Origin of the sequence: Enterobacter sp. EGD-HP1, from assembly GCF_000733275.2 — a bacterium.
Taxonomy (GTDB): Bacteria; Pseudomonadota; Gammaproteobacteria; order Enterobacterales; family Enterobacteriaceae; genus Enterobacter.
Window position 1 is genome coordinate 1 of the sequence record NZ_AVOP01000009.1, and the last position, 93,261, is coordinate 93,261.

At 55.9% G+C, this 93,261-nt stretch carries 82 protein-coding genes and 1 pseudogene; 23 read left to right on the forward strand and 60 right to left on the reverse strand.

Annotated features, from left to right (window positions below; genetic code table 11):
• A partial coding sequence (locus N037_RS07870) for an aldehyde dehydrogenase family protein (RefSeq protein ID WP_032640163.1) occupies positions 1-880 on the reverse strand: 880 nt, incomplete at its 3' end.
• A gap of 292 nt (positions 881-1,172) precedes the next feature.
• On the opposite strand from N037_RS07870, the gene N037_RS07875 reads away from it, so the two are divergent.
• Complete coding sequence (locus N037_RS07875) at positions 1,173-2,003, forward strand: MurR/RpiR family transcriptional regulator (protein ID WP_032640165.1); 831 nt, start codon at positions 1,173-1,175, stop codon at positions 2,001-2,003.
• 308 nt (positions 2,004-2,311) lie between these two features.
• On the opposite strand, the gene N037_RS07880 is transcribed toward N037_RS07875, so the two are convergent.
• The 7 genes and pseudogenes from N037_RS07880 to guaB all read right to left on the reverse strand — a co-directional run bounded on the left by N037_RS07880 (position 2,312) and on the right by guaB (position 11,065).
• Positions 2,312-4,648 (reverse strand): YecA family protein, encoded by a 2,337-nt coding sequence (locus N037_RS07880; protein ID WP_032640167.1) that lies wholly within the window; start codon positions 4,646-4,648, stop codon positions 2,312-2,314.
• A 327-nt stretch (positions 4,649-4,975) separates the two neighbouring features.
• Positions 4,976-5,223, reverse strand: a pseudogene (locus N037_RS25180) (DUF3750 domain-containing protein); the annotation flags it as partial.
• A 291-nt stretch (positions 5,224-5,514) separates the two neighbouring features.
• On the reverse strand, positions 5,515-5,799 hold the full coding sequence (locus N037_RS24825; protein ID WP_156369717.1) for a hypothetical protein: 285 nt from the start codon (positions 5,797-5,799) through the stop codon (positions 5,515-5,517).
• A gap of 4 nt (positions 5,800-5,803) precedes the next feature.
• Entirely contained in the window at positions 5,804-6,460 is a 657-nt protein-coding gene (locus tag N037_RS07885) for a DUF4435 domain-containing protein (protein WP_032640169.1), read from the reverse strand.
• Positions 6,460-7,818 carry an AAA family ATPase gene (locus N037_RS07890; protein ID WP_032640171.1) on the reverse strand — a complete coding sequence of 453 codons (1,359 nt, stop codon included), beginning with the start codon at positions 7,816-7,818 and terminating at the stop codon, positions 6,460-6,462. The genes N037_RS07885 and N037_RS07890 overlap by 1 nt, the downstream gene beginning before the upstream one ends.
• A 135-nt stretch (positions 7,819-7,953) precedes the next feature.
• Entirely contained in the window at positions 7,954-9,531 is a 1,578-nt protein-coding gene (gene guaA / locus N037_RS07895) for a glutamine-hydrolyzing GMP synthase (RefSeq protein ID WP_006811514.1), read from the reverse strand.
• 67 nt (positions 9,532-9,598) lie between these two features.
• Positions 9,599-11,065, reverse strand: a complete 1,467-nt coding sequence (gene guaB / locus N037_RS07900; RefSeq protein ID WP_023333022.1) for an IMP dehydrogenase — start codon at positions 11,063-11,065, stop codon at positions 9,599-9,601.
• Positions 11,066-11,224: 159 nt separating this feature from the next.
• On the opposite strand from guaB, the gene xseA reads away from it, so the two are divergent.
• The 3 genes from xseA to N037_RS07915 are packed head-to-tail and all read left to right on the forward strand — an operon-like array spanning position 11,225 to position 14,027.
• Entirely contained in the window at positions 11,225-12,598 is a 1,374-nt protein-coding gene (gene xseA / locus N037_RS07905) for an exodeoxyribonuclease VII large subunit (RefSeq protein ID WP_032640173.1), read from the forward strand.
• 58 nt (positions 12,599-12,656) lie between these two features.
• On the forward strand, positions 12,657-13,676 hold the full coding sequence (locus N037_RS07910) for a M4 family metallopeptidase (protein ID WP_032640175.1): 1,020 nt from the start codon (positions 12,657-12,659) through the stop codon (positions 13,674-13,676).
• Positions 13,677-14,027 (forward strand): protealysin inhibitor emfourin, encoded by a 351-nt coding sequence (locus N037_RS07915; RefSeq protein WP_006811517.1) that lies wholly within the window; start codon positions 13,677-13,679, stop codon positions 14,025-14,027.
• On the opposite strand, the gene N037_RS07920 is transcribed toward N037_RS07915, so the two are convergent.
• The 12 genes from N037_RS07920 to N037_RS07975 form a co-directional block, all read right to left on the reverse strand.
• Positions 14,024-14,245: a zinc ribbon domain-containing protein gene (locus N037_RS07920; RefSeq protein ID WP_023333025.1), complete on the reverse strand. Its 222-nt coding sequence runs from the start codon at positions 14,243-14,245 to the stop codon at positions 14,024-14,026. The two genes, N037_RS07915 and N037_RS07920, sit on opposite strands and share 4 nt — an antisense overlap.
• Before the next feature lie 58 nt (positions 14,246-14,303).
• Positions 14,304-15,845, reverse strand: a complete 1,542-nt coding sequence (locus N037_RS07925) for a peptide MFS transporter (RefSeq protein ID WP_023308797.1) — start codon at positions 15,843-15,845, stop codon at positions 14,304-14,306.
• 300 nt (positions 15,846-16,145) lie between these two features.
• Complete coding sequence (gene der / locus N037_RS07930; protein ID WP_023308811.1) at positions 16,146-17,618, reverse strand: ribosome biogenesis GTPase Der; 1,473 nt, start codon at positions 17,616-17,618, stop codon at positions 16,146-16,148.
• Between the two features lie 112 nt (positions 17,619-17,730).
• Complete coding sequence (bamB, locus tag N037_RS07935; RefSeq protein WP_023333026.1) at positions 17,731-18,909, reverse strand: outer membrane protein assembly factor BamB; 1,179 nt, start codon at positions 18,907-18,909, stop codon at positions 17,731-17,733.
• A 10-nt stretch (positions 18,910-18,919) separates the two neighbouring features.
• A complete protein-coding gene (locus N037_RS07940) occupies positions 18,920-19,540 on the reverse strand; it encodes a YfgM family protein (protein ID WP_032640177.1) in 621 nt (206 codons plus the stop codon).
• Between the two features lie 13 nt (positions 19,541-19,553).
• On the reverse strand, positions 19,554-20,828 hold the full coding sequence (hisS, locus tag N037_RS07945) for a histidine--tRNA ligase (RefSeq protein WP_023333028.1): 1,275 nt from the start codon (positions 20,826-20,828) through the stop codon (positions 19,554-19,556).
• 80 nt (positions 20,829-20,908) lie between these two features.
• On the reverse strand, positions 20,909-22,027 hold the full coding sequence (gene ispG / locus N037_RS07950) for a flavodoxin-dependent (E)-4-hydroxy-3-methylbut-2-enyl-diphosphate synthase (RefSeq protein WP_023308814.1): 1,119 nt from the start codon (positions 22,025-22,027) through the stop codon (positions 20,909-20,911).
• A gap of 26 nt (positions 22,028-22,053) precedes the next feature.
• Positions 22,054-23,067, reverse strand: coding sequence for a cytoskeleton protein RodZ (gene rodZ, locus N037_RS07955; RefSeq protein WP_032640180.1), 1,014 nt, complete (start codon positions 23,065-23,067; stop codon positions 22,054-22,056).
• Between the two features lie 293 nt (positions 23,068-23,360).
• Positions 23,361-24,527 carry a bifunctional tRNA (adenosine(37)-C2)-methyltransferase TrmG/ribosomal RNA large subunit methyltransferase RlmN gene (locus N037_RS07960; protein WP_014171168.1) on the reverse strand — a complete coding sequence of 389 codons (1,167 nt, stop codon included), beginning with the start codon at positions 24,525-24,527 and terminating at the stop codon, positions 23,361-23,363.
• 169 nt (positions 24,528-24,696) lie between these two features.
• Entirely contained in the window at positions 24,697-25,128 is a 432-nt protein-coding gene (gene ndk, locus N037_RS07965) for a nucleoside-diphosphate kinase (protein ID WP_003860625.1), read from the reverse strand.
• Positions 25,129-25,284: 156 nt separating this feature from the next.
• Positions 25,285-27,609, reverse strand: a complete 2,325-nt coding sequence (gene pbpC / locus N037_RS07970; protein WP_032640182.1) for a peptidoglycan glycosyltransferase PbpC — start codon at positions 27,607-27,609, stop codon at positions 25,285-25,287.
• Between the two features lies 1 nt (position 27,610).
• Positions 27,611-32,563 (reverse strand): alpha-2-macroglobulin family protein, encoded by a 4,953-nt coding sequence (locus tag N037_RS07975; RefSeq protein ID WP_032640184.1) that lies wholly within the window; start codon positions 32,561-32,563, stop codon positions 27,611-27,613.
• Between the two features lie 286 nt (positions 32,564-32,849).
• On the opposite strand from N037_RS07975, the gene N037_RS07980 reads away from it, so the two are divergent.
• The 4 genes from N037_RS07980 (at position 32,850) to N037_RS07995 (ending at position 37,479) form a co-directional block, all read left to right on the forward strand.
• Positions 32,850-34,394: a PTS transporter subunit EIIC gene (locus N037_RS07980; protein ID WP_032640186.1), complete on the forward strand. Its 1,545-nt coding sequence runs from the start codon at positions 32,850-32,852 to the stop codon at positions 34,392-34,394.
• A gap of 12 nt (positions 34,395-34,406) precedes the next feature.
• The gene (locus tag N037_RS07985; RefSeq protein ID WP_032640188.1) at positions 34,407-35,774 is read left to right on the forward strand and encodes a 6-phospho-alpha-glucosidase; all 1,368 of its coding nucleotides are present in this window, start codon (positions 34,407-34,409) and stop codon (positions 35,772-35,774) included.
• 89 nt (positions 35,775-35,863) lie between these two features.
• A complete protein-coding gene (gene sseA, locus N037_RS07990) occupies positions 35,864-36,709 on the forward strand; it encodes a 3-mercaptopyruvate sulfurtransferase (RefSeq protein WP_032640190.1) in 846 nt (281 codons plus the stop codon).
• Entirely contained in the window at positions 36,709-37,479 is a 771-nt protein-coding gene (locus N037_RS07995) for a MurR/RpiR family transcriptional regulator (protein ID WP_032640192.1), read from the forward strand. The genes sseA and N037_RS07995 overlap by 1 nt, the downstream gene beginning before the upstream one ends.
• 17 nt (positions 37,480-37,496) lie before the next feature.
• Here the strand turns inward: N037_RS07995 and sseB are convergent, their stop codons facing one another.
• The 11 genes from sseB to trmJ form a co-directional block, all read right to left on the reverse strand.
• The gene (gene sseB / locus N037_RS08000) at positions 37,497-38,273 is read right to left on the reverse strand and encodes an enhanced serine sensitivity protein SseB (protein WP_023333036.1); all 777 of its coding nucleotides are present in this window, start codon (positions 38,271-38,273) and stop codon (positions 37,497-37,499) included.
• A gap of 141 nt (positions 38,274-38,414) precedes the next feature.
• Positions 38,415-39,701 carry an aminopeptidase PepB gene (gene pepB, locus N037_RS08005; protein ID WP_032640194.1) on the reverse strand — a complete coding sequence of 429 codons (1,287 nt, stop codon included), beginning with the start codon at positions 39,699-39,701 and terminating at the stop codon, positions 38,415-38,417.
• A gap of 53 nt (positions 39,702-39,754) precedes the next feature.
• Complete coding sequence (iscX, locus tag N037_RS08010) at positions 39,755-39,955, reverse strand: Fe-S cluster assembly protein IscX (protein ID WP_003860650.1); 201 nt, start codon at positions 39,953-39,955, stop codon at positions 39,755-39,757.
• Between the two features lies 1 nt (position 39,956).
• Positions 39,957-40,292 (reverse strand): ISC system 2Fe-2S type ferredoxin, encoded by a 336-nt coding sequence (gene fdx, locus N037_RS08015; protein WP_003860652.1) that lies wholly within the window; start codon positions 40,290-40,292, stop codon positions 39,957-39,959.
• 1 nt (position 40,293) lies between these two features.
• Positions 40,294-42,144 (reverse strand): Fe-S protein assembly chaperone HscA, encoded by a 1,851-nt coding sequence (gene hscA, locus N037_RS08020; protein WP_032640196.1) that lies wholly within the window; start codon positions 42,142-42,144, stop codon positions 40,294-40,296.
• Positions 42,145-42,158: 14 nt separating this feature from the next.
• Entirely contained in the window at positions 42,159-42,674 is a 516-nt protein-coding gene (gene hscB / locus N037_RS08025; RefSeq protein WP_023333039.1) for a co-chaperone HscB, read from the reverse strand.
• A gap of 80 nt (positions 42,675-42,754) precedes the next feature.
• A complete protein-coding gene (gene iscA / locus N037_RS08030; protein WP_003860659.1) occupies positions 42,755-43,078 on the reverse strand; it encodes an iron-sulfur cluster assembly protein IscA in 324 nt (107 codons plus the stop codon).
• A gap of 13 nt (positions 43,079-43,091) precedes the next feature.
• Entirely contained in the window at positions 43,092-43,478 is a 387-nt protein-coding gene (iscU, locus tag N037_RS08035; protein WP_003860661.1) for a Fe-S cluster assembly scaffold IscU, read from the reverse strand.
• A 23-nt stretch (positions 43,479-43,501) separates the two neighbouring features.
• Positions 43,502-44,716: a cysteine desulfurase gene (gene iscS, locus N037_RS08040; RefSeq protein WP_008502157.1), complete on the reverse strand. Its 1,215-nt coding sequence runs from the start codon at positions 44,714-44,716 to the stop codon at positions 43,502-43,504.
• 117 nt (positions 44,717-44,833) lie between these two features.
• Positions 44,834-45,325, reverse strand: coding sequence for a Fe-S cluster assembly transcriptional regulator IscR (iscR, locus tag N037_RS08045; RefSeq protein ID WP_023308826.1), 492 nt, complete (start codon positions 45,323-45,325; stop codon positions 44,834-44,836).
• Between the two features lie 230 nt (positions 45,326-45,555).
• Complete coding sequence (gene trmJ / locus N037_RS08050) at positions 45,556-46,281, reverse strand: tRNA (cytosine(32)/uridine(32)-2'-O)-methyltransferase TrmJ (protein WP_023333041.1); 726 nt, start codon at positions 46,279-46,281, stop codon at positions 45,556-45,558.
• A 132-nt stretch (positions 46,282-46,413) separates the two neighbouring features.
• Here trmJ and suhB point away from each other — a divergent pair, with 132 nt between their 5' ends.
• Positions 46,414-47,217, forward strand: a complete 804-nt coding sequence (suhB, locus tag N037_RS08055; RefSeq protein WP_032640199.1) for an inositol-1-monophosphatase — start codon at positions 46,414-46,416, stop codon at positions 47,215-47,217.
• Positions 47,218-47,276: 59 nt separating this feature from the next.
• Here suhB and N037_RS08060 read toward each other — a convergent pair whose 3' ends face one another.
• Together N037_RS08060 and N037_RS08065 are read right to left on the reverse strand one after the other, a co-directional pair.
• Positions 47,277-48,257 carry a nickel/cobalt transporter gene (locus N037_RS08060; protein ID WP_032640201.1) on the reverse strand — a complete coding sequence of 327 codons (981 nt, stop codon included), beginning with the start codon at positions 48,255-48,257 and terminating at the stop codon, positions 47,277-47,279.
• Positions 48,248-48,886, reverse strand: coding sequence for a DUF1007 family protein (locus tag N037_RS08065; RefSeq protein WP_032640203.1), 639 nt, complete (start codon positions 48,884-48,886; stop codon positions 48,248-48,250). Before N037_RS08065 ends, N037_RS08060 begins: the two co-directional genes overlap by 10 nt.
• A gap of 125 nt (positions 48,887-49,011) precedes the next feature.
• On the opposite strand from N037_RS08065, the gene csiE reads away from it, so the two are divergent.
• Positions 49,012-50,289: a stationary phase inducible protein CsiE gene (gene csiE / locus N037_RS08070; RefSeq protein ID WP_023333044.1), complete on the forward strand. Its 1,278-nt coding sequence runs from the start codon at positions 49,012-49,014 to the stop codon at positions 50,287-50,289.
• Here the strand turns inward: csiE and N037_RS08075 are convergent.
• A complete protein-coding gene (locus tag N037_RS08075) occupies positions 50,284-51,429 on the reverse strand; it encodes a 3-phenylpropionate MFS transporter (RefSeq protein WP_032640213.1) in 1,146 nt (381 codons plus the stop codon). The genes csiE and N037_RS08075 overlap by 6 nt on opposite strands.
• Positions 51,430-51,602: 173 nt before the next feature.
• Here N037_RS08075 and N037_RS08080 point away from each other — a divergent pair, with 173 nt between their 5' ends.
• On the forward strand, positions 51,603-52,025 hold the full coding sequence (locus N037_RS08080; protein WP_023333046.1) for a DoxX family protein: 423 nt from the start codon (positions 51,603-51,605) through the stop codon (positions 52,023-52,025).
• Positions 52,026-52,079: 54 nt separating this feature from the next.
• Here the strand turns inward: N037_RS08080 and glyA are convergent, their stop codons facing one another.
• The gene (glyA, locus tag N037_RS08085) at positions 52,080-53,333 is read right to left on the reverse strand and encodes a serine hydroxymethyltransferase (RefSeq protein ID WP_003835277.1); all 1,254 of its coding nucleotides are present in this window, start codon (positions 53,331-53,333) and stop codon (positions 52,080-52,082) included.
• 304 nt (positions 53,334-53,637) lie between these two features.
• On the opposite strand from glyA, the gene hmpA reads away from it, so the two are divergent.
• A complete protein-coding gene (hmpA, locus tag N037_RS08090; RefSeq protein WP_032640215.1) occupies positions 53,638-54,828 on the forward strand; it encodes an NO-inducible flavohemoprotein in 1,191 nt (396 codons plus the stop codon).
• Between the two features lie 58 nt (positions 54,829-54,886).
• Here hmpA and glnB read toward each other — a convergent pair whose 3' ends face one another.
• From glnB to purL, 5 genes are all read right to left on the reverse strand, one after another.
• Positions 54,887-55,225: a nitrogen regulatory protein P-II gene (gene glnB, locus N037_RS08095; protein WP_003860685.1), complete on the reverse strand. Its 339-nt coding sequence runs from the start codon at positions 55,223-55,225 to the stop codon at positions 54,887-54,889.
• A gap of 80 nt (positions 55,226-55,305) precedes the next feature.
• Positions 55,306-56,643 carry a two-component system response regulator GlrR gene (gene glrR, locus N037_RS08100; RefSeq protein ID WP_023308835.1) on the reverse strand — a complete coding sequence of 446 codons (1,338 nt, stop codon included), beginning with the start codon at positions 56,641-56,643 and terminating at the stop codon, positions 55,306-55,308.
• The gene (gene qseG / locus N037_RS08105; protein WP_032640216.1) at positions 56,630-57,367 is read right to left on the reverse strand and encodes a two-component system QseEF-associated lipoprotein QseG; all 738 of its coding nucleotides are present in this window, start codon (positions 57,365-57,367) and stop codon (positions 56,630-56,632) included. Before qseG ends, glrR begins: the two co-directional genes overlap by 14 nt.
• The gene (gene qseE / locus N037_RS08110) at positions 57,368-58,795 is read right to left on the reverse strand and encodes a two component system sensor histidine kinase QseE/GlrK (RefSeq protein WP_032640218.1); all 1,428 of its coding nucleotides are present in this window, start codon (positions 58,793-58,795) and stop codon (positions 57,368-57,370) included.
• Between the two features lie 534 nt (positions 58,796-59,329).
• Complete coding sequence (gene purL / locus N037_RS08115) at positions 59,330-63,217, reverse strand: phosphoribosylformylglycinamidine synthase (protein ID WP_023333050.1); 3,888 nt, start codon at positions 63,215-63,217, stop codon at positions 59,330-59,332.
• Between the two features lie 267 nt (positions 63,218-63,484).
• Between purL and mltF the strand changes: the two genes are divergently transcribed.
• On the forward strand, positions 63,485-65,035 hold the full coding sequence (gene mltF / locus N037_RS08120; RefSeq protein WP_023333051.1) for a membrane-bound lytic murein transglycosylase MltF: 1,551 nt from the start codon (positions 63,485-63,487) through the stop codon (positions 65,033-65,035).
• Here the strand turns inward: mltF and tadA are convergent.
• Genes tadA through murQ form a run of 4 tightly spaced genes read right to left on the reverse strand, consistent with a single transcriptional unit; the run spans position 64,923 to position 68,391 of the window.
• The gene (gene tadA / locus N037_RS23675) at positions 64,923-65,429 is read right to left on the reverse strand and encodes a tRNA adenosine(34) deaminase TadA (protein ID WP_032640220.1); all 507 of its coding nucleotides are present in this window, start codon (positions 65,427-65,429) and stop codon (positions 64,923-64,925) included. The two genes, mltF and tadA, sit on opposite strands and share 113 nt — an antisense overlap.
• A 56-nt stretch (positions 65,430-65,485) precedes the next feature.
• Entirely contained in the window at positions 65,486-66,121 is a 636-nt protein-coding gene (gene yfhb, locus N037_RS08130) for a phosphatidylglycerophosphatase C (RefSeq protein ID WP_023333053.1), read from the reverse strand.
• A gap of 3 nt (positions 66,122-66,124) precedes the next feature.
• Complete coding sequence (locus tag N037_RS08135; protein WP_032640223.1) at positions 66,125-67,486, reverse strand: PTS transporter subunit EIIC; 1,362 nt, start codon at positions 67,484-67,486, stop codon at positions 66,125-66,127.
• A gap of 11 nt (positions 67,487-67,497) precedes the next feature.
• On the reverse strand, positions 67,498-68,391 hold the full coding sequence (gene murQ / locus N037_RS08140) for an N-acetylmuramic acid 6-phosphate etherase (RefSeq protein WP_032640227.1): 894 nt from the start codon (positions 68,389-68,391) through the stop codon (positions 67,498-67,500).
• A gap of 117 nt (positions 68,392-68,508) precedes the next feature.
• On the opposite strand from murQ, the gene N037_RS08145 reads away from it, so the two are divergent.
• Together N037_RS08145 and N037_RS08150 are read left to right on the forward strand one after the other, a co-directional pair.
• Positions 68,509-69,357: a MurR/RpiR family transcriptional regulator gene (locus N037_RS08145; protein WP_032640228.1), complete on the forward strand. Its 849-nt coding sequence runs from the start codon at positions 68,509-68,511 to the stop codon at positions 69,355-69,357.
• Positions 69,358-69,403: 46 nt separating this feature from the next.
• Positions 69,404-69,664: a YfhL family 4Fe-4S dicluster ferredoxin gene (locus tag N037_RS08150; RefSeq protein WP_008502177.1), complete on the forward strand. Its 261-nt coding sequence runs from the start codon at positions 69,404-69,406 to the stop codon at positions 69,662-69,664.
• Here N037_RS08150 and acpS read toward each other — a convergent pair.
• The 12 genes from acpS to rseD all read right to left on the reverse strand — a co-directional run bounded on the left by acpS (position 69,661) and on the right by rseD (position 79,074).
• A complete protein-coding gene (acpS, locus tag N037_RS08155) occupies positions 69,661-70,041 on the reverse strand; it encodes a holo-ACP synthase (protein ID WP_023294331.1) in 381 nt (126 codons plus the stop codon). The two genes, N037_RS08150 and acpS, sit on opposite strands and share 4 nt — an antisense overlap.
• Positions 70,041-70,772 (reverse strand): pyridoxine 5'-phosphate synthase, encoded by a 732-nt coding sequence (gene pdxJ, locus N037_RS08160; RefSeq protein WP_032640229.1) that lies wholly within the window; start codon positions 70,770-70,772, stop codon positions 70,041-70,043. The genes acpS and pdxJ overlap by 1 nt, the downstream gene beginning before the upstream one ends.
• Before the next feature lie 33 nt (positions 70,773-70,805).
• Positions 70,806-71,513: a DNA repair protein RecO gene (gene recO / locus N037_RS08165; protein WP_023333058.1), complete on the reverse strand. Its 708-nt coding sequence runs from the start codon at positions 71,511-71,513 to the stop codon at positions 70,806-70,808.
• A gap of 17 nt (positions 71,514-71,530) precedes the next feature.
• Positions 71,531-72,436, reverse strand: coding sequence for a GTPase Era (gene era, locus N037_RS08170; RefSeq protein WP_023308847.1), 906 nt, complete (start codon positions 72,434-72,436; stop codon positions 71,531-71,533).
• Complete coding sequence (gene rnc / locus N037_RS08175; RefSeq protein ID WP_003860711.1) at positions 72,433-73,113, reverse strand: ribonuclease III; 681 nt, start codon at positions 73,111-73,113, stop codon at positions 72,433-72,435. Before rnc ends, era begins: the two co-directional genes overlap by 4 nt.
• A gap of 222 nt (positions 73,114-73,335) precedes the next feature.
• Complete coding sequence (gene lepB / locus N037_RS08180; RefSeq protein WP_023308848.1) at positions 73,336-74,310, reverse strand: signal peptidase I; 975 nt, start codon at positions 74,308-74,310, stop codon at positions 73,336-73,338.
• Positions 74,311-74,325: 15 nt separating this feature from the next.
• Positions 74,326-76,125 carry a translation elongation factor 4 gene (gene lepA / locus N037_RS08185; RefSeq protein WP_023333059.1) on the reverse strand — a complete coding sequence of 600 codons (1,800 nt, stop codon included), beginning with the start codon at positions 76,123-76,125 and terminating at the stop codon, positions 74,326-74,328.
• Positions 76,126-76,310: 185 nt separating this feature from the next.
• Complete coding sequence (rseC, locus tag N037_RS08190; protein ID WP_032640230.1) at positions 76,311-76,787, reverse strand: SoxR-reducing system protein RseC; 477 nt, start codon at positions 76,785-76,787, stop codon at positions 76,311-76,313.
• A complete protein-coding gene (gene rseB, locus N037_RS08195; RefSeq protein ID WP_023333061.1) occupies positions 76,784-77,737 on the reverse strand; it encodes a sigma-E factor regulatory protein RseB in 954 nt (317 codons plus the stop codon). Before rseB ends, rseC begins: the two co-directional genes overlap by 4 nt.
• Positions 77,737-78,387: an anti-sigma-E factor RseA gene (gene rseA, locus N037_RS08200; RefSeq protein WP_008502186.1), complete on the reverse strand. Its 651-nt coding sequence runs from the start codon at positions 78,385-78,387 to the stop codon at positions 77,737-77,739. Before rseA ends, rseB begins: the two co-directional genes overlap by 1 nt.
• 31 nt (positions 78,388-78,418) lie before the next feature.
• Positions 78,419-78,994 (reverse strand): RNA polymerase sigma factor RpoE, encoded by a 576-nt coding sequence (rpoE, locus tag N037_RS08205; protein ID WP_006176728.1) that lies wholly within the window; start codon positions 78,992-78,994, stop codon positions 78,419-78,421.
• Positions 78,991-79,074, reverse strand: a complete 84-nt coding sequence (rseD, locus tag N037_RS25395) for a rpoE leader peptide RseD (RefSeq protein ID WP_223605340.1) — start codon at positions 79,072-79,074, stop codon at positions 78,991-78,993. Before rseD ends, rpoE begins: the two co-directional genes overlap by 4 nt.
• 343 nt (positions 79,075-79,417) lie before the next feature.
• Between rseD and nadB the strand changes: the two genes are divergently transcribed.
• Positions 79,418-81,037, forward strand: coding sequence for an L-aspartate oxidase (nadB, locus tag N037_RS08210; protein ID WP_032640232.1), 1,620 nt, complete (start codon positions 79,418-79,420; stop codon positions 81,035-81,037).
• On the opposite strand, the gene trmN is transcribed toward nadB, so the two are convergent.
• Positions 81,022-81,759, reverse strand: coding sequence for a tRNA(1)(Val) (adenine(37)-N(6))-methyltransferase TrmN (trmN, locus tag N037_RS08215; RefSeq protein WP_032640235.1), 738 nt, complete (start codon positions 81,757-81,759; stop codon positions 81,022-81,024). The genes nadB and trmN overlap by 16 nt on opposite strands.
• Before the next feature lie 132 nt (positions 81,760-81,891).
• Here trmN and srmB point away from each other — a divergent pair, with 132 nt between their 5' ends.
• Positions 81,892-83,220: an ATP-dependent RNA helicase SrmB gene (srmB, locus tag N037_RS08220; RefSeq protein WP_023308854.1), complete on the forward strand. Its 1,329-nt coding sequence runs from the start codon at positions 81,892-81,894 to the stop codon at positions 83,218-83,220.
• A 49-nt stretch (positions 83,221-83,269) separates the two neighbouring features.
• On the opposite strand, the gene grcA is transcribed toward srmB, so the two are convergent.
• Positions 83,270-83,653 (reverse strand): autonomous glycyl radical cofactor GrcA, encoded by a 384-nt coding sequence (grcA, locus tag N037_RS08225; protein WP_008502190.1) that lies wholly within the window; start codon positions 83,651-83,653, stop codon positions 83,270-83,272.
• A 313-nt stretch (positions 83,654-83,966) separates the two neighbouring features.
• Between grcA and ung the strand changes: the two genes are divergently transcribed.
• Positions 83,967-84,656 (forward strand): uracil-DNA glycosylase, encoded by a 690-nt coding sequence (ung, locus tag N037_RS08230; protein WP_032640236.1) that lies wholly within the window; start codon positions 83,967-83,969, stop codon positions 84,654-84,656.
• Between the two features lie 39 nt (positions 84,657-84,695).
• On the opposite strand, the gene N037_RS08235 is transcribed toward ung, so the two are convergent.
• Positions 84,696-85,826: a tRNA/rRNA methyltransferase gene (locus N037_RS08235; protein ID WP_032640238.1), complete on the reverse strand. Its 1,131-nt coding sequence runs from the start codon at positions 85,824-85,826 to the stop codon at positions 84,696-84,698.
• Between the two features lie 204 nt (positions 85,827-86,030).
• On the opposite strand from N037_RS08235, the gene trxC reads away from it, so the two are divergent.
• The 5 genes from trxC (at position 86,031) to N037_RS08260 (ending at position 91,752) form a co-directional block, all read left to right on the forward strand.
• Positions 86,031-86,450 carry a thioredoxin TrxC gene (gene trxC / locus N037_RS08240; RefSeq protein ID WP_023308858.1) on the forward strand — a complete coding sequence of 140 codons (420 nt, stop codon included), beginning with the start codon at positions 86,031-86,033 and terminating at the stop codon, positions 86,448-86,450.
• A 69-nt stretch (positions 86,451-86,519) separates the two neighbouring features.
• On the forward strand, positions 86,520-87,218 hold the full coding sequence (locus N037_RS08245; protein WP_032640240.1) for a tRNA-uridine aminocarboxypropyltransferase: 699 nt from the start codon (positions 86,520-86,522) through the stop codon (positions 87,216-87,218).
• Positions 87,219-87,253: 35 nt separating this feature from the next.
• Positions 87,254-89,917 (forward strand): bifunctional acetate--CoA ligase family protein/GNAT family N-acetyltransferase, encoded by a 2,664-nt coding sequence (locus N037_RS08250; protein WP_032640242.1) that lies wholly within the window; start codon positions 87,254-87,256, stop codon positions 89,915-89,917.
• A 110-nt stretch (positions 89,918-90,027) separates the two neighbouring features.
• Positions 90,028-91,383 carry a CDP-diacylglycerol--serine O-phosphatidyltransferase gene (gene pssA, locus N037_RS08255; protein ID WP_023333068.1) on the forward strand — a complete coding sequence of 452 codons (1,356 nt, stop codon included), beginning with the start codon at positions 90,028-90,030 and terminating at the stop codon, positions 91,381-91,383.
• Positions 91,384-91,428: 45 nt separating this feature from the next.
• On the forward strand, positions 91,429-91,752 hold the full coding sequence (locus N037_RS08260; RefSeq protein ID WP_032640244.1) for a YfiM family lipoprotein: 324 nt from the start codon (positions 91,429-91,431) through the stop codon (positions 91,750-91,752).
• On the opposite strand, the gene N037_RS08265 is transcribed toward N037_RS08260, so the two are convergent.
• Positions 91,749-93,044 carry an MFS transporter gene (locus tag N037_RS08265; protein WP_032640247.1) on the reverse strand — a complete coding sequence of 432 codons (1,296 nt, stop codon included), beginning with the start codon at positions 93,042-93,044 and terminating at the stop codon, positions 91,749-91,751. The two genes, N037_RS08260 and N037_RS08265, sit on opposite strands and share 4 nt — an antisense overlap.
• Between the last annotated feature and the right edge of the window lie 217 nt (positions 93,045-93,261).

The following is a 93,261-nucleotide window of genomic DNA, read 5'->3' on the forward strand; positions in this document are numbered from 1 at the left end:
TTTTATCCCCCACCGCCAGCACCACCGAGAGCGCCATGCAGCGTTCGCCCGCCGCGCCGTAGGCCGCGCCCATGATGGCGTTGGTCGCCATCTCCATGTCGGCATCCGGCATTAAAATGCAGTGGTTTTTCGCGCCGCCCAGCGCCTGACAGCGCTTACCGTGGGCGGACGCGGTCTGGTAAATGTATTCCGCAATCGGCGTGGAGCCGACAAAGCTCACCGCCTGCACGCGCGGGTCGGTCAGGAGCACGTCAACGGACTCCTTATCGCCCTGCACCACGTTGAACACGCCGTCCGGCAGGCCGGCCTCTTTCAGCAGCTGCGCCAGCGCCAGTGCCAGAGAAGGATCTTTTTCCGACGGCTTCAGCACGAAGGTGTTGCCCGTCGCCAGCGCAATCGGGAACATCCACATCGGCACCATCGCCGGGAAGTTAAACGGCGTGATCCCGGCGCAGACGCCGAGCGGCTGCATCAGCGAGTGGCTGTCGACGCCGGTACCGACGTTCGCCGAGTGTTCGCCCTTTTGCAGGTGCGGGATGCCGCAGGCAAACTCTACCACTTCCAGGCCGCGGGTCAGTTCGCCCACCGCATCGGAGAAGACCTTGCCGTGCTCTTCGCTGATGATGCGGGCCAGTCGCTCCATGTTCTCTTCCAGCAGCGCCTTGAAGCGGAACATCACGCGCGCGCGCTTAAGCGGAGCATGGCGCGCCCACGCCGGAAACGCCTGCTGCGCGGCGGCAATGGCCTGTTCGGTTTCCTGCGCCGTACTCATCACCACCTGGCGGATCTGCTCGCCGGTGGCCGGGTTGAAGATCGCCTGAACGCGCTGGCCTGAACCGGTGACACATTCGCCGTGAATAAAATTCGCTACCGTCTCCATCCTTAACCTCTCGCTGTTGATACGTGACTGTTACCTGAACACTGTGTACTGAACACTATATATGAAACAAATATTCCATTTTAAGTTGAAATAAAATAAATGATGATTATTGTGATCAAGGATGGATTTTTATGTTAACAGCCAACAACACTGGCGCAGCGTGCGCTATTAAGGAATTTCGGGCGAGGAAATGACTGAAGTTTCTGTTTCATTTTTGCTGCCAGATGGATGGCCGACATTTAAAAGACGCGGTTTTGCGTTTAGAATCATAAGACTGTATTTGGGGGATAAGATGACGACAGCAACCAGCCTGAACGAACTGCAGCAGCAAATCCGCGATCGCTACGATAGCCTGAGCAAGAGGCTGCAGCAGGTCTCCCGCTACGTGCTGGATAACACCAACAGCGTGGCCTTTGATACGGTTGCCGTCATTGCCGAGCGCGCCGACGTGCCGCCCTCGACGCTGATCCGCTTTGCCAACGCCTTTGGCTTCACCGGCTTCAACGAAATGAAACAGCTGTTTCGCATGAACCTGGTCGAGGAGACCGCCAGCTACAGCGACCGCGCCCGGCTGTTCCGCGAAATGGAGAGCGAGGCCGTGCCGGAAACGCCGCTCGATATTCTGCAGGAGTTTGCCCGCTCGAACGCGCAGGCGCTGCAGCAGCTGGCCGCCCGCGCCGAACCGGAAATGCTGGAGCGCGCGGTACAGCTGCTGGCCGACGCCGACACCATCTACATCGCCGGGCTGCGCCGCTCCTTTAGCGTTGCGGCCTACCTCACCTACGCCCTGAGCCACCTCGAGTGTCGCCCTATCCTGCTCGACGGCATGGGCGGGATGCTGCGCGAGCAGATCAGCCGCATTAAGGCGCGCGACATCGTGGTGTCGATCAGCTTCTCGCCATACGCGGAAGAGACGGTGATGGTCAGCGAAACCGCCGCCAGCGTCGGCGCGCGGCAGATCGTGATTACGGACAGCCAGATAAGCCCCCTGGCGACGTTCAGCGATCTCTGCTTTGTGGTGAAAGAGGCGCAGGTGGATGCGTTTCGGTCTCAGTCGGCGACGCTGTGCCTGGTGCAGTCGCTGGTGGTGGCGCTGGCGTATAGGTTGGGCGAGGGGAAATAAGGAAATAAAAAACCCCCTGCACAGGCAGAGGGTTTGGATGTTAATTCAGACGGGGATTATTCCCACTCAATTATCAATGAAAGTAAAATAAATTTAAATAACAGTTAGTTACAAAGCATATCTTTCTCGATACCACAATCTATACCATGCGGAGTTTTTTTTATTTTTTCTGTTCATCGACGTTTATTAAGCTCAGGCTCATGCTGAGAATACTCTCGCACAACATGAATAAAATCTTTAATTAAAGATAAAAATCAGTAAATTACACAAATTTATGCACAACCTACATTTGAACTCCTAAGCAGATTCTACCGTCCATGACATCTCTTGTGTTTCATGCCACTGCCACATGGACAAGGGACATTACGACCAATCTTTTTGCTCTTGCGACCAAAGTGGACTTGTTTTTCCCGTTCGAGATTGAACGTACGTACAGGATTGCCCATTCTCGCCGCGTCTTCATAAATGTGTGCGTTTTCTGCTGTTTGCTCCATCGGTATGTAAACTTTGAAAGACCGCGCCTGGACATAAGTACCATCGGCACTAACTTCAGCCACAATGCCAATGATGTTAGTAGCCTTGACGCTCAACGCACCTGCGCTGGCCTTATTGTTCACCTTAGTCCAGTCAATTGGATGGCCATGCCGTTGAAGCCAAACGAAGAGCGGCACACCGTCCCCGCCCAGAACAAAGTAACGAACGGGATGCTGAATCAGTGTTTTTCGAAGGTCGGACAGCATCTTGGCCAGATTATTCCGGCCTTCCTCTCCTAGGTCACGGATATGACTCTCTGCTGAAAGCCAGCCGCTAGCTCGGGTGCTATCGAGTGCTCCAAGCAGCTTCAGAACCTCCTCCGGGAACTTCTGACTTGGGAACGGTTTGCTTTCCCACTCCTCACCTTCGAAGGTCCTGTCAACGATGTCACTCATGCCATCCCAGATAACCATGTTCGCTTTCTCTTCCTTCAACTGCTCGATAATATCCTGATCAAAACGGTTCTTCTTCAGGTAAGCACCCAAGTGATCGAACTCGTCGAAGAGATGAGCCCCGCGTATTCCGGCCACGGCTTGCCGCACCTCCAAGTAATGGACGAACTCCCCGGGTGTGGGCAAGAGTCGCTTGAGCACAAACAAATCGTCGATGGACAGTGAAATGAAAGCATGCTTTCCAAGTAAAGGCTCAACCTGCGGTAATTCTTTACAGTACGTGGAAAAGGGCGAGAACGACTCGACTGTCAACCCAATCGGCACCATCAGCCGGTAGTCAGAGCGACGCACACGACAACGCTCTTCGTATTTGCCATTTACGAGGTGATAGAGGGACACTTCATCCGCCGAATTCATATAATTGAAGAAGCGCGCACATTGTTTATATGCCTTGAGTAATAAGTCCTGCACTGATTGAGCATGGCGGCCAAAATCAAGCGCCGGAGATGCAATGGTGGCAGCTGCACCAGCCTTAGCCTCAACTAGTAACAGCACATCATCGACCAGGATTAGAGTATCGTTTTCGGACCACTGCTTGCTATCAGGATCCTTGTAGTAAACCTCCTGGAGAACTGTGGCTCCCGGAAGCTGGGCATAGAGAATGTCGGCAAAGGCTGCTTCGCTCATCATTTTCTGCCTATCTTTAAAGGCCTTATTGTAATCCGGCTTTCGCTGAAGGAGATTAAATAGGAGCGCACGATACCCCGCATCGCGAGCAAAACAGGGATCGACTGCGTAGTAGTCCGACCCAAGCTGAATTAGAGGTTTCTTACGTGCTGGCAGTGTCCGAAAGGGTGTCCCCTTAAAATCGCCCGCTGCGAAGAACTCAGTATCTTCTCCTCGCTGGTATGACAAGTCTGCTAGCAAAGTCGGTGGCAACTTCGTGTGACGGCTTACATTGGCAATACCGCCGCGAAGCATATCCTCCATCGCCCCCCGGGCCGCTTTGGACTGCTCCTCATTTTCAGCAATCCATGACTCCATAGCGTCTTCCATCGACTTACTTTGCTCTATAGAAAAAGCTTTTACCGCCTCAAACTGCTTCATCATCTCAATGATTGCGTTGGCCTGCCCAGAACGAGTAGCGTCGGCCATGGCCTGAAAGCCTTCCGCAATATCGGTGGCACCAATGCCGTACACCTCCTCCAAAACATCATTGTGAGGCGCCAGAACGTAGCGATAGAACTCGCCCTCCAAAACTTGATAACGATTTCCGCGTATCATGACCCAAGTGGATTTCGCACGGAATTCAATGTCGGCCGTATTAGGACCGAAGATGCCATCTTTGGTATCAGCAGAGGTGGCCATAGCATAGAACATGGCCTGCTCTCTCAGTTTTCGGCTACGTTCAAACAACTCAGCGCACAGTGCTTCGTCGAATTCCATATCCGCAGGAGCGGCCTCAGATGCCAGAACCGCGTGAACATACTCCAGTAAGAACTGGGTTTCATTAACTACGTCAGCTGGGCTACCCTCTTGGCCTTGCTTTTCGCCCCCAATTTGGTTTCCCATTTTTTTCATCATGTGCTGAGCGTAGATGTACCCGAGCAAATCATGCGGAGGCATTTTGACAATCAACTGACGCATTCGGTCAGCAATGGATTCCATATCCTTCAATAAAGAAGCTACAGCCTTCTTTCGATCTTCTTCCATATTCATTCTTATCACCCCATTTTGAACTACTGATCTTTCGAGCACCATAATGCTCACTCGTCAATCATATCAGCTCAGTCCTGCATCTTGGCTTTACGCTGTTCACGATAATCAGCTTTCTTATATATCGCCCTTACTCTGGTTACGTCGAGGTTTCGAGCACTTACTGTAGTGGATAATTTTTGTCAGGGGGGCTAGCTTGTGTTTGCACACTGAATATGACCATCTGCATCGTGACGATATTGTAAATAGACCATTTTAGTTCCACGCACTTTTTGAGATCCCGGACAGATGATGTTGTAATCGGAATAGCATGATTATATTGGACACTTACAAACCCAGCGGATGCAGCAGCGAGCGATAATCTTTACTAATAGCGTTCACCGGTAAATCCAGTTTCAGCACCGGCATTTACCGAGCAATGAGCGCAAGAAACGTATTGCTGATGGGCCCCGGTCACATATGATAAGTGGTGGGCCACCCACGGGTAGGATTTTATCGCCGCTTCAATCTGTGGGATCATCGCCTGCGTGGCAGCACCGCGATGCTCCCCCCTCCCCCCGCGGCCGCGCGCCGTACCACTAACCGTCCAGCAGGTTGCGGTTCAGCGCACTTTATCGCTGATGCACGTGGCCTGCGCCAGACTGGTCGCCAGCGACAGCTGCACTATGACAAGAAAAGCGAGTAGAAAGGCTTCAGTGGCAACCTCGAAGGTATCCTGATGAGTAATATTTTCCCCCGCCATTCGGATCGAGACGGGGTAAGTTATATTGTCAAAACAAGTAATTTAAAGTATCAATATATGGGATATTTTTAAACATCTTCATCAATTAAAAGTCATTTCAAATATTAAATAAAAATCATCCAAGTTTTTACACCTTGGATAAGGTTCTGATATCACTTTTAATACTCTCGAAGAAAGTAATAAGACAATCTGGCGTTCTAACGTATTGTGCCAAAGAAGAAAGCATATGATCATGCAATGATGGATTATCAAGTTTTAAGTTGTAAGAAAAGTGTTCTTCAATCTCTTTAGTGAGAAAAGTATTATCTTTAAGGAGTTTCACAAACTCCTTTAAAAAACCTATCTCCTGCTTGCCTCTAAACCTTTCCCCGGGATTACTCAGAATTTCTTTAACCTGAGCATTATTTTTCACAAAATTAATAAAATTCTCTCTCTTTGTTCTTTAATTTATTAAACTCACCCTTCCAATTTATTTTAATTAAAACACCATTTTTTTCAATATCAATATTTATTTTTAATATTTTATCAAGGCTCACTTTTTTATCGAGAGATCCTTTTCTAGCATATAGAAATATAATATTTGCAATAATGAGTCTTTTGTTTTTGTGGAATAATGACTGAAGTCCAAGATATCTCATCGTAAGATATTCTAAAATTGCGCTGCGATGATAAATTTTATAGTTACTTAAACCGCATTCACCAACCAGCATCTTCCTTACCGTCTCTGGTTCACAATAAATATTTTCAATGGAATAAGAAGGTGTGGTATAAATATCTTTCTCGAGGATTTCCTCATCAAAATCTTTATCAATCATAAAAAAAGTATTATCCTTGCAATATATAGGATTATCTTTAATAGCAAGTCGTAACTCTAAGACTTTACTTTTCCCACCAACAGAGAGAAAATCCCATTTATCATAAAAAAAATTTGCTATCTTAGATGTATAAAACTTAGGATCATCTTTGCCTTCAATTATAAATATCAACTGCGCACTTCCCCTAACCCTAGAGTACTCCAAGAAGAACACTTCAGTATCACCCATACTTTCTGTCAGGTATTCTACGCGTGACATTACTCCCCCTCCTTTTCCAAAAAGTAGGATTGGAGGTCAGACGTATACTTTGTGAGCCCAGAAAAAATAAAAGGACTATGTGTCATAGCCAACAGCATTGAACAACTTTCACATTCCATAACATCTTTGATAAGAGTTTTCTGCCATTCTACTGAAAGAGACAACTCAGGCTCATCAAATAATATGAAGTATCGACTATCTCTTTCAAGGATTAGCGTCGAAAACAAAGAAACGATCTGCTTTTCACCGGAAGATAACTCGCCAAATTTTATTTGCTCATCTCGTTCTAATGAAGTAATGACAACACTAATCGATGTTGCATCATAGGTCATTTTTTTGTTCTTAAAATATTTAGAGCACACTTCCGCAAATCTCGTTAAAGCTTTATCTTTAGTTTGCTGTTCAAAAAAAGCATTATACATCTTTGAAAGAAAATAAATGAGGGTGTCGTTTTCCTTTTTTCCAACTTCATATTCATTCTTTACTAAACTTATTATTTTATTCTTATCAGATAGCGTTAATGAACGACCAAATCGATTAAGTAAAAGCTCAATATCATTAGAATTATTGATAATAATAGATCTATCATCATCATTAACTGTTAGGCCGTTGACAAGCCTGTTTAAAATCTCACTGTTAATACGTGACATTGAATCGTTCGATGAAGTGAGTATTTCTTTCTTTATAGACTCTAACTTGTCCTCTACATCAGTCAAACCAAACTGAATATAATCCTGACCTTGTTTATCCTTATCCACATTCAAAGAAGACAATAAATCTTCTACTCTCCTGTAAGTTGGAAGATACAATGTCTTAAGAGTAAACCTCTCTTCTATTTGTTGAAAAAAATCCATTTTCTTAACACCCAAAAAGAGCGATTCTTTTTCCTCAAAAAGATCTCTTAACGCCATCATACTAAAAGGCAAAGAAGATCTGATTGCGTCTGGATGACTGAGTTGTGATTTAGAATTAACTTCGTAATAATTTTTAATTTTATTCCTAATAGTATTGAGGCTATTTTCTGACATTATTATGTCAATTATCACTGAAAGCTCTTCTTGAGAAACCCTTTCAGAAACATGTCGATAAGCCTTTGACTCCCAGTCATAGTCCAAATCTGATTTCATAATGGAAATTGGTTCAGATGAACTCGCGAATTTTATCTCTACACTACCAAAATTAACATCCCTAAGCTTTTTAATATTCCCGTTTAATGTTGCATCAATGATTTTTAATATAGTTGTTTTACCTTGACCATTTTCAGATAGCAGTATTTTATATAAATCATAAAAATCTAATCTAACATCTTTGTATCCATGCATATTTCCAATAAAAAAATACTCAATTGGTGGAACCATCTCAAACTCCTTTTATTATAAGAAATAAGTGTAAGCATCATATATTTATACAAAAAATACATGAAGGCAAGAAAAGAAGCATAAAAAAGCCCGCAGTTACACGGGCTTAAGTGATTCAACTACGAAGCTGGAAAATCATTCCCACTCAATCGTAGCCGGTGGCTTACCGCTGATGTCATACACGACGCGGGAAATACCGTTCACTTCGTTGATGATGCGGTTAGACACGCGGCCTAAGAAATCATACGGCAGATGCGCCCAGTGTGCGGTCATGAAGTCGATGGTTTCCACCGCACGCAGGGAGACAACCCAGTCGTACTTGCGGCCATCGCCCATCACACCGACGGAACGAACCGGCAGGAACACGGTGAACGCCTGGCTCACTTTGTTGTACAGGTCAGCTTTGTGCAGCTCTTCAATGAAGATAGCGTCCGCGCGACGCAGCAGGTCGCAGTACTCTTTCTTCACTTCGCCCAGCACGCGCACGCCCAGACCCGGGCCCGGGAACGGGTGACGGTAGAGCATGTCGTACGGCAGACCCAGTTCCAGACCGATCTTACGCACTTCGTCTTTGAACAGCTCGCGCAGCGGTTCAACCAGACCCATCTTCATCTCTTTCGGCAGTCCGCCCACGTTGTGGTGAGATTTGATGACGTGTGCTTTACCGGTGGCGGAGGCCGCAGACTCGATCACGTCAGGGTAGATGGTGCCCTGCGCCAGCCATTTCACATCTTCCAGCTTCAGCGCTTCTTCGTCGAACACTTCTACGAACACGCGACCGATGATTTTACGCTTGGCTTCCGGATCGTTCTCGCCTTTCAGCGCGTCCAGGAAGCGCTGCTCGCCTTCCACGTGAACGATGTTCAGACCGAAGTGGTCGCCGAACATGTCCATGACCTGCTGGGCTTCATTCAGACGCAGCAGACCGTTGTCCACGAACACGCAGGTCAGGTTTTTACCGATGGCGCGGTGCAGCAGCATCGCGGTCACGGAGGAGTCCACGCCGCCGGAGAGGCCGAGGATCACTTTGTCATCGCCAACCTGCTGGCGGATACGCTCAACGGCGTCGTCGATGATTTTAGCCGGGGTCCACAGGGCTTCACACTGGCAGATGTCACGCACGAAGCGCTCCAGCATGCGCATACCTTGACGGGTGTGGGTCACTTCCGGGTGGAACTGCACGCCGTAGAAGCGTTTTTCTTCGTTCGCCATGATCGCGAACGGGCAGCTTTCGGTGCTGGCAACGGTCACAAAGTCAGACGGGATGGCGGTAACTTTGTCACCGTGGCTCATCCACACGTCCAGCAGCGGTTTGCCGTCTGCGGTCAGGGAGTCTTCGATACCGCGCACCAGCGCGCTGTCGGTGACCACTTCTACCTGTGCGTAGCCAAACTCGCGCTCGTTAGAGCCTTCTACGTGGCCGCCCAGCTGCATTGCCATGGTCTGCATACCGTAGCAGACGCCGAATACCGGTACGCCAGCTTCGAACACGTACTGCGGCGCGCGCGGGCTGTTCTCTTCGGTGGTGCTTTCCGGGCCGCCGGACAGGATGATGCCGCTTGGATTGAATTCGCGAATCTGTGCTTCCGTGACATCCCACGCCCACAGCTCACAGTAAACGCCCAGTTCACGTACGCGACGCGCCACCAGCTGAGTGTACTGAGAACCGAAGTCCAGGATGAGAATGCGATGTTTATGAATGTTTTCCGTCATTGACGCTAATTCCGAGGCAAGTGAAACAAAAACAGAGCGCCCGGCAGAAGCCGGGCGCGGAAACTTATCAGGAGCCCAGACGGTAGTTCGGGGACTCTTTGGTGATCGTCACGTCGTGAACGTGGCTCTCCTGGATACCCGCACCGCTGATGCGTACGAATTCCGCTTTGGTACGCAGCAGGTCAATGGTACCACAGCCGGTCAGACCCATACAGGAACGCAGGCCGCCCATCTGCTGGTGAATGATCTCTTTCAGACGGCCTTTATAGGCAACGCGACCTTCGATACCTTCCGGTACCAGTTTGTCTGCGGCGTTATCGGTCTGGAAGTAACGGTCAGAGGAACCTTTGGACATCGCGCCCAGGGAGCCCATGCCGCGGTAAGATTTGTAAGAACGGCCCTGGTAGAGTTCGATTTCGCCCGGGGATTCTTCGGTACCGGCCAGCATGGAGCCGACCATCACGGCAGCGGCGCCCGCGGCGATCGCTTTGGCGATGTCGCCAGAGAAGCGGATACCGCCGTCAGCGATAACCGGAATACCGGTGCCTTCCAGCGCTTCCACCGCGTCAGACACCGCGGTGATCTGTGGAACGCCCACGCCGGTCACGATACGGGTGGTACAGATAGAGCCAGGGCCGATACCCACTTTCACCGCGCTGCAGCCGGCGTCAGCCAGCGCGCGAGCGCCTGCGCCAGTGGCCACGTTACCGCCGATGATCTGCAGATCAGGATATTTAGCACGGGTATCACGAATACGTTGCAGAACGCCTTCGGAGTGGCCGTGAGAGGAGTCAATCAGCAGGACGTCAACGCCCGCAGCAACCAGCGCGTCAACGCGCTCTTCGTTGCCGGCACCTGCGCCAACCGCAGCGCCAACGCGCAGACGGCCATGCTCGTCTTTACAGGCGTTAGGCTTACGTTCTGCTTTCTGGAAGTCTTTAACGGTGATCATGCCGCGCAGGTGGAAGCTGCTGTCAACAACCAGCGCTTTTTCAACGCGTTTTTCGTGCATTTTTGCCAGCACGACGTCGCGGGTTTCACCTTCGCGAACGGTAACCAGGCGCTCTTTTGGGGTCATGTAGACGCTGACAGGCTGGTTCAGGTCAGTCACGAAACGTACGTCACGACCGGTGATAATACCGACCAGTTCGTTCTCTTCGGTCACAACCGGGTAACCGGCAAAGCCGTTACGTTCGGTCAGGGCCTTCACTTCGTGCAGCGTGGTGGTTGGCAGAACGGTCTGTGGGTCAGACACGATGCCGGATTCATGTTTCTTCACGCGGCGAACTTCTTCCGCCTGACGCTCGATAGACATGTTTTTGTGGATAAAGCCAATGCCGCCTTCCTGTGCCAGGGCGATAGCCAGACGCGCTTCAGTCACGGTGTCCATTGCTGCGGAGAGCATAGGAATGTTCAGACGAATGGTTTTCGTCAACTGCGTGCTGAGATCGGCAGTATTCGGCAGAACGGTGGAGTGAGCGGGAACGAGGAGGACGTCGTCAAACGTCAGTGCTTCTTTAGCGATACGTAGCATGGGCAATATCTCTGACCTGGGTGGTTAAATATTGCCGTGGCATTATACAGAGCGTAACCGATTGCATCCACACTTTTTTAAAAAAAATGCTTGCGCTCACCTCTCAGCAGGTTACTATCGACTGAATAACTTGCTGATTTAGAATTTGATCCCGCTCACATGTTATCCTCTCAATCCCCCTCAATTTATACCGTCAGCCGCCTTAATCAGACGGTGCGTTTGCTGCTTGAGCAGGAAATGGGGCAGGTCTGGATCAGCGGTGAGATCTCAAACTTCACGCAGCCGTCCTCCGGTCACTGGTACTTTACCTTAAAAGACGACACCGCCCAGGTGCGCTGCGCGATGTTCCGCAACAGCAACCGCCGCGTGACGTTCCGCCCCCAGCACGGCCAGCAGGTTCTGGTTCGCGCCAACATCACACTGTATGAGCCGCGCGGCGATTATCAGATCATCGTCGAGAGCATGCAGCCTGCGGGCGAAGGGCTGCTGCAGCAGAAGTATGAACAGCTAAAAGCCAGGCTCTCTGCCGAAGGGCTGTTCGACCAGCAGTACAAAAAACCGCTGCCCTCTCCTGCCCACTGCGTTGGGGTCATCACCTCGAAAACCGGTGCGGCACTGCACGATATCTTGCACGTGCTGAAGCGTCGCGACCCTTCCCTGCCCGTCATCATCTACCCGACCGCCGTTCAGGGTGACGATGCGCCGGGCCAGATCGTTCGCGCCATTGAGCTGGCGAACGCCCGTCAGGAGTGCGACGTAATAATCGTCGGGCGCGGCGGCGGCTCGCTGGAGGATCTATGGAGCTTTAACGACGAGCGCGTGGCGCGGGCAATCTTTGCCAGCCTTATCCCCGTGGTGAGCGCCGTCGGCCACGAAACGGACGTAACGATAGCCGATTTTGTCGCGGATCTGCGCGCGCCTACGCCGTCCGCGGCGGCGGAAGTGGTCAGCCGCAACCAGCTGGAGCTGCTGCGTCAGATTCAGAACGGCCAGCAGCGCCTTGAGATGGCGATGGACTACTTCCTTGCCAACCGTACCCGCCGCTTTACCCAGCTTCATCATCGACTTCAGCAGCAGCATCCGCAGCTGCGTCTGGCGCGTCAGCAGACCGTGCTGGATCGTCTGCGTCAGCGCATGAGCGTTGCGGTGGACGCGCAGCTTAAGCGCGCAGTATCGCGCCAGCTGCGCGTGACGCAGCGCCTGAACCAGCAGAACCCGCAGCCGAAAATTTATCGCGCGCAAACGCGGATCCAGCAGCTGGAGTATCGTCTGGCGGAGACAATCCGGGCGCGCCTGAGCACCACCCGCGAGCGTTTTGGCAATGCGGTGACCCATCTTGAAGCGGTCAGCCCCCTCTCCACGCTGGCGCGCGGCTATAGCGTGACGACGGCGACGGACGGCAAAGTGCTGAAGCAGACCAAACAGGTGAAAGCCGGCGATGTGCTGACGACGCGTCTTTCAGACGGCTGGGTAGAAAGCGAAGTGAAATCAATTAAACCGGTGAAAAAGGCGCGTCAGCGTAAAACCGGATAATTCTTCGCCGGTTACTTACTATACTGCTGCTATTCCCTTTTTTAATAAGGAGAGCAGCATGCCCCATCTTCATAGCGTTATTCCCCCTTATATTCTTCGTCGTATTATCGAAAGCGGTTCCGAGCCGCAGCAGCGCTGTGCCCGTCAGACCTTAACCCACGTCCAGACGCTGATGGCCCACATGCCCGGCAAACCCGCCGCGCCCCACGTGAATAAAGCCGGACAGCTGGAGCGCGATATTTACGACGCGAAGCAAACCCAGGAGCTGCCGGGTACGCAGGTGCGTTACGAAGGCCAGCCGTCGAACGGCGATGTGGCGGTGGATGAAGCCTATAACTATTTAGGTATCACCCATGATTTCTTCTGGAAAGAATATCAGCGTGATTCGCTCGATAATAAAGGGCTTATTTTGACCGGCACCGTTCACTACGGCCGGGAATATCAGAACGCCTTCTGGAACGGTCAGCAGATGGTATTCGGCGACGGTGACGGGGAAATATTTAACCGCTTTACCATCGCCATCGACGTGGTGGCGCACGAGCTAAGCCACGGCGTGACCGAAACCGAAGCCGGGCTTATCTATTTCGAACAGTCGGGCGCGCTGAACGAGTCGCTGTCGGACGTGTTTGGCTCGCTGGTTAAACAGTACCATCTGAAGCAAACCGCCGATAAAGCTGACTGGCTCATTGGTGAAGGGCTGCTGGCGAAAGGGATCAACGGCAAAGGGCTGCGCTCGATGTCTGAACCCGGCACCGCCTATGACGATCCGCTGCTCGGCAAAGACCCGCAGCCCGCGCACATGAAAGATTTCATTAAAACGCGCGAGGACAACGGCGGCGTGCATCTGAACTCCGGCATCCCTAACCGGGCATTTTATCTGGCCGCGACGGCGATCGGCGGCTACGCCTGGGAAAAAGCGGGTTATGCCTGGTACGACACGGTTTGCGATCGCAATCTGGCGCAGGATGCGGATTTTGAGGCCTTCGCAAAACTGACGATCGCGCACGGAGAGAAACGCTCCGGCGGCGACGCTGGAGCGGCCATTAAACAAGCCTGGGAACAGGTGGGAGTGTTGTAAATGCAGGTTCCGGAATTGACGGATGACGCCGTGGTTGAGCTGGCCCGGGAAGGCGGCGTCGCTTTTATTCCCAAGTTGAGCGGACAGCGCACCATCGCGCTCTCCTCGCTCAATGAAGCCCAGCGCCAGCGCCTGGTGAGCATCCTGGAGCAGGCTTTTCCACGCGGCCAGCCGCCCGGGCAAGCCTCTTCACCCGGCAGCGGCGACCAGCGCTATTTCCGCATCCAGATTATCTGGACCGGGCAAAATCAGGCGCACTACGCCGATATCATCGTGCTGGTGCCCGAGCAGGAAGCGCCCGAGTCGCTGGTCGAACTGTGGCAGAAAGGCGAAGGCTGCGTGTGCGATTAACCTTCAGCCCGAACAAACTCCACGCGTTTTTTAGAGATAAGACCGTGGCCGTTCTGGCAGAAATAGTCCACCGCGCCGCAGGCTTTTAATACCTGAAGTGGCTGATGGCACTCCGGGCAGCGGGCTTCAAGCGCAATATCTTTATTACAGCTGTCGCAGTGCGCTATCCCGTTCTGAGGTTCCAGCGGTGTCTGGCAATCCGGGCAGGTAATCGACATATTCTCTCCAGTTAGGTTTTACCGGGACAGGATAACTGCCCCGGTAGGCTGAACATTATCAGGCTTCAGCTGCCGGTTTAGTCTGCGCATTTTCCAGCATGCGGCGAACCGGAACAATGAGAACGATCAGTACCGCGGCACAGATTAGCAGCGCGATGGAGCAGCGCGCAAAGAGATCCGGCAGCATATCCAGCTGATCGGCCTTCACATGGCCGCCAATCAGGCCCGCCGCCAGGTTACCCAGCGCGCTGGCGCAGAACCACAGCCCCATCATCTGACCGCGCATTCTTTCCGGCGCAAGCAGCGTCATGGTCGCCAGGCCAATCGGGCTCAGGCACAGTTCGCCGAGCGTCAGCATCAGGATGCTGCCCACCAGCCAGAACGGCGACACGCCCGCCCCACCGCTGCTCAGCACGTTCTGTGCCGCCAGCATCATCAGGCCAAAGCCCGCCGCCGCGCACAGAATACCAATAACAAACTTGGTGATGCTGCTCGGACGAATGTTTTTACTCGCCAGCTTCGGCCATGCCCAGCTAAACACCGGTGCCAGCAGGATGATGAACAGGGCGTTGATTGACTGGAACCACACCGCCGGGATTTCGAAATCACCGATCATGCGGTTAGTGTAGTCGTTGGCAAACAGGTTGAACGACGTTGGCTTTTGTTCGAACGCGGACCAGAAGAACGCCGCGGAGATCAGCAGAATAAAGCAGACCAGCAGCCTGGCGCGCTCTTTACGGTTCAGCCCCGCAAAAACAAACAGATAAATAAAGTAGAGGGCAACGGACGCCGCAATCACGTAGACCAGCACGCTGGCTACCGCGACCGGGTTAATCACAATCACGCCCTGCGCAATCAGCGTTACGATCGTTGCCACGCCTGCCGCCAGCGCCAGCAGCCAAACGCCCACGCCGTTACGCTTCACCACCGGGCTGTTCCAGGTAGAGTCGAGACCGACTTCGCCGTCATAGCGTTTCATCGCCGGAACGGCAAACACGCGGAAGATAATCAGCGCAACCAGCATCCCGATGCCGCCAATACCAAAGCCCCAGTGCCAGCCGTGGGTTTTGATCAGCCAGCCGGAAATCAGCGGCGCGATGAACGAGCCCATGTTGATGCCCATATAGAACAGCGAGAAACCGCCGTCACGACGCGCGTCGCCTTTTTTATAGAGGGTGCCGACCATCACCGAGATACAGGTTTTGAACAGCCCGGAGCCAAGCACGATGAACATCAGGCCGATAAAGAACAGGTTGTTGCCCATCACAGCAGAGAGCGCGATCGACAGGTGACCGAGCGCAATCAGGATCGAACCGTACCAGACGGCTCTCTGCTGACCCAGCCAGTTATCGGCCAGCCAGCCGCCCGGCAGCGCGGCCAGGTACATGGTACCGGCAAAGATACCGACAATCGCCGAGGCGTTTTCACGCGCCAGGCCCATCCCGCCGTCATAGACGGTGGCGGCCATAAACAGGATCAGTAACGGACGGATGCCGTAAAACGAGAAACGCTCCCACATCTCGGTGAAGAACAGGGAACCGAGCGGATACGGATGGCCGAAGAACGTTCGGCTCTCTTTTTGATTAACAGTGGATTGCATAATTCTCCCGAAAGGTATGTCGTCGTGCTTGTAAACACCAGCAGGTACGCCGGCCAGTTACGTATCTGGCCGATTTTTTACATGCGGCGAAAAGTTAGTTAACCATTTGATAACCAGGCGCTAGTTTTGTCTAGTACCGAACCCTGGACTTTAAGATGAAAATTCGACGATTGTCTACTTTCTTAGATTTAAACATGGTTAAAAGTGAATAGTGATTGACTTCACACAGAGAAAACCGGCGGTATGACCAGGCAAAAAAAAGCCCGCGATAAACGCGGGCTTTCGTGAAGCAGACAAAGCTTATTTGCTTTTCTTAATGTGCTTAATCAAGCGCTTACGCTTACGCATCTGGTTTGGCGTCAGGGTGTTGCGCTTGTTGGCAAACGGGTTTTCCCCTTCCTTGAACTGGATACGGATAGGCGTACCCATTACGTCCAGCGATTTACGGAAGTAGTTCATCAGATAGCGCTTGTAGGAATCCGGCAGGTCTTTCACCTGGTTGCCGTGAATTACTACGATTGGCGGGTTATAACCACCGGCGTGGGCATATTTCAGCTTCACGCGACGGCCGCGCACCAGCGGCGGCTGATGGTCTTCCGCAGCCATATTCATGATGCGCGTCAACATCGCGGTGCTCTGGCGACGGGTGGAGCTGTCATACGCTTCACGCACGGATTCGAAGAGGTTACCCACGCCGCTGCCGTGCAGCGCAGAGATAAAGTGCACGCGGGCAAAGTCGATAAAGCCCAGACGGAAGTCGAGGGTCTCTTTCACCTGCTCACGCACTTCATTGCTCAGGCCATCCCACTTGTTGACCACGATAACCAGTGAGCGCCCACTATTGAGGATAAAGCCGAGCAGAGAGAGATCCTGATCGGAGATACCTTCACGCGCGTCGATAACCAGCAGCACCACGTTGGCATCTTCGATCGCCTGCAGGGTTTTGATAACGGAGAATTTTTCCACCACATCGGTGATTTTCCCGCGCTTACGCACCCCGGCGGTGTCGATGAGGACATACTCACGTTCATCGCGCTGCATTGGGATGTAGATGCTGTCACGCGTGGTGCCCGGCATGTCGTAAACGACTACGCGCTCTTCACCCAGAATACGGTTAGTAAGCGTAGACTTACCTACGTTTGGACGACCCACGATAGCCAGCTTGATCGGCAGATCCTGCGGGTTGAAGTCGTCTTCAGGCTCTTCTTCGCCCTCTTCTCCGTCTTCGAACTGCGCCCAGTATTCAGCGTCTTCGTCTACTTCTTCCGGTGGGTTCACTTCGTCAACCCACGGCAGCAGAACGGTTTCCAGCAGGCTGGTGACGCCGCGGCCGTGCGATGCCGCAATTGGGTAGATCTCACCCAGGCCCAGAGACCAGAAATCCGCGACGGCCTGATCGGCATCAATACCGTCAGTTTTGTTCGCAACCAGGAAGGTCGGCTTTTCGCGTGAACGCAGGTGTTTGGCAATAGCGGAGTCCGCCGGCATCAGGCCAGCGCGCGCATCCACCATAAACAGCACCACATCCGCTTCTTCAATCGCCAGCAGCGACTGCTCCGCCATGCGGGTTTCAACGCCGTCTTCTGTGCCGTCAATACCACCGGTATCAATACAGATGAACTCGCGTCCTTCCACCTCTGCACGACCGTACTTACGGTCACGCGTCAGCCCCGGGAAATCCGCAACCAGCGCATCACGGGTGCGTGTTAAACGGTTAAAAAGAGTGGATTTTCCAACGTTAGGGCGCCCGACAAGCGCGACCACAGGTACCATGTTTGAAGCCTCATAAAATTCAAAATAACGTCGCTTTTGCGGCGTTTTTAAAAATGTCAAAACGGCTCCTGAGTGAACAGGAGCCGTTTAGTATACTACAACCGCCGGGTAATTAACGCGTGATCGCGTACAGCGTGCCGTCTTTTGCCTGAATCAGCAGTTTGCCGTCGGCCACAACCGGATCGGTCAGGAAACCGGAGCTGTCGACTTTTTGCTGTGCAACAAAGCGGCCATTATCCGGATCGATCCAGTGCATATACCCTTCGCTGTCGCCGACCACCAGACTACCGTTGTACAATGCTGGCGAGGTCAGCAGACGGTGCAGCAGATCGCTTTGCGTCCACAGCGTCACGCCGCCTTCGGTGCTCAGCGCCAGAATACGGTCGTTCTGGTCAACCATATAGATGCGGTTACCTTCAACGACGAAATCGTTCACAGAGCCCAGCTCACGTTTCCACATGATCTGGCCGCTGCGCAGATCCAGCGCGGTCAGGTTGCCGTTATAGGCCAGGGCGTAAACCACACCGTTAACGATGACCGGCGTTGTGTCGACATCGCTCAGACGGTCAATTTCCGTTGAGCCAGTGGCCTGAGAGATACGCTGCTGCCAGATCATCTGGCCCTGCTGCATCAGCACTGCGCTCACGCGACCGTTGTCACCGCCCACAATGGCAGCACCAAATGCGGTAGCCGGCGCAGATTCGCCGCGCAGAGAGAGCGCAGGCATATCCAGGTTAACGGTCCATTTCACCAGACCGTCCGCTTCGTTCAGCGCCTGCAGCTGGCCGTTGCTGGTATGAATCAGCACCAGGCCGTCGCTCACCACCGGACGAGACAGGGATTCACCCGCTACGGTTGTTTGCCAGGCTATGGAGCCGTCGCTGCTGTTTAGCGCATAAACCTGCGCTTTTTCGCTGCCCACGTAGACATGACCACCGGCGACGGTCAGACCGCCAGACAGCAGTGCAGGCTTACGGGAGAACCAGCCGTCTTTTTCCGCCAGGTTAACGGACCAGACTTCTTTCCCGTCATCGGCGTTCACCGCTTTCACGGTACCTTTGCGGTCAGCGGCATAGACAACGCTGTCTGCATACGCCGGATGAAGGTTGGAATAGAAATCACCAATCCCATTGCCCACGGAGACATCCCACGCGGTGGATGGGGTAAACTGGTTTTCAACCGTCGGCAGTGGGGACATTTTCACAACGTCTTCTTCGCCACTGAACAGTGAACAACCACTCAATAACGTAACAGAAAGCAGTCCTGGCAGAAGTAATTTACGCAATTGCATCGGGTCCCTCTCAGACGGACAAATTATTTATTTTCATCTGCATCATTTCGCTCAGCGCAGGTGAAGCATTGCTCTCTACGCCAGCTTGCCACGCTTTACGCGCGCCCGCTTTGTCACCTTTGCTCAGCAGTGCTTCACCGCGCAGATCGGCAACGATGGCAGCAAAACCTTCGCCTTTGATGGTATCGAGCGTTTTCAGCGCATCGTCAGCTTTTTTCTGCTGAACCTGAATACGTGCCAGGCGCAGATTGATCACCGCTTTCAGGTTCTCATCGCTGGCCGCAGCAAGGCTCTGAGAGAGCTGAGCAGCGGCTTTATCCAGTTCGTTCTTATCAACGTACTGCTGAGCCACTTCCAGCGCAGCCAGTGCACCGTAGGTGTTTTTGTTGTCAGCCGCAAATTTTTCTGCCGCAGTCAGCGTTTGCGGCTGATCGGCACGAATTGCGCTCACGGTATTTTCATAGGACAGTGACGCGCCGCGCGCGGAATCCGCCTGATGACTGTTCCAGTAACGCCAGCCCACCAGCGCACCGACACCTAAAATAACCCCAACAACCAGCGCTTTGCCGTTTTCAACAAAGAAGCGTTTAATCGCGTCGACCTGATCGTGTTCGTTCTCGTAAATTTCCACGCAGTCCTTCTCCTTAGCCCAATAGAGTGCGCAAGTGCGCCGCAACGCCGTCCTGCGTTACCGTTGTCTGCTCACCAGAGCGCAGGTCCTTCACCACCACTTCGCCGTTAGCCACTTCGGACTCACCCAGCACCAGTGCAATACTTGCGCCCCACTTATCGGCACGAGCAAACTGTTTTTTGAAGTTGCCGCCGCCATGGTTGGTCATCAGCTTAACGCCCGGCAGCGCATCGCGCACGCGTTCGGCAAGCTGCATCGCCGCAGACTGCGTTTCCGCGCCTGAGGCTACCAGGTATATATCGACAACGGATTCTGCTTTAAATTCCGGATTAACTGCCTGAACCAGCAAAACAAGTCGCTCAAGGCCCATCGCGAAGCCAACAGCAGGCGCTGCGCGACCGCCAAGTTGCTCAACCAGACCGTCATAACGGCCGCCCGCGCATACGGTGCCCTGAGAGCCGAGGCTGGAGGTCACCCACTCAAACACGGTACGGTTGTAGTAGTCCAGACCGCGTACCAGGCGCTGGTTCACGGTATAGGCGATGCCTGCCGCTTCAAGCAGCTTGCACAGGCCCGCGAAGTGTTCGCGAGATTCTTCATCCAGGTAGTCACCCAGCGCAGGCGCATCGTTCAGCAGTGCCTGAACATCCGCGTTTTTGGAATCCAGAACGCGCAGCGGGTTACTGTACATGCGACGTTTGCAGTCTTCGTCCAGCTTCTCTTTATGCTGTTCCAGGAACGCGACCAGCGCATCGCGGTAGTTAGCGCGTGCTTCCAGAGAACCGATAGAGTTCAGCTCAAGGGAAACGTGATCGGCGATACCGAGGGCGCGCCACCAGCGGGCGGTCAGCATAATCAGTTCGGCGTCGATGTCCGGGCCCTGCAGGCCAAAGACTTCCACACCCAGCTGATTGAACTGGCGATAACGCCCTTTCTGAGGACGTTCGTGGCGGAACATCGGGCCGATATACCACAGGCGCTGCTCCTGATTGTACAGAAGACCATGTTCGATGCCGGCGCGTACGCAGCCCGCCGTACCTTCCGGACGCAGGGTCAGGCTGTCGCCGTTGCGGTCCTCAAAGGTGTACATCTCTTTTTCAACCACGTCGGTGACTTCACCAATCGCGCGTTTGAATAACGGGGTCTGCTCTACAATCGGCAAACGGATTTCGCTGTAACCGTAGCTGCCGAGCACCTGCTTCAGCGTGCCTTCAATGCGCTGCCAGATGGCGGTTTCGCCAGGCAGATAATCGTTCATGCCGCGGATGGCTTGAATGTTTTTTGCCACGTTTATTCTCTTTCTATATACAAAAAAAACCCAAAGAATGGGTTCAATCATACATGGGAAGCGGCACGCTTCCCATCACGTTATTTTTCAACCTGCTGAACGCTGATACGCTGTGTTTCGTCCATCATGGCGGCTTTGGCGCGGATGCGGGCTTCAAGCTGGTCGATCATGTCGCTATTATCCAGACGATCTTTTCGAACGCCATCTTCATAGAGACCACTTTTCTTGTTACCGCCGGTGACGCCCAGGGTTGACACCAGTGCTTCACCCGGACCGTTTACCACGCAGCCGATGATGGAGACGTCCATCGGGGTGATAATGTCTTCCAGACGTTGCTCCAGGGCATTCACCGTCCCGATCACATCAAACTCCTGACGTGAGCAGGTTGGGCAGGCAATGAAGTTGATCCCGCGCGCGCGAATACGCAGTGATTTCAGGATATCGAAACCGACCTTGATCTCTTCGACCGGATCGGCCGCCAGCGAGACGCGCAGGGTGTCACCGATCCCTTCAGATAGCAGCAGCCCCAGACCGATCGCAGATTTTACAGAGCCGCTGCGCAGGCCGCCCGCTTCGGTGATCCCGAGGTGCAGAGGCTGGTCGATCTGCTTTGCCAGCAGACGGTAAGACTCCACCGCCAGGAACACGTCGGAGGCTTTTACGCTGACTTTAAACTGATCGAAGTTAAGACGATCGAGATGATCGACGTGGCGCATGGCGGATTCGAGCAGCGCCTGCGGCGTTGGCTCGCCGTATTTTTCCTGGAGATCTTTCTCCAGGGAACCGGCGTTAACGCCGATACGGATAGGAATATTTTTATCGCGGGCGCAGTCCACGACCATGCGGATACGCTCTTCGTTACCGATGTTGCCCGGGTTAATACGCAGGCAATCGACGCCGTATTCAGCCACTTTCAGTGCGATGCGGTAGTCGAAGTGGATATCAGCCACCAGCGGAACGCTGACCTGCTGTTTGATCAGCTTGAACGCCTCGGCGGCATCCATGGTTGGGACGGAAACGCGAACAATGTCCGCGCCTACACGTTCTAATGCTTTGATTTGATTGACCGTCGCTTCCACATCGGTGGTGCGCGTGTTGGTCATCGACTGAACGGCGATAGGTGCCCCATCGCCGATTGGCACATTCCCAACGTAAATCCGTTTCGATTTTCTACGTTGAATCGGAGCCTGGTTATGCATGAAAAATCTCCCGCGTTGCCCGTCTGTTACTGTGCTGCTGATTGTTCGGCATTAACGGTAAGACGTGCAACCTGGTTAGTTCTGATAAAGCGGCTCAGGTCGACAGGTTTTCCTTGATACTGGATCTGTACCGCTGCCGGAGCGCCGATTTTAAGTTTATAAGGAGCCTGGCCAGTTAGGTTTAACGTGCCATCTTTACGCTGCAGGCCGCTGAACAGTTTTTTACCTGTCGCGTCAGTCACTTCCAGCCAGCAGTCGGCGCTGAAGTTCATCACCAGCGCGTTGGGATCGGCTGCTGTGGCCGTATCCGCCGGGCTGGTTGGCAGAGTTGCAGCGCTATTGTCTGCAGGCTGAGTAGCCGCAGGCGCGTTCGCCGCAGTATCAACATTAGCCTGAGAAGGGGCAACAACCGCGTTTTGATCCTGAGCCTGCGGAGCAGCGGTGTTAGCCGTTGCTGCCGGGGCCTGTGCTGCACCGGTTGCCGACGCGTCTGGCGTTGCGGTCTGTGGTTCGCTGGTGGACGCTGCGCCGTCGGTATTCAGCGGCACGCTCTGGCCGTTCTCACTTCCGGCCTGGTTGAGTTCAGCGGAGGATTGATCGGCCATGGTGGTGATCTCTTCCTGCTGCGCCTTGTGGTTTTGCCACCACCATGCACCGGTCAGACCGATCACCACAAACAGCACCAGCCAGGTAAAGCTCATCAGCCAGCCATCACGTTTTTTACGACGTTTCCCCAGGGAGAAGGTCTGCATCGGCGCAACTTTTGCTGCACGGACCGGGGCCTGCTTCTCCATCATTGGCAGTAATTCGTTTTCGGGGATGTGCACCAGTTTTGCGTAAGAGCGGATATAACCGCGCAGGAAAGTTGAAGCCAGATCGGCGGGTGCCTTATCTTCTTCAATATCGCGAACCGTGGAAACCTTCAGGCACAAGCGTTCCGCAACGGCTTGCTGGCTGAGTCCGAGTTGTTCACGGGCGTTGCGAAGACGAACGCCAGTGGAGAGTGCTTCATGTTGGTCGTGAGTGGCTTCAGTATTCATTCGCTACAACTACTGGTACGTGAAAAATAAGGGTTCAGGCGCCGGTGAGTCACAATGCCACCCGCACCGCGAAACTTCTGGTCAGTTAACCTTGAACAGAGAGTATAAGACTGTCAGCCCGGAGATGACAGTACAGCCCTGCCCGTACGGCTAAACTGTTGTTACGTCGTTACATACTGCCCGAAAGTCGAATGAAACGCACCGTAATTATTGATCAGTCATCACGAATCTGACTGATTATTCAGTAAGGTTATGCTTCACGGCGCAGATAATGCGCCGCGAGTGCATAATAATCAAACAGCTTTAACCGCGATCGTCTCGCCCTGCATGCGTTTACGCAGTGTACGTTTGGTACGGTCAATAACATCACCTGCCAGCTGTCCGCACGCTGCATCAATGTCATCACCACGGGTTTTACGCACGATGGTGGTGAAACCATACTCCATCAGCACCTTGGAGAAACGGTCGATACGGCTGTTCGAGCTACGGCCATACGGCGCGCCCGGGAACGGGTTCCATGGAATCAGGTTAATTTTGCATGGCGTATCTTTCAGCAGTTCAGCCAGCTGATGCGCATGTTCAGTACCGTCGTTAACGTGATCAAGCATCACGTACTCGATGGTCACGCGGCCCTGGTTGGCGTTGGATTTCTCCAGATAGCGACGAACCGCAGCGAGGAAGGTTTCGATATTGTACTTTTTGTTGATCGGCACAATTTCGTCACGAATTTCGTCGTTTGGTGCATGCAGGGAGATCGCCAGCGCAACGTCAATCATGTCGCCAAGCTTGTCCAGAGCAGGCACAACGCCAGAGGTAGACAGCGTGACGCGACGCTTGGACAGACCAAAACCGAAGTCATCCAGCATGATTTCCATCGCCGGCACCACGTTGGTCAGGTTCAGCAGCGGCTCACCCATCCCCATCATCACCACGTTGGTGATAGGACGCGTACCGGTTACTTTTGCCGCACCCACGATTTTCGCGGCACGCCAGACCTGGCCGATAATTTCTGACACGCGCAGGTTACGGTTAAAGCCTTGCTGCGCGGTTGAGCAGAATTTGCACTCCAGTGCACAACCCACCTGAGAGGAGACGCACAGCGTGGCGCGGTCTTCTTCCGGGATGTAGACGGTCTCAACGCGCTGATCGCCGACCGCAATCGCCCATTTGATGGTGCCGTCCGCGGAGCGCTGCTCTTCCACCACTTCCGGTGCACGGATTTCAGCCACTTCTTTGAGCTTGTTGCGCAGGACCTTGTTGATGTCGGTCATGTCATCAAAATTGTCGCTGCAGTAATGGTACATCCACTTCATGACCTGATCGGCACGAAACGGCTTTTCGCCCATCTCTTTAAAGAACTCGCGCATCTGCTGACGGTTCAGATCCAGCAGGTTGATTTTTCCATTTTTATTGGGAACCGCAGGAATGGCGACTTCGGAGGTATTCACTAGTTCAGACATAATATTTTCCGGCCTCGTTGTTACACGTTATGGCCCATGGAGGGTTGAATAGAAACGCCCCGGAAAGCGGTCTGCTCGTCCGGGGCGTTGCATTGTACAAAGTCTGGCGCAGGGATGCCACGTCTGGACGCGGCATTTACGAAAATAATGTGTAAACGAAACCGTTAAATTAACGGGTACGTGGACACACTTCACCTTCTGCGAAGAAGAAAGCGATTTCGCGTGCAGCAGATTCAACAGAGTCAGAACCGTGGGTGCCGTTCTCGGTGAAGCTGTCCGCATAGTCAGCGCGCAGAGTACCTGCCAGCGCGTTGTCCGGGTTAGTTGCGCCCAGCAGGTCACGGTGACGCTGAACTGCGTTTTCGCCTTCCAGCACGGATACCACGATTGGACCGGAGGTCATGAACTCAACCAGGCCGTCAAAGAATGGGCGACCTTCGTGCTCAGCGTAGAAGCCGCGAGCTTGCTCAACGGTCAGGTGCAGCATTTTGGTGCCAACAATTTTGAACCCTGCAGATTCAAAGCGAGCGAAGATGCTGCCAATAACGTTTTTTGCCACCGCGTTTGGTTTGATGATGGAAAAAGTACGTTCAATAGCCATGATAACCTCTGTCAATGTTCTGTTGTTTTGCATACCTGAGTATGGTGTGGCGCGGATTATAATGAGCAATAGCGCCATTGCCTATGGATTCAGGTAACATTTTTTTAAAATAAGACGAGTTTTAGCAACAGCTCACATCTGAAAGCTGTTTTCAGATCACTGCAGCGTAAAATTCACCGTCGCGACCTGCCCGGTCTCATCCATGACGAGTAACTGATAATCGCCCGACTTATCAAGCTGTAATGTGTAAACCCTTCCCTTCACACTCAGCGGTTCACCGTTCAAAAACCACCAGCGCTCACCGCTGTTGCCGGTCGCCTGAAGCGGCAGCGAAACGCGGGATTCCCCCGGCAGACGTTTAATGACGGCCCCTTCGCGCACGCCGGTCAGGATGAGCGGTGCAGGTGCGTCCTGAGACAGCGGAGGACAGGTTGTTGATGAAGGCGGGACCCGTACCGCGCGGCGCTCGGTTGCGGGCAGCCACGGCTCCAGCGGCAGCGGCCAGACATCCAGGACTTTTTCAGTTGCATCAGGGCAATCAGCTGCCACACGTTTACCCGTTTTATCCAGCCAGACCGGGAAACGAATGCCGCGTATCCCTTCCTGTTCAGGCAATAGCAGCGTGGGCGGTTCACTCCCTTCCAGCAGCCAGCTCGACAGGCGACGCCGACAGTTTTCACTCCCTTCCGGCAGCGACTGGCCGCCCGGCCAGCAGATCACGCCCCGCCCGACGCTCTCCGGACGCGGGTCGCGCGGCAGGCGGGCTTCATCTACCGTTGAGCGTGACTGAAGCAGGTTATTGACCTGGTTTAATAGCGGAACCGCGCTGGCGAAACCAAACTGCCCCGCCACCGGTGTGCCGTCCGGTCGTCCGGTCCAGATGCCAATCACGTAACGGGCATTCAAACCGATGGCCCAGGCATCACGGTAGCCGTAGCTGGTGCCGGTTTTCCACGCCAGCGGCGCAACCTGCGGTAACGCATTATCCGGCAGCGGCTGCGCCTCGTTCGCCAGAATACGGCGAATAATCCACGCCGAGCCTTGCGACAGTAACAGTCGTTCAATGAGCGGATCGCCCGGCTGTAACCGCAACCTTCCCGCCTTACCGTGTCGGGCAAAGGCGCTGTAGGCCGCGGCAATATCGGCCAGCCGCGCGCCTGCCCCACCGAGGATCAGGGAGAGATTCGGCTGTGCCCCCGCAGGCAGGATCAGCGGCAGGCCAGCATTACTCAGCATCCCGGCAAAACGTTTTGGCCCGTAGGCTTCCAGTACCTGTACCGCGGGCAGGTTGAGGGAGCGCACCAGCGCTTCACTCATGCTGACCGGTCCGTGGAACCCGCTGTCAAAATTCCCTGGGCGATAATCACCGGTTTTTCGGGGAACGTCCTGGAGCAGCGAGGCGGGATGGATCAGGCCATCGTCCAGCGCCATGCCGTAGATAAACGGTTTCAGCACCGATCCCGGGGATCGGATCGCATTGACCATATCCACATGGCTGAAACGACTGTCATCGTTAATATCCACCGATCCAACCCAGCCGCGTACCTTCATATCAGTATGATCCACGACGATCATCGCCAGCGAGCTGCGCGCAGGAAGTCGGGACTTCCAGTTCATCGCCAGCTCTTCCAGCTGCCGCTGTAGTCCGGCATCCAGCGTGGTGACAATTTTAGTGTCGCGGCTTTTTCCTAGCATCATGCGTGCAAAGAGCGGTGCCAGCTGCGGCATCTGTCGGGGCGCCAGCCATACCGATTCTTCCCGTGATTCTTTGACCTGCTTCGCAGACCAGACGCCCTGCGTGACCATGCGGTCGAGCACTTTATTGCGCGCCGATTCGGCCCGCTCAGGCCAGCGGTCCGGACGTAAGCGGCTGGGTGCCTGCGGCAGTACCGCCAGCAGCGCCGCTTCGGAATAGCTGAGCTGCGACGGCGGTTTGCCGAGATAGGTCCAGCTTGCAGCACCGACGCCCTGCAGCGTGCCGCCAAAGGGGGCGCGGTTGAGATAGAGCGTCAGGATGTCGCGTTTAGAGAGGTGCCACTCCAGCTGCATTGCTCGCCAGAGCTGACGAACCTTGCCGCCAAAGGTGCGCGGATGCGGGTCCAGCAGGCGCGCTACCTGCATGGTCAGCGTACTGCCGCCTGAGACGACTTTGCCAGAGCTGAGATCCTGCCAGGCGGCGCGCAGAACAGAAAGCGGGTTTACGCCAGGATGATCCCAGAACCAGCGATCTTCGTACTGGATCAGCGCCTCAAGATAACGGGGAGAAACCTCTTCGATCGTCACCGGATAGCGCCAGATACCGTCGCTGTCCGCAAAGCGCCAGAGCGGCGTGCCCTTCTCATCCACCACCACCCGGGCCGGATTAACCTCTTTCAGCGGCAACGGCCACAGGCGGTCGGCGGCGACAGTCAGCCCCCATAAAACGAGAAGCGCTCCCGCCAGCCATAGCCAGCGGGAGCGTGTCAGACGAGCTATCTGCATATTACGGAACAACAATCAGCGGGCCGCTGGCCGCACCCGTTGCCCGCCACTGCGGAACGTACATAGACTCCACCATCGGCACCGGCACCTGGTAGGTTCCCGGCGTCACGGCACGGGCCAGATAGACCAGCGTGACCGGCTGACCTTCTTTTACCGGCACGGCAGCCACAAAACGGTCGTCGCGGAATTCCATATGCTGAATATCCGCCTGCTGCATCTGGCTAAGCAGGTTCTGCACCTCACTGCCGCTGTCCTGCAGGCTGGCGCTGCTGCTCGCCAGGTTCTGGTTTTCCAGCTCCAGACCCGCAGGGAGGAGATCTACTACCAGCGCATCCGGCACGTTCTGGCTGGCTTTAACTTCAAGCCACACCAGCACCAGTTCACCGCTCTTCAGGGAAGAGAGCGATTTACTGCTGCCGTCGGTTGCCAGGATATGACGTTCAACCTGCAGCACGTTCGAGCCAGGCTCAGGGGCATATTCCGGATAACCCGTACTGTCCAGGCGTACCCACAGCGGTGTCGTTCCGGTATTGGTTACCTGCAGCGCACCAAGCTGGTCACCGCTCACGTTTTGTACCTGTGACTTATCGCCGCCTGATGCGGTCTCAGACAGAGACGTTTTCGCCTGCCATGTACCGGACAGGGTTTGCAGCGAGCGTCCTGCCAGGAACAGCGCGTTGCTCTCCTGCGTTGACAGCCAGCGCTGGCTGAAGGCCTCTTCAGACAGGGCATTCAGCAGCGTATTTTGCGCATCCGGCAGCAGCTTGTACTCCTCCAGGAGAGAGAGCATCAGTGCGTTATCGCGAAGCTGGCTGCCGTAATCGGCCGTCCAGGTTTTGCTGTCGTTACGCGGCGTTTTGAGCGCCAGATCCAGCGCCTGCTGGCTGCGCGGCGCATCGCCCATCAGTTTCAGCGCCATGCCCAGCTGCATCAGCGGCAGCCCGGAGGCCGCCTGCCCGTGGCGATCCCAGATTTCACGCAGCGCGCCCAGCGGCGCTTTTTGCTGACGCGCCAGCACCAGCGCAGCATAGGCCTGCACGGCGAACTTGCTGGCCTGAGTATCGTCGCTATAGCGAATGGACATCATGCCCGGATCCTGCAGATAGCGCAGTAGGCGGCTGTTGGCGTTATTCACTGCATCGGCAGGTACGCTGTAACCCTGCTCGCCCGCGCGCACCAGGAAGTCGGTCACATAGGCGGTCAGCCAGTACTCTTCCGGGCCGTTTTTATCCCACAGCGCAAAACCACCGTCTTCACGCTGCATCTGCAGCAGGCGGGAGATGCCAATATCAATCGCTGCACGACGCTTGTCATCGGTGTCGCCCTTGATCCCAAGTGCGGTAAGCTGCGCGGCGTTAGTGTAGAGCGACGGGAACAGGCCACTGGTGGTCTGCTCCAGGCAGCCATACGGATACGCCTGCAGTTCGCGAATATAGCGCGCCAGGTTGAGCGGTGGTTTGCCGCTCAGCAGCAGTTGTCCCTGCAGGGTGGCAGGAGAGAAACCGTTGCTGTGCTGCGCCGGTGCGGTCCAGGACTCGCCGGGGTTCAACATGGCACCAGTATTCACCGTCTGCGCCGGGAACGCCGGACGTACGCCAATCTTCCAGCTCTTCTGCTGCGGGGTGAAGGTCTCGCCCGGAAGCTGCAGACCGGTCACCTGCGCGGTCACCTCACCGTCACCATAGCCCTCCAGCGCACGCACCGGAATAAACAGGGTGCTCCGCGCTCCCGGTGGCAGTTGCACCGGTTGCGGCTGCTCGCCTTCCAGTGACAGTTTGCCGGTTGCGGTCAGGGCGATGTTCAGCGTTTGCGGTTTGTCGGTCAGGTTGGTGATATCCAGCGTCAGCCGTGAGGTGTCCCCGCTTGCCAGGAAGCGCGGGGTATTCAGCTCGGTAATGACCGGCGCGGCCACGATAATCTTGCTTTCACCGCTGCCGAAATCCTCTTCCGTCCAGGCCTGCGCCATCAGACGCAGCTCGCCGTTGAAGTCTCCAATCGGCAGCGTAATCGTGCCTTCCCCGTTGGCATCCAGCGTAACCGGCTGTGCCTGCTGGGCAATGATGGTGACGTGGTTCACCGGCGGTTTGCCGCCGCGCTTCAGCTCATCACCGTCACCACCAAAGCGCAGCGCGGCCAGGCGGCCCTGCCCTTCAATCACCTGGCCGTAGATATCATAGATATCCGCGCCGTAGCGCTTCTGACCAAAGAACGCCTGCCACGGATCGGGCGTAACGTAATCGGTGATGTTCAACACGCCGCTGTCCACCGCCGAGACCAGAACGTTCACCTTCTGCGGCACGGCCCCCTCTTTCACACTGGCTTTCACCTTCACCGAGAGCGTCTGGTTTGGACGCATCTTCTGCGGGTTATCGAGCGCAATATTCAGGCGGCGATTTTCGTCGCCCATCGGCAGATGCAGCAGGCCGACCGCGCGTTTCGGCGTGGCGGATTTTGATTTGTCCCCAGGACGAACCACCAGCGTGCTGAGGTAGAGATCGTGACGTTTCCAGGCCTTATCGACCGGGATGGCGAGATCAAGCCCTTTTGCCGGAACGTCGATCTCTTTCCACCACAGCGGCCCTTCGCTGGACTCGATCATCGCATAACCCTTACCTGCGGCCGGTGCGGCAATGTGCAGGTTGATGGTGTCGCCAGGCTGATAGGCTGGCTTATCCAGTTTCAGCGTCACGCGGTCAGGGCGCGCAGCCCCGGTGCCGTCGCTGTTATCCTGCCAGCTATACCCCGCCCAGAAGCGCACGCTGCTGACCATCTCATCAGGCGCTTTAACTTCCAGACGGTATGAGCCCCACTCCACCGGGAAGGTGACTTTACCCGTTTCGTCGGCCTTGAGGGTCAGCTCCTGCTCGCCTTCGACCAGGTCTTTTTGATCGAACTGAGACTGCCAGCCTTCGCTCTCTGACCAGTTCCAGAAGTAGTCACGGCGCTCGCGGATCAGGCGAACCTGCAAACCGGATACTGCTTTTTTCGCGCCGCTGGCATCGGCGTAAACAATATCGAAGCTGGCGTTGCCGTTCTCGTCAACAATCGGCTGGTTGACGGTGGTATCGGTGCGGTAGTCGTAAACGGCTTTACTGGCGAACTGAGGGCGGATACCCGGCAGCTCAGCCGCCGGCCAGATGGCCTGCTCAGCCCGACGCGTCACCGGACGACCGCCCGACTCCAGCAGGCTGGCCTGCAGAATCAGCTGCAGCGGAGAGTGCACCTCTTTCCACTGGCTTTCGGTAGAAACCTGCCCACGCCCCTGCTCATCAAGGGTAAGCTGAACTTCATCCAGACTGCGGCTCAGGTTCTCCTCGGCGATATCGCCAAACTGGAAGCCCGGCAGCGCGACCACCGCGTCACGCAGCGGACGCAGGAAAAGCTGGCCCTGCAGAGAATTACCGTTGGCCGGCGCGCCATACAGGTAATAGCCCACTACGTTAAAGTCGACGTTATCCTGCGGTGAAACCGGCGTTTTTTGCCCCGTCAGGTTAAGCGCCATACGCTCAGGCATAAAATCTTCGACGTGGAAGTCCCACAGGCGCTGCAGGTTATCGCCCGTGTTGGCGCGGATATGCCACATACCGGTCTGCGCCCCGCTGTCCAGCGGATAGTTAAAGCGATAGAGTCCGTTCTCTGGCTTGACGACAATCGTACGCGCGACCTGTCCATCCGGACGCAGCACGTCAAGCTTCACGGGCTGATCCGGAAGTGGCTTGCCGTCACTGTCGCGCAGTAAGCCGTTGAGGATCACCGTTTCACCCGGGCGGTAGAGATCGCGTGGGCCAAACATAAAGAATTGCTTGCTGTAGCCCGGGCTCCCTGCGATATCAAACTCGGCCAGGTCGAGGGCCGGTAGCTTGAGATCAAGCAGCGTAGTCTGGCCGTCTTTACTCGCCAGGATCAGCGCGGCCTCTTTGTCGGTTTCAAGCTTCGCATGGCCGTCGGCATCGCTGTTTGCTTCGGCAAGCGTCTGGCCTTTGTCATTCAACAGGGTGACGGTGACTCCGGACTGCGCCGCACCGTTTTCCAGACTCTGGGTGAAGATGTCCAGGCGGTTGTGATAACGGTGAGCGGACAGTCCAATATCGCTTAAGGTAAAGAGCGTCGCGGCGTTGCTGTAGTTGTAGTGCCCTGCCTGGTTCATGACCGCGATATAAACGCCAGACTGCTGGAGCGGTTTTATATCCTTCAGGGGCAGCAGCAATTTTTCGCGCGTATTGCGCGCCGGATTAAGATCGAAACGACCGGTGTAAACCAGCTCCGCCATCTTCAGCAGGTTATCGGATTCCCAGTTGGTCAGCGAATTACGGTACTCCCACTGGCTGACAAGGGAAGCCAGCGATTCAGGCTTCACGCGGTAAAAATTGACATCAACATTGTTGACGTTGAGCGCCATCACCGGCAGACCTTCCACCACCTTGCCCGGCAGCAGCGAGCCGCGGCTGGCAAAACCAACGGTGGGTTCAACGTCCCGGGTGGTCAGGGCTTTTTCATAATCAATGCCAAACGTCGCCTTGTTCAGCGCCTGCAGATCGCGTTCAACGGTGACGACCAGATTGCGGTTAGGCTCCAGATGGCGCAGGCGAAGCTCTTTCAGGTTCGGCGCAAGTTCCCACGCCCCGTCAACCTTGCCGCTTTTCTTATCCACGACATGCACGGTTTTCGCGAAATCCTGATCGGGGTTCAGCGGAACAGAAAAGGTCAGCACCAGCGTGGCGGCACCGTCGAGCTGGACTTCTGAGGTATCCAGCAGCGTCAGCGCTTTTCCCTGACTCTGGGCGGCAAGCTTAGCCAGCGTTTCAGCCGTGGGCTTTTCCGCAGCTTTCGGTGTGGATGCAGTGGATGCCGCGGGAGCCGCAGCCTGAGACTTATCGTCGCTGTTATCACAGCCGACAAGCGTAAACGTGGTGAGCAGCGCGAGAGATATCGCGGCTAAGCGAAACGGTTTCATCCTTTGTCCCTGGCCCATGGAGCCTGTTGGTCGTCGTCCGGATAAGTATTATCCGCAAGTTTCGTTAATACAAAAAGTCCAATTTTAGAATCTGGAAAGCGCCTCGCAGAATGGCATCACGCCGCTACGCCGTGATGGAACCGCGATCACAGCACATAACGTCACATGTTACCTTTCACGTCATTTGTTTTTAAAACAAGAAGATAGCTGGATAAGCACGGCTGAAGACTGCTAGTTTTATGACCATGACGCACCCCGAGTGCGCGGTTCAATAAGAGAGAAAGCCATGAAACGAGCCGTGAACGCCCTACAAAATTTCGGAAAATCATTGTATGGACCGGTACTTATCTTACCGATCGTCGGTCTGTTTATCGCCTTTGGTAACGTGCTGGGTAACGGTAACCTCGCTGAATACCTGCCGTTTCTTAGCCATCCGCTGATTCAGCATACTGGTCAGCTTATCGCGAAATCTGCCGTGTCGGTGCTGGTGAACCTGACTCTGGTGTTCGCCGTCGGGATCCCGATTGGTCTGGCGACGCGTGATAAAGGCTATGCCGCGCTGATTGGTCTGGTGACCTTTGTCGTGTTCATCAACGCCATGAACGTCACGCTACAGCTGCAGGGCGCGCTGGCGCCAGCAGCCCAGATGAAAGCGGCCGGACAGACCATGGTGCTGGGCGTGCAGGTACTGGAGATGGGTGTCTTTGCCGGGATCCTGACGGGGGCGCTTTCCGGCTATTTGTACAACAAATACTCCGGCGTACAGTTTAACGGCGCGATGGCGATTTACTCCGGCCACTGCTTTGTCGCCATCGTTATGCTCCCCGTCTCCATGCTGCTCGGCGTAGTGATGAGTGAACTGTGGCCATTTGCCCAGCACGGCATTAGCGCCCTGGCGCTGGCCATCAAAGGTTCCGGGCCATTTGGCGTGGCAATCTACGGTTTCCTGGAACGCATTCTGGTCCCCACCGGCCTGCACCATCTGGTTTATACCCCGTTCCTCTATACCGAGCTGGGCGGCACGCAGGAGGTGTGCGGTGCAACCTATCAGGGCGCGCGCAATATCTACTTCGCCGAGATGGCCTGCCCGAACGTGAAGCAGCTCAGCAGCACCGTGGTGTGGGACGCGCGCGGCATCAGCAAGATGTTCGGCCTGCCTGCCGCCGCGCTGGCAATGTACATGACCGCAAAGCCGGAGCGTAAAGCCATTGCGAAAGCCATTTTGATCCCGGCGGCGCTGACCTCGCTGCTGGTCGGCGTGACCGAACCCATTGAGTTCTCCTTCCTGTTCGTCGCCCCGCTGCTGTTCGTGGTGCACGCGGTGCTGACCGGCATCGGCATGATGCTGTTCTCGCTGCTGGGCGTTCACGCCATCGGCGCCAACGGGATTATCGACTTCATCCTTTACAACCTGCCGCTCGGCACGGAGAAGTCCAACTGGCCGATGTACATCGTGGTCGGGCTAATCATGTTCGCCCTCTACTTCGTGGTGTTCCGCTTCCTGATCCTGCGCTTCAACATGAAAACGCCGGGCCGTGAGGATGACGATAAGGAGACGCGCCTGTACAGCAAGCAGGAGTACCAGGCCAAAGGCAATAACGACGGGCTGGGCGAATCCATCGTGGTGGGGCTGGGCGGCCGGGAAAACATTGAAGTGGTGGATAACTGCTACACCCGCTTACGCGTCACGGTGAAGGATGTCGCCATCATCGACGAGCCACGGCTGAAGGCGACCGGCGCGAAAGGGATTATCAAACAAGGTAACAACGTTCAGGTGGTCTACGGGCTGCACGTCAAAAAAATGCGAGAAGCCGTTGAGACGTTTCTCTGAAAGGAGCTAAAGATGTTTACACCCCCATTCATTCTGTCGATTGCCGGCGGCGGTAGCACCTACACGCCCGGCATTGTGAAAAGCCTGATGGTGCGCCTGCAGGATTTCCCGCTGGCCGAAATCCGCCTCTATGACATCGACGAGGCGCGTCAGAACACCATTGCGCCCGTCGTCGAGAAGGTTATTCGCGACCACAGTCAGAGCATCAGATTCACCGTCACCAGCGATCCAGAAGTGGCCTTCAGCGGCGCACATTTCGTCTTCGCCCAGATGCGCGTCGGCCAGTATAAAATGCGCGAGCAGGACGAAAAGATCCCGCTGCGTCACGGCGTGGTCGGCCAGGAAACGTGCGGACCTGGCGGCCTGGCGTACGGACTGCGCACGATCCTGCCGATGGTAGAGCTTATCGATCTGGTCGATCGCTACGCGCACGAGAAAGCCTGGATCGTGAACTACTCCAACCCGGCGGCGATCGTCGCGGAGGGCGTGCGTCGCCTGCGGCCAAATGCGCGGGTGCTGAACATCTGCGATATGCCGGTGGCTGCCATGCGTAATATGGGGGCGATTCTGGGCGTCGATCGTCGCAAGCTCGAAGTCGACTACTTCGGTCTGAATCACTTCGGCTGGTTTACCCGCGTGCTGGTGGACGGCGAGGACAAGCTGCCGGAGCTGCGCAAACATATCGCGAAGTTTGGCCTGCTGACGGAAGATGCGGCCAAAACCGACCCGCAGCATTCGGATCCTTCGTGGGTAAAAACCTGGCGCAACATTAAGCCGATCATGGACAACTTCCCGGAATATCTGCCGAACCCGTATCTGCAGTATTACCTGATGCCGAACCAGATTGTGGAGCATCAGAACCCAGACTATACCCGCGCCAATGAAGTGATGGACGGGCGCGAGAAAAAACTGTTCGCCGCAGCCGAAGAGTATAAGCGCACCGGGATCCTGCCGGATGCCTTCCACGTGGGCGTCCACGGCGAGTTTATCGTCGATGTCGCCTGCTCGCTGGCCTTTAACCTGCGGAGCCGCCATCTGGTGATGGTGGAAAACCGCGGCGCGATTACCAATCTGCCGTACGATGCCGTAGTGGAAGTCCCCGCTTATATCACCTCCGAAGGCCCGGAACCGATTCGCATCGGCCAGGTGCCGCTGTTCCATCAGACCCTTTTGCAACAGCAGCTCGCCTCGGAACAGCTGCTGGTAGAGGCGACAATCGAAGGCAGCTACGAGAAAGCGCTGCAGGCGTTCACCCTCAACCGCACGGTGCCAACCATGGAGCACGCAAAAGCGATTCTGGATGAGATGATCGAGGCCAACCGCGGCTACTGGCCTGCGCTGCAAAAAGCCTGGCAGGACGGCGAACCGGTGAAAAAATAGGGGCTTGCTCGCGAGTTGAACGTGGTTTGCTTGTCGGTGTCAGAAAAAACACCGACAATCCTTTTTTACGGAAAAGAATGGAGGCAACCATGTCCACCTCATATTTTGTCGCCGCCGACTGGCTGATTGAGCACGGCGACGATCCGGAAGTCCAGATTATTGACGCGCGTATGGCCCCGCCGGGGCAAGAGCATCGCGATGTGCCCGGTGAATACCGCGCAGGGCACCTGCCTGGCGCGGTATTTTTTGATATCGAAGCCCTCTCCGATCACACCTCTCCCCTGCCGCACATGCTGCCGCGCCCGGAAGCATTTTCCGTGGCGATGCGCGAGCTGGGCGTCAGCAAAGACAAACACCTCGTTGTTTACGATGAGGGGAACCTCTTCTCCGCCCCGCGCGCGTGGTGGATGCTGAAAAACTTCGGCGTGGAAAAAGTGTCGATTCTGGCGGGCGGGCTTGCTGGCTGGAAGCGTGACGAGCTGCCGCTTCAGCAGGGCAACGTGACGCTGCCGGAAGGCGAATTCGATGCCACGTTCGACGCGCACGTGGTGAAACGCCTGACCGAGGTGCTGGTCGTGAGCCATGAAAAAACGGCGCAAATCGTCGATGCGCGTCCTGCTCCACGCTTTAATGCCGAAGCGGATGAGCCGCGTCCGGGGCTGAAGCGCGGCCATATTCCGGGCGCGCTGAACGTGCCGTGGGGCGATCTGGTATTTGAGGGCGAGCTGAAAACCACCGACGAGATGCGCGCCATTTTTGACCGTGCAGGCGTGGATTTACATCGTCCGATTATTGCCAGCTGTGGCTCTGGCGTAACGGCCTGCGTAGTGATCCTGGCACTCGCCACGCTCGGCGCGAACGACGTCACGCTTTACGACGGCGCCTGGAGCGAATGGGGTGCGCGAGACGATCTGCCTGTCGAACCCGCGAAATAATGGATAACCGCCTGGCCACGCTGTTAACGCGCGGGGCATCGCTGACCCGCGCGGAGTATCGCGTCCTCGCCCACCTCACGGAACATCCGCTGCTGGTGGGCAATATCACGGTGCGCGAACTGGCGCAGGCGACGTTTGTTTCGACCGCCACCATCATGCGGCTGTGTCAGAAGCTGGGGTTCAGCGGCTTTAGCGAGTTTATCTGGCACTGCAAACAGCTGCTCTCCGACACGCCGCACATTGCCGCTCAGGCGCAGTCGCGCCCTGAACTTCCGGCGCTGTTTAACCAGTTTATCGCCAACTATCAGCACACCTTTCAGTGTGTTACCCACGACAAACGCCAGCAGTTTTCCGACCTGCTGCGCCAGAAAGAGAGTTTTTTTCTCTACGGCGCCGGGTTTTCCTATCTCTTTGCGGAGTACCTGACCAAGAAGCTGCAGGTAATGGGCAAAACGGCGTTTATCTCCGGACCGGGCGACAGCCGGAACATTTTTCTCAGCAATGCCGCCCGCTATCAGGTGTTTATTGCCGTCTCGCGCAGCGGCGAAACGGAGCAGGTGCTGGATAAAGCGCGGATAGCCAAAAACGTCGGCATGACAATCGTTGCCTTTACCCGCGCCTCGGCCAACACGCTGGCGGAGATGGCCGACGTTCACTTTGCGCTCTATGACGAAGCGGTGCACTTTGCCGCCGAAGCCGCAGGGGTGACGTCGTTTGAGTCGAATCTGGTGCTGCTGATGGATTTACTGCTGCTGGAAGCAACGGGGTGATATTCACCCCGCCGTAATCAGATGATGCGGTTGGTTTTGAGATCGCGTAGGAAGCCGCCCCAGCGACGCTCGTAGAACGGCGTGATGTGCTCGGTAATAAAGTGGCTGATGCCCTTCTCACCGTTCTTCACCTGGCAGATATCGATCGGCTCATCGCCCGGCAGCGTGTCGGTCGCCACGCTTCCCGCCGCCTGAATGATGTCGTCGATATCGCCGTCCGCCTCAATACCAATCAGCAGAACCGGATGCTCGTCCGCGCGCTCTTTGATGGAGCAGAGGAATGCGCGCCTGACGGGCTTGAGCGTTTTGAACAGCGTCGTGAGGGAATCAATCATCTGCGCGGGCGGCTCGGCCACTTCAGACAGCAGCAGCGTTTCGCCCCCTTCCAGCACTTCCTGGGTGCTGAGCGGGTTGCCCTCTTCACCTATCAGATGGCTGATTTCGCGCGGGGTAAACTCTTTCCCGGTAGGCAGCTTAGCGTTGAGGAACAGCGTCTGGCCCAGCGTCATTTCAAACAGGGTGCGCACCGGCATCACCACGAACGCCTGTTCGTCTTCAACCGCTTCCTGCAGGGCTTCAAGCGAGGTGAAGAACGGGATAACCGAGGTGCCGTCGTCTTTCTCCCAGTGCAGCAGATCCAGCGCGCTGTCTTCGACAACCTGCTCACCTTCCGCTGCGGTACCCGGCACCCAGACGGTGGATTCCAGCAGCGTGCGGAAAAATGCCGGACGATGGGCGGGCTCGGTCGCCGCCTGCTCCAGCAGGGTTTCTAATTCGTTTTTGGTTTCGGACATAGTTTGGCTACTTCAAAAAACGCCGGGTGGCGCTTCACTTACCCGGCCTACAAAACCGTAGGCCCGTGCAAGCGCAGCGCCGCCGGGCAATATGATGACTCCGAAGGCGCGCGTAAGCGCAGCGCCCCCCGGCAAAAAAGATTACTCAGCCGTCAGCAGGTTCGCCACGGTACGCACGCCCAGACCGGTCGCGCCCGCGGACCACTGCTCAACCGCCGCTTTACGGTACGTTGCGGAACAGTCGATGTGCAGCCAGCCTTCGTGGTAGTTCTCAACAAAGTGAGACAGGAAGCCTGCTGCGGTGCTTGCACCCGCCGGGTACGCCGCGCTCGCGGTGTTGTTCAGCTCGGCAAAGTTAGACGGAAGCTGGCTGCGGTGGAACTCGGCCAGCGGCAGGCGCCAGAACGGCTCGTTCTCTGCGGCAGCGCTTGCCAGCAGGCGCGCGGCCAGCTTGTCGTCGAAGCTGAACAGCGCATGGTAGTCGTTGCCCAGGGCGGTTTTCGCCGCACCGGTCAGGGTCGCCATGTCGATAATCAGCTCTGGCTTCTGGGCAGATGCGTCGATCAGGCCATCAGCCAGCACCAGGCGGCCTTCGGCGTCGGTATTCATCACTTCGACGTTTTTGCCGTTGCGATAGCGAATGATGTCGCCCAGCTTGAAGGCGTTACCGCTCACCATGTTGTCCGCGCAGCACAGGTAGAGCTTCACGCGCTTGTTCAGACCGCGAGTGATGGCAAACGCCAGCGCGCCGGTGATGGTTGCCGCGCCGCCCATGTCGGACTTCATGGAGTCCATGAACGCGCTCTGCTTCAGGCTGTAGCCGCCGGTGTCGAAGGTGATGCCTTTACCCACCAGGCAGGCAAAGACCGGTGCCGCTTTATCGCCGGTTGGGTTGTAATCCAGCGCCAGCAGGACCGGAGGACGCTCGGAGCCACGGCCCACGGTGTGAATACCCATATAGTTCTGCTCGCGCAGGTCTTCACCTTTGGTGATGCGGTAAGACATTTTCTCTCCCGCAACGCCGCACAGCAGGTCAACCGCGCGCTGTGCCAGCTGCTCCGGGCCTAACTCTTCCGCCGGGGCGTTGATGGTGTCGCGCACCCAGTCGATAATTTGCAGGCGGCTTTCCAGCTCTTTCTGACCGGCTTCATCAAGGTTAGCCCACTCAATTTTACGTGTGCCTTTCGGGCCTTTGTAGCCAGCCCAGAATGCCCAGCTGCGGTCGGTGTCCCAGCCTTCGCCTTCCAGTGACACATGTTTAATCCCCAGGCCGTCAATTTTACGCGCGGCGCGCTGGATTAGGCCCAAGTCATCGTTGCCCGTCAGGTGCAGGGTAATGCCGTCGTTATTAATGCTGTAGGTGGCTTTCTCGCCCCAGCGCGCATCGGCTGGCTGCGTAGAGAGCGTAATCTTCATCGCTTCGGTCATTTTATTTATCCTTATTAGCAAACGGGCCGCCAGAAGGCAGCCCGTTAAGTGATTTACTCTGCTTCATCTAACCAGACTAACAGAATCGCCTCCAGAATTTTTTCATTGGATGCGTTTGGATCGTCATCGAAATCCTCTAAATCGCAGATCCACTGGTGCATATCGGTGAATCGTACGGTCTTCGGATCGAGATCCGGGTTCGCGTCGTAGAGCGCTTCGCCGATTTCACGGCTGTCTGTCCACTTCAGTCCCATATCAATGCTCGCGTGCGTGGTTGATGGTGTAGCGTGGGAATTCCACGACCAGATCTTCATCGGTCACCGCGGCCTGGCAGCTCAGGCGGCTGTCAGGCTCCAGACCCCATGCTTTATCCAGCATGTCGTCTTCGTCTTCGGTGCTCTCGGCGAGAGAGTCGAAACCTTCACGCACGATGCAGTGGCAGGTAGTGCAGGCACAGGATTTTTCACAGGCGTGTTCCACTTCGATACCTGCACGCAGGGCAACATCGAGAATGGTTTCACCAGTCTTCGCTTCCAGAACAGCGCCATCCGGACAGAGGTCCGCATGAGGCAAAATAACAATCTTTGGCATATTAAACCTCGTCCACGGACTGGCCTTTCAGCGCGACGCGGACAGATTTGTCCATGCGGCGAGCAGCAAAGTCCTGGGTTTGTTTATCAACGTTTTTAATGGCTTCTTCTATTGCGTCAGCGTCATTGCCTTCTGCTACTGCGCTTAAGTGCGCGGCAGCGTCGTCAATCACCTGGCGCTCAGCGGCGCTTAACAGCGCGGCATCGGCAGCGAGCGCGCCGTTCAGGCTCTCCAGCACGCGGGCGGCTTCAACTTTTTGTTCAGCCAGCATACGCGCCTTCACATCCTGCTCGGCGTAGCTCATTGAGTCCTGAATCATGGAGGCGATTTCGCCATCGGTCAGGCCGTAGGACGGCTTCACCTGAATGGACGATTCCACGCCGGTCGATTTTTCCATCGCCGTCACGCTCAGCAAACCGTCCGCATCCACCTGGAAGGTGACGCGAATATGCGCCCCGCCCGCAGGCAGCGCCGGGATACCGCGCAGCGCAAAGCGCGCCAGTGAACGGCAGTCCTGCACCAGCTCGCGTTCGCCCTGCATCACGTGGATGGACATCGCGGTCTGTCCGTCTTTGAAGGTGGTGAACTCCTGCGCGCGCGCCACCGGAATGGTGGTGTTACGCGGGATCACTTTCTCCACCAGGCCGCCCATGGTTTCTAAACCCAGCGACAGCGGGATGACGTCCAGCAGCAGCATTTCGCTGTCCGGCTTGTTGCCGACCAGAATATCGGCCTGGATTGCGGCGCCCACGGCAACCACTTTGTCCGGGTCGATGGAGGTCAGCGGCGTGCGGCCAAAGAATTCGCCCACGCGCTCGCGCACCAGCGGCACGCGGGTCGAACCACCCACCATGACCACTTCCAGCACCTCGTTCGCCTCAACGCCCGCGTCTTTCAACGCGCGACGGCAGGCCAGCAGGGTGCGCTTCACCAGCGGGGCAATCAGATCGCTGAACTGGTCGCGGGCGATCTCACCCTGCCAGCCCGCAACGTTGACGGTAACCGTCTGCGCGTCGCTCAGGGCGATTTTGGCGTCAATGGCCGCATCCAGCAGCTCACGCTGCACGCGCGCATCGCTGCGATCGCTGATGCCCGCCTGCTCGCGAATATAATCTGCCAGCAGATGGTCGAAGTCATCGCCGCCCAGCGCGGAATCCCCGCCGGTCGCCAGCACTTCAAACACCCCGCGGCTTAAGCGCAGGATCGAGATATCAAAGGTACCGCCGCCGAGATCGTAAACCGCAATGACCCCTTCCTGACCGGAGTCGAGGCCGTAGGCAATCGCCGCCGCCGTCGGTTCGTTCAGCAGGCGCAGCACGTGCAGGCCAGCCAGACGCGCGGCGTCTTTGGTGCCCTGACGCTGTGCGTCGTCAAAGTAGGCAGGAACGGTGATCACCACGCCGTCCAGATCGCCGCCGAGCGTGGCCGTAGCACGCTCCGCCAGCGCTTTGAGGATGTCAGCAGAAACACGAATCGGGTTTAGCAGACCGGCCGCGGTCGCAATCATCGGCAGGCCGTTTTCACTGGCCTGCAGCTGATACGGCAGATGCGGATAGCGGGTCTGAATATCGGCCAGCGAGCGGCCCATCATACGCTTCACGGAACTGATGGTGTTGGCCGGATCGCGCGCGGCGTTAGCGCGGGCGTCATAGCCGACCGCGTGACCCTGCTGCTGGTAGTGGACCACGGAAGGCAGCAGATGGCGGCCCTGCTCGTCAGCCAGCGTTTCCGCCTGGCCGCTGCGCACGGTCGCCACGAGGGAATTGGTGGTGCCCAGATCGATACCCACCGCCAGACGACGCTGGTGTGGTGCGGCACTTAAGCCAGGCTCACTAATTTGTAATAAGGCCATAATTGCTTCCGAAATTAAAAATCGAGCAGCTTTTCTTCGAGTTGTTCAGCACTGCTTCGCAGTTTATCGAGAAAACGGAGTTTGCGCACAGTATCTGCCGCCACGTCCCAGGTCTCGTTGTTCAGTTGCTCCACCATCTGCTGATGGCGGGTATCGAACATGCCCTTCACGCGCGTGATGAAGCTTTCCAGACGCGCTTCGTCTTTGGCCTGTTCAATCTCATCGAGCTCTTCGCGAAGTTCCAGCTGTTCCATCAGAAACGCCGTGTCGCGCACGGTGTGCTGCTCGCTCGCGAGATCGAAACCGTGGAGCGAAAGCAGATATTCTGCACGCGCCAGCGGATGGCGCAGCGTCTGCCAGGCCTGGTTGATGGTCGCAGAGTGCGAGACCGCAGCCAGTTGCTCTGACTGCGTACCACTGGCGAATTTATCCGGATGATACTGACGTTGCAGATCCTGAAAACGGATCGTCAGCGCCTGGAGATCAATCGGGTATTGAGCGGGTAGTCCGAAGAGAGTGAAGTAATCCATAACAATCTCAGGGGTAGCCTGTTAGAACAAACCCCACGCGTAGCGGGTAACGCCACGGTGGGGTTTCGGATGACGCGCGGTTAAACGTGGAAGCTTTCGCCGCAACCACACTCGTCTTTGACGTTCGGATTCGTGAATTTGAACCCTTCGTTCAGGCCTTCTTTTACGAAGTCCAGCTGAGTGCCGTTGAGGAATTGCAGGCTTTTGCCATCGACCACCACCTTCACGCCCTTGTCTTCAAACACGGTGTCGTCAGACGCCGGCTCGTCAACAAACTCCAGTACGTAAGCCATACCAGAACAGCCGGAGGTACGTACGCCCAGTCGCAGGCCAAAGCCTTTACCACGGTTCGCCAGAAAAGAGCTTACTCGCGCGGCAGCGCTGTCGCTAAGGGTAATCGACATACTCAAACCTCAATTATTTTGCTTCACGTTTGCTTTTGTAATCCGCAATGGCGGCTTTGATCGCGTCTTCTGCCAGAATTGAACAGTGAATTTTCACCGGTGGCAGTTCGAGTTCTTCAGCAATATCCGTGTTCTTAATTGCCTGTGCTTCGTCCAGAGACTTGCCCTTCACCCATTCGGTAACCAGGGAGCTGGACGCGATAGCAGAACCGCAGCCGTAGGTCTTGAAGCGCGCGTCTTCAATGATACCTTCATTGTTGACTTTAATCTGCAACTTCATCACGTCGCCACACGCCGGTGCACCGACCATGCCGCTACCGACAGACTCATCGCTGTTGTCAAAAGAGCCAACGTTGCGCGGGTTCTCGTAATGATCGATAACTTTTTCGCTGTATGCCATGTTGAATTCTCCTTATGTACCGATTAGTGATGTGACCATTCAATGCTGTTCAGATCCACGCCCTGCTTGAACATTTCCCACAGTGGAGAAAGGTCGCGCAGACGGCCGATGGAGTTGCGAACCAGCTTGATGGTGTAGTCAATCTCTTCTTCGGTAGTGAAACGACCTAAAGAGAAACGGATAGAGCTGTGTGCCAGCTCGTCGGTCATACCCAGCGCGCGCAGCACGTAGGATGGCTCCAGGCTTGCAGACGTACAGGCAGAACCGGAAGAAACGGCCAGGTCTTTCAGCGCCATAATCAGCGATTCGCCTTCAACATAGTTGAAGCTGACGTTGAGGATGTTCGGTGCGCCCTGCTCGAGATCGCCGTTCAGATACACTTCTTCCATATCTTTCACGCCGTCCCACAGACGGTTACGCAGCGTGCGCAGGCGCGCCATCTCGGTTTCCATCTCTTCTTTTGCAATGCGATACGCTTCGCCCATGCCCACGATCTGGTGAACAGGCAGCGTGCCGGAACGCATACCGCGCTCGTGACCGCCGCCGTGCATCTGTGCTTCGATGCGGATACGTGGCTTACGACGAACGTACAGCGCGCCGATCCCTTTCGGGCCATAGATTTTGTGGCCGGAGAAGGACATCAGGTCCACTTTCAGCTGGCTGAGGTCGATAGGCAGTTTGCCCACGCTCTGGGTCGCGTCCACGTGGTAGATGATACCGCGCGCGCGGCACATTTCGCCGATGGTCGCGATGTCCTGCACCACGCCGATTTCGTTGTTAACGTGCATGATGGAAACCAGAATGGTGTCATCACGCATGGCCGCTTCGAGCTCTTTCAGGTCAATAATACCGTTGCTCTGCGGGGCGAGATAGGTTACTTCGTACCCTTCACGCTCCAGCTGGCGGCAGGTATCCAGCACGGCTTTGTGTTCGGTTTTGCTGGTGATGATGTGCTTGCCTTTTTTCTGATAAAAGTTGGCTGCACCTTTGATCGCCAGGTTGTCGGATTCGGTCGCACCGGAGGTGAAAACAATCTCACGCGGGTCGGCACCCACCAGGTCAGCAATCTGATTACGGGCGATATCAACCGCCTCTTCAGCGTGCCAGCCAAAACGGTGTGAACGGGAAGCTGGGTTACCAAAGTTTCCGTCCAGGGTCAGACACTGCATCATTTTCTCGGCAACACGCGGGTCCACCGGCGTGGTTGCGGAGTAATCGAGATAAATCGGTAATTTCATTGCTCTTTAAACTCCGTACATCGCTTCAATGCAAGGAATCAGGCAACCGGCTGGATGTACGACCGAGTACGCGGGGCGTGACCGCCCCGGCCTGATTCTGAAATCTTTATCGTTTTATTACGCGCGCAGTTTGACGTCGATTGCGTCCTGCGCACGGGTGCTACGTTGGGAATCCTGACCGTGCTGACGACCAGAGACATCCAGAACTTCCTGGTTATTGACCAGTTCACCCAGGGTGATGTTGTTCAGGAAGCCGGTGAGACGGTCGCTCAGATCGCGCCACAGCGCGTGGGTCAGGCATTTGTCGCCGCCCTGGCAGCCGCCTTTACCCTGGCAACGGGTCGCGTCAACGGATTCGTCAACTGCACTAATCACTTCGCCAACCGCAATACTACCCGCGTCTTTACCCAGCAGATAACCGCCGCCTGGGCCACGAACGCTGGAAACCAGTCCATTTTTACGCAGTCTGGAGAACAGCTGTTCCAGATAAGAGAGGGAGATCCCTTGTCGTTCAGAAATATCAGCCAACGGAACCGGGCCCGCTTCGGAGTTGAGCGCAACGTCCAGCATCGCGGTCACGGCATAACGCCCTTTAGATGTCAGTCTCATGTCTTACTTAACCTCAAACTCGCCCCTGCCCGGGGTTTTTTATAGTAAAATGGGGTATTGCATAGCAGGGCCAAGTCTGACATTCCTGACTAAAATGGTCAACTATTTACTTGACTGTTTTAGTCAGGTATTTAACCTTCCGTGCCGTTTTTGTCGGGTGGCGCTTCGCTTGCCCGACCTACGGTTTTGTAGGCCGGGTCAGCGAAGCGCCACCCGGCGAACAGACGACACTACTCTTTATTCTTCTGCTCAATCGACGCCAGGATCCCGCGCAGGATGTTCAGCTCCTGGCTTTCCGGACGCGCACGAGTAAACATGCGGCGCAGCTTGTTCATCACCTGGCCCGGGTGGCCTTCACGGATAAAGCCGGTTGAAAGCAGCGTCTGCTCCAGGTGACCGTAGAAGCGCTCAAGGTCGTCCACCAGCGGGTAGGCCGTCTCTTCTTTCGGTTCGACCGGTTTCTCCTGCGTCGCCAGCCATGCCATACGTACTTCATAGGCGATAACCTGCACCGCCATCGCCAGGTTCAGCGAGCTGTATTCCGGGTTCGCCGCGATGGCAACGTGATAGTGGCACTTCTGCAGCTCGTCGTTGGTCAGGCCAACGCGCTCGCGACCAAATACCAGCGCAACCGGCGCCTGCTCCGCTTCAGAGACGCTTTTCAGGCCGCATTCGCGCGGATCGAGCATTGGCCACGGCAGCGTGCGCGAGCGTGCGCTGGTGCCAACCACCAGGCTACAGCCCGCCAGGGCTTCGTCCAGGGTATCGACGATCTGGGCGTTGCCGATCACGTCGCTGGCACCAGCGGCCAGGGCGATAGCCTGCGAGTCGGGTTTCACCAGCGGGTTAACCAGCCAGAGATTCGTTAAGCCCATGGTTTTCATAGCGCGGGCAACGGAGCCCATGTTGCCGGTGTGCGATGTTTCGACCAGCACGATTCGAATGTTTTGCAGCATAATTTTTTAATGTCTGAATTCAGCGTCTGAAGAATATTCGGGCATATTATCATAAACGGGAGACATAATCCGATCCCACTGCTATACTCTGCGCCGATTTTCCTGTTCTTTAACATCCAGTGAGAGAGACCGATGCATCCGATGCTGACCATCGCCGTGCGCGCCGCGCGCAAGGCGGGTAATGTAATTGCCAAACACTACGAAACGCCAGACTCCGTAGAAACCAGCCAGAAAGGCAGCAATGATTTCGTGACTAACGTCGATAAAGCCGCAGAAGCGATTATTATCGAAACGATCCGCAAATCTTACCCGCAGCACACCATCATCACCGAAGAAAGCGGTGAACATGAAGGTACCGATCAGGATGTTCAATGGGTTATCGATCCACTGGATGGCACCACCAACTTCGTCAAACGCCTGCCACACTTCTCTGTGTCTATCGCAGTACGCATTAAAGGCCGTACTGAAGTCGCCGTTGTTTACGATCCAATGCGTAACGAACTGTTCACCGCTACCCGCGGTCAGGGCGCACAGCTGAACGGCTACCGTCTGCGCTGCGGCAACGCACGCGATCTGGACGGCACCATCCTGGCGACCGGTTTCCCGTTCAAGGCGAAACAGCACGCGACCACCTATATGAATATCCTGGGCAAACTGTTCACCGAATGCGCGGACTTCCGCCGCACCGGTTCTGCTGCGCTGGATCTGGCCTACGTGGCGACAGGCCGCGTTGACGGTTACTTCGAGCTGTCGCTGAAGCCGTGGGACTTTGCTGCGGGCGAGCTGATCGCGCGTGAAGCAGGCGCCATCGTATGTGATTTCACCGGCGGCCATAACTACATGTCTACCGGCAACATCGTTGCGGGTAACCCACGCGTTGTTAAAGCCATGCTGGCAAACATGCGTGATGAACTGAGCGATGCGCTGAAGCGCTAATCCAGTTTGTTAAGCCCGGTGGCGCTACGCTTACCGGGCCTACGAAATCCCTCAGTACGCTAGAAAGGCCGCAATCCCCTTCCTGGCGGCACCGCGCTCATCCACATCGTCACCGCCGCCACCAGCAGAATCACGCCGCCCGCCAGCGCGAGCGTTGTCCACCCAACCTGTCGCCACAGCACCGGCGTTTTATTGCCGCTCAGTTTGACCGCCAGCTGACGGAAGCTGTGTACCAGCAGCGCTAACGACGAAATGGTAAGAGACGTTCCTGCCGCCATCGCCAGCGCCGAGAGCATTCCCCAGCCAAACACGCCTATCACCTTACTGAACAGCAGCACCATGATGGCACCCGAGCACGGGCGCATGCCCATCGAGAGAACAATCATCAGCCGCGCGCGCCAGTCATCGCCGCTCTGCAACTGTTCCTGCGAGGGCAAATGCTGATGCCCGCAGCCGCAGCTTTCATCATGAACGTGGTGCGGCGTAAAGGTTTTGAATTTCGGTTTTTGCAGCAGCACGCGCAGCTTTTTCAGCGCCCGCCAGCAGAGAATGAGCCCCAGCACGCCCACCAGCGCGTAGCTCCCCTTCTCCAGCCAGAAGCTGCTCAGGTGCAGCTGGCGTGCGGGAAACTGTAACAGCGAAAGCACCACCACCACGAGCGCAATCGCCACGCCGCCCTGAAGCAGCGAGGAGGCCAGCGTCAGGCCAATGCTCGATTTCAGCTTCGACGGATGTGTGGCAAGCCAGGTTGTGATGACAATTTTGCCGTGCCCCGGCCCCAGCGCGTGCATCACGCCATAGATAAAGCTGAACGCCAGCAGGGATCCACCCGCTTTGGTCGGGTTCTCCGCCACCGCCTTCAGCAGACCGCTCATCTGCTGGTTGACCTCACGCTGCCAGACAATGCTTTTCATCATGACCTGCGGCCAGGCCTTCCACAGCCAAAGCGAACCGCAAACGGCGAACAGCAAAAAGAGCGCCAGCGGCCAGAGGTGTAGCCAGCGGCGCGGTTTTCGAACCGGAGAGGAGATCACTGACATTGTAACGTCACCTCCTGCGCGAACTGTTTACCCAACTCCATATCCTCAGGCGGTGCATCTTCTTTATCAAGCGAGACCGCAAAGTTCAGCGTTTCTTCGCTGGGTTTCGGGGTATGCACGCCAATTTTGCAGCTTTTTTGCAGAGCGTCCGGCAATCGTACGTCGCTGTCTTTGTCGTAGCGCATATCGACATAGTAGGTAGGGTCAAAGGTGGAAAAGGTGTACGTTTGCCCCGCCAGCGGTTGCGGATGCGCCAGCGGAAGCATAAACGTCAGCACCGCCTGATGCCCGTCACGCGTCATTCCGTATTCCGTTGGCCGGTTCAAAAATTTGACCTTTTGCCCGTTGTGCCAGAACTCAGTGAAATAGTGCTGACCGAGCACGTTGGCCATCACTTCCGCCGCCAGCTTTTTCCAGATTTCGTCACCGGGCTTCGCGTTTCCCGCATCATAGAGCAGATCGGCCGAGGTGATTTCATCCATCGTCCAGCGCATCTTCAGGCCGCTCAGCTGCGTACCATCTGTGACCAGCTCGGTTTTGAGATCAATAAAGCTGTGAGGGTGTGCGCTGGCGGTGGAGCTGATAACCGCCAAAAATAACGCCATCGCACATTGTTTAACTGTTTGCATCAATTCCTCACGTCAAAAATTCTGTGATGTTCCCCAGCAATCCTGAATGAAAGGCCTGCCGGCGCGCTTTTCAGCGCTCATCCTTTAGCTATTCTTATCAAACATTCACACTGGATACCCGACAGATGATGACGACGCTTGAAATTCCATCTGTGCTTTCCAGTTCGCAGCGCCGCTGCCAGGTGCTTTTGATGCTTTACCTGCCCGATGCTGCCGTCACCGCACAGAGCATCATTGCTGCCAACGGGGTGGACGACGCGATGGCACGGCAAGATATAGCCGAGACGCGCGATGAAATCCAGCGCTATCACCGGCTGGACATCATCACGCACCAGGACGGCAGCTACCGGATTGAAGGCTCAGCCCTGAATCAGCGTTTATGCCTGCTGCACTGGCTGCGCCGGGCGCTGCGGCTTTGCCCGCAGTTTGTCTCGCACCAGTTTACCCCTGCATTAAAAACCGCACTTAAACAACACGGCATTGCGCGGCCGCTTTACGACGATGCAAACCTGCGGGCACTGATTAACTTCTGTTCACGCAAGCTCCAGCGCCAGTTTGAATGCCGCGACGTCCAGTTTTTACAGCTCTATTTACAATACTGTCTTATCCAGCACCAGCTCGGGAATACGCCGCAGTTTTCTCACGTTCAGCGCAGCTGGACCCAGTCGAGAGGGGAGTATTTTACGGCCCAGGAGATCGTGCGTCACTGGAGACGGCGCGTCCCGCAGGGCGCGCACGGGGATGAACAGTTGTTTCTGGCGCTGCTGTTTATGATGCTCCGCACGCCCGATCCGGTGCTCGATAAACACCAGCAGGATCAGCGCTTGCGCCGGGCCATCGTGCGCATGGTCGCCCGTTTTCGCTCGCAGACCGGGATGAACTTCAGCGATGAGCAAGGTCTGACCGATCAGCTGTATATCCACCTTGCTCAGGCGCTGGACCGCTCGCTGTTTGAGATCGGTATCGACACGAGCCTGCCGGAGGAGATCCATCGTCTCTATCCCCGGCTGTTGCGCACCACGAAGGAAGCGCTGTTCGAGCTGGAAGCGGAGTTTGGGCTGCGTTTTTCTGATGAAGAGATGAGCCTTGTCGCGGTGATTTTCGGCGCCTGGCTGATGCAGGAGACCGATCTGCACGAAAAACAGGTGATCCTGCTGACGGGAGACGATAAGGCCAGCGAGGATCTGATTGAACAGCAGCTTCGCGAGCTGACGCTGCTGCCGCTCAATATTCGCTATCTGACGCTGCAGGCTTTCCAGAAAGAGGGGGCGCCGCGCGAAGCCGCGCTGGTTATCACCCCCTACCCTACCGTCCTGCCGCTGTTCTCGCCGCCGCTGATTCATGCCGTTGAGACATTGAACGCGCAGCAGCAAGAACATATTCGCATCATGCTGGAATCATAGCGACGCGCGAGCGGCCACTTTAGGGCGAACAACGATGGCGGGTAAGGCGACCAGCGCCATCACCCAGAAGACGCCATGCCCCAGATGCTGGTAGAGGAACCCCGCAAAGACCGTCATGATCGCGATACTGCCCCCCATTGCGACCGCCGAATAGACGGCCTGCAGACGAATAACGTCTCCACCCTCGCGCGCTGCGATATAGCGCATCGCCGCCAGATGACACACGGTAAAGGTGCCGCAGTGAAGAATTTGCGCCACAATCAGCCACGGCAGATCGGTCGTCCAGCCCATAATGCCCCAGCGCGCCACGCCGCACACGGCGGAAAGCAGCAGCAGGTCTCGCGCGCCAAAGCGACGGAACAGTTTTTTGCTCAGGGCGAAGATAACGACTTCGGCCACCACGCCCAGCGACCACAGGTAGCCCACTGCGGAAGCAGAGTATCCCGCCCCCTGCCAGTAGATGGCGCTGAACCCATAGTACGCCGCATGCGCCCCCTGAAGCAGACAGACGCACGCCAGAAAACGCCAGCTTTGTGCTACCAGGCTCCGCCAGGCGGGCCAGCCTGCGCTCTCCTGATGACGGCTTTCCCCTTGAGGCATTATCGACGGCCGCAGCAGCATGCCCAGCAGCATAGAGGCTATACCGATGCTCAGCAGGGCGAGAATGGCGCGGTAATCGTAAAGGCTGACCAGTTTGCCCACCAGCGCGGAGCCAATCACAAAGGCAATAGAGCCCCACAGGCGCACGCGACCGTAGTCCATGGTGATCTGCTTTTGCCAGGTGTTGGCCAGGGCATCCGTCAGCGGTACCAGCGGTGAGAAGAACAGGTTAAAGCCGACCATCACCACCATCAGCCAGGCAAACTGATGGCTTACCCAGAAGCAGGCCACAAAGATCAGGGTCAGCAGAGCAAGAATGCGCACGGCCTTGATCAGTAAGGAGGGATCGCTGACGCGCGGGGCAATCAGCAGGCTGCCAAGGAAACGCGCCACCAGCCCGGCCCCCAGCAGGACACCGATGGTCTCGGGAGTCAGGCCGATACCCTTGAGCCAGACGCTCCAGAAGGGCAGAAAAATACCGTAGCTAAAGAAATAGGTAAAATAACTGAGCGCCAGCCAGCGCGTGGAATGCAAGACCATGAATCCCTCCCGAAATCGAGGCCATAGTCTGGCGAGAATATAAAAATTAAGCAAGTCGATAGCCTGCTATAAATTAACGAAAAATTAACATCTTGTGCAGTCGTCTGGCTTATGGCAGGGAATGAAAATATGTATTACGTTTAAATTACTCCACTTGCAGAGGTTTTTCTGCCATGAACTCACTACGTTATTTCGATTTCGGTCAGTCACGTCACCTGCTGCTGCTGATTGGCCGCATCGCGCTTGTCGTGCTGTTTATTATCTTTGGTTATCCAAAACTGACGGGGTTTAGCGGCACCGTACAATATATGACGTCGCTGGGCACGCCGATGCCCATGCTGGCGGCCATCATTGCGGTGGTGATGGAAGTGCCTGCCGCCATCCTGATCGTCCTGGGCTTTTTCACCCGTCCTCTCGCGGTACTGTTTGTTTTCTATACCCTCGGAACGGCGGTGATTGGACACCACTACTGGGATATGACAGGTGATGCGGTCGTACCGAATATGATTAACTTCTACAAGAATATCAGTATTGCTGGCGCCTTTATTTTGCTGGCCATTGTTGGTCCGGGCGCGATTTCCCTTGACCGGCGTTAAGCCATAAAAAAAGGCCGCAAGCGCGGCCTTTTTTATTTCTGCAAAGCAGAGGAATTATGCGTATACCGGGAAGCGTGCGCAGATATCCAGAACTTTACCTTTGACGCGCTCGATTACCGCTTCGTCATTGATGTTGTCCAGAACGTCACACATCCAGCCAGCCAGCTCTTTCACTTCCGCTTCTTTGAAACCGCGGCGCGTCACGGCCGGAGAACCGATACGGATACCGGAGGTCACGAACGGGCTCTTCGGATCGTTTGGCACGCTGTTTTTGTTCACGGTGATGTTGGCGCGGCCCAGGGCAGCGTCAGCTTCTTTACCGGTCAGGTTCTTATCAACCAGATCCAGCAGGAACAGGTGGTTTTCAGTACCGCCGGATACCACTTTGTAGCCACGGTTCAGGAACACTTCCACCATCGCTTTGGCGTTCTTAGCAACCTGCTGCTGATAAACCTTGAACTCTGGCTCCATCGCTTCTTTCAGCGCGACCGCTTTTGCCGCGATAACGTGCATCAGCGGGCCGCCCTGCGCGCTTGGGAACACCGCGGAGTTCAGTTTTTTGTACAGCTCTTCGTCACCGCCTTTCGCCAGGATCAGGCCACCGCGTGGACCCGCCAGGGTTTTGTGGGTGGTGGTGGTCACAACGTGAGCGTGTGGAACCGGGTTCGGGTAAACGCCAGCGGCAATCAGGCCCGCAACGTGCGCCATGTCGACGAACAGGTAAGCCCCGATGCTGTCTGCGATTTCACGCATTTTTGCCCAGTCAACCACGCCGGAGTAAGCCGAGAAGCCGCCGATGATCATCTTCGGTTTGTGCTCTTTAGCCTGCTTCGCCATATCTTCGTAGTCAATTTTGCCGGACTCATCAATACCGTAAGGGATGATGTTGTACAGTTTGCCGGAGAAGTTAACCGGGGAGCCGTGAGTCAGGTGGCCGCCCTGCGCCAGGTTCATACCCAGAACGGTATCGCCCGGCTGCAGCAGCGCGGTGTAGACCGCGAAGTTAGCCTGAGAGCCAGAGTGCGGCTGCACGTTTGCGTAGTCAGCGCCAAAGAGTTCTTTCGCACGGTCGATAGCCAGCTGCTCAACGATATCAACGTACTCGCAACCGCCGTAATAGCGTTTGCCCGGATAACCTTCAGCATATTTGTTGGTCAGCTGAGAACCCTGCGCCTGCATGACGCGCGGGCTGGTGTAGTTTTCGGAGGCGATCAGTTCGATGTGCTCTTCCTGACGTACTTTTTCCTGCTCCATAGCCTGCCACAGTTCGGCATCATAATCGGCAATGTTCATTTCACGCTTTAACATCCGCATCTCCTGACTCAGCTAACAAGTAAATTTTGGCCTGAAAAGGCAGTCCTGTTGGACGACGGGCAACAGTATAACTGATTAGTTCTGTGATAACAGGTCTTGACAAACGATTTTACGCAAACGTTTTCCTACGCGCCACGCAAGGGTTTGAGGAATAAAGCCCTCGCCCTTTCCAGCGGATTTCTTTTCAGGTTTGTGATGCATATTTTTCATCTTGCAAAGAACCATTTACAACGCAGGGGTATTTTTTATAAGATGCATTTAAAATACATCATTAAAGTCACATCAGAAGGATGCGCTCATGCTCGACGCTCAAACCATCGCTACCGTTAAAGCCACCATTCCCCTGCTGGTGCAAACCGGCCCTAAACTCACCGCCCATTTCTACGATCGCATGTTCACGCACAACCCGGAGCTCAAAGAAATTTTCAACATGAGCAACCAGCGTAACGGAGATCAGCGTGAAGCGCTGTTCAACGCCATCGCGGCCTACGCCAGCAATATTGAAAACCTGGCTGCACTGCTGCCCGCGGTGGAAAAAATCGCCCAGAAGCACACCAGCTTCCAGATCCAACCCGAGCAGTACAACATTGTGGGTGGCCACCTGCTGGCAACGCTGGACGAGATGTTCAGCCCGGGCCAGGAGGTGCTGGACGCGTGGGGTAAAGCCTACGGCGTACTGGCAAACGTGTTTATCACCCGTGAAGCCCAGATCTACAGCGAAAACGCCAGCAAGAATGGCGGCTGGGAAGGCACGCGCGCCTTCCGCATCGTTGAAAAAACCCCGCGCAGCGCGCTGATTACCAGCTTTGAATTCGAGCCAGTGGACGGACAGCCGGTTGCCGATTACCAGCCGGGCCAGTATCTGGGCGTGTGGCTGAAACCTGAAGGTTTCCCGCACCAGGAGATCCGCCAGTATTCTCTTACCCGCAAGCCAAACGGCAAAGGCTACCGCATAGCGGTGAAGCGTGAGGACGGCGGTCAGGTTTCCAACTGGCTCCACAACGAAGCCAACGTAGGCGACGTGGTCCATCTGGCCGCGCCGGCGGGCGATTTCTTCATGGCCGTAGAAGCGAATATCCCGGTTACGCTGATCTCTGCGGGCGTCGGCCAAACGCCAATGCTGGCGATGCTCGATACGCTGGCAAAAGCAAACCACGACGCGCAGGTAAACTGGTTCCACGCCGCAGAGAACGGCGACGTGCACGCCTTTGCGGATGAAGTGAAAACGCTCGGGGCGTCCCTGCCGCGCTTCACCGCGCATACCTGGTATCGCCTGCCGACGGATGCAGACCGCGCAGCAGCACGGTTTGACAGCGAAGGTCTGATGAATTTAAGCCAGATGGAAGGAGCGTTTAGCGCGCCGGACATGCAGTTCTACGTCTGTGGTCCGGTGGCGTTTATGCAGTATGCCGCGCAGCAGCTGGTGGCGCTGGGTGTGAACAAAGACAACATTCATTACGAATGTTTCGGGCCGCATAAGGTGCTGTAATGAAAAAGCCCCTCGAACGAGGGGCTTTTTTTCGCCGGATGGCGGCTGCGAAATCTAATTAAATCGCGGCGTCGTCTTCTTCGCCGGTACGGATACGAATCACGCGCGCCACGTCGAAGACGAAGATTTTACCGTCGCCGATTTTGCCCGTCTGCGCGGTGCGGATAATGGTATCCACGCACGTATCGACGATATCGTCGCTGACCACGATTTCAATTTTTACTTTCGGCAGAAAGTCGACCATGTACTCTGCGCCACGGTAAAGCTCGGTGTGGCCCTTCTGACGACCAAAACCTTTCACTTCCGTCACGGTCATCCCGGTGATGCCGACTTCCGCCAGCGCTTCACGCACATCATCCAGTTTGAAAGGTTTAATAATCGCATCAATCTTTTTCATGGTGGGTCCTTAAACTCTTGCCTGTAAGCTGCCTCGTAATCGATTGCTCACAGTATCATATTCAGGCAAATTTTGCGGTACTACTCTTTAAAATCGTTCGCTTCAAGCTCATGACGCGACAGCAGCTTGTAGAACTCGGTACGGTTGCGTCCGGCCATGCGCGCCGCGTGGGTCACATTGCCTTTGGTGATCTGCAATAGCTTGCGCAGATAGTTCAGCTCGAATTGATTCCGCGCTTCGGCAAACGTCGGCAGGGCCGTGTTTTCCCCTTCCAGCGCCTGCTCCACCAGCGCATCGCTTATAACCGGTGAAGAGGTCAGCGCCACGCACTGCTCAATCACGTTCACCAGCTGACGCACGTTACCCGGCCAGCCTGCGGCCATCAGCCGCTTCATCGCGTCGGTGGAAAACGCGCGCACGAACGGTTTGTGACGATCGGCCGCCTGGCGCAAAAGGTGGTTCGCCAGCAGCGGAATGTCTTCCGCACGTTCCGCCAGCGCCGGGATCTTCAGGTTCACCACGTTCAGACGGTAGTAGAGATCTTCGCGAAACTCGTTGCGGGCCATCACTTTTGGCAGGTCGCGGTGCGTTGCCGAAATAATACGCACGTTAATATCAATATCGCGGTTGCTGCCCAGCGGGCGGACTTTTCGCTCCTGCAGCACGCGCAGCAGTTTGACCTGTAGCGGCGCGGGCATATCGCCAATCTCGTCCAGGAACAGGGTGCCGCCTTCCGCAGCCTGGAACAGCCCTTCCCGGCTGCTCACCGCGCCGGTGAATGCGCCGCGGGCGTGACCAAACAGTTCAGATTCAAGCAGCTGTTCCGGAAGCGCACCGCAGTTAATGGCGATAAAGGCGTTTTTACTGCGCGGGCTGGCGTTATGGATCGCCTGCGCCAGGATCTCTTTCCCGGTTCCGCTCTGGCCGTTGATGAGCACGCTGACGTCGGACTGCGCCACCATCCGGGCCTGTTCAAGCAGACGCAGCATAATGGGACTGCGGGTGACGATGGACTCCCGCCACGCTTCATCCCCCGCCGGGGCGGCATGTTCCAGCGCGCTGTCGATAGCCTTATACAACGCGTCTTTGTCCACCGGCTTGGTCAGGAAGCTGAATACCCCCTGCTGGGTTGCGGCAACCGCATCCGGGATCGACCCGTGCGCCGTCAGGATAATCACGGGCATACCCGGCTGCTGCTTCTGGATCTCCGCAAACAGCTGCAGGCCATCCATTTCGTCCATCCGCAGGTCGCTTATCACCAGATCGATTTTCTCGCGGCTGAGGATCTTCAGCCCCTCCAGCCCGCTTTCAGCGGTCACGACGCTGTAGCCTTCACTCACCAGACGCATCCCCAGCAGCTTTAACAGCCCGGGATCGTCATCCACCAGTAAGAGATGGGCAGGTTTACGGCTCGTCATGCTTCACATCCTCTTGTTTCGGCGTATCGCTGTCCGGTGCCGCGGATGAACTCCCCGGCTGATATTTACGCGACGAGAGCTGTCTTTCGATATCGGTCAGGTTCTCCAGCTTCCGCGTCGTGGTATCCAGCTCGGTACGTAAATGCTGTTGCTGTTGACGCAGGGTATCAAGCTCGCTGTCGGTTGACTGTTGCAGCTTGCTGTAGCGGGAGCGCTCTTCAGACAGCTGAAGCTGTAATGTCTGCCCGTCGCGCCAGAGCTGGTATACCGGGCGTACCTGTACGGGAAGATTGACCACAAACGTGTCCAGTCGGGTCACATTGACGCGGCGTTCAACGGGGGTGATTTTCGCATCTGCGAGTAAAATCCCACGCTTGAACGCGTCCTGCCAGGTGTCGTCATCCAGCATCGCCGCCTTCGAGCGGGCGTCTACCGGCGCCAGACGCTGGGCGCAATCTATTCCACGCAGCCAGAACAGCGGGTTGCTTTCGACGTCATGCCCTGACAGGTTCCAGATGTCGTCACAGCGGGTTGAGAGAAAATCTGCCAGCTGGTTATCGGGCCATTTATCTGCTTGTTTATCGCTTATTGCACTTTGTGGTGCATGGGATACACACCCAGCCAGAAATAAACAGGGCAGGCTCAGGCGAAGCGTGTTGCTGGAAAACACCGCGCGTACGGCGCGGAGAAAGACGTGTGACATACTCACCAGACATAGATTCATTTATTGATTTTTCCGGCTCAGGGGCAGTTCAATACGAAAGCAAACATCTGAACGTTCGTCCGCGACAATGTTTAGCTCACCCTGCATGCGTCGTATGCAGTCGCGGGCGATGCTCAAGCCCAGCCCGCTTCCTTTAACCGCGCCTTTCCGCTGATGACTTCCCTGGAAAAAGGGTTCGAAGATCATGATTTTTTCGTCATCGGGGATCGGGGTACCGGTGTTTGCGACGTCAATAAACACCCGTGAACCATTCGTGTTACTTCGGATATAAATGTTACCGGATTCAGTACCATAGTGCACCGCATTGGAGTAAAGATTATCCAGAACGCTCATCAGCAGCATGGGTTCAGCCAGGCACGCAGGCGCATTTAGCTCGACGCCGGTATGCATCATTTTAGCTCTTGCTGGCAAGCTATGGGCGGAGATCACCATATCTACCAGCGGCTCAATCTCAACGTTTTCCAGTACGACCGCCCCGTCAGCCAGCTTGCGGTTGTAATCCAGCAGCTGCTCAATCAGTTTTTGCAGATTGCGGCTGCTGTTATCCAGGATCTCGACAATTTCTTTCTGTTCTGGCGTAAGGGCCCCAGCCACCTCGTCCGCCAGCAGCTCCGTACCCTCACGCATGCTGGCCAGCGGCGTTTTAAGCTCATGAGAGATATGACGCAGGAACTGATGGCGCTGGGATTCGAGCCACGCCAGACGCTCGGACAGCCAGATAATGCGCTGGCCGACGGATCGCAGCTCGCGTGGACCTTTAAAGGAGACCGTATCCCCGAGCGATTTCCCCTCCCCCAGGCGGTTGATCATACGCTGAATGCCCTTCACCGGGCCGATAATCATACGGGTAAAGAGGAGAACCAGCCCGAGGCTGACCAGGAACAACACCAGCGCCTGCCAGCCGAAGAACTGGCCGCGCTCGGCAATCTCCTGCTGGAGCTGCTGGCCGCGAGAGAAAATCACCGCGCGCGTTGACTGCACCATCTCGGTGTTGGCGCTGGCAAAAGCCTCAAGGCGCGCGGCGGCGGCGGCATCCGGGCCACTATTGTGGCACTGCAGCTGCGCAAGATCGTTCAAATCCTGACGTAACGCCTGATACAGCTTGTCATCAGGCAATACCCCCGCGTGAGCATCCAGCATTTCGCTGTAGCGTTTACGCTGGCTCTGATAAACCTTTTCCAGCGTCCGATCGTCAAGCACGCAATACTGACGATAGCTACGCTCCATCTCCAGCGCGGCGTTGGTCATCGCTTCACTTCGTCTGGCGTCGATGAGCGTCGTACGGTTGGTCAAAGCCGCCTGCGCGCTCAGCGCGTTCAGACTTTGCCACGCCTGCCAGGCAAGGATCAGCAGCGGCAGCAGGATCAGCAGGAAGGCCATCATGACGAGCTGTCGCAGGGAGCGGGGAAAAACGGGCCAGCGTTTCAACGCATTACTCTCTTAATGGGGTTTACGCAGAGCGTAACTGAGTCTGCCCTTCAGATACAACAAAGCCGGGTAAAAACCCGGCTTTGTCATGGAATGAGGCGGTGCCTAACTCGACGTTTCGCCCTGGCCTGATAAAGCATCGCTATGATCAGTAGTTGGACGGCAGGCACCTTTTTGTGCGTCATTCGAAGTTTATGTAGCGCGTCCCGAAGGGGCTGACATAAGAAGGTGAATGAGCCACTGGTTAATATTATGCAACAGCCGTGCCAGAATGCAAAACAATAAATTAACATGATGAATTAAAAAGGTTTTATATATTCAACCTATTACTTGTTGGCAGAATGATTTCCAGGCTAAGTGTCGCTATTTAACAACACCTTTAGACCACGATTTTTCTACCTATATAGATCAACACGTTAAGTGTCACCTTTTGGAGACAGCCGCGAGGCGGGATTGTCGCAATTTTGCGACACGCATAAAAAAGCCCGGTGGCGCTAACGCTTACCGGGCCTACAAGGGTTAGGGTGCTAAAACTTAACCCAGCTGCTTACGCGCGTTGCGGAAGATACGCATCCACGGGCTGTCCTCGCCCCAGTTTTCCGGGTGCCAGGAGTTGCTCACGGTACGGAACACGCGTTCCGGGTGCGGCATCATGATGGTCGCGCGACCGCTTTCACTGGTCACTGCCGTAATACCGTTGGCCGAGCCGTTCGGGTTAGCCGGATAGGTTTCTGTCACCTTGCCGAAGTTATCGACAAAGCGCAGCGCCACCAGGCCTTTGCTCTCCAGCTGAGCCAGATGCGCAGCATCACGCACTTCTACCTGACCTTCACCGTGGGAAACGGCGATTGGCATCTGTGAACCCACCATCCCCTGCAGCAGCAGGGACGGGCTTTGGGTCACTTCGACCAGACTGAAGCGCGCTTCGAAGCGGTCGGACTGGTTACGCACAAAGCGCGGCCAGGCTTCGCTGCCCGGGATCAGCTCGCGCAGATTAGACATCATCTGGCAGCCGTTACACACGCCCAGCGCCAGGGTCTGCGGACGGTGGAAGAAGGTTTCGAACTCGTCACGCACGCGGCTGTTGAACAGGATGGACTTCGCCCAGCCTTCGCCCGCGCCCAGCACGTCGCCGTAGGAGAAGCCGCCGCACGCCACCAGCGCCTGGAAATCTTCCAGACCGGTACGGCCCGCCAGCAGATCGCTCATGTGAACGTCGATAGCGTCAAAGCCCGCGCGGTGGAAGGCAGCCGCCATCTCAACGTGGGAGTTAACGCCCTGCTCGCGCAGCACCGCCACTTTCGGACGCGCGCCGGTCGCAATGTACGGCGCAGCGATGTCGTCGTTGATGTCGAAGGAGAGCTTCACGTTCAGGCCTGGATCCTGGTCATTGGCCTTCGCGTTATGCTCCTGATCGGCACATTCCGGGTTATCACGCAGGCGCTGCATCTGCCAGGTGGTTTCCGCCCACCACATGCGCAGCGTGGTGCGGCTTTCGCTGAACACGGCGTGACCGTCTGCTTCAATGACGAAGCGGTCGCCCTGAACGGCTTTACCCAGATAGTGCACGCAGTCTGCGAGACCATGCTTCGCCAGAATCGCTTCAACCGCGTCGCGATCCGCTGCACGCACCTGAATCACGGCACCCAGCTCTTCGTTAAACAGTGCAGCCAGACGGTCATCGCCAAGCGTGGCAATGTTTGCTTCCACGCCGCAGTGGCCGGTGAAGGCCATCTCTGCCAGCGTCACCAGCAGGCCGCCGTCGGAACGGTCGTGGTAGGCCAGCAGCTTACGCTGCGCAACCAGCGCCTGGATGGCATCGTAGAAACCTTTCAACTGCGCTACGTCGCGCACGTCGGCTGGCTTGTCGCCGAGCTGACGGTAAACCTGCGCCAGCGCGGTGGCACCCAGCGCGTTGTGGCCTTTACCCAGGTCAATCAGCAGCAGGGCGTTGTCTTCGGTCGCAAGCTGCGGCGTGATGGTATGACGCACGTCTTCCACGCGGGCAAACGCGGTGATCACCAGCGACAGCGGAGAGGTCATCTCGCGCTGCTCGCTGCCTTCCTGCCAGCGGGTTTTCATTGACATAGAGTCTTTACCCACCGGAATGGTCAGGCCGAGGGCAGGACAGAGCTCCTCGCCCACCGCTTTCACGGCTTCATACAGGCCAGCATCTTCGCCAGGGTGGCCGGCAGCGGCCATCCAGTTTGCGGAAAGCTTGATGCGTTTAATGTCGCCAATCTGCGTCGCGGCGATGTTGGTCAGCGCTTCACCGACCGCCAGACGGGCAGAGGCTGCGAAGTCCAGCAGCGCCACCGGGGTGCGTTCGCCGAGAGCCATCGCTTCGCCGTAGTAGCTGTCGAGGCTCGCGGTGGTCACGGCGCAGTTAGCGACAGGGATCTGCCACGGACCGACCATCTGATCGCGCGATACCATACCGGTCACGGTGCGGTCGCCGATGGTCACCAGGAAGGTTTTCTCTGCCACAGCAGGCAGGTGCAGCACGCGGTTGACCGCTTCTGCCACGGTAATGCCCTGACGATCCAGCGCTTTGCCCGCCGCTTTACGGGTCGTTACGTCGCGGGTCATCTTCGGCGTTTTACCCAGCAGCACGTCCAGCGGCAGATCGATCGGCTGGTTATCAAAGTGGGTGTCGCTTAAGGAAAGGTGCTGCTCTTCGGTCGCTTCACCGATGACGGCATACGGCGCACGCTCGCGGCGGCACAGCTCGTCAAACAGCGGCAGCTGATCCGCAGCAACCGCCAGCACGTAGCGCTCCTGGGATTCGTTACACCAGATTTCCAGCGGGCTCATGCCCGGCTCATCGCTCAGGATATCGCGCAGGTTGAAACGCCCGCCGCGGCCGCCGTCGCTCACCAGCTCCGGCATGGCGTTGGACAGGCCGCCCGCGCCCACGTCGTGAATGAAGAGGATCGGGTTAGCGTCGCCCAGCTGCCAGCAGCGGTCGATCACTTCCTGGCAGCGGCGCTCCATCTCCGGGTTGTCGCGCTGCACGGAGGCGAAGTCGAGATCTGCATCAGACTGGCCGGAGGCCATAGAAGAGGCCGCGCCGCCGCCCAGACCGATGTTCATCGCCGGGCCGCCGAGCACGATCAGCTTCGCGCCGACGACGATCTCGCCTTTCTGCACGTGATCGGCACGGATGTTGCCGATCCCGCCCGCCAGCATGATCGGTTTGTGGTAGCCGCGCAGCTCTTCGCCGTTGTGGCTGTCCACTTTCTCTTCATAGGTACGGAAGTAACCGTTCAGCGCCGGACGGCCAAACTCGTTGTTAAACGCCGCGCCGCCCAGCGGGCCTTCGGTCATGATATCCAGGGCGGTTACAATGCGCTCTGGCTTGCCGAAATCTTCTTCCCATGGCTGTTCAAAGCCCGGGATACGCAGGTTAGAGACGGAGAAACCGACCAGACCCGCTTTAGGTTTAGCGCCACGACCGGTCGCACCTTCGTCACGGATTTCACCGCCGGAGCCGGTCGCCGCACCCGGCCACGGGGAGATCGCCGTCGGGTGGTTGTGGGTTTCCACTTTCATCAGAATATGCGCGGGCTCCTGATGGAAGTCATAGCGCCCTGCTTCGCGATCGGCGAAGAAGCGGCCCACCTCGGAACCTTCCATTACCGCGGCGTTGTCTTTATAGGCAGACAGCACGTGGTCAGGGGTTTGCTCCATGGTGTTTTTGATCATTTTGAACAGCGACTTCGGCTGCTGTTCGCCGTCAATAATCCAGTCGGCGTTGAAAATCTTGTGGCGGCAGTGCTCAGAGTTAGCCTGCGCGAACATGTAGAGCTCAATGTCGTTCGGGTTACGGTTGAGCTTAACAAACGCATCCTGCAGGTAGTCGATTTCATCTTCTGCCAGCGCCAGACCGAGACGCAGGTTGGCGTCAATCAGCGCCTGACGGCCCTGCCCCAGCAGGTCTACGCTCTGTACCGGCGCAGGCTGATGGTGAGAAAAAAGCTTCTGCGCGTCATCGAGAGAGGCAAATACGCTCTCCATCATGCGATCGTGCAGTTCAGCTGCAACCGCCTGCCACTGTGCTTCGCTCAGGGTAGAGGCTTCCACGTAGTACGCCACGCCGCGTTCCAGACGGTTAATCTGGTTCAGGCCACAGTTGTGGGCGATGTCGGTGGCTTTGGAAGACCAGGGGGAGATGGTGCCCGGACGAGGCGTCGCAAGGATCAGTTTGCCGGTTGGCGTATGGCTGCTCAGGCTTGGGCCATACTTGAGCAGGCGTTCCAGCTGTACGCGCTCCTCTGCATTCAGGGGGGCATTCAGGTCAGCAAAATGGACATACTCAGCGTAAATATTGCTTACCGGAAGGTCGGCCGCCTGAAAACGTGCCAGCAGTTTAGTGATACGGAAGGCAGACAGTGCAGGCGAACCACGCAGAATTTCCATCATAAGTCTCTCGTCTTCGAAGCGCCGGGGCGCTTACAGTGTGCGCAAGGGGGGAAAACGGGCGTCATTATAGAGAATCCTGAGCGCCGACGAAACCGTTTGCGTCGAAATAAAATTGGCGAAGAGATTTAACAATAGATGTGACCTGTCTCTCTAATTGGTTGCCAAGTGGCGCAAGTTTACGCAAAATGCCGCTCATTCAATGGCAAACCTTATGATTAACATGGCTACAGCAGACTGAGGCAACCGGCGTCGCAGAGAATTAACTAATTGAAAAAATTAAAGATTAATTATCTGCTCATCGGCATTGTAACGTTGCTGCTGGCAGTGGCCCTCTGGCCTTCCATCCCCTGGTTCGGCAAAGCCGAAAACCGTATCGCCGCCATTCAGGAGCGGGGGGAATTGCGCGTCAGTACCCTCAACTCTCCGCTGATTTACAGCGACATCAACGGCAAAATCATTGGTCTGGATTATGAGCTGGCACAACAGTTCGCCGATTATCTTGGCGTGAAGCTTAAAATCACCGTCCGCCAGAATATCAACCAGCTCTTTGACGACCTCGATAACGACGATGCCGATATGCTCGCCGCCGGGCTGGTGTATAACAGCGAGCGCAGCAAGAACTACCAGCCGGGCCCGACCTACTACTCCGTTTCGCAGCAGCTGGTTTACCGCGTCGGAAGCCTGCGCCCGCGCTCGCTGGCGTCGATTAACGATCGGCAGCTGACGATTGCGCCCGGCCACGTGGTGATTGACGATCTGCGGGAGCTCAAGGAGAAGAAATATCCCGACCTGAGCTGGACGGTGGATCCGAAACTCGGCACGACCGAGCTGCTGGAGCAGGTAAAAGACCAGAAAGTGCCCTACACCATCGCCGATTCAGTCGCGATCAGCCTGTTCCAGCGGGTGCATCCTGAAATCGCCGTGGCGCTTGACGTCACCGACGAGCAGCCCGTGACCTGGTTTAGCCAGCTTGATGACGACCAGACCTTCTCTGCCGCGATGCTCGATTTCTTCAACACCATCAATGAAGACGGTACCCTGGCGCGTCTGGAGGAGAAGTACCTCGGGCACGGTGATGACTTTGACTACGTTGACACCCGCAGCTTCCTGCGCGCGGTGGACAGCGTTCTGCCGGACCTGCAGCCGTTATTCGAAAAATATGCCCAGGAGATTGACTGGAAGCTGCTGGCGGCTATTTCGTATCAGGAATCCCACTGGGATACCCAGGCCACGTCGCCCACGGGCGTACGCGGTTTGATGATGCTAACCAAAAATACCGCGCTGAGCCTGGGCGTGAATGACCGTACCGATGCCGAACAGAGCATCAGCGGCGGCGCGCGCTATCTGCAGGATATGATGGCCAAAGTACCGGAAACGGTGCCGGAAGAAGAGCGGATCTGGTTTGCGCTGGCGGCCTACAATATGGGCTACGCGCATATGCTTGATGCGCGAGCGCTGACGGCCAAAACGAAAGGTAACCCGGACAGCTGGTCAGACGTTAAGCAGCGCCTGCCGCTGCTGAGCCAGAAGCCATGGTATAACAAGCTGACATACGGCTACGCGCGCGGACATGAAGCCTACGCCTACGTGGAAAATATCCGTAAATATCAGATTAGCCTGGTCGGGTATCTGCTGGAGAAAGAGAAAGAGGCGACAGAGGCCAAACAGCTGGCTCAAAGTTACCCGGTCGTAGCGCCGGACGAGCTTAATCGTCCAATAGCTTCAATTCTGCCTTTTGCTGCTTTTTCTGCTGACGGCGCATTCGAAAGAAATCGCTTAATAGCCCCGAACACTCTGGTGCAAGCACCCCACCGATAGTCTTCACCTGGTGGTTCATCCCCGGGTGACCCAGCACGTCCATCAGCGAACCGGCCGCACCGGTTTTTTCATCCCGCGCGCCGAAGACCAGAGTCCCGATCCGGCTGTGCACCATCGCGCCGGAGCACATCACGCACGGCTCCAGCGTCACATACAGCGTGGTATCAAGCAGACGATAGTTTTGCAGCACCAGACCGCCCTGACGAAGCGCCATGATTTCGGCATGCGCAGTAGGATCGTGGCGTCCAATAGGACGGTTCCACCCTTCGCCAATCACCTGATTATTATGAACCAGCACGGCACCCACGGGCACTTCGCCCTCTTCCCAGGCGCGTTGAGCCAGCGTCAGCGCATGGCGCATCCAGTATTCGTGTGAGAATTCAGGGTTGGACAACGGTTGATACTCCAGTTAAAAGCGGGCGGCATTATACACGCCCGTTTTTGAGAAGACTATTCAAGTTGCTGAAGTTCACCTGATGGCGTGACGCGCCAGCGATGCTGGCAAAAATAGAGCAGCGGGTTGTCCTGCTTGCTGTCGCTGTAGCCGCTGTACAGGCGCAGCGGCGTCCCGATGCGTTTCTCCAGCTGAACCACTTTTTCATGCCCCAGGCAGCGCAGGGTCAGCACCCAGCCGCCGTAGCCGCGGGCAATTTGCGTGGCAATAAGATTCACGCGCGGAAGCCAGGGGGTATCAAAGTAGACCTGCTCCACCAGCGTCTGCGGTGAGCCGGTAATCAGCCAGATGTCAGCATCGTTCGCGTCGAGGTAGCCGGTCAGGCGCGCCTGCACCACCGGAAAGGCGGCGACGTGGCTGCGAAACCAGTGCGCAAAATCCTTTTCGAGCTGTTTGAGGCGCGCTTCGCTGTGCCCAAAGGTACATCCCCACAGCAGCAAACTCATCGGCCATCGCGCCGCCCGGCCTTTCACCAGCAGCGCGATACCGATAACCGGCAGGAGCGGCAGCACGAGCAGCGCATTCAAAGGCTGACGCCGCAGCAGGTAACGCATAAACGTACCAAACATATCCTGCTGATGCAGCGTTCCATCCAGGTCGAAAAAGACAACGCGACGCCCGTGATTTGCCAAACCTTACTCCTTTGGGTCGTTGAAACCTAACAGCCAGGTAAACAGGAACCCGGCGATCACCGCTACTAAATAGCCTAACAGATAGAGCATCACTTTTCCGGTCACGATGGTTAATGCCAGCGGTAAACCGGAAAGCCCAAAGGTGATAACGGTAGCGACTTTCCAGTAGCTAATGAGCGCCCCGCCCACCGCGCCGCCCAGACAGGCGGCGAGGAACGGTTTACCCAGCGGCAGCGTCACGCCGAAAATCAGCGGCTCGCCGATGCCGAGCAGCCCGACCGGGAGTGCGCCTTTAATCATTTTTTTCAGACGCGCGTTGCGGGTTTTCATCAGTACGGCAATCGCCGCGCCGACCTGCCCCACGCCCGCCATCGACAGGATAGGCAGCAGCGCGTTATAGCCGTGCGCCTGCACCAGCTCGACGTGGATCGGCACCAGCCCCTGATGCAGGCCGGTCAGCACCAGCGGCAGGAAGGTGCCAGACAGAACCGCTCCCACCAGCAGGCCGCCGCGGTCAATCGCCAGAGACGCGCCGTGAGCAATGGCGTCAGAGATCCACCCGCCTAGCGGCTGGAGGGCCACAATCGCTACGCTACCAGTAATGAGCGTAGTCAGCAGCGGGTTGAGGATCAGCTCAATCGAGCCTGGCAGAACCGCGCGTAGCCTTTTCTCGATCCAGCACATCAGGATGACCACCAGCAGCACGGCGATTACCCCACCGCGCCCGGGCTGAAGCGCCTCGCCAAACAGCGTTATCTGCGCCAGCTGCGGGCTGGACAAGATGCCCGCCATCACCCCGCCCATGGCCAGCGATCCGCCGAACACCTTCGCGGTATTCACCCCGACCAGAATGTTCATGATGGCGAAAACAGCGCTGCCGAAGATCCCCAGAATCCCCAGCAGGTTCGGATACTGCGTGGCGAAATCCCCTACAATATCCGGCCGCTTGAGGATGTTGATGATCCCGGTGATCAGGCCGGAGGCAATAAACGCCGGGATCAGGGGAATAAAGACGTTCGCCAGCTGACGCAGCGCGTCGCTCATGGGGGCCTTGTATTTGGCCTTTGCCTGCACTTTGGTGCGTTCCGCATCGTCAATCGACACGCTCGCGCTGACGCCCATCAGCGCGCGCATGGCATCAACAACCTGCGCCGCTTTTCCGGGCCCGACAATCAGCTGATGCTGCTGCCCCTGTTTAACGTAGCCGCTGACGCCGGAAAGCTGCTTCAGACGCGGTACGTCAAGCTGGTCCTCGCTATGCACCTCGACGCGCACGCGCGTCATGCAGTTTTCAAGACGCTGAATATTCTTTTCCCCACCGATCCCCTGCAGGATATCGCTGGCGAGCGCTGCTGTTTTGTCCATACACGCCTCAGTTAGTTTTCTAATGCCGCCCGTAAGAAGCCGTTATGCGCGGCGAGTTTGGCTCTCGCGGCAGCCGCATCCAGCCCGCTCAGGATCATCAGAATGGCCGGTTTAACATCGTGATCGGTTTGTTTGAGTACGGTTTCCGCCTCTTCGCGGCCTGCGCCTGTCGCCTCCATCACCATGCGGCAGGCTCTGTCCACCAGCTTGACGTTAGTGGCCTGCATATCCACCATCAGGTTCTGATACACCTTGCCAAACTTCACCATCGCGCCGGTGGAGATCATATTGAGCACCAGCTTTTGCGCGGTCCCGGATTTCAGGCGCGTGGAGCCGGTGAGCGCTTCCGGCCCAACAACCGGAGAGATGGCGATAGCCGCCACCTGCGCAATCGGCGAGCCCGGATTACAGGAGATGGCTACCGTCGTGCAGCCGGTCCGGTTGGCGTATTCCAGGCCACCAATGACGTACGGCGTGCGCCCGGATGCCGCCAGCCCGACTACCAGATCCTTCGCGGTCAGATTCAGAGCCTTCAGGTCATCCTCACCCAGCTGTTTGTTATCTTCCGCCCCTTCAACGGCTTTCAGCAGCGCGCCGGGTCCACCGGCAATTAATCCGACGACCAGGCCGTGCGGAACACCAAAGGTTGGCGGGCATTCGGAGGCGTCCAGAACCCCAAGACGCCCGCTGGTTCCCGCCCCCATGTAGATAATGCGACCTCCGCCCTTGAGGGCTTCCGCCGCCGCATCGACCGCTTTCGCCACCTCGGGTAATGTCTCTTTCACTGCCTGCGCGACCAGCGTATCCTGTTGATTAAAGCGATTAACCAGCTCCAGGGTGGAGAGCGCATCGAGATCCATGGTTTGCGGGTTACGCGTTTCAGAAACAAGTGAGCCAAGATTCATTTTTGTACCTCAAGAATTTTTAATTCATAATAAACACACTATAATGGAATATAAAATTCATTCAGGCGAGCAAAATCCGTATTTGCGCAGATAATCACATTTTCGCCAGGAGACCGTATGAACTGTTTAATTCGCATTCGCCAGCGCTACGCAGGCTTTGCCCAAAGCGACAAGAAGCTGGCGGATTTTCTGCTTTCTCAACCCGATCGCGCGCGCCATCTCAGCTCGCAGCAGCTGGCGAGTGAAGCTGGCGTGAGCCAGTCCAGCGTGGTGAAATTTGCGCAGAAGATTGGCTTTAAGGGGTTTCCCGCCCTCAAGCTGGCGATCAGCGAAGCGCTGGTGAGCAACCCCAACCCGCAGTCCATGCCGGTGCATAATCAGATCCGCGGCGATGACCCGATGCGGCTGGTCGGCGAAAAGCTGATCAAAGAGAACGTGGCGGCCATGCATGCGACGCTCGACGTGAATACGGAAGAGAAGCTGCTGGAGAGCGTGGCGATGCTGCGCTGTGCGCGGCGCATCATCCTGACCGGTATCGGCGCGTCCGGACTTGTGGCGCGTAACTTTGGCTGGAAGCTGACAAAAATTGGGCTTAACGCCATCGTCGAGCAGGATATGCACGCCCTGCTGGCGACCGTACAGGCGATGGATCCTGACGATCTGCTGCTGGCGATCTCCTACTCCGGCGAGCGTCGAGAGATCAACATGGCAACCGATGAAGCGCTGCGCGTCGGCGGTAAAATTCTGGCGATCACCGGTTTTACCCCGAATGCCCTGCAGCAGCGGGCAACGCGCTGTTTATATACCATTGCCGAGGAGCAGGCCACGCGCAGCGCGGCTATCTCGTCCACCAGCGCGCAAATGATGCTGACGGACCTGCTGTTTATGGCGCTGGTGCAGCAGGATCTGGAGCGCGCGCCCGAACGCATTCGTCACAGCGAAGAACTGGTAAAGAAACTGGTTTGACGCGTATAATGCCCGCCCAGTTTGTGTTGTTTCTGAGAATTTCCTGATGGCGCTGTTAATTACCAAAAAATGCATTAATTGCGATATGTGCGAGCCCGAATGCCCGAACCAGGCGATTTCGATGGGCGACAGCATTTATGAGATTAACAGCGACCGCTGCACGGAATGCATCGGCCACTATGAAACGCCGACCTGTCAGAAAGTGTGCCCGATCCCGAATACCATCCTGAAGGATCCGGCCCACGTCGAGAGCGAAGAGCAGCTATGGGATAAGTTTGTCCTGATGCACCACGCGGACAAGCTTTAACTTTCGATGATCACCGTCGCGCTGGCATAGTGGCGCTCATCCGCGATCGTCACGTGCATGTGGTTCACGCCCAGCTTTTCTGCCAGCTTTTGCGCCTCGCCCCATAAACGCAGGCTTGGCTTACCGAGCTCATCGTTAAACACTTCAAACTGGTTAAACGCCAGGCCGTTACGAATGCCAGTGCCGAAGGCTTTGGCCGCCGCCTCTTTTACCGCAAAGCGCTTTGCCAGAAAACGCACCGGCTGCTGATGCGCTTCCCAGATGGCCCATTCGTTATCGCTCAGCACGCGTCTTGCGAGGCGATCGCCGCTACGGGCGATCACCGCTTCAATGCGGGCTATTTCAACGATATCGGTGCCTAAGCCCAGAATGGCCATTACTGACGCGCTTCCTGCATCAGGCGTTTCATTTCTGAAACCGCCTCTTTCAGACCGCTCATCACCGCACGACCAATGATGGCGTGGCCGATGTTCAGCTCGTGCATTTCCGGCAGGGCGGCAATGGCCTTCACGTTGTGGTAGGTCAGGCCGTGACCGGCGTTCACCTTCAGTCCCAGGCTTGAGGCATACGTGGCCGCTTTGGCGATACGCTCCAGCTCTTTGGCCTGTTCGGCATCATTTTTGGCATCGGCATAGCAGCCGGTGTGGATTTCGATATACGGTGCGCCCACGTCCGCCGCCGCTTTAATCTGTGCGAAATCGGCGTCGATAAACAGAGAAACCAGGATACCGGCATCCGCCAGTCGTTTGCAGGTATCGCGCATTTTGTCGAGCTGCCCGGCCACGTCCAGACCGCCTTCGGTCGTCACTTCCTGACGTTTTTCCGGCACCAGGCAGCAGAAATGCGGTTGGGTCTCGCAGGCAATAGCCAGCATCTCTTCGGTGACCGCCATCTCCAGATTCATACGCGTGTCCAGCGTCTGACGCAGAATGCGCACGTCGCGGTCGGTAATGTGGCGACGGTCTTCACGCAGGTGAACGGTAATGCCGTCAGCGCCAGCCTGTTCAGCGATAAACGCCGCCTGAACCGGATCGGGATACGCCGTGCCGCGCGCATTACGCAGCGTGGCGATGTGGTCGATGTTGACGCCTAACAGTAATTCAGCCATGACAATCCTCGGTTTTCTTTTCGATTCTGTGGTCTAACGTTTCGGCACAAACTGCCTGAATAATTCGCGGCTCTTTAAGGGCTTGCCGCCAAGATACGGCTTGAGGGCAATCCGGGTAAAGCGTTTTGCTGCGCGCAGGGTATCCTGATCGGGAAACTCTCGCTCATACAGCGCCCGGAGCTGGCGACCGGTAAAGGTGCTGTTGTCTATCACAATACTGGCAATGAAGCCTTTTTCTTCACGGTAGCGGTAAGTCATGGTGTCTTCTACCTCGTCTCCGCTGCCCGCACAGTGCAGAAAATCTACGCCGTACCCGAGGTGGCCCAGCAGCGCCAGTTCGAAACGACGCAGCGCAGGTTCGGGCGTGCCGGTTGCGCCAGCGAGTGCCTGGATACAGTGCAGATAATCGAAGAAAAGTTCCGAGAAGCGAGTCTCATGTTCAAGGACGCGGGAGATGAGCTCGTTGACATACAGACCGCTGTAGAGCGTGATGCCAGAAAGGGGAAGCGCCAGGGAGACGGCTTCGGCGCTGCGCAGGGTTTTGACTTCCCCTCGCCCGCCAAAGCGAACCAGCAACGGCGTAAAAGGCTGTAAGGCACCTTTCAGATTAGAACGTTTGGAACGTGCGCCTTTCGCAACAAGGCGCACGCGGCCCGACTCTTCCGTGAAGACGTCCAGCATGAGGCTGGTTTCGCTCCAGGGACGACTGTGCAGGACAAAGGCACGCTGCCATCCATCCATATGCGCGTCGTCTTGGTTTACTGGTCTTCGCCGTAACCGAGGCTGCGCAGAGCACGCTCATCATCGGCCCAGCCAGATTTCACTTTCACCCACAGTTCGAGGTGAACCGGCGCTTCGAACATCTCCATCATGTCCTTACGGGCTTCGATACCGATGGTTTTGATCTTGGCCCCTTTGTTGCCGATCACCATCTTCTTCTGCCCTTCGCGCTCAACGAGGATCAGGCCGTTGATATCGTAGCCACCGCGCTCGTTGGTCTGGAAACGCTCGATCTCCACCGTCACAGAGTACGGCAGTTCAGCGCCCAGGAAACGCATCAGCTTTTCACGGATGATTTCAGAGGCCATAAAGCGCTGAGAGCGATCGGTGATGTAGTCTTCCGGGAAGTGATGAATCGCTTCCGGCAGATGCTTACGCACGATGCCCGCGATGGTATCAACGTTCAGGCCGGTCTCAGCAGACAGCGGAACGATGTCGAGGAAGTTCATCTGGCTACCGAGCCACTGCAGATGTGGCAGCAGGTCGGCCTTTTCCTGCACGTTATCAACTTTGTTGACCGCGAGGATGACCGGCGTTTTGCCGTCACGCAGCTTGTTCAGCACCATCTCGTCGTCCGGCGTCCAGCGGGTGCCTTCCACAACGAAAATCACCAGCTCTACGTCGCCAATCGAGCTGCTCGCCGCCTTGTTCATCAGACGGTTGATGGCGCGCTTCTCTTCCATGTGCAGGCCTGGGGTATCGACGTAGATCGCCTGATACGCGCCTTCAGTATGGATGCCGACGATGCGGTGACGCGTGGTCTGCGCCTTACGCGAGGTGATTGAAATCTTCTGCCCAAGCAGATTATTCAGCAGGGTGGATTTGCCAACGTTCGGACGTCCGACGATGGCAATAAATCCGCAATAGGTTTTATCTTCGCTCATTCCAGCTCCAGCATTTTTAACGCCTGTTCGGCGGCAGCCTGTTCAGCCTTACGACGGCTTGAACCTGTGCCCACCACCGGTTCACTCAGGCCACTGACCTGGCAATGGATGGTAAATTCCTGATCGTGCGCTTCGCCACGTACCTGCACCACCAGATAAGACGGCAGCGGCAGATGACGACCCTGCAAATATTCCTGCAGACGCGTTTTCGGATCTTTTTGTTTATCGCCCGGACTGATTTCGTCCAGACGGGTCTGATACCAGTTCAGGATCAGCTTTTCTACGGTCTGGATATCGCTGTCCAGGAACACACCACCAATTAATGCTTCGACCGTATCGGCAAGAATAGATTCACGACGGAAGCCGCCGCTTTTCAGTTCACCCGGTCCAAGACGCAGACATTCGCCCAGCTCAAATTCGCGCGCGATTTCCGCAAGGGTATTACCCCGAACCAGCGTGGCGCGCATGCGGCTCATATCACCTTCATCCACGCGCGGGAAACGGTGATAAAGCGCATTCGCAATCACGAAACTTAAAATAGAGTCGCCTAAAAATTCGAGACGCTCATTATGTTTGCTGCTGGCACTGCGGTGGGTTAATGCCTGTTGCAACAGCTCCTGATGATGAAAAGTGTAGCCCAGCTTCCGTTGAAGCCGATTAATTACGATGGGGTTCATGCGATACCAATAAATGAATGCGTCAAAAATGCAGCACACGAAACCGACCTGAGAAGACCAACGCGGTTTCGTGTGCCGTGGCACCCTTGCAGGGCCAACCTTAAACTTCGGGGGAATATTCTATACACAACGACAGGGGATGTCGTTAGTTCGAAGAGATTTATCGTGGAAATAATTCACGTAGCCGCTAATTAAAGCGGCTACGCGTTCATTTATTGAGAATTAATGGATTCCGCCGATACGATTCAGGCGGACACCGGTCGGCCATTCGCCTTCCTGCTTCTCAAAACTCATCCAGATGGCGGTGGCTTTACCGACCAGATTCGCTTCCGGCACAAAGCCCCAGTAACGGCTGTCCGCAGAGTTATCGCGGTTGTCACCCATCATGAAGTAATGTCCTGGCGGTACAATCCAGCTCGCCAACTGCTGGCCCGGCTGGCGATAGTACATACCCAGCTGATCCTGCGCGATTGGCACGGTGAGGATACGGTGCGTCACATCGCCCAGCGTCTCTTTGCGCTCAACCAGACGGATGCCGTCCTCTTTAGTTTCGCCTTTCGGTACCTGGAAAAATCCGCTGGTCGCTTCACCGCCATTACGACGGGCAAAGGTCTGCACAAAATCACTTGGCTCAACGTTTGAGTAGGTGATTGGCAGCGCGTTTTCACATGCGGTACCGGAGCTGCATCCCGGCTGAACGGTGACTTCTTTCGCAACCGGATCGTAAGTCACTTTATCACCCGGCAGACCTACCGCGCGCTTGATGTAGTCCAGGCGCGGATCTTCCGGATATTTGAACACCACGATGTCGCCACGTTTCGGATGACCGGTTTCGATCAGCGTTTTCTGGTAGATAGGATCTTTAATGCCGTAGGCAAACTTCTCTACCAGAATAAAATCACCAATCAGCAGCGTTGGCATCATTGAACCTGATGGGATTTGGAACGGCTCGTAAATAAACGAACGTACCACCAGCACAATCGCCAGCACCGGAAATACCGAGGCGCCCGTTTCCAGCCAGCCCGGTTTCGGGCCGACTTTTTTCAGGGTTTTCGCGTCAATCCCATCGCCAGTGGCTGCCTGTGCGGCAGCCTGACGTTCACGACGTTTTGGGGCGAAGATAAACTTATCCAGACACCACAGCAGACCTGTCACCAGGGTAGCAATGACCAGGATCAGGGCAAACATGTTCGCCATGCCAACTCCTTAGGGTTATTTGCCGTCTTTACCAACATGAAGGATGGCAAGGAATGCTTCCTGCGGCAGCTCGACGTTACCGACCTGCTTCATACGCTTCTTACCTTCTTTCTGCTTCTGCAGCAGCTTTTTCTTACGGCTGACGTCACCGCCATAGCACTTGGCCAGAACGTTTTTACGCAGCTGTTTCACGGTTGAACGCGCGATAATGTGGTTGCCAATGGCCGCCTGAATCGCGATATCGAACTGCTGACGCGGGATCAGATCTTTCATTTTCTCAACCAGCTCGCGGCCGCGGTACGGCGCATTGTCGTTGTGGGTGATCAGCGCCAGCGCATCTACACGCTCGCCGTTGATCAGCACGTCCACACGCACCATGTTGGAGGCCTGGAAGCGTTTGAAGTTGTAATCCAGCGACGCATAGCCACGGGAGGTCGACTTCAGACGGTCGAAGAAGTCGAGAACCACTTCCGCCATCGGGATTTCATAGGTTAGGGCCACCTGGTTACCGTGGTAAACCATGTTGGTCTGCACGCCACGCTTCTCAATACACAGCGTAATGACGTTACCCAGGAACTCCTGCGGCAGCAGCATGTGACACTCTGCAATAGGCTCGCGCAGTTCATGAATGTTGTTCAGCGGCGGCAGCTTGGACGGGCTATCGACGTAGATCACTTCTTTCGAGGTGGTTTCAACTTCATAGACTACGGTCGGTGCCGTGGTGATCAGATCCAGATCGTATTCACGCTCCAGACGCTCCTGAATGATCTCCATATGCAGCAGACCGAGGAAGCCACAGCGGAAGCCGAAGCCCAGCGCCGTTGAGCTTTCTGGCTCGTAGAACAGGGAAGCATCGTTCAGGCTCAGTTTACCGAGCGCGTCACGGAAGTTTTCGTAGTCGTCAGAGCTGACCGGGAACAGGCCCGCATACACCTGCGGCTTCACCTTTTTAAAGCCTGGCAGCGCTTTATCTGCCGGGTTACGTGCACCGGTCAGGGTATCGCCCACCGGCGCGCCGAGGATGTCTTTAATGGCGCAGACCAGCCAGCCTACCTCGCCGCATCTCAGCTCGGTACGGTCAACCTGTTTTGGCGTGAAGATGCCCAGACGGTCGGCGTTGTAGACCTGTCCGGTACTCATTACCTTGATTTTGTCGCCTTTACGCATGGTGCCGTTTTTAATACGCACCAGTGAGACAACGCCCAGATAGTTATCGAACCAGGAGTCGATAATCAGCGCCTGCAGTGGCGCATCCGGATCGCCTTCCGGGGCCGGAATGTCACGTACCAGACGTTCCAGCACGTCGGTCACGCCCACACCGGTTTTCGCGGAGCAGCGCACGGCGTCGGTCGCGTCAATGCCGACAATATCTTCAATCTCTTCCGCTACGCGCTCAGGATCGGCAGCTGGCAGGTCAATCTTGTTCAGAACCGGCACAACTTCGAGATCCATTTCCATCGCGGTGTAGCAGTTTGCCAGGGTCTGGGCTTCTACGCCCTGCCCGGCATCCACCACCAGCAGCGCGCCTTCACAGGCCGCGAGCGAGCGTGAAACCTCATAGGAGAAGTCAACGTGGCCTGGGGTGTCGATAAAGTTCAGCTGATAGGTTTCACCATCAGCCGCTTTGTAATCCAGCGTAACGCTCTGCGCTTTAATGGTGATACCGCGTTCGCGTTCCAGGTCCATGGAGTCCAGAACCTGGGCTTCCATTTCACGATCAGACAGGCCACCGCAAATCTGGATAATACGGTCAGACAGCGTCGACTTACCGTGGTCAATGTGAGCAATGATCGAAAAGTTACGTATGTTCTTCATATAGTTAAATAATTATGCCTTACGAATTCCTGGAGGCCGCTGTTCTTAGCCTGACGTTTTTCAGTGCGAAAACGCAGCATTCTACACTACATCCTCGCTACCTGGAAATGCACTTAGAGACAGGTATAGCGTGAAGAAAGGCCGTTTTCTGTTTTAGGGTGTAAAAAATGATAAAGCCCGATGGATCACCGGGCCTCAGAAGAGAGCGTTTCAACACGAAGCTGGTCTGGCGCCAGCCCAACGCTGAGAATGACAGGCTGCCACTCCTCGCGCGCGGCGAGCGTCGGAGAGAGACCTTTGGCAAGCCAGAATCCCCCTACGCCACCCAATGCGGCACCGCAAATGGCGGCCACATCGGTACCAAAAAGCATCTGAAACAGACCTCCCATGATAAACAGCCCAACCAGCGGAGAGAGATACACCAGCATGGCGGAACTGAGCAGGCTGCCTTCCGCGATGCCAAGCTCTACCTTTTGCCCCGCCATCAGCGGCTGTTCGCTTGGCACAGAAATCGTGTGCGATGTCTGCGGCCCGAGCTTATTCAGCACGCGGCTGCCGCAGCCGGCGCGGGATGCACAGCTATTACATGAAGCTTTTACATCGCAGCTCACCAGAGCAATGCCGTTCTGCCACGAGACAACCGTCGCCCACTCTTTGATCATTGTGCTGCCCTGAATTTAATGCTGTCGGAGATGCGCTTCGCCGTTTGCGGAGGAAGTTCACCCACAATGGTGATCTCTGCGTTATCGCGTACCGTTGTACTCACCGTACGGCGCCCGGTACGCAGCATTTGTTCGGCGCTGTTTGCCGTTGCGCGATTGATATTCACCGAGAAGCTGAACAAACCGTCGGAATAGAGGCGCGATTCCACCGGCGTGTCAATCGTTGGCAACTGGCGACGGCTGCTGGACACCTCGCTAAACCCTTGCGGGATCCAGGCAGGTACCCAGTTGAAATTAACGGAATCCCCGGCAGGAACAGAAAGCAGCGGCGGCAGGCTGGCCTTAGCCAGGTTCTGCATGCTGTTGCCAACCTGATTGTTCACGCTGAAGGAGATAACCCGGAACTGTTCCAGCGTTTCACCGTCACGGTCGAGGAGGTCAACACGCATGGGGAGTTTGGTTTCGGCGTCAATCCAGACGATATAGCTGTAGCGCGTTCCATCCCGGGCAACAACGCGAATCACCTCGCACAGTCTGTCCGCGATACGGGTGCGCCCTACCGAAATAAAATCGTAGTAAGGGGCAAGCCGTTTGAAGTCGGTGTAAATGAGTGACGGCAGAGAATCAACGATATAGTCGCCATTCAGCGTGAAAGGCTCCAGGCCTGGTTCGAAATAGCTGATTTCGTTACCACGCTGGACAACTTCCCGACGCGGACCATCCATCTGTAAGAGCTGGGAGAGCGGCTGATTATCAAGACGGGCATGACGATAGCGTAACGACTCGACGCCCTGCTTATTAATACTGATAAATGCCAACTCGTAATTGAGTGACTGGCTGGCCAGATTCATTTGCTGCAACAACGCCCCGGATGAAACATCAGCCGAGGCGTTGGCAGAGAAGAACAGGCTACCCGCCATCAGAGACATGGCGAACCAAAGTTGCTTCATTACTGCGATTGCGTTCCTAAAGTTTGGTTTCCGGGCACCTGCACAGCAGCTTGCTGTGTCTGGGCCTGCTCAAACTGAAGCTGTTCAGAGTGCAGGCGACGCTGCAACTCGTAATCCTGCAACATCGCATTAATGCGACGGCGCTGCTCCTGAACCTGCTGTTGCTGACCGCCACTGGCGGAAGCATCAGCCGGTACGCCCAGGCTTACCGGGCTAGCTTTGCCCATCATCGGCAGTGTGTTAAACACTGGCGCTTCTGGCTGCTGATTAGTTTCAGACTGAGTATTATAGTGCTGGACGCCAACAATAACTGCAAGCGATACGCATGCAGCCACACCCATTTGGGTAAGCTGGCTGGCCCACGGACGCACCTTTTGCCAGAACGGCATTTTCTGCCACTGGTGGGGCGCGGGTTGAGCTTCAGGAATCAGCGGAGTGGTCTGATGAACAGGCTCATTCTCAATCGCCGCCATGACGCGGGCTGAGATATCGAAATGGAGAACCTCGCCGGTGTCACCGCGAAGGGTGTCACGGATGAGATGGTAACTCTCCCAGGTCTCTTGCATTTCGGGTGAATGAGACAGCTCGTTGAGCAGCTCACTATCCACCGTTTCACCATCCATTAAAGCGGAAAGTTTTTCTTTCTGCATGCCTAATACCTTTTCCAGTATCCCGCTATCGTCAACGCCTGATAAGCGGTTGAACTTTATTATCAATAGCTTCTCGCGCACGGAAAATTCGTGAACGTACCGTGCCGACCGGACAATCCATGATAGCGGCTATCTCTTCATAGCTCAGACCATCCAACTCCCGTAACGTAATTGCCATGCGTAAATCTTCCGGGAGCGACTCGATCGTGCGAAAAACGATTTGTCTCAGTTCTTCTGACAACATTAAGTTCTCAGGGTTCGAAATTTCTTTCAATGCGCCGCCACTTTCGAAGTTTTCGGCGTCGATTGCGTCCACATCACTTGAAGGCGGACGACGACCCTGAGCGACCAGATAATTCTTTGCCGTATTGACCGCAATACGGTACAGCCAGGTATAAAAAGCACTATCTCCCCGGAAAGAATCCAGCGCGCGATAGGCCTTAATAAAAGACTCTTGCACCACATCAGGCACATCGCCTGACGGTACATAGCGGGAAACCAGGCTCGCCACCTTATGCTGGTAGCGCACCACCAGTAGGTTAAAGGCTTTCTGATCTCCCTTCTGGACCCGTTCAACCAGGACCTGGTCCGTTAACTGCTCGCTCATCCGAGGTAATGTCTCCCCAAACCTAAATTCCACGCGTTATCGAAACGCCACTCTAAAAATACCGCACTTTGAGCAAGCACCGAATTAGAGTGTCTGATCTTCAATAAGTTCCGTAACGCCTTTGTTTTTGTTCATCGCGCCGCAGACCGTTCATTTTCTCTCATTATAAGTCTGTTCACGATACGCACCACTTTATGACAAGAAACATCTTTTTCCCGCCAGAAGAGTAACGCAACACAGGCTTTATTTCACCACAAAATCTGACGCTAACGATCTGCTTCGCAAAATAATTTCACTCATTTACCCTCCGTTTACCTCCGCTTACGCGTTTAGCCATTGCAACAGCCGCTAAAAAAAACGTGCGATATATCGCATTCGGGTGCTATTCTGACCCAACACTGTTTAGTAAATTAAACAACAATCATGAACACAACATCTGAACTTCATTGTGATGTACTGATCATCGGCAGCGGCGCTGCCGGTCTCTCTCTGGCGTTGCGCCTGGCCGAGCATCAAAACGTTATCGTTCTGAGTAAAGGACCGATAAGTGAAGGTTCCACGTTTTATGCCCAGGGTGGTATCGCCGCCGTGTTTGATGAGACAGACAGCATTGCATCCCACGTCGACGATACGCTGATTGCCGGGGCCGGGATCGTGGATGCACACGCCGCGGAGTTTGTCGCCAGCAATGCCCGCCATTGCGTTCAGTGGCTCATCGACCAGGGCGTCTTATTCGACACTCAGATTCAACCTAACGGGGAAGAGAGCTACCACCTGACTCGCGAAGGCGGCCATAGTCACCGCCGCATCCTGCACGCAGCGGATGCCACCGGTAAAGAAGTAGAAACCACGCTGGTCAGTAAAGCGCTGAGCCATCCTAATATTCGGGTTCTCGAGCGAAGTAATGCCGTTGACCTGATCATTTCCGACAAGATTGGCCTGCCCGGCACGCGTCGCGTGGTGGGCGCCTGGGTCTGGAACCGTAATAAAGAGAAGGTGGAAACCTGCCAGGCGAAGGCTGTGGTGCTGGCGACGGGCGGCGCCTCCAAGGTGTATCAGTACACTACCAACCCGGACATTGCCTCCGGAGACGGTATCGCGATGGCCTGGCGCGCAGGCTGCCGGGTGGCGAACCTTGAGTTTAATCAGTTTCACCCAACTGCCCTGTTCCATCCTCAGGCGCGCAACTTCCTGCTGACGGAAGCCCTGCGCGGTGAAGGCGCATATCTGAAACGCCCTGACGGCTCTCGCTTTATGCCGGACTTTGACGCCCGTGGCGAACTGGCCCCGCGCGATATCGTTGCCCGCGCCATCGATCATGAAATGAAACGCCTTGGCGTGGACTGCATGTATCTTGATATCAGCCATAAGCCAGCAGAGTTCATTCGCCAGCATTTCCCGATGATTTACGAAAAGCTGCTCAATCTTGGCATTGATTTAACGCGCGATCCGGTGCCCATTGTGCCAGCGGCCCACTATACCTGCGGTGGCGTGATGGTTGACGATCATGGACGTACCGATGTGGACGGACTGTATGCTATCGGTGAGGTCAGCTATACCGGACTTCACGGCGCGAACCGTATGGCCTCTAACTCGCTGCTTGAATGTCTGGTGTACGGCTGGTCAGCAGCGGAAGACATCACGAAGCGTATGCCTTACGCCCGCGAGACAGAGCACCTGCCTGCCTGGGATGAAAGCCGGGTTGATAACCCGGACGAGCTGGTCGTGATCCAGCACAACTGGCATGAGCTACGGCTGTTTATGTGGGACTACGTGGGGATTGTGCGCACCACGAAACGTCTGGAACGCGCCTTGCGCCGCATCACCATGCTGCAGCAGGAAATTGATGAGTACTATGCCAATTTCCGCGTATCCAATAACCTGCTGGAGCTGCGCAATCTGGTTCAGGTGGCCGAGCTGATTGTTCGCTGTGCGATGATGCGTAAAGAGAGCCGCGGCCTGCACTATACCCTGGACTATCCGGATCAGCTTGCTGAGTCCGGCCCGTCGATACTCGCCCCGCAGGTTTACATAAACAGATAAAACGCCTGGGTCAGAGCAGTGTAATCTTCGGAATAACGCTGGTCTGGCCCACGGATCACCATTCGGTCATTAAAGCATTCACCCTCTTTTGGCGAGAGCGCCAGCAGCACGCGGTGCGGTAGCCGTCCTTCCGTATCCGAAATATCGGTACGCAGACGTAACGTCCAGCCGATCTCCTGCGCGATACCGATGAACGTGTTGCCGGTACTCTCAGGCAGGACTACACAGAAAAACCCTTCTTCGGAGATGAGTTCCGCCGCACTGATGAGCAGCGCTTTATGATCGAGGGAGCCGGTATAACGCGCCTGCTCGCGCTCGGGTGTCCCGCACTCAACGCCGGGCTCATAGTAGGGAGGGTTGCTGACGATCAGATCGTAACGCGCGGTTTGTTCAGGCGCCCAGGCGAGCACATCTGCGCATTCCACCTTCATTCGGGCTGCCCAGGGAGATTCGGCCATATTGTCACTCGCCTGCTCTGCGGCCTGCGCATCCAGTTCGACGGCATCAATGGTGACATGTTCTTCCGTACGCTGCGCCAGCATCAACGCCACCAGCCCGCTGCCGGTACCGATATCAAGAATACGCTTAACGCCTGCGACAGGCGCCCACGCTCCCAGTAAAATACCGTCTGTACCGACTTTCATGGCACAGCGATCGTGGGCGACAAAAAATTGTTTAAACGTAAAACCATCGCGGCGCAGCTGCGCTTTGAGTTGGGACATGTCAGGGCAACCTTCTAAGTGAAACTGGAGTAGCATAGGGGAAAGCGAAGTAGCCGAAAAGCGATATCCATACAAACAGATGAAGATTACAGCCGTAACGTCTATAATCAGCGCCCCACACAGAGGTAGAACATGACTGTAACGACTTTTTCCGAACTTGAACTCGATGAAAGCCTGCTCAATGCACTTGAGAGCAAAGGCTTTACACGCCCGACCGCCATTCAGGCAGCGGCCATCCCGCCTGCGCTTGAGGGCCGCGATGTGCTCGGTTCTGCGCCAACCGGCACGGGGAAGACAGCAGCCTATTTGCTGCCTGTGTTGCAGCATCTGCTCGACTTCCCACGCAAAAAATCTGGCCCGCCGCGTATTTTAATCCTGACGCCTACGCGCGAACTGGCAATGCAGGTTGCCGATCACGCGCGTGAACTCGCGGCAAATACTCATCTGGATATCGCCACCATCACCGGCGGCGTTGCGTATATGAACCACGCCGAAGTGTTCAGCGAAAACCAGGATATCGTCGTTGCGACGACGGGCCGTCTGCTGCAGTACATTAAAGAAGAGAACTTCGACTGCCGCGCGGTTGAAACGCTGATCCTCGACGAAGCCGACCGCATGCTGGACATGGGCTTCGCACAGGATATCGAGCACATTGCCGGGGAAACCCGCTGGCGTAATCAGACGATGCTGTTCTCTGCCACCCTCGAAGGGGAAGCGATCAAAGACTTCGCAGAGCGTCTGCTGGAAGATCCGGTGGAAGTCTCGGCGACGCCGTCCACTCGTGAGCGTAAGAAGATCCACCAGTGGTACTACCGCGCGGACAACCTCGAGCACAAGGTTGAATTGCTGAAACACCTGCTGAAGCAGGAAGATGCTCTGCGCACCATCGTGTTTGTGCGTAAGCGCGAGCGCGTGCACGAGCTGGCTGAAATGCTGCGTAACGCCGGGATCAACAACTGCTATCTTGAAGGCGAGATGGCGCAGATCAAGCGTACCGAAGGCATCAAGCGCCTGACCGACGGCCGCGTTAACGTGCTGGTTGCGACTGACGTTGCCGCGCGTGGGATCGACATCCCGGACGTCAGCCACGTCATTAACTTCGATATGCCGCGTAGCGGAGATACCTACCTGCACCGTATTGGCCGTACCGGCCGCGCGGGCCGCAAAGGGATTGCGATTTCACTGGTCGAAGCGCATGACTACCTGCTGCTGCAGAAGATTGGCCGCTATGTTGATGAGCCGCTGAAAGCGCGCGTTATTGACGAACTCCGCCCGACCACGCGCGCACCGAGCGAAAAGATGACGGGTAAACCGTCCAAGAAAGCGCTCGCGAAACGTGCTGAGAGAAAAGAGAAAGAAAAAGAGAAACCGCGCGTGAAGCAGCGCCACCGCGATACCAAAAATATTGGTAAGCGCCGTAAGCCAAGCTCTGCCGCACCAGAGACGAAAACTGAAGAGTAAAAAAAAGCCGGGAAAATCCCGGCTTTTTTATTCCCCCCTGCTGTAGCCGTTACAGGCTTTCAGTAAAGGTACGGGCGATAACGTCGCGCTGCTGTTCTGGAGTCAGTGAGTTAAAGCGAACCGCATAGCCGGACACGCGGATGGTCAGCTGTGGGTATTTTTCAGGGTGCTCAACGGCGTCCATCAGCGTTTCGCGGCGCAGTACGTTTACGTTCAGGTGCTGACCACCTTCCACGCGCACTTCCGGTTTCACTTCCATTGGAATTTCACGGTACTCGATTTCGCCCAGTTTGCTCACCGGCACGATTTCATCTTCAGCAAAACCCGCTTTCGCAACGACACAGCGCGCTTCGTTTTTCTCGCTGTCCAGCAGCCAGAAAGAGTTGAGCAGATCGTCATTTGCAGCTTTAGTAATCTGGATACCTGTAATCATGTGTTGCCTCCCTAGGCTACATTAACTGATGTCGGCCTCTCGCGGCCAATTGGTAAAACCATTGTTTCTTGTGTGTATATATATCATTCACACCTCGGCGATTTATTGATTTAAATCAACAAAAACACCAACCACATAAAGAGTGTGGTTTGAATTTATTGTTTTAGATCAATTTCACAACCTTACCAATTCAACTTGTCCTGCATCTTTTCAAAATAAATTTAGCTACTTAGCGCACATTTCAGCGTGTAATTTTGCTCACCGGGGTTAAACAGGTAAGCTAGTCACAGATTGAGATTCGCAGGAGAGCGAGATGACAACACCTTTAACCTGGCATGACGTGCTGGCAGAAGAAAAGCAGCAGCCTTATTTTATCAATACGCTCAGCACCGTTGCCGCTGAGCGTCAGTCCGGACAGACGATTTACCCGCCGCAGAAAGATGTGTTCAACGCCTTTCGCTACACCGAACTGAGCGATGTGAAAGTGGTCATTCTGGGCCAGGATCCCTATCACGGCCCTGGGCAGGCGCATGGGCTGGCGTTTTCCGTCCGTCCGGGCGTGGCTATCCCCCCTTCTCTGCTCAACATGTATAAAGAGCTTGAGGGAACCGTGCCCGGTTTTACCCGGCCAAACCACGGCTACCTGGAAAGCTGGGCGCGCCAGGGCGTGCTGTTACTGAATACGGTGCTTACCGTACGGGCGGGCCAGGCACACTCGCACGCTAGCCTGGGCTGGGAGACGTTTACCGATAAAGTCATCAGCCTTATCAATGAGCATCGTGAAGGGGTGGTGTTTTTACTCTGGGGTTCTCACGCGCAGAAGAAAGGGGCGATCATCGATCGTCAGCGTCATCACGTGTTGAAAGCACCGCACCCGTCACCGCTGTCTGCGCATCGCGGTTTCTTTGGCAGTAATCATTTTATTCTGGCGAATGAGTGGCTGGAAAAACGTGGCGAAACGCCAATTGACTGGATGCCAGTGTTACCGGCAGAGAGCGAGTAGTATTTAATGTGCCGGGTCTGACCCGGCACATTAAGAGGCTTATGCCTTATTCTGGCGCCACCACTCGGCCAGCAGCACGCCGGTCGCAACGGATACGTTCAGACTTTCCACATTGCCTGTTCCGTCGATAGAGACGCTCAGATCCGCACTGGAGAGCGCCGCGTCAGACAGACCATCGCGCTCCTGACCCAGCACCAGAACCATTTTACGCGGCAGCGTCGCTTTAAACAGCGGCGTACCGGCATGGCTCGAGGTGGTCACGATGGAATAGCCCGCTTTACGGAACTGCTCAAGGGCGTCCAGAACGCTGTCGCCGGTGATCGGCTGTACATGCTCGGCTCCGCCTTCCGCAGTACGGATCGCGGCACCGGATTCCAGCAGCGCGGCATCCTGCAACAGCACACCTTTCACGCCAAAGTGCGCGCAGCTGCGCATCATTGCGCCCAGGTTGTGCGGGTTACCCACATCTTCCAGCGCCAGCACGCAGTCATCGGCATCCGCCTGGCTGACCCACTGCTGCACGGTGGTGCCGTTACGTTTTTTGATCAGGAAGCAAACGCCGCCGTGGTGTTCGGTACCGGACGCTTTGGTCAGCTCGGCATCATCCACAACGTGGTAGGCTTTGCGGTTCGCGGCCATCCAGCGCAGCGCTTCTTTGAAACGCGGAGTCACGCTCTGGATGAACCAGGCGCGGACGATACACTCAGGACGGCTCTGGAACAGCGCCTGGCAGGCGTTCTCGCCATACACGCGGGTCTCTTCCGCACGCTGACGGCGCAGCACTTCCGGGTCGATAAAGCTTTTACCGCTGATACCGCCGTGATCGGCTTTTTCCGGCGTCTCATCGCCAGGGGCGCGAGAAACGGTGCGCCACGGGGAGGCGTTATCGCGTGAGAAGTCATCACGCGGACGATCGTCGCGTGGACGGTCACTGCGTGGGCTGTCGGAACGCGGACGGTCATCGCGTTTGCGATCGTCACGTTTGCGGTCATCACCACGGGTATTTTTGTCATCGCGGGCGGGGCGACGGCCACCGTCTGCACGAGAAGACGCCGGACGCCCGCCACCTTTTCCGGTACGCGGATTTTGGGTGCGTTTATCAGAGTCATCATCACTGCGGACATACATCACTTTGACCTTGCCGCTTTTGTTTTTCATTTCGTCGTTCATGCTTTTCTCCACCAGCGCTGCGCGAAGCGCGCAGATTACCCGATGTGCCAGCGCATAGCCATAATTTCGTACAAAAGCCTGTGACTATTGTTCTCATTGAATAAAACGCATTGTTGTTTCAAACAGGCTCATTGATAATACGTAACATATTAGAAACATTATCGGCGTTCCGCCGCTGTCCCGCGGCTCTATCAGAGGTTAGTTATGAATACCGTATGTGCCAACTGTCAGGCTCTTAATCGCATTCCGGACGATCGGATGGAAGATGGTGCGAAATGCGGACGTTGTGGCCATGAATTATTTGATGGCGATGTCATTAACGCGACGGGTGCTACGCTGGACAAACTCCTCAAGGACGATCTTCCTGTCGTGATCGATTTCTGGGCGCCATGGTGCGGCCCATGCCGTAGCTTCGCGCCGATCTTCGAAGATGTGGCCGAAGAGCGCAGCGGAAAAATGCGGTTCGTTAAGGTCAATACCGAAGCTGAACCCGAACTGAGCGCACGTTTTCGTATTCGCAGCATCCCGACCATCATGATTTTCAAAAATGGCGAAGTGATCGATATGCTCAACGGTGCGGTTCCAAAAGCGCCTTTTGAAAGCTGGTTAAACGAGTCGCTGTAACATTCACGGGGCGCATCTTGTGCCCCGCCCCCGCCTCTGCGAAAATAGTGTTTTTCCTGCATTTCGCTCATGACTGATAACGCTGTCCTTAAATTACGCGCCGAACGCCTCGCGCGCGCCACCCGACCGTTCCTCGCCCGAGGTAACCGTATTCGCCGCTGTCAGCGCTGCCTGCTGCCGCTGAAGGTTTGCCTGTGCGAGACGCTGGCTCCGAGTACGGCGGAGAGCAGTTTTTGTCTGGTCATGTTCGATACCGAGCCGATGAAACCCAGCAATACGGGGCGACTTATCGCCGATATTTTGCCGGATACGGCCGCGTTTCAGTGGTCCCGTACGGAGCCACCTCAGGCCCTGCTCGACTTAGTGTCAAGCCAGGACTATCAGCCGATGGTCGTTTTCCCCGCATCATATGCAGGCGTGGATCGCCATGTGCTTTCAGCGCCGCCATCCGGTAAACCGCCGCTGTTTATTATGCTGGACGGTACCTGGACCGAAGCGCGAAAAATGTTTCGCAAAAGTCCCTATCTCGACGCGCTGCCGGTGATTTCTGTCGATCTTTCCCGCGTCTCCGCCTACCGCCTGCGTGAAGCGCATGCTGACGGGCAGTACTGCACCGCCGAAGTAGCCATTGCGCTTCTGGATTTAGCGGGAGACACCGCTGCGGCTGGGGCCCTGAGCAACCATTTCTCATGCTTCCGGGAGCGCTATCTGGCGGGAAAAACCGTTCATAAGGGCAGCGTCACAGCACTTGAGCCAGAAAGCGTTTAAAATCATCAGGTCGCTTGCATTCACAGGAGGCCTGCATGAGCCAGCGAGGGTTAGAAGCGCTACTTCGTCCTAAATCCATTGCCGTCATCGGCGCATCAATGAAACCGGATCGTGCTGGCTATCTGATGATGCGCAACCTGCTGGCCGGGGGTTTTAATGGCCCCGTCATGCCCGTCACGCCGGCTTATAAGGCCGTTCAGGGAGTGCTTGCATGGCCTGATGTACAAAGCCTGCCTTTCGTGCCGGATCTTGCCGTACTCTGTACCAACGCGAAGCGCAACCCGGAACTGCTGGAATCACTCGGCAAGAAGGGGTGTAAAACCTGCATTATTCTCTCGTCTCCCCCTGAACAGAAAGCCGAGCTGCTGGCCTGCGCCAGCCGCTATCAAATGCGCATTCTTGGGCCAAACAGTCTGGGCCTGCTCGCCCCCTGGCAGGGGCTGAATGCCAGTTTCTCCCCGGTTCCAATCCGCAAAGGCAAACTCGCGTTTATCTCGCAGTCGGCTGCGGTATCGAACACCATCCTCGACTGGGCGCAGCAGCGTGAAATGGGATTCTCCTACTTCATTGCCCTGGGCGACAGCCTGGATATCGACGTGGATGAGCTACTGGATTTTCTGGCGCGCGACGGTAAAACCAGTGCGATCCTGCTTTATCTTGAGCACCTCAGCGACGCGCGTCGTTTTGTCTCGGCTTCTCGAAGCGCTTCTCGCAATAAGCCGATCCTGGTGATCAAAAGCGGGCGCAGCCCTGCGGCACAGCGCCTGCTGCATTCGCATTCCGGTATGGATCCGGCCTGGGACGCCGCCATCCAGCGCGCGGGGTTGCTGCGGGTACAGGATACGCACGAACTTTTTTCCGCCGTTGAGACGTTAAGCCACATGCGCCCGCTGCGCGGCGAGAAGTTGATGATTGTCAGCAACGGTGCAGCCCCTGCCGCGCTCGCGCTGGACGAGCTGTGGCGACGCTTCGGCAAGCTGGCAACCCTGAGTGAAGAGACGCTGCAGCGCCTGAAAGACGCGCTTCCGACCAGCGTGACGCCCGGCAATCCGCTTGATTTGCGCGATGACGCCAGCAGCGACCGCTATATTAGGGCGATCTCCATTTTGCTGGATAGCCAGGATTTCGATGCGCTGATGATTATCCACTCCCCCAGCGCGGTCGCACCGGGCAGCGAAAGCGCGCGCGCGCTCATTGACGCCGTGCACAACCATCCGCGAGGAAAATATGTCACCCTGCTCACCAACTGGTGCGGTGAGTTTTCTTCTCAGGAGGCACGGCGCTTGTTCAGCGAGGCCGGGCTACCAACCTACCGCACGCCGGAAGGCACCATTACCGCGTTCATGCATATGGTGGAATATCGCCGCAACCAGAAACAGCTGCGTGAGACGCCGGCTTTGCCGGGGAATCTGACGGCGAACACCGTCGACGTGCACAGGCTGCTGCAGCAGGCCATCGAAGAAGGCGCGACGTCGCTTGATACGCATGAGGTCCAGCCCATTCTGGGCAGCTACGGCATGCAAACCCTGCCGACCTGGATCGCCAGCGACAGCGCTGAGGCCGTGCATATTGCCGAGCAAATTGGCTATCCGGTGGCCCTGAAGCTGCGCTCCCCGGACATCCCGCATAAGTCTGATGTTCAGGGGGTTATGTTATACCTGCGCACGGCGGCTGAGGTGCAGCAGGCAGCTGATGCCATTTTCGACCGGGTCAAAATGGCCTGGCCGCAGGCAAGGATCCACGGATTGCTGGTGCAAAGCATGGCCAACCGCGCCGGGGCTCAGGAATTACGGGTGGTGGTCGAACACGATCCCGTCTTTGGCCCGCTCATCATGCTAGGGGAAGGTGGCGTTGAGTGGCGTCCCGAAGAGCAGGCGGTGGTCGCTTTACCGCCGCTGAACATGAACCTGGCGCGTTATCTGATCATCCAGGCGATTAAAAGTAAAAAGATCCGTGGCCGGAGCGCGCTGCGTCCGCTTGATATTGCAGGATTAAGCCAGTTCCTGGTGCAGGTCTCTAACCTGATTGTGGATTGTGCCGAGATCCAGCGGCTGGACATTCATCCGCTGCTCGCGTCCGGCAATGAGTTTACGGCGCTGGACGTGACCCTGGATATCGCGCCATTCGAAGGTGACGGAGAGAGCCGTCTGGCGATCCGCCCGTATCCCCTGCAGCTGGAGGAGTGGGTTGAGATGAAGAACGGGGAACGCGCCTTGTTCCGCCCTATTCTGCCGGAAGATGAGCCCCAGCTGCGGACCTTTATCTCTCAGGTCACGAAAGAAGATCTCTATTATCGCTATTTTAGCGAAATCAACGAATTTACCCACGATGATTTAGCCAATATGACCCAGATCGACTACGATCGAGAAATGGCGTTTGTTGCCGTTCGTCGCTCCGATAAGGGGGATGAGATCCTCGGCGTCACGCGTGCTATTTCTGACCCGGATAACGTCGATGCGGAGTTTGCGGTACTGGTGCGCTCCGATCTTAAAGGCCTGGGTCTGGGAAGACGGCTGCTGGAAAAACTCATCAGTTATACGCGAGATCACGGATTGTTACGCCTCAATGGCATTACTATGCCTAACAATCGCGGTATGGTGACCCTGGCGCGAAAACTTGGGTTTGACGTTGATATTCAGCTGGACGAAGGTATTGTGGCCTTGTCCCTCAGTCTGACATCAGCAGACAAACGCGAGTAAGCTACTGGAAATGTTACCCACTTTGGACGGGACTGGTGGTATCATTGTCCGCTTATGTTGTTTGCATGGTACAGACAACCCTTCAATGAACAGAGAAGAAACGCACTGTGATGTTGTCAAAATTTAAGCGTAATAAACATCAACAACACCTTGCTCAACTACCGAAGATTTCTCAGTCAGTTGATGATGTAGAGTTCTTTTACGCTCCCGCTCATTTTCGGGAGACGCTTCTGGAAAAGATTGCCAGCGCCACGCGACGCATTTGCATTGTGGCGCTGTATCTTGAACAGGATGAAGGCGGGCGCGCGATCCTGAACGCGCTCTATGAAGCCAAACGTCAGCGCCCGGAACTCGATGTTCGCGTGCTGGTAGACTGGCATCGCGCTCAGCGTGGCCGCATTGGCGCTGCCGCGTCAAACACCAATGCTGACTGGTATTGCCGCACGGCGCAGGAAAATCCTGGCGTCGATGTCCCTGTTTATGGCGTCCCGGTTAATACCCGTGAAGCGCTCGGCGTTCTTCATTTCAAGGGCTTCATCATTGATGACAGCGTGCTTTACAGCGGCGCAAGTCTGAATGATGTTTACCTTCATCAGCTCGATAAATATCGCTACGACCGCTACCATCTGATCCGTAATCCGCAGATGGCCGATATCATGTTCAACTGGGTTGATAAAAATCTGGTCCATGGCCGCGGTGTTAATCGCCTTGACGATCCCGAGCGTCCTAAAAGCCCGGAAATCAAAAACGATGTTCGCGCCTTCCGCCAGGAGCTGCGTGATGCGGTCTATCATTTCCAGGGCGATGCGAACAACGAAGAGTTATCCGTTACCCCGCTGGTAGGGCTCGGCAAATCAAGCCTGCTGAACAAAACGATCTTCCATCTGATGCCGTGCGCGGAGCAGAAACTCACCATCTGTACGCCGTACTTCAACCTTCCTGCCGTGCTGGTGCGTAATATCATTCAGCTGCTGCGCGACGGTAAAAAGGTGGAAATCATCGTGGGTGATAAAACCGCAAACGACTTCTTCATTCCTGAAGATCAGCCGTTCAAAATCATCGGTGCGCTGCCTTATCTCTATGAAATTAACCTGCGCCGTTTCCTGAGCCGTTTACAGTATTACGTAAACACTGATCAGCTGGTTGTGCGTCTCTGGAAAGACGAAGACAACACTTACCATCTGAAAGGAATGTGGGTCGACGATGAGTGGATGCTGCTGACCGGTAACAACCTGAACCCACGCGCGTGGCGACTGGATCTGGAAAACGCTATCCTGATCCATGACCCGCAGCATGAGTTAGCCGCAAAACGTGAACGTGAGCTGGAACTGATTCGCACACATACCACTGTGGTCAATCATTACCGCGAACTGCAGAGCATTGCCGATTATCCGGTGAAAGTCCGCAAGCTTATCCGCCGCTTACGTCGTATCCGTATCGACCGACTTATCAGCCGTATTCTGTAATGTCCAGGCCCTGCCACCCGCAGGGCTTTTTTATGGAGCCCGTTGATGCGTATTCCTCTGTTACTGAGCATCCTTTTTCTGAGCGGCTGTAGCCATATCGCCAACGATAACTGGTCAGGACAGGATAAAGCACAGCATTTCCTCGCTTCTGCGATGTTGTCCGCAGCCGGTAATGAATATGCGCAGCATCAGGGGTACAGCCGGGATCGTAGCGCGGCGATAGGCTTGATGTTCTCAGTGGGTCTTGGGGCATCAAAAGAGCTGTGGGATAGCCGCCCCGCAGGGAGCGGCTGGAGCTGGAAAGATTTCGCCTGGGATATTGCCGGTGCAACGACCGGCTATGCCGTGTGGCAGATGGCGCACTATTAAAGTCGAATGCCTTTCCCTTTGCGATGCAACATCAGGGAAACAACAAAGGCCAGTGCCCCCATTATCGTTACGTACCAGAAGAATATCGTTTCACTTCCCCATGATTTAAGCGACAACGCAACGTACTCCGCCGAGCCACCAAATAGCGCATTAGCAACCGCATAAGAGAGCCCTACCCCTAAAGCACGTACCTGCGCCGGGAACATTTCAGCTTTCAGTATCCCACTGATAGAGGTATAAAAACTGACAATTACCATCGCCAGCATCACCAGCGCAAACGCGGCATACGGCGAAGTCACATGCTGAAGGGCAGACAGAATTGGTACGGTACATAACGCCGACAGCCCGCCAAAAATGAGCATCGACGTACGTCGACCGATTTTATCCGAGAGTGCACCGATAAGGGGTTGTATGAGCATAAAGACAAACAGCGCCACCGTCATGACTACGCTGGCAACGTTTGCGTGCATGCCGGTAGTGTTCACCAGGTACTTCTGCATATAGGTGGTGAACGTGTAGAAACTAAGGGAGCCGCCCGCAGTGAAGCCCAGCACCATAAGGAAAGCTTTACGGTTACGCCATAACCCTTTGAATGTTCCCGCCTCCTTCAGCGTTCTGACTTCCTTCTGAGAAGTTTCATCTAACTGACGGCGTAGCCAAAGTGCGACAACTGCCAGTACAGCGCCCATCGCGAAAGGAATTCGCCATCCCCAGGCGTGAAGTTGTTCGTCCGTCAGAATCTGCTGCAGGATCACCACCACAAGAATGGCCAGCAGTTGACCACCAATCAGCGTGACGTACTGAAATGAGGCGTAAAAACCTTTACGGCCTTCCAGCGCAATCTCACTCATGTAGGTCGCACTGGTGCCGTATTCACCGCCCACCGATAATCCCTGGAATAAGCGGGCCAGTAAAAGTAGCGCCGGTGCCCAGGTCCCAATCGATTCATATCCCGGTAAGCAGGCGATCACCAAAGAGCCAAAGCACATCATGCACACCGAGATCAGCATAGAAGCCTTACGCCCGCGACGATCTGCAATGCGGCCAAACAGCCAGCCCCCGATGGGTCGCATCAAGAATCCTGCGGCAAATACCCCTGCCGTTTGAAGCAGCTGCGTAGTGGTGTTGCCGGAGGGGAAGAAGATATGTGCGAAATAGAGTGAACAGAATGAGTAGACGTAAAAGTCGAACCATTCAACCAGATTCCCTGAAGAGGCGCTGACGATTGCCCATACCCTTCTTCGGGTATCACCGTTAGCCAGCGTCCCGTTTGATGTAATGCTTTCTGTCATTGTGATTATGCTCCTGCCATAAACAGCGGCGTATTGAGCCAGGAGACTCAATTACCTCGTAAATGAAATGTTATAATTTTGTTATAAACAACATTGCGACAGGGATCACACATTCCATTAGCAGGATAAGGGATTAAGAGAAAGGCCAGAGAGGATAAGCACAAAGCAAAAAACCCCGCACCTTACGGTACGGGGTTCTTCTGATTGATGCCTGGCA

Bases quoted from the DNA above. Each gene is read 5' to 3' on its own strand.
- N037_RS07875 (WP_032640165.1), top strand. From the start codon at position 1,173: ATGACGACAGCAACCAGCCTGAACGAACTGCAGCAGCAAATCCGCGAT.
- N037_RS07880 (WP_032640167.1), bottom strand. From the start codon at position 4,648: ATGAATATGGAAGAAGATCGAAAGAAGGCTGTAGCTTCTTTATTGAAG.
- N037_RS07885 (WP_032640169.1), bottom strand. From the start codon at position 6,460: ATGTCACGCGTAGAATACCTGACAGAAAGTATGGGTGATACTGAAGTG.
- N037_RS07890 (WP_032640171.1), bottom strand. From the start codon at position 7,818: ATGGTTCCACCAATTGAGTATTTTTTTATTGGAAATATGCATGGATAC.
- guaA (WP_006811514.1), bottom strand. From the start codon at position 9,531: ATGACGGAAAACATTCATAAACATCGCATTCTCATCCTGGACTTCGGT.
- guaB (WP_023333022.1), bottom strand. From the start codon at position 11,065: ATGCTACGTATCGCTAAAGAAGCACTGACGTTTGACGACGTCCTCCTC.
- xseA (WP_032640173.1), top strand. From the start codon at position 11,225: ATGTTATCCTCTCAATCCCCCTCAATTTATACCGTCAGCCGCCTTAAT.
- N037_RS07910 (WP_032640175.1), top strand. From the start codon at position 12,657: ATGCCCCATCTTCATAGCGTTATTCCCCCTTATATTCTTCGTCGTATT.
- N037_RS07915 (WP_006811517.1), top strand. From the start codon at position 13,677: ATGCAGGTTCCGGAATTGACGGATGACGCCGTGGTTGAGCTGGCCCGG.
- N037_RS07920 (WP_023333025.1), bottom strand. From the start codon at position 14,245: ATGTCGATTACCTGCCCGGATTGCCAGACACCGCTGGAACCTCAGAAC.
- N037_RS07925 (WP_023308797.1), bottom strand. From the start codon at position 15,845: ATGCAATCCACTGTTAATCAAAAAGAGAGCCGAACGTTCTTCGGCCAT.
- der (WP_023308811.1), bottom strand. From the start codon at position 17,618: ATGGTACCTGTGGTCGCGCTTGTCGGGCGCCCTAACGTTGGAAAATCC.
- bamB (WP_023333026.1), bottom strand. From the start codon at position 18,909: ATGCAATTGCGTAAATTACTTCTGCCAGGACTGCTTTCTGTTACGTTA.
- ispG (WP_023308814.1), bottom strand. From the start codon at position 22,027: ATGCATAACCAGGCTCCGATTCAACGTAGAAAATCGAAACGGATTTAC.
- rodZ (WP_032640180.1), bottom strand. From the start codon at position 23,067: ATGAATACTGAAGCCACTCACGACCAACATGAAGCACTCTCCACTGGC.
- N037_RS07960 (WP_014171168.1), bottom strand. From the start codon at position 24,527: ATGTCTGAACTAGTGAATACCTCCGAAGTCGCCATTCCTGCGGTTCCC.
- ndk (WP_003860625.1), bottom strand. From the start codon at position 25,128: ATGGCTATTGAACGTACTTTTTCCATCATCAAACCAAACGCGGTGGCA.
- pbpC (WP_032640182.1), bottom strand. From the start codon at position 27,609: ATGCAGATAGCTCGTCTGACACGCTCCCGCTGGCTATGGCTGGCGGGA.
- N037_RS07975 (WP_032640184.1), bottom strand. From the start codon at position 32,563: ATGAAACCGTTTCGCTTAGCCGCGATATCTCTCGCGCTGCTCACCACG.
- N037_RS07980 (WP_032640186.1), top strand. From the start codon at position 32,850: ATGAAACGAGCCGTGAACGCCCTACAAAATTTCGGAAAATCATTGTAT.
- N037_RS07985 (WP_032640188.1), top strand. From the start codon at position 34,407: ATGTTTACACCCCCATTCATTCTGTCGATTGCCGGCGGCGGTAGCACC.
- sseA (WP_032640190.1), top strand. From the start codon at position 35,864: ATGTCCACCTCATATTTTGTCGCCGCCGACTGGCTGATTGAGCACGGC.
- N037_RS07995 (WP_032640192.1), top strand. From the start codon at position 36,709: ATGGATAACCGCCTGGCCACGCTGTTAACGCGCGGGGCATCGCTGACC.
- sseB (WP_023333036.1), bottom strand. From the start codon at position 38,273: ATGTCCGAAACCAAAAACGAATTAGAAACCCTGCTGGAGCAGGCGGCG.
- pepB (WP_032640194.1), bottom strand. From the start codon at position 39,701: ATGACCGAAGCGATGAAGATTACGCTCTCTACGCAGCCAGCCGATGCG.
- iscX (WP_003860650.1), bottom strand. From the start codon at position 39,955: ATGGGACTGAAGTGGACAGACAGCCGTGAAATCGGCGAAGCGCTCTAC.
- fdx (WP_003860652.1), bottom strand. From the start codon at position 40,292: ATGCCAAAGATTGTTATTTTGCCTCATGCGGACCTCTGTCCGGATGGC.
- hscA (WP_032640196.1), bottom strand. From the start codon at position 42,144: ATGGCCTTATTACAAATTAGTGAGCCTGGCTTAAGTGCCGCACCACAC.
- hscB (WP_023333039.1), bottom strand. From the start codon at position 42,674: ATGGATTACTTCACTCTCTTCGGACTACCCGCTCAATACCCGATTGAT.
- iscA (WP_003860659.1), bottom strand. From the start codon at position 43,078: ATGTCGATTACCCTTAGCGACAGCGCTGCCGCGCGAGTAAGCTCTTTT.
- iscU (WP_003860661.1), bottom strand. From the start codon at position 43,478: ATGGCATACAGCGAAAAAGTTATCGATCATTACGAGAACCCGCGCAAC.
- iscS (WP_008502157.1), bottom strand. From the start codon at position 44,716: ATGAAATTACCGATTTATCTCGATTACTCCGCAACCACGCCGGTGGAC.
- iscR (WP_023308826.1), bottom strand. From the start codon at position 45,325: ATGAGACTGACATCTAAAGGGCGTTATGCCGTGACCGCGATGCTGGAC.
- trmJ (WP_023333041.1), bottom strand. From the start codon at position 46,281: ATGCTGCAAAACATTCGAATCGTGCTGGTCGAAACATCGCACACCGGC.
- suhB (WP_032640199.1), top strand. From the start codon at position 46,414: ATGCATCCGATGCTGACCATCGCCGTGCGCGCCGCGCGCAAGGCGGGT.
- N037_RS08060 (WP_032640201.1), bottom strand. From the start codon at position 48,257: ATGTCAGTGATCTCCTCTCCGGTTCGAAAACCGCGCCGCTGGCTACAC.
- N037_RS08065 (WP_032640203.1), bottom strand. From the start codon at position 48,886: ATGCAAACAGTTAAACAATGTGCGATGGCGTTATTTTTGGCGGTTATC.
- csiE (WP_023333044.1), top strand. From the start codon at position 49,012: ATGATGACGACGCTTGAAATTCCATCTGTGCTTTCCAGTTCGCAGCGC.
- N037_RS08075 (WP_032640213.1), bottom strand. From the start codon at position 51,429: ATGGTCTTGCATTCCACGCGCTGGCTGGCGCTCAGTTATTTTACCTAT.
- N037_RS08080 (WP_023333046.1), top strand. From the start codon at position 51,603: ATGAACTCACTACGTTATTTCGATTTCGGTCAGTCACGTCACCTGCTG.
- glyA (WP_003835277.1), bottom strand. From the start codon at position 53,333: ATGTTAAAGCGTGAAATGAACATTGCCGATTATGATGCCGAACTGTGG.
- hmpA (WP_032640215.1), top strand. From the start codon at position 53,638: ATGCTCGACGCTCAAACCATCGCTACCGTTAAAGCCACCATTCCCCTG.
- glnB (WP_003860685.1), bottom strand. From the start codon at position 55,225: ATGAAAAAGATTGATGCGATTATTAAACCTTTCAAACTGGATGATGTG.
- glrR (WP_023308835.1), bottom strand. From the start codon at position 56,643: ATGACGAGCCGTAAACCTGCCCATCTCTTACTGGTGGATGACGATCCC.
- qseG (WP_032640216.1), bottom strand. From the start codon at position 57,367: ATGAATCTATGTCTGGTGAGTATGTCACACGTCTTTCTCCGCGCCGTA.
- purL (WP_023333050.1), bottom strand. From the start codon at position 63,217: ATGATGGAAATTCTGCGTGGTTCGCCTGCACTGTCTGCCTTCCGTATC.
- N037_RS08135 (WP_032640223.1), bottom strand. From the start codon at position 67,486: ATGGACAAAACAGCAGCGCTCGCCAGCGATATCCTGCAGGGGATCGGT.
- murQ (WP_032640227.1), bottom strand. From the start codon at position 68,391: ATGAATCTTGGCTCACTTGTTTCTGAAACGCGTAACCCGCAAACCATG.
- N037_RS08145 (WP_032640228.1), top strand. From the start codon at position 68,509: ATGAACTGTTTAATTCGCATTCGCCAGCGCTACGCAGGCTTTGCCCAA.
- N037_RS08150 (WP_008502177.1), top strand. From the start codon at position 69,404: ATGGCGCTGTTAATTACCAAAAAATGCATTAATTGCGATATGTGCGAG.
- acpS (WP_023294331.1), bottom strand. From the start codon at position 70,041: ATGGCCATTCTGGGCTTAGGCACCGATATCGTTGAAATAGCCCGCATT.
- pdxJ (WP_032640229.1), bottom strand. From the start codon at position 70,772: ATGGCTGAATTACTGTTAGGCGTCAACATCGACCACATCGCCACGCTG.
- recO (WP_023333058.1), bottom strand. From the start codon at position 71,513: ATGGATGGATGGCAGCGTGCCTTTGTCCTGCACAGTCGTCCCTGGAGC.
- era (WP_023308847.1), bottom strand. From the start codon at position 72,436: ATGAGCGAAGATAAAACCTATTGCGGATTTATTGCCATCGTCGGACGT.
- rnc (WP_003860711.1), bottom strand. From the start codon at position 73,113: ATGAACCCCATCGTAATTAATCGGCTTCAACGGAAGCTGGGCTACACT.
- lepB (WP_023308848.1), bottom strand. From the start codon at position 74,310: ATGGCGAACATGTTTGCCCTGATCCTGGTCATTGCTACCCTGGTGACA.
- lepA (WP_023333059.1), bottom strand. From the start codon at position 76,125: ATGAAGAACATACGTAACTTTTCGATCATTGCTCACATTGACCACGGT.
- rseC (WP_032640230.1), bottom strand. From the start codon at position 76,787: ATGATCAAAGAGTGGGCGACGGTTGTCTCGTGGCAGAACGGCATTGCT.
- rseB (WP_023333061.1), bottom strand. From the start codon at position 77,737: ATGAAGCAACTTTGGTTCGCCATGTCTCTGATGGCGGGTAGCCTGTTC.
- rseA (WP_008502186.1), bottom strand. From the start codon at position 78,387: ATGCAGAAAGAAAAACTTTCCGCTTTAATGGATGGTGAAACGGTGGAT.
- rpoE (WP_006176728.1), bottom strand. From the start codon at position 78,994: ATGAGCGAGCAGTTAACGGACCAGGTCCTGGTTGAACGGGTCCAGAAG.
- nadB (WP_032640232.1), top strand. From the start codon at position 79,418: ATGAACACAACATCTGAACTTCATTGTGATGTACTGATCATCGGCAGC.
- trmN (WP_032640235.1), bottom strand. From the start codon at position 81,759: ATGTCCCAACTCAAAGCGCAGCTGCGCCGCGATGGTTTTACGTTTAAA.
- srmB (WP_023308854.1), top strand. From the start codon at position 81,892: ATGACTGTAACGACTTTTTCCGAACTTGAACTCGATGAAAGCCTGCTC.
- grcA (WP_008502190.1), bottom strand. From the start codon at position 83,653: ATGATTACAGGTATCCAGATTACTAAAGCTGCAAATGACGATCTGCTC.
- ung (WP_032640236.1), top strand. From the start codon at position 83,967: ATGACAACACCTTTAACCTGGCATGACGTGCTGGCAGAAGAAAAGCAG.
- N037_RS08235 (WP_032640238.1), bottom strand. From the start codon at position 85,826: ATGAACGACGAAATGAAAAACAAAAGCGGCAAGGTCAAAGTGATGTAT.
- trxC (WP_023308858.1), top strand. From the start codon at position 86,031: ATGAATACCGTATGTGCCAACTGTCAGGCTCTTAATCGCATTCCGGAC.
- N037_RS08245 (WP_032640240.1), top strand. From the start codon at position 86,520: ATGACTGATAACGCTGTCCTTAAATTACGCGCCGAACGCCTCGCGCGC.
- N037_RS08250 (WP_032640242.1), top strand. From the start codon at position 87,254: ATGAGCCAGCGAGGGTTAGAAGCGCTACTTCGTCCTAAATCCATTGCC.
- pssA (WP_023333068.1), top strand. From the start codon at position 90,028: ATGTTGTCAAAATTTAAGCGTAATAAACATCAACAACACCTTGCTCAA.
- N037_RS08260 (WP_032640244.1), top strand. From the start codon at position 91,429: ATGCGTATTCCTCTGTTACTGAGCATCCTTTTTCTGAGCGGCTGTAGC.
- N037_RS08265 (WP_032640247.1), bottom strand. From the start codon at position 93,044: ATGACAGAAAGCATTACATCAAACGGGACGCTGGCTAACGGTGATACC.